This is a genomic window from Quadrisphaera sp. RL12-1S, assembly GCF_014270065.1.
Classification (GTDB): Bacteria; Actinomycetota; Actinomycetes; order Actinomycetales; family Quadrisphaeraceae; genus Quadrisphaera.
In genome coordinates this window covers 57,672-171,189 of record NZ_JACNME010000006.1, presented here as the reverse complement: position 1 = coordinate 171,189, position 113,518 = coordinate 57,672, and the positions used below count along the sequence as shown (strand labels likewise).

The window sequence follows — 113,518 nt, the reverse complement described above, 5'->3', positions numbered from 1 at the left end:
GCGAACTTGGCCCCGTGCCCGGAGCACGCGGAGACCACGGTGACGCCGTCCGCCCCGTCGATGACGAAGTCCTCCGCCGGCGTGCTCGTGTACAGGCACGTGGTCTCCGCGTACGGCTCGAGCACCGCGCCCGGCAGGTGCCGCGCCGCGTGCGCGAGCAGCCGCTCGCGGCCCGCGGGGTCGACGACGCCGGACCGGTGAGCGGCCGAGGGGATCCGCGGGCCCGTGGCGTGCTCGGCGACCTTGAGGCCGCGGAACCCCGCGTCGCGCCCGCCCGGCAGCGCGTAGACCGCCGGCCCGGTGGTGCCCTGGTGGATGACGGTCGGCCACGCGTCGTGCGCGCGGGCGTCCCGGTAGGGCAGGTGGAGGGCGCTCTCCTGCGTCACCACCAGCGGCGGCAGCGCGGCCAGGAACCGCGCCGGCAGCCCGAGGGCGGGCAGCAGGTCGGGCAGCCAGCCCCCCGCGGCGACGATTACGTGCGCCGCCTCCAGCGCCCGCCCGTCACCGGACCGCGCGGTGAAGCGGGTGCGCGGTCCGCTCCCGGTGCGCTCGAGCGAGGACAGCGGCCAGGAGGTGAGCACGCGCGCACCGTGCGCCTCGGCCTGGGCGACCGCGGCGCGCACCGTCGCCTCGGCGTCCACCACCGCCCCGCCCGGCTGGTGGAGCACCTCACCGTCCGCGGCGACCTGCGGCCACCTCGCCCGCGCCCGCGCGGCGGTCAGCACCTCGTGCTCGACCCCGACCTCGGCCAGCACCCGCGCCAGCGCCCGGGGGTCCCGGCCGGGCCCGTGGTCGAGCGCGGGCGCCGGCGTGAGCAGCGACGTCCCCGCTGCCGCCTCGAGCTCGCGCCACCCGTCGAGGGCGCGCACCACGAGGCGGGCGTAGAGCGCCTCGGGGTAGGCGAAGCGGAGGATGCGCGCCGAGCCGTGGGAGCTGCCGTCCGCGGCGGCCGGACGGGTGCGGTCGACGAGGGTGACCTCGTGCCCGCGCTGCGCCAGCCGCCAGGCGGTGCTGGCCCCCGCCAGCCCTGCCCCGACGACGAGGTGGTGGGTGTCGCTCACCGCTCCACTGTGCCCCACTGTGCCCTGTGACCAGCGGTGATGTCGATCATGGCGGTGCGGTCCAGTCCGCCTCGGGGGCTGCCGACACCTGAGGTGGAAGCCGCTCGACCAGCCCCGGGGGACACCGCCATGGCACGTCTGCGCGATCTCAAGGTCGCTACCAAGCTCTTCGCCGCGTTCGGCGTCGTCTGCGTGCTCCTGCTGGTGGTGCTGAGCATCGGGGCCCTGCGCCTGTCGCAGGCCCAGGAGCGGCTCGACGCCATGTACTCCGGCAACCTCGTCTCCCTCGAGGCGCTCGCCGCGACCCGCCTGGACATCCAGCTGCTGCGCCAGGACACCTCCCGCGCGCAGGCCGGCATGAACGACCCCCAGACGATGAAGCTGGCCCTGGACGGCAACGCCGAGCACGAGGCGGCCCTCCTGGCGGACTGGCAGCGCTACGACGGCGGGCGCACCGGCGCCAGCGCCGCCCAGCGGGCGACGGCGTGGGACGCGGTCGGGAGGTGGCGCGAGGCTCGCAAGGCCCTGTTCACCTACACCCAGGCCAAGGACAACGCCGGCTACGTCAAGCAGCGCGACGAGGTCGTCACGCCGCTGACCAAGACCGTGTCCGAGCAGATGGACGGCCTCTACACCGCGGAGCTGGACAGCGGTGCCGCGGCGGCGGCGGCCGGGCACCGGGCGTTCCGCACGGCGATGGTCCTCATGGCCGCGACGGCCCTGGCCGCGCTGCTGGTCGCTGTGACCGTGGCGGTGGTCCTGGCGCGCTCCATCTCCCGCCCGCTCACCCGCGTGCTCACCGTGGTCGAGGGCCTGTCCCAGGGGCGGCTGGACCAGCGCACCGGCGTGAGCAGCCGCGACGAGGTCGGCCAGCTGGCCGCCGCCACCGACGCCTCGCTCGAGAACCTCGCCGGGGTGGTGCGCAGCATCTCGAGCCGCGCCGACGACCTGGCCCGCACCTCCGAGGGGCTGACCGCCGTGTCCGCCCAGCTGTCGTCGGGCGCTGAGGAGTCCTCCGCCCAGGCGCAGCTGGTGGCCGCGGCCTCCGAGGAGATCTCGGCGTCGATGTCCACCATCGCCGCGGCCGGTGAGGAGATGACCTCGGCGATCGGGGAGATCGCCTCCTCCACGGCCACCGCGGCCCAGACCGCCGCCGGCGCGGTCACCACCGCGCAGTCCGCCGGGCGCATCCTCGACCGGCTCGGCGAGTCCAGCCGCGAGATCGGCGACGTCGTCAAGCTCATCACCACGATCGCCGAGCAGACCAACCTGCTGGCCCTCAACGCGACCATCGAGGCCGCCCGCGCCGGCGAGGCCGGCAAGGGCTTCGCGGTGGTGGCCGGTGAGGTCAAGGACCTGGCCCAGCAGACGGCGAAGGCCACCGAGCAGATCGTGGCCAGGGTGCAGACCGCTCAGGCCGACGCGGCCGACGCGACCGCGGCGATCGAGCAGATCAGCGAGGTCATCGGCCGCATCGACGCGCTGCAGGCCACCGTGGCCTCGGCGGTGGAGGAGCAGTCGGCGACGACGGCAGAGATGGTCCGCTCGGTGCACGAGGTCTCCTCGGGCACCCAGGAGATCAGCCTCAACATCAACGGCGTGGCCGCGGCGTCGCGCCAGACCACCACCAGCGCGTCCTCCACGACGTCCGCTGCCGACGACCTGCAGCGCACCGCCCGCGAGCTGCGCCAGGCGGTGTCGGCCTTCCGGGTCTGAGCGCCGCGGGCCGCCGGGCGGTCACACCTCGAGCGGCTGCGCGACCTCGTCGCGCAGCCGCTCGACGGCCGCGACGAGGGCGTCGCGCCGGCGCTGGGCGCGCCGACCTCGCGGCCAGCTCCGCTCGCTGCCGGCGTGGTCGCCGGCGTGGTCCCCGTCGTGGAGGACGGCCAGGCCGCAGCGGGCGCCCCGCCGCCGCGCCCCGCACGCGGCGGGTGCGCTCAGCGGCGCCTCGTCACCGCCTCCGGCCTCGTGGTGGCCGGAGGGCGTGTCGGGGGTCTCCCCGCTGTCGGTGGGTGCGAAGATCACGGTGGTTCCCCCTCGGAGCGAGCCTCGAGCATCACGCGTCGTGCCCGACGGACCGCGGACGTCGTCGTCGTGCCGCCGTCTGCCCTTCGGGAGCCGCACCGGGACCGCACCGGGACCGCACCGGGGCTGTGGCGGGCCGTTCCGGGCGCCGAGTCCTGAACGCGACCTGAACACAGGCCCCGCCAGGGCCCCGGACGGGCCCTGCGGCCCGTGCACCGCCGCGTCGACGTGCTTAGCGTCTGCTCATGACCGCAGAGCTCAGGGGCGAGTGATGACCCTCCGCGTCGTGTACCGCTCCTACGGGGGAGACAACCGCAAGGGCCGCCCGCAGGGGTACAGCAAGCTGCTGTGCCTGCAGTCGTTCGTGCGCGCCCTCGACGGGGTGGACGCTGACGTGGTCTTCCTCAACGACGGACCGGTGCCCGAGGAGCTGCTCGTGCTCATGCGCCGCGCCGGGCGCGTGCAGCAGCTGGACGGGTCGGGCATGCGCGCCTCGTACTGGGGCGCGCTGCAGCTGGCGACCCGCACCCCGGGCTGGCACGACGACGACGTGGTGTGGTTCAGCGAGGACGACTACCTGTACCGGCCCGACGCGCTGAGCTCCCTGGCCGCGGCGGCGCAGGCCCCCCAGACGGCGTCCGCCGACTACTTCGCCCTCTACGGCTCCACGCCCGGCCGCTCCGTGCTCCGCTCCGACGAGCACGAGCTGCCCGACCCCCGCGGCTGGAGCGCCGGGGCACCGCTGCGCGTGGGGGAGCAGGAGTGGGCGCGGCTGCGCAGCACCGCCTCCACCTTCGGCGCCCGCGTCGGTGCGCTGCGCCAGGACCTGGGCGTCTTCCGCCTGTGCATGGCGGGGCACCGCACCATGCTGCGCGACCACGACACCTGCCTGGTCCTGCAGGGGTTCTCCCCCTACACGGCCGCGGACCTGCTGCGGCCGGTGGTCCAGCCCGTGCTGGGCGGTGGGCGCGGCCTGCGCGGCGCCGTGCGGCACGCGCTGCTGCTGCCCTTCCTGGCGGCCACCGCCCTGCGCTCCCACCGCCGCCCCGGTCGGCGCCGCACCTTCCTGGCCGCGGCGCCCAACCTCGCCACCCACATGGAGACCGGGCGCCTGGCCCCGGGCACGGACTGGGCCCGCACCGTCGAGGAGGTGCGCGTCTGGGCCGCCCGCTCAGCGGCGTCAGACCTCGACGACGACGGGCCCCGCGGCGGCGCAGCAGCGCTGGGCGCGCGGGTCGGCGCCGCGCGCTAGCAGTCCCCCTCGGAGCGCGGCCCGCTCAGGCGCCGGGGACCACGAGGTCCACGGCGCCTCCGCCGTCCGGCCCGGCGGGGTGCGGCACCACGGCGCCGCCCGCGCTGGCGGCCAGCCGCTGCGCCAGGGCCAGGCCCAGCCCGGCGCCGGGGTGGCCGTCGTCCGGGGCACCCCGGAAGCCCGGCTCGAGCACCTGGCCGACCACCGCGGCGGGGATCCCCGCGCCGTCGTCGCGCACGCTGACCACGACGTCGTGCCCCTCCCGGCGGGCGCTGACCGCCACCCGGCCGCGGGCGTGCCGCACGGCGTTGGACAGCAGCGGTGCCACCGCGCGCTCCAGCAGGGCCGCCTCGACACCGGCCGCGAGGCCCTCGGCCAGGTCCAGGGTGACCGCCGGCCCGCCGTCGTCGTGGGAGCCGGGGGGACCGGTGACCTCCTGGACGGCCGCGGCCAGCGCGGACGCCACGTCGCAGCGGCCGGGCGCGGCCGAGCTGGTCCGCGCCGAGGCCAGCAGCGCGTCGACCACCGCGCGCATCCGCCCGGCCGAGGCGTCCAGGGCCGCCAGGGACTCCTCCCGCTCCTGCGCGGTCCGCGACCCCGAGCGCAGCCAGTCGAGCTCGGCCTGCAGCTGGGCCAACGGCGTGCGCAGCTCGTGGGAGAGCTCGGCGGTGAGCAGGCGCTCGTGGCGCAGGACGGCGGCGATGCGCGCCAGGAGGCCGTCGAGGGTGCTGGACAGCTCCGCCAGCTCGGTGGGCCGGTGGTCCTGGCCGAGGCGCTGCTCCGGGTCGTCCGTGCTCCACCGGTCCACCTGGGCGCTCATGCGCGCGACAGGTGCCAGTGCTCGACCGAGGGCCGCCCGCAGCACGAGGTGCACCACCACGAGCAGCCCCAGCCCGGCGAGCGCGCTCGAGACCACCGCCACGTCGCGCAGCCGCGAGTAGGGGTTCAGCGAGGCGCTCATGACCACCACCCCGAGCACGTCGTCGCCGCGCTCGACGGGCAGCGCGAGCAGGCGCACCGGGTCGTCGAGGTCCACCGTGCCGGCCGCGGACCCGTCGCTGCCGGTGCCCTCGCCCGCGAGCGCCTGGCGGGCGAGCGACTCCGCGCCCGCGGTGGCCTCGTCGGCGGCGTCCCACGGTGCCTTGACCACCACGCCCTGGGAGTCGACCAGCCACGTGCCCGTCACCAGGGCGCGGTCGTCAGCGGGGCCGGAGACGCTGAGCTCCCCGTCGGGGCCGGTCTCCAGCGCTGCGGAGGCCGCCTCCGCGCGGGCGAGGAGGGAGTCGTCCGCGGCGCGGCTCAGCGAGGCCGCCACCAGCAGGTTCCCGCCCACGCCCAGGGCCAGCACCCAGCCCGCGGTGACGGCGGTGGCCGACCAGGCCACGCGGTTGCGCAGGCTGCCCGGTCCACGGCGGCCCCGCCGCCAGCGCCGCCGGGGCGGCGCCACGCCCGCGGGCACCTCGACAGCGCTCACGAGAAGCGGTGCCCGACGCCGTGCACGGTGGTGATCTGGTGCGCGCCGCCGCTGGCCGCGGCCACCTTGCGGCGCAGCCGCGCCACGTACTGGTCCAGGGTGTTGTCCGAGACGATCGCCCCGTGCGACCAGCCGGCCGCCGCCAGCGCCTTGCGGCGCACCACCTCGCCGGGCGCGTTGACCAGCACGGCGAGCACGCGGTACTCGGTGGGGGTGAGCGGCTGCTCGACGGTGCCCAGCAGCCGGTGTCCGACCGGGTCCAGGCGCAGCGGCGGGGGAGCGTCCGCGGGCGACGGGGCGCCCTGCGCTGGTCCGGTCCTGCCGGGGGCCACCGCGGCGGGGGCGTCCGCGGGACCCGCCGCTCCGGGGACGAGCGGGGCACCGGCGCGGTGCGCGAGCGCCCCGAGGCGGACCAGCAGCTCCGGGGTGCGGAACGGCTTGGACAGGTAGTCGTCGCCGCCGGCTCCGAAGCCGGAGACGACGTCCTCCACCTGACCGCGCGCGGTGAGGAAGAGCACGGGTGCGGTGATGCCGCGGCTGCGCAGCGCCTGGCAGACGTCGCGCCCGTCGGAGTCGGGCAGGCCGATGTCGAGCACGACCACCGCGAACGGGCAGGCGGGACCGGGCCCGGCCGCGGCCAGCGCCGCCTGGCCGGTGCCGACGGCCTCGACGCGCGCCCCGGCCTCGCCGAGGGCGCGGGCGACCGCGGCCTGCAGCCGGGCGTCGTCCTCGACCAGGAGCACGCTCACCTGCTCCAGGCCGAGGCCCGCGCGGATGGCGCTGGAGGCGTCGGTGGGGGCCACCCGGCGATGATGCGGCACCGGGCGCCCGTCGCGCTGCTCCCTGCGGCGCAGGTCACCCCCTCCGCCGCCCGTCCTCCCCGACAGGCGCAACGCCTCCTTACGGTGTAAGAACGACTCGGCCGTCGCGTCGTCGCGGTGGCAGCGGCGGCAGGTCAGCGCCGCCGGCTCCAGACCGAGGAGGCCGCCGTGGCCCGTTCCGTCTCGTACTCGTCCCGCACCACCTTCCGCACGCGCGCCCGCCAGGGCAGGGCGCTCCCGCTGCGCTTCGTCGCCGCCCTGGTCGGGGCCGTGCTCGTGGTGCTCACCGCGCTGCTCGTGCTCGGACCGGTCCTCGGGCTCGTGGGGGCGGCCGCCAGCGCGGGCCCGCTGCTGTCCGTGCCGGTGGGGGCCATCACCGCGGTCGTGGTCCTGGGCTTCCTGGTGTCGCTGGCCCTGCTCGTGGGTGCGGCGCTCTCGCGCCAGCACTGGCTGTCCTGGACGCTCGCGGTCCTCGCCTGGCTGGTCTCGCTGGTGGCGTCGGTCTGGCCGATCGTCGCGACGGCGAACCAGGCCGTGGACCGCGCCCGGGACATCTGGCCGTGGATCGTGCAGCTGGTGCAGCAGGTCACCTCCTGAGCGCGCTCCCCCTCCGGTGGTGGGGGCGGTGCCGCCGGTGGGTGGGGGGCGTGCTCGGGCAGGGGTGGGCCGCCGTCGCGGGCTGCGGGATCAGCCCTCGGCGCGCTGCGTCCAGCCGATGGCCTGGTCGCGCAGCACCCTCAGCTCCTCGAGCTGGCGCTCGTAGGCGGCCTGGTCGCGGGGGCCGCGCGCCCAGGAGCGGTCGCCGCTGCGGTGGTCGCCCTCGTGCAGGGCGGCCAGCCCGCACTGGTGGCGCAGGCCCTGCCGCGCCCCGCAGCGAACCGTCGGTCCCACAGCGCCCCCCAGGTGCTGCCCCTCGGGCGAGGAGCGTCTGCCGAGGTCCATCCTGTCGGACGCGACCCGCCCGCGGTGCCACCGCGACCAGGCCCCTGGCCCCCCTTCGGCAGACCTGCCGGGCCAGTCGGCGCTCGGGGGTGGTGCTCAGGGGTGGTGCTCAGGGGTGGTGCAGCACCTGGAGCAGGAGGCTGCGCAGCCGGGCCGGGTCCTCGACGGCGGGGAAGACGTCGTCCTCGAGGGAGCGGGCGCGCTCGAAGACCGCAGCGCCCGCCGGTGTGCGGACCACGGTGGAGCGGCGCCGGTCACCGTCGTCGGCCGCGCGGGTCACGAACCCGTCGCGCTCGAGGCGCTCCAGCGTGCGCGACATGGTCTGCGCCGAGACGCGGGCGCCGGTGGCCAGCTCCTTCTGGGACGCGGGGCCCTGCTGCAGCAGGTGCAGCACCACGAGGCCGGCGTGGCTGATGCCGATGCCCGCCAGTGCCAGCTGCCACGAATGCTCGACGCGGCGCGCCGCCGCCGAGAGCAGGCGCCCGGTCGGCCACTCGTCGGTCGCTCCCGGTTCCGCCGGGCGGGCTGGCTGGTCCACGGCTCCCACCCTAGGTCGCGCGGCGGGACCGGCGGGCGGACAACAGTCAGCAGGCTTACTGTTTCCTGGCACACCCGGTGGAGGACACCGCCGACAGCTCTGGAGGAACCGTGCGCAACCGCCGCTGGCTCGGCCTCGTGGCCGTGAGCCTCGCCGTGGCGACGATCATCGTCGACAGCACCATCGTGAACGTCGCGGTGCCGTCGATCGTCACCGACTTCGACGCCGGCCCCACCGACGTCCTGTGGATCCAGGAGTCCTACACCGTCGTCTTCGCGGCGCTGCTCCTGACCTTCGGAGGGCTGGCCGACGCCTACGGCCGCCGCCGGCTGCTGCTCGTCGGCGTCGTCGTCTTCACCGCCGCCTCGGTGCTCGCGGCGCTGGCGCCCAGCGCCGCCGCGCTCATCGGCGCGCGCTTCGTGCAGGGCGTCGGCGGCGCGATGGTGCTGCCGACCACGCTGTCCATCGTCAACGCCACCTTCAGCGGTCGCGAGCGCGGCATCGCCTTCGCGGTGTGGGGCTCCACCATCGGCGGCATGACCGCCGTCGGCCCCCTGCTCGGTGGCTGGCTCACCACCGACCTCTCCTGGCGGTGGGCCTTCGGCATCAACGTCGTCCTCGGGGCCGCGATCGTGGTCGGCACCCTGCTCTTCGTCGACGAGTCCCGCCAGGACGGCCCGCCCCGCCTCGACGTGCGCGGCGCGGTGCTGTCAGCGGTGGCGTGCGGTGCGCTCGTCTTCGGGCTGGTGGAGGGCCGCGAGCTGGGCTGGTGGAGCACGCGCACGGCGCTCGAGGTCGGCTCGTGGACGTGGCCGTGGTCGGTCTCCCCGGTGCCGGTGGCGCTGGCCGTGGCCGTGGTGGCCGGCGCGGTGTTCGTAGCGGTGGAGCGGCGCCGCATCGCCGCCGGAGCCCCCGCCCTGCTCGCCCTGGACCTGCTGGCCATCAGCTCCTTCCGCAACGGCAACCTCGTCGCGCTGGTCGTGGCGCTGGGGGAGTTCGGCATCGTGCTGGTGCTGCCCATCTGGCTGCAGAACGTCCTCGGCTACTCGGCCGTGCAGTCCGGGCTGGTGCTCCTGGCGCTGGCCGGCGGGGCGTTCGTCGCCTCGGGCTTCGCCGGGGCGCAGGCCGGGAAGATCGAGCCGCTCGCCGTGGTGCGCTGGGGGCTGGTCTGCGAGGTGGTGGGCATCGCCGGCATCGGCCTGGTGGTCTCCCGCGACACCACCTGGCTGTCCGTGGTGCCGTTCCTGGCCGTCTACGGGTTCGGGGTGGGCCTGGCGACGGCGCAGCTCACCGGGGTGATCCTGCGGGACGTGCCGGTGGGGGACAGCGGCCGCGCCTCCGGCACCCAGTCGACCTCGCGCCAGCTCGGGTCCGCCCTGGGCATCGCCGTGGTCGGGACGCTGTTCTACTCCACCGCGCAGAGCTCGCTGACGTCCTCCGGAGCGACCGGGCAGGTGGTCAGCGCCGTCGTCGGCTCCTCGGGCGGGGCCATCGCCTCCCTCACCGGAGCGGTGCGGGCCGCCGCCGAGGACGCCTTCTCCGACGGCACCCGGCTGGCGGCGTTCGCCGCCGCGGCCTTCCTGCTGGTCGGCCTGCTGGCCACCCGGTCCCTCGGCGGTCGCGCGGCGACGGCGCCCGAGAGGCAGCCCGCCGCCCGGGGATGAGGGCCGCTCCTGGGCGGCCCCGATGAGGGGGTGGTCGAGGACCGCGCCGGTGGCTCGGCCCGGCCACCGGCTCAGGTGGTGCTGGAGGACGACGACGTCCCGGCCGCGCCGTCCGCGGCGGTGCCGTCGGCCGCCGCACCCCCCTGGTCGGGCAGAGCGCCCGCCTGGCCGGGGTCGGCGGCCCCGCCCTGGGAGGTGCTGCCCTGCTGGCCGAGCTGGCCCTGCTGGCCGGTCCCGCCGCCCTGCGACCCGAAACCGCCCTGGCCCCCGAAGCCGCCCTGGCCGCGCATCCCGCCCGCGCCGCCCGGTCCGCCCTGCTGGAACCCCCCGGCACCGGCCGAGGCGGACGACGGAGCGGTCAGCCGCCCGATCCCCACGCCGCCCAGCAGCCCCGCGGCCAGCGCCCCGGAGGCGATGAGCGCCGTCACCCGGTGACCGCGCCGGACGGGTGGGGCAGGGGCAGGGGCAGGGGCAGAGGTCGAGGCAGAGGCCGGCGGTGCGAACGGCTCCACCGGCGGCGTGCGCCAGCCCGCCCCGGCGCTCGTAGCGCCACCACCTTCGCCACCACCGCCGCCACCGCTGCTGGCGACGCGAGGCGCCTGGGCGGTGGTCGTCCCGGTCGGGGCGGTGTCCGCGGAGGGGAAGCGGTGGGTCTCGTGGGTGCTCATGCCACTGACGGTCGGAGCGGCCGCTGCCGCGCTGCTGGAGGAGACCTGTGCCCCTGCTATGACGCCGGGAGCGGTCCGCCAGGTGCTGCGGCGGCGGCGCCCGCGTCACAGGAACGCCACAGCAGACGTGCAGACAGGTCGGCCCTCGGACTCCGACACTCGTGGCATGACCAGCACGAGCGCGCACCCGGCCGAGCGGCAGAGCGGCACCGACCCCTCGCGGTCGGAGGTGGTGCGCGCCGACGGCAGCCCGGTGCGCGTCCTCGTGGTGGACGACGAGCCGCAGCTCGCCGACCTCGTGGGGATGGCGCTGCGCTTCGAGGGGTGGCAGGTCCGCACCGCCGGCGACGGCGCCTCCGCCCTGCGGGCCGCGCACGAGCTGCGCCCCGACGTCGTCGTCCTCGACGTCATGCTCCCCGACGTCGACGGCCTCACCCTGCTGCGCCGCCTGCGCGAGGAGGTGCCGGAGGTGCCGGTGCTGTTCCTCACGGCGAAGGACTCGGTGGAGGACCGCATCGCCGGGATCCGCGCCGGAGGGGACGACTACGTCACCAAGCCGTTCAGCCTCGAGGAGGTCATCGCGCGGCTGCGGGGCCTGGTCCGCCGGGCGGGCGTGCTGGCCCGGCCCGAGGACCCGCGCCTGCGAGTCGGCGACCTCACCATGGACGAGGAGGGCCACGAGGTCCACCGCGGCGAGGACGAGGTGGTGCTCACCGCCACCGAGTTCGAGCTGCTGCGGCTGCTCATGCGGAACCCCCGCCGCGTGCTCAGCAAGGCGCACATCCTGGACCGCGTGTGGAACTACGACTTCGGGGGCCAGGCCAACGTGGTGGAGCTGTACATCTCCTACCTGCGCAAGAAGGTGGATGCCGGCCGCAAGCCCATGATCCACACCGTGCGCGGCGTCGGGTACGTGCTCAAGCCCACCCCGTGACCGCACCGGTGACCCACCCGACCCCGCCGGTCCCACCGGCCCACCGGGGGTGGCTGCGCCCGGTGGGGGAGTGGTCGCTGCGCACCCAGCTGGTGGTCGCCCTGGTCGTGCTCGTGGCCGTGGTCTGCGCCCTCGTCGGCGCCGCGACCGTGGTGGCGCTGCGCCACCTGCAGCTGCAGCAGCTCGACTCCCAGCTGGTCGCCTCCGCCCAGCGCGCCCCCGGTGGAGGCGACCGCTTCCGCTCGTTCCCGCCGCAGTTCAGCGACCGCTGCCCGTCGTCGTCCGCCGACGAGCAGGCCGCCGCCGACGGGCTCGGCTTCCTCCTCGCGCCCGGGCAGGTGCCCGGCACGCTGGCGGCCCGCGTGGTGGACGGCCGCGTCACCGCCGCGGCCTCCCTCGCGGGGTACTGCGCGCAGGCGGTGAGCAGCGGCGACGCCGCCGCGCTCGCGGGCGTCGCCGTCGGGGCGCAGCCCCAGACCGTCCAGGTCGGTGGGCTCGGCGCGTACCGCGTGGTCGCGGTGGCCGCGAGGGACGACGACGGCGGTGGCCGCGGCACGAGCTCGAGCGCCGGCACCGGCGTGCTCGTCACCGGCGTCCCGCTGGCCGGCCTCCAGGCCACCCAGAGCCGGCTCGTCCAGGTGGAGGTGGCCGTCGCGCTGCTCGCCATGCTGCTGGCGGGGCTGGCGGCGGCCGCGGTCGTCCGCCGGTCGCTGCGCCCCCTGCGGCGCGTCGCGGCCACGGCCGCGCAGGTCAGCGCCATGCCGCTGGACCGCGGCGAGGTGGACCTCGGCGTGCGCGTCCCGGAGCGCGACACCGACCGGCGCACCGAGGTCGGCCAGGTGGGCGCGGCGCTGGACACCCTGCTCACCCACGTCGGCTCCGCGCTGGCGGCACGGCACGAGAGCGAGCTGCGCGTGCGGCAGTTCGTGGCCGACGCCAGCCACGAGCTGCGCACGCCGCTCGCCTCGATCCGCGGCTACGCCGAGCTGGTCGCGCGGGGCCCCGACGTGCTGCCGCCCACGGCCGCGCACGCCCTGGGCCGGGTCGAGTCCGAGGCGAAGCGCATGACCGGCCTGGTCGAGGACCTGCTGCTGCTGGCCCGCCTCGACGCCGGCCGCCCGCTGGAGACCGACCTGGTGGACCTGTCCCGGCTGCTGCTGGACGCCGTCAGCGACGCCTCCGCCGCCGGCCGGGACCACGTCTGGCGCCTCGACCTGCCCGCCGAGCCGGTGGAGGTGGTGGGCGACTCCGCCCGCCTGCAGCAGGTGGTGGTCAACCTCCTCACCAACGCGCGCACCCACACCCCGCCGGGCACCACCGTCACCGCGGGGCTCGCGACCTCGGGTCCCGACCAGGTGGTGCTGTCGGTGCTGGACGACGGCCCGGGCATCCCGGCCTACCTCCTCCCGCACATCTTCGACAGGTTCGCCCGAGGAGACGGCTCCCGGTCCCGCGCGGCGGGCAGCAGCGGCCTGGGCCTGTCCATCGTGTCCGCGATCGTGACGTCCACGGGTGGCAGCGTGGACGTCACCACCCGCCCCGGGCAGACGGCGTTCCTGGTCCGCCTGCCGGTCGCCCCGCTGGACACCGACGACGACGTCGACGACGTCGACCACGTCGAGGGTGCGCAGGCCGCAGGCGGCGCATAGCCCGGCCACAGCGGTGGCGGAGAGCCGCCCCAGCGCCCGGTCCGAGGTTCCTGGCATGACCGTGACCCACACCGCTGCCGGCGGTGCCTCCGGTGCTGCCGGTTCCGCTGGCGACCCAGCTCTGAGGTCCGCCACCGCTGACCGGCAGCGCCACCGGCCCGCCGCGTGGCAGCGGCTCCTGCGAGGCCGCGAGGAGGCCCCCGCGTGGGAGCGCCCGGCGCTGCTGGCGCTCCTGGCCGCGGCGGCCGTGACCTACCTGGTGGGGCTGGGCTCCTCCGGGTGGGCCAACTCCTTCTACTCCGCGGCCGTGCAGGCGGGATCGGTGAGCTGGAAGGCGTTCCTCTTCGGCAGCTCCGACGGCGGGAACTCCATCACCGTCGACAAGCCACCGGCGTCGCTGTGGGTGATGGCGTTGTCGGTGCGCATCTTCGGGCTCTCGTCGTGGTCGGTCCTCGTGCCGCAGGCGCTCCTGGGCGTAGCGACCACCGGCGTCCTCTGCGCCGCCGTCCGCCGCCACTGCTCCGCGGGCGCCGCGCTGCTGTCCGGCGTCGTCCTGCTGCTCACACCGGTGGCGGCCCTGATGTTCCGGTTCAACAACCCCGACGCGCTGCTCGTGCTCCTCATGACGCTCGCCGCGCACACGGTGCTGCGGGACCTGGAGGACGGCCGCACCCGCTGGCTGCTGGCCGCCGGCGCCCTGGTCGGGCTGGGGTTCCTCACCAAGCAGCTGCAGGTGTTCCTCGTGCTGCCGGCGCTGGGGCTCACCCACCTGCTCTTCAGCCCCCGCCGGGTGGGGACGCGCGTGCTGCAGCTGCTCGCGGCGGGTGCTGCGCTGCTGGTCTCCGCCGGGTGGTGGGTGGCTCTGGTCGAGCTGTGGCCCGCATCGTCACGGCCCTACACCGGCGGCTCCACCGACAACAGCTTCCTGGGCCTGACCCTCGGCTACAACGGCCTGGGCCGTCTCACCGGTGAGGAGACCGGGTCTGTCGGCGGAGGCGGCGGTGGCGGCACGGGGACGTGGGGGGAGACCGGCACCACCCGCCTGTTCACCGCGGAGTTCGGCGGGCAGGTCGCCTGGCTCCTCCCGGCGGCGCTGGTGCTGGGCGTGGTCGCGCTGGTGCTCCTGCGCCGCCGCCCGCGCTCGGACGGACAGCGGGCCCAGGTGGTGCTGTGGCTGACGTGGCTGGTGGTCACCGCGCTGACCTTCAGCTTCATGAGCGGGATCATCCACGGGTACTACACGGTCGCCCTGGCCCCGGCGGTCGCCGCGCTCGTGGGGGTGGGCGCGTCACTGCTGTGGCGCGAGCGCGCCCGTCCGCTGGCCCTGGGGACCCTGGCGGTGGCCACGGCCGGCACAGCGGTGTGGTCGTTCGTGCTGCTCTCGCGCAGCAGCGACTTCCTGCCCTGGCTGTCGTGGCTGGTGCTGGTGGCGGGCGTGCTCGCCGCGGTCGGGCTGATCGCCACGGCGCTGCGTCCCTCGCTGACGAGGGTCGTCGCGGGGGTCGCCCTCGCTGCCTCGCTGGCCGGGCCGCTGGCGTACACCGCCCAGACGGTGAGCACCGCGCACACCGGCTCGATCGTCTCGGCCGGCCCCACGGTCGCCGGAGCGATGGGCGGCCCCAGGGGCGGGGGTGGGCGCGGCGGCGTCGGCGGCTTCCCCGGCGGCCAGACCGGCACCGCGCCCGGTGGGACGGGGACGACGACGACGCCGGGCGCAGCCGGCGGGGCGGTGGCCGGCCGCACCGGCGGCCCCGGGGGCGGGATGGGCGGTCTGCTCAACGGCAGCAGCCCGAGCGCTTCGCTGGTGGCGCTGCTGGAGGCTGACGCCAGCTCCTACACCTGGGTCGCCGCGACCGTCGGCTCGAACAACGCCGCGGGCTACCAGCTGGCCACCCAGCAGCCGGTCATGCCGATCGGCGGCTTCAACGGCACGGACGCCTCCCCGACGCTGGCGCAGTTCCAGGCGTGGGTCGCGCAGGGGAGGATCCACTACTTCGTCCCCGGCAGCACCGGTGGCGAGGACCAGGGGACGGCCGCCCAGATCACGGCCTGGGTGGAGCAGACGTTCACGGCCCAGACCGTGGGGTCCACCACCGTGTACGACCTGACCTCCGCCTCCTGAGCCACCGCCTCCTGAGCCACCGCGTCCCGAGCGCCGGTCGTCCCCGCCCCAGGGGCCGGCCAGCACTCCTGCGTCACCCCCCGGACGCAGCCACCCGGCAGAGGTGCCACGACGTGTCGGAACCCTGCCTCGAGATGTCGGAACCGGGTTCGGGTTCCGACACATCGAGGCAGGGTTCCGACATCTCGCGCGGGCCCCGGGCGGTGCGGGTGATCAGAGCCGGACGCCCCCGCAGCAGGCCGGAGCGGCCACAGGTCGGTCACGGTACGAGCGCAGTCATGCGGCTCTGCGCCACGACGAGCAGCTCGCCGTGCTGGGTGCTGTGACGCGCACTCGCATGATCGTGCAGAGGAGGGCGTCGTGCAGAGGCGCACGGGCGGTGGGGGCGGTCATAGGCGGGGCACAGCACGGGCGCGGCGGCGCGAGAGGTGGCCGGCCGAACCTCAGGGCATGACGACGTTCCTGCTGGACGGTGCCGGCTCCAGCCCCTCGCTCCACCCGTCGCGCGGACTCCTCGTGGCGCAGCCGGGACGACCGCTGCTCGACGTCGTCGTCCCGGTGTTCAACGAGGAGGACGACCTCGAGCCCTGCGTGCGCCGCCTGCACGCCCACCTCACCCGGGCGCTGCCGTACCCGTTCCGCATCACCATCGCCGACAACGCCAGCACCGACGCCACGGCAGCGATCGCCGACACGCTGCAGGCCGCGCTGCCCGAGGTGGTGGCCGTGCACCTGCCGGCCAAGGGCCGCGGCCGGGCGCTGAAGGCGGTGTGGTCTGCTTCGGACGCCCCGGTGCTCGTGTACACGGACGTGGACCTCTCGACCGACCTCGCGGCCCTGCTGCCGCTGGTGGCGCCGCTCGTCTCCGGGCACTCCGACATGGCCATCGGCTCCCGCCTGGCGCGGGGCAGCCGCGTGGTGCGCGGGCCCAAGCGCGAGATCATCTCCCGCTCCTACAACGTGCTGCTGCGCCGCAGCCTCGGCGCGCGGTTCTCCGACGCCCAGTGCGGCTTCAAGGCCATCCGCAAGGACGTCGCCGACCAGCTGCTCCCGCTGGTGGAGGACACCGGCTGGTTCTTCGACACCGAGCTGCTGGTGCTGGCCGAGCGCGCCGGCGCGCGGATCGCCGAGGTGCCGGTCGACTGGGTGGACGACCCCGACAGCAGCGTCGACATCGTCCGCACCGCGACCGAGGACGTGCGCGGCATCCTGCGGCTCGCACGGGCCTTCGCCACCGGGTCGCTGCCGCTGGCCGCGCTGCGCGCCCAGCTCGGACGCGCTCCGCTGGACCAGGTGGAGCCCGCGGTGCCCGGCGTGCCGCGCGGCCTGCTCGGCCAGGTGGTGAGGTTCGGCGCCATCGGCGTGCTCAGCACCCTGGCCTACCTCGCGCTCTACGTGCTGCTGCGAGGCGCCGTCGGCCCGCAGGCCGCCAACCTCGTGGCCCTCCTGCTCACCGCGCTCGCCAACACCGCCGCCAACCGGCGCCTGACGTTCGGCGTCACCGGCAGCGGCGGGCTGCTGCGCGCGCACGCGCAGGGGCTCGTGGTCTTCGCCGCGGCGCTCGGGCTCACCTCCGGGGCGCTCGCGGCGCTCCACGCGCTGGCCGACCCGTCCCGGGCCGTGGAGCTCACCGTGCTGGTGGTGGCCAACGTCCTCGCCACCGCGCTGCGCTTCCTGCTGCTCCGCCGGTGGGTCTTCGGGAGGCGGGGGTGAGGCCCCTTGCGCGCCGGAGCGGACCGGGAGGGCGTCAGCGTCAGGCGAGCGGCTCCACCGAGCGCACCCGGTAGCGCAGGTGCACCACGCCGCCGGGCAGGCGGCGCTCCTCCTGCAGCGACAGGTCCAGGCGGAGGTCCAGCGGCAGGAACCGGGTGCCGCCGCCGACCACCACCGGGTGCACCACCAGCCCGACCTCGTCGACGAGACCCGCGCGCAGGGCCGCGGCTGCGAGCTCCGGGCCACCGATGCTGAGGTCCCGGGCCGCCGCGGCCTTGCGGGCGGCGACGTCGTCGGCGTCGAACTCCCGCACCAGCTCGGTGTTCGGGCCGCCCACCGCCGTGAGCGTGCGGGAGAACACCACCGCGGGGGTGGCCCGCCAGATCTCGCCGTACTCCACCTCGACGGCCGGCCGGTCCGGCTCGGCGGGCTGGTCCTCCCAGTACCGCATCACCTCGAAGAGCCGCCGCCCGTACAGGTGGGTGCCGACCTGGCGCTCCTGGTCGTTGAAGAACCGGTGGAGCTCGGCGTCCGGGGCGCCCCAGTCGAAGCGGCCGTCAGCGTCGGCGACGAAGCCGTCCAGGGAGGTGTTCATCCAGTAGCGCAGCAGGGCCATGCCCGGTGGACCGCGTCCCGCGCGCGGAGTCATCGGTGCGCGCCGCGACGGGGCCGGGACGAAGACGGTCCCCGCCGGGTGGAAGCCGACGGGGACCTGGTCCTGCGACCTGGCGAAAGGTGCAGGACGTGCTTCCATGATGCCACCCCGAGGCGCCTCGGCCGCGGTGAGGTGCCCCTGCAGCACGACGTCGGGCCGGACCGGCAGTGCGCGGTCAGGGGGCCAGAACGCCGTGCTTCTCCTCCAGGGCGTCGGTGAGCAGGCCCACCAGCGCCTCCAGCTGCACGTCGACGGAGTCGCCGACCTCCTCGTCGGAGCCGTCCAGCGCGCGCGCCGCCAGCCCCGCCTTGGAGTCGATCATCGCGGCGATCCGCGCGTCGAGGGTCTGCGCGGCGATGACGCGCCACGCCGTCACCGGCTCGGTCTGCCCGATGCGGTGCACCCTGTCGATGGCCTGGGTCTGCTCCGCATCGGTCCAGGACAGCTCCGCGAGCACCACGTCCGAGGCCACCTGCAGGTTCAGGCCCACCCCGGCCGCCGTCAGGGAGCACACGACGACGGCGACCTCGGGGTCGTTCACGAACGCGTCGACGTTGCGCTGGCGGACCTCCGGGGTCTGGCCGCCGCGCACGGAGGAGAAGCGCAGGCCCTGCCGGGAGAACAGCTCCTCGGCGGCGTCCATGACCTCGACGTGCTTGGCGAAGAAGACGACCTTCCCCGCGCTGCGCGCCAGCTGTGCGGTGTAGTCGGCGGCCAGCTCCGCCTTGGCGCGGCCGATGCGCCGCACCACGCTGAAGACGTTCTCGCCGTCCCCGGACTCGGAGTCCTTGAGCTCGGCCTTGGCCACCCGCCGCACGAGCGCGGCGTCGACGACGGGGGGCTCCGGGGCGGCGAAGGTGGCCCCGAGCGCCTCGTAGGCCTCCTCGACCACCGCTGCGGCCTCGGCGGCCGCCTGCGCGGCGGCCTCGGCCTCGGCCTCGGTCTCCGCCGCGGCGACGGTCTCCGCCGCAGGCGCGAGCTCGGACCCGGCCTCGACGTCCGTCTCCTCGGAGCCGTGCTCCGGCGCGTCGGCGAGGACCACGTCCACGCGGTCGTCGTCCTCGGCGCCCATCGCCAGCGCACCGCCCAGGCCGGCGGCGGCCCGGTGCGCGAGGGCCCGCTCGTACCGCTCCACCATGCGCAGCGCCAGGTCGCGCTCGGCGGCGCGCACGGAGCGGCCAGCGGGCCCGTCGAGGTCCACGGGGAGGTCCGCCACGCGGCGGGAGGGGATGTCGGCGGCCACGTCCACCTTGCGGCGGCGCACGATGCCCAGGTCCACCACGGCCCGGCGGGCGCCGGGGTAGAAGTCCGGGTCCGCGGGGGTCCTGTCGAGCTCCTCGAGGGCCTCGAGCAGCTGCGGCACCGGGCGGGTGCCGTCGGTCCAGCCGAGCAGCTGCCAGATGGCGCGGAAGTCGTCCACGTCGTTGATGAGCGGCGTCCCCGTCAGCGCCATGACCAGCGGGTCCGGCGTGCGGGCGCGGACGCGGTCGGCGATGGTCAGCACGTTCTGGGACCGCTGCGAGGTCTTGTTCTTGATGAAGTGCGCCTCGTCGACCACCATCCCGCGGAAGCCGAAGTCGCCCAGCCACCCCAGGTGCCGGTCGAGCACCTCGTAGTTGACCACCACGACGTCGGCGAAGCCGTTGACGCTCTCGCCGCTGCCCTGCACCACGGTGGTGGAGCGGTGCGGCACCCACAGGCCCGCCTCGCGGGCCCAGTTGGTCTTCACCACGCTCGGGACGACGACGAGCAGCGGGTACGCCATCGCGGCCTCGGCGGCGAGCAGCGCCTGCGCGGTCTTGCCCAGGCCCGGCTCGTCGGCGAGCAGGAACGTCCGGTGCCCCTGCGCGGCGGCGGCCACCAGCGCGCCCTGGTGCTGCATGAGCTCCTTGCCGGCGGGCGTGAACTGCTGGGTGGGCGCCGGCAGCTCCATGCAGGCCGCGTCACCGCCGCCGGCCCGCTCGAAGGAGCTCAGCAGCGCCGCGACGAGGTCCCAGCCGCCCAGGCGGCGGGGGAGGAAGGCGAGGTCGGGCTGCGGCGTGAAGACCGGGGCGAGGAACGGGTTGGCCAGCTGCCGGGACGCCACCGACGTCGGGACGACGGCGCGGGTCGAGGCCCCCGCACCCTCCCCGCCCGCGGCGCCGTCCCCGGCCGGCGCGAACGGCGACGCGGCGGGAGCGGCCACCTGCTGCGCGGCCGCCTCCGGTGCGGCGGGCGGGGTGATGCCGGCCTCGCGCTGCATCTCGCGCAGCAGCGCGCGGGAGGACGGCGCGATGACCGCGTCGTCGGTGAGCAGGTGGAGCAGGCCGGCGTCGCGGACGGCAGCCACGGCGAGCTGGGCCGCCACCTGGTCGAGCCGCTTGAGGCGCTCGCTGCGGCGGGCCTCCGGCATGGCGCCGGCCTGGACGCGTGCGCGCTCCTCGCGCAGCAGCAGCGCCACGGCCTGGAACCGCGAGCGGACGGCGGGGGTCAGGCGTCCCGCCTTCACCGCCTGCTGCACCTCGCGGACGCCGTCGGTCAGGACGGCCACCACGTCCTTGCGCTGACGGGCTGGGGCACCGCGGCGGCCGCCGCTCCCACCGCCGTTCCCACCGCGGCTGTCCCGGCGGGTGGGACCGCCGTTGCTGCGGCGACCGTCGTCACCGCGCTGGCCCTGGGCCAATGCCACCTCCTGGAGGCGTCGAGGCGCCGTGGCGCCACGTCGTCGCCCGCTGACTCGGCGGCGCTCGTTGAGGAGCCGGCCGCGGGACCAGCGGGCGTCGTGCCCGGGTCTTCAGGTCAGGAGGCGTTCGCCACCCATCGTAGGCGCCCCCGCGGCCGCCGGTGCGCCCCGGCGCACCCTTCACGTGACGATCAAGGACGTCGTGGACACCCGGGCGGGTGCGACGTCCTTGATCGTCGCGGAAGGGGGAGGCAGGAGGGTGGTCAGGCCCGGTGGAGGGGCACCTCCAGGCGGGCGGCCAGCTCGTCCACGCTCGTGCCCCAGGTCTCCAGGACGACGACCGCGGGCCCGCTGACGTCGAAGAGCGCGACCTCGGTGTAGACGCGGCTGACGCACCCGACGCCCGTCAGCGGGTAGGTGCACGCGGGCACCAGCTTGGCCGAGCCGTCCTTGGCGAACAGCGTCATCATCACCAGCACGTCCTTGGCCCCGTTCGCCAGGTCCATGGCGCCGCCGACGGCGGGGATCGCGTCCGGGGCGCCGGTGTGCCAGTTGGCGAGGTCACCGCTCGCCGAGACCTGGAACGCGCCGAGCACGCAGACGTCGAGGTGGCCGCCGCGCATCATGGCGAAGGAGTCGGCGTGGTGGAAGTACGCCGCCCCCGGGGGCTCGGTGACGGGGACCTTGCCGGCGTTGGTGAGGTCGGGGTCGACCTCGTCGCCGTGGGCCTCCGGCCCCATGCCGAGCATGCCGTTCTCGGTGTGCAGCACCACCCCGGCCTCCGGGCGCAGGTGCGCCGCGACGCTGGTGGGCTGGCCGATGCCGAGGTTGACGAAGGCGCCGTCGGGGATGTCGCGGGCCACGACGGCGGCCATCTCCTCGCGCGAGAGCGGCCCCCGGTCGAGGTGCTCGAGCGTGCTCGTCGTCGTCATCGTCCCTGCTCCTGCGCGTTGGTCGTCGCTGGTGCCCCCGACGAGAGGTCGACCACGTGGTCGACGTAGATCCGTGGAGTCACCACCGCCTCGGGGTCCAGCGCACCGGTGGGCACCACCTCGTCGACCTGGACGACGGTGACCGCCGCCGCCGTCGCCATGACGGGGCCGAAGTTGCGGGCGGTCTTGCGGTAGACGAGGTTGCCGACGCCGTCGGAGCGGTGCGCGCCGACGAGCGCGACGTCGCCGCGCAGCGCCGTCTCCAGGACGTGCTCGCGCCCGTCGATGACCCGGGTCTCCTTGCCCTCGGCGAGCAGCGTGCCCACGCCGGTGGGGCAGAAGAAGGCACCGATGCCCGCGCCCGCGGCGCGCATCCGCTCGGCGAGGGTCCCCTGCGGCACCACCTCCAGCTCGATGCGCCCGGCGCGGTAGAGGCCGTCGAAGACCCAGGAGTCGTGCTGGCGGGGGAAGGAGCAGACGACCTTGCGCACCCGGCCGGCGGCCAGCAGCGCGGCCAGGCCGGTGTCACCGTTGCCGGCGTTGTTGCTCACCACGGTGAGGTCGTCGGCGCCGTGGCGGATGAGCGCGTCGACGAGGGCCACCGGCATGCCCGCCATCCCGAACCCGCCGACCAGCACCGTCATGCCGGAGGAGATGCCCGAGGCGGCCAGGGCGGCGTCGGCGGCCTCGTGGAACTGCGTGCGGCTCACCGGCTGGCCTCCTGGTTCTCCAGCACCACGGCCAGGCCCTGGCCCACGCCGATGCACAGCGCGGCCACGCCCCAGCGGGCGTCGCGCTCGCGCAGCACCGCCGCGAGCGTGCCCAGCAGCCGCGCCCCGGAGGCGCCGAGCGGGTGGCCCAGCGCGATGGCGCCGCCGCGGGTGTTGACGAGGTCGGGGTCGACGCCCCACGCGTCCAGGCAGGCGAGCGACTGCACGGCGAAGGCCTCGTTGAGCTCCACGGCGCCGACGTCGGACCAGCCGATGCCCGCGCGGGCGAGGGCCCGGTTCGCGGCCTCGATCGGGGCGAGCCCGAAGTCCTGCGGGTCGAGGGCGTGTGCGCCGCGGCCGGCGATGCGGGCCAGGGGCGCGGTGCCGAGCACGTCTGCGGCGGCCTCGGAACCGATGAGCAGCGCGGCCGCCCCGTCGGTCAGCGGGCTGGCGTTGCCCGCCGTGATGGTGCCGCCGTCGGCGGGACTGCGGAAGGACGGCTTGAGCCTGGCCAGGGTCTGCGGGGTCGAGCCGTCGCGGACGCACTCGTCGCGGGCCAGCTGCACGCCGTCGACGTCGACGACCAGGTCGCCGTAGAACCCGTCGGCCCAGGCCTTCGCGGCGAGCTGGTGGGACCGTGCGGCGAACTCGTCCTGCCGCTCGCGGGAGATCTGCAGCCGCTGCGCGAGCTGCTCGTTGCACTCCCCGAGCGAGGCGGTCCACTCACCCGGCATCGCGGGGTTGACCAGCCGCCAGCCGAGCGTCGTGGACGCCGCCGTCACGTCACCGGCGGGGTAGGCCCGCTCCGGCTTGGGCAGCACCCACGGCGCGCGCGACATCGACTCGACCCCACCGGCGACGACGACGTCGGCGTCGCCCGTCTCGATGCTGCGCGAGGCCAGCGCGGCGGCGTCGAGGGAGGAGCCGCACAGCCGGTTGACCGTGGTCGCGGGGACCGAGGTGGGCAGCCCGGCGAGCAGCACGGCCATGCGCCCGACGTTGCGGTTGTCCTCACCGGCCTGGTTCGCGCAGCCCCAGACGACGTCGTCGATGCGGGCGGGGTCGAGGTCCGGGGCCCTGTCGAGCACCGCGGTGAGGGCGGTCGCGGCGAGGTCGTCGGGGCGGGCGCCGGCCAGCGCGCCGCCGAAGCGGCCGAACGGCGTGCGTGCGCTGGCGTAGAGGTGGGCCGAGGGCATGGGCCGACGCTAGGCCGCCGATCGATCGACGTCCAAGACGGTTTCTCGGCCCACCTATGCGTGCTGTGCATGAATGGGGTGGTGGAGACCCGGCTGCTGCGCTCGTTCGTCGTCCTCGCCGAGGAGCAGCACTTCGGCCGCGCCGCCGCGCGGCTGCACGTCGCGCAGCCGGCGCTGTCGCAGCAGCTGAAGTCGCTGGAGCAGCAGGTCGGCGCACGGCTGCTCGATCGGTCCACGCGGCGGGTGGAGCTCACCGACGCGGGGCGGCTGCTGCGCGAGCGGGCGCTGCAGCTGCTGGCCGACCTCGACAGGACCACCGCCGACCTCGCGCTCGTGGCCGCCGGCCGCGCGGGACGCGTGCGGATCGGCTTCGTCGGGACGGCCACCTACGCCCTGCTGCCCAGCGTCGCCCGCCGGGTGCGCGAGGAGCTGCCCGGCGTGGAGCTGGAGCTGCGCGGGGAGCTCCTCGCCCCGGCGCTGCTCGACGCCGTCGCTGCGGACGACCTCGACCTCGCCGTCCTGAGGCCCTCCGGGCCGCCGCCCGCAGGGCTCGTGGTGGAGGAGCTGCGCCGCGAACCGCTCGTCGTGGCCCTGCCCACGGGACACCGGCTGGCCGGGCGGGACGCCGTGGCGCTGGCCGACCTCGCTGGGGAGGTGCTCGTGGCGCACCCCTCGGGCCGCCGGTCCATGCTGCAACCGCTGGTGCTCGACGCCTGCCGGGCGGCCGGCGTCGAGCCCGAGGTCATCGAGGTCGGGGAGACCGGCACGCTCGTGGCGCTGGTGGCCGCCGGGCTCGGCTTCGGGCTGGTGCCGGACGCCGTGCGCGCGCTCCGCCTGGACGGCGTGGTCTACCGCCCGCTCGGCGGCGACCCGGTGCAGGTGCCGCTCGCCCTGGCCCACCGGCTCGACCCGGCTCCCGCGGTGCGGCGCGTCGCCGCCGTGATCAGCGCCGCCACCGCCCCCTGACCGCCACCGCCTGCCGACCGGACGGGTGTGCTCAGGAGCCGCTGCTCGCGCGCACCTCGGCCGGCGTGCACCCGTAGCGCTCGCGGAAGACCCGGGCGAAGTGGGACGCCGAGACGAACCCGCAGCGCGCGGCGACGGCGGCCACGGCGGGGTGGGCGGGGGCCGACAGGAGCCGGTGGGCCAGCTCGAGGCGTCGGTCGAGCACGGTCCGGGCGACACCCGCACCCGTCTCGCGGAAGACGCGGGTCAGGTGGCGCTCGCTGAGGCCGACGGCGCGGGCGACGGCCCCGACGGACAGGTCGTGGTCGGTGAGGTGGCGGTCGATGTGGGCCAGCGCCGCCCGGCGGTGGTCCTCGCTCGTGGTGGACCCGTGCAGGACCGCGCGCACCAGCTGGCCGAGCTGCTGCTGCGCCGCGGCGCGCTCGTCCGGGCCGGGGTGCGCGAGGGTGGCGCGCACCAGCCGCGCCAGCGCCGCGGCGTGCGCGCTCCCGGGGACGTCGTCGAAGCCGAGCACCAGGGGCTCGGTCGGCAGCGGCCGGCCCACCACCTGCTCGTAGGTGGTGCGCGGCACGCGCACCACGAGCTCCTCCAGGCCGCGGGCGAAGCCCCGCATGAACGGCCGGCTGACGTCGCAGACGAGCAGGGTCCCCGGACGCTGCAGCTGCACCCCGCCGGAGTGGTAGAAGAACGACTCCCCGCGCAGCGCGAAGTAGAGGGCGACGCCGTCCACGCCGCTGGAGGCGATCTGCTGCGCGGAGCGCTCCACCACGTGCGCGCTGGCGGCGACGTCGGCGAGGTGGACGCCGCCCAGGTCGAGCACCACCTCGCGCCCCTCCAGCGCCGTGCCGTCCAGCGTCCTGGCCCGCAGGTCGATCAGGGCGCTGGCGTTGTGCTCCTCCCACCGGGCGACCCGCTGCTCCTGGGGCAGCCCGACGGTGGAGAAGGTCCGGTAGCCCTCGACCAGCACCCGCCAGCACCGCCTCGTCGCGTCGCCCGGGGCGACGGCACCGCCGTCGCCGGAGGGCGGAACCGTACCCCGCCGGTCAGGCGGGGGCGAGGACGACGTCGAACCGCGTGCTCGCCCAGCCCCGGCCGCCGAGGTCGCGTCCGTCGGGGGTGGGGGTGCCGGCGGGGTGGTGCTCCCAGTCGTGGACCAGCGACTCCTTGACCCCGAACACCGAGTCGCGATCGAGCAGCTCGTCACCGCGCACGAAGATGTGCGTCACCAGGGTGCGGCAGCCCGGCGCGGACACCATGAAGTGCAGGTGCGACGCCCGCAGCGGCGAGCGGCCCGTCCGAGCCAGCAGGTCGCCCACCGGCCCGTCGTCAGGGATCGGGTACGGCGTCGGGAACAGGCCCCAGAAGCGGTACCCGCCGTCGTCGTCGGCCACCAGCCGCCCGCGGCCGTAGGTGCGGCCGTCGTCGTGCTGGACGTCGTAGAGGCCCTCCTCGTCGGCCTCCCACACCTCGATGCGCGCACCGGGCAGCGGGTTGCCGTCGACGTCGCGCACGGTGCCCTCCACCCAGGCGGGCTCCCCGGGAGCCCCGGCGGCGATGTCGCCGCCGGCCTCCACCTGCGGGGCCTCGTCGACGAAGAAGGGCCCGAAGACCGTCGCCTCGGTGGCGTTGCGGTAGGCCTCGTTGTTGACGGCCACCGTCTGCATCGACAGGCCCAGCACGTCGCTGAGCAGCACGAACTCCTGGCGGTTCTCGCTGGTCGTGTGGCCCACCCGCGTGAGGAAGGCGATCGCAGCGCCCCACTCCGCCTCGGTGAGCCGCACCTCGCGCACGTAGGCGTGCAGGTGGCGCACCAGCGCCTGGAGCAGGTGGCGCAGGCGCTCGTCGGGGGCGCCGTCGAAGGAGGCGACGACGAGCTCGACCAGCTCCTCCTCGCGCGCCCGCTGCTCGGCCGACACCTCTGACGGGCTCATGGCGCGGTTCCTTCCTCGATGGCGACGGCGGTGACGACGGCGGTGACGGTGTCGCCCGCCCATGCGGCGTGCAGCAGGGACTCCAGCGCGGCGGCGTCGACGGGGCGGGGGTTGCTCGGGGGCACGCTCGGGAGCACCAGCTCCGCGGCGCGGCGCAGGTCGCCCTCGGCCAGGCCGACCTCCCGCAGCGCCTGCGGGAGGCCCAGGTCGGCGAGCAGCTGCCGCAGGCCCACCGCCGCGGGGACGCCGTCGAAGAGCTCCGCGAGACGGGCCGCGGCGTCGGGGGCGGCGGGGGCGTTGAAGGCGGTGACGTGCGGCAGCACGATCGCGTGCATCTCCGCGTGCGGCAGCCCGAAGGCGCCACCCAGCACGTGGCAGATCTTGTGGTGCAGCCCGGAGCCGGCCGAGGCGAACGCCACCGCCGTCAGGTGGGCGCCGTAGAGCAGCTGCTCGCGCAGGGCCAGGTCGTCCTGTCCTCGCGCGAGGCGCTGCAGCGCCGGGACGAGGGCCCTCAGGCCCTCGGTGCCGAGCGCGCGGTTGACGGGGTCTGCCCGGGGCGCCCACAGCCCGTCGACGGCGTGGGCCACCGCGTTGAGGGTGGACGCCGCCACGGAGCGGGGGGCCAGCCCGAGGGTCAGCGCCGCGTCGTACACCACCGCTCGGGGCAGCACGCGCGGGTCCGAGCCGGTCTGCTTGACCCCGTCCGTGGTGAGGCCCCACACGTCGGTGGCCTCCGACCCGGCGAACGTGGTGGGCACCGCCACCAGGGGCAGCGCGGTCCGCAGGGCGACCGCCTTGCCCAGACCGGTCGCGGAGCCACCGCCGATGGTCAGCACGAGGTCGGCGCCGCTGCTCTGCGCCATCGCGACGGCGGCCTCGGCGCGCTCAGCGGGCACGTGCTGGGCCACCTCGTCGATGGTCGCGACCACGGGCAGCGCCCCAGCCACGTCGCGCGCGGCCTGCGCCGACGACCGCCCCGCGACGAGCAGCACGCGCTCGGCGCCCAGGTCCGCCACGGCCCGGGCGGTGTTCGCGACAGCGGCGTGGGAGCCGAAGAGCACCCGCTGCCCCAGGGAGGTGTGGTCGAAGGACGTGAGGCGCTGCTCGGACCCGCTCACGCGTCGCGCCCCAGCACCTGGCGCAGCACGCCCTCCAGTGCAGAGGCCGGGTCCGCGACGAGCCGGTGCGACCGCCAGGCGATGACCTTGTCGGGCCGGACGAGCAGGACGCCGTCCTCGTCGACCTCCCGCAGCCGGGCCCAGTCGTCGTAGAGGTCGGTGACCGCCTGCCCCGGCCCGACGACCACGGCGCGCAGCGGGACGCCGAGAACCGCCCCGACCTGCACCGCCGCGTCGGCCCACGCCTGGCCGGCGATGCCGGTGAACACCGTGAAGCCGGTGCTCGGCGCGAGGTCGAGCGTGGAGACCTTGGTGGCGCTGTCCCCGACCCAGGCGTGGGGGAGCGGGGAGCCGGGGACGGTCGAGGGGGTGAAGTACAGCTCGGGGTCGCGGGTGGGCGCGGGCAGCGCCGTCCCGTCGCTGACGACGGCCCCGGACGAGTAGTGCTGCCCCAGCTCCACCCCGTGCGCGTTGAACTCGTAGTGCTTGAGCTCCATGGCCTTCTTCAGCGCCTCGCGCTTGGCGCGCCCCTCGGGAGTGGCGGCCTTGCGCTCCTCGATGGCGGCCACCATGCCCGCCTCGTCGGCGGCGCTGGTCACGCCGAGGGCGTCGAAGAACCCGCCGAACTCGCGGCTCGACTGGTTGGCGCGGAGCACGACCTGCCTCGCCACCGGGGCGCGCTCGGCGGTGTAGGAGTCCAGCAGTGACTCGCCGGCCTGGCCGCGCAGCACCGCGGCGAGCTTCCAGGCGAGGTTGTAGGCGTCCTGCACCGAGGTGTTGGAGCCCAGCCCGTTGGACGGCGGGTGGCGGTGCACGGCGTCGCCGGCGCAGAACACCCGGCCGCGCTGCAGCTGGGTGGCGTACCGCTCGTTGTTGCCCCACAGGGACGTGCCGGTGATCGTGATGTCGATGTCGGTGGTGCCCAGCAGCGACTGGACGATCTCCAGCGCGGCGGCCTCGTCGACCTGGGGTGGCGGCTGGGAGATGTCGTAGCCCCACACCACCAGCCACTCGTTCCAGGGCCTGACCATGCGGACGAGCCCGGCGCCGATGCCGCCGACGTTCGCGCCCGGCTGCACCACCCAGTACAGGACCGACGGGCGGTGGCCGACCAGGCGCGCGAGGTCGGCGGTGAAGGTGATGTTCATGGAGCCGGCGATGTCCATCCGGCCCTCCATCGGCAGCTGCAGGTCCTCGGCGACCTTCGAGCGGGCGCCGTCCGCACCGACCAGGTAGCGGGAGCGGACCTCGTGCACGGCCCCGGTGACCCGGTCGCGGACCGTGGTGGTCACGTCGTCGGCGTCCTGGACGTGGGAGAGGTACTCGGTGGAGAAACGGACCTGCGCACCGCGCTGGGCCGCGCCGCTGACGAGGACTGGCTCGAGGTAGTTCTGCGGCACGTCGCAGTTCATGGTGGGGGAGGCCCTGACGTAGTCGCCTTCGCGCTCGGGGCTGGTGCCCCAGGCGAGGATGCGCCCGAACTCCTCCCCGGCGATCGAGGAGCAGAACACCGTGTCGCCGATGAGGTGGTGCGGCGTGGAGACCGCCTTGACCTGCTCCTCCAGGCCCATGTCGCGGAAGAACTCCATGGCGCGCTGGTTGGTGATGTGCGCGCGGGGGGTGTTGGCCGTCCACCGGTACTTGGTGATGAGCGTCGTCGGGATCCCGTAGGTGGCCAGCGCGAGCGCCGTCGAGGCCCCCGCCGGGCCGGAGCCCACCACCAGCACGTCGGTCTCCACCCGGGACCCGGTCGGGAGCGCCGTGGCGGCGATCCCGTCGTTGAACACAGCCACTGGACGCCTCCACCGCGCGCACCCTCGCGCGCCTCACCGCCGTCGGACGCCCCGAGCATCGCCCGTGCTGGCCGCACCTGGCAGCAGGAGGGGCCGACGACGGCGGGAACCGGCCACGCGGTGTCCGTCCGAGGCCAGGGCCGCACGGACCCTCGCCCGTGATCATGGACTTCCCGAACACCGGTGCTCGGGAAGCCCATGATCACGAGGGGGTGGGGTCGGCGAGCACCTGCTGGGCGATCCGGAAGGCGGTGTTCGCGTCGGGGACGCCGCAGTAGATCGCCGCCTGGAGGATGACCTCCTTGATCTCCTCCACGGTCAGACCGTTGCGGCGCGCGGCGCGCACGTGCATCGCCAGCTCCTCGTGGTGGCCGCGGGCGATGAGCGCGGTGAGCACGCCCACCGAGCGCATCCGCCGGTCCAGGCCGGGCCGGGTCCAGACGCCGCCCCAGGCGTACTCCGTGATGAACTGCTGGAACTCGCGGGTGAGGTCCGTGGCGGCCGCGGTGGCCCTGTCGACGTGCGCGTCGCCGAGCACCTCGCGCCGCACGGCCATCCCCACGTCGCGCACCTGCGCCACCGTCATCGCGCCGCGCTCGGCTCCCGCGGCGTGCTCGCGCACCAGGGCGGCCACCCGCTCCGGCGCCTCCACCGGGGCGAGGTGGGCCACGTCGTCGAGGACGACGAGGCGCCCGCTCCGCACGCCCTCGGCCACCTCGCGCAGGCTCGCCGGCGGGGTGGCGACGTCGTGGGCGCCGGCCACCGCCAGCACCGGCGCAGCCACCTCGCCCAGCCGCGTCCGCACGTCGAAGCGGGCCAGCGCGCCGCAGACCGCGGCGTACCCGGCGTCGTCGGCCTGCGACAGCGCGTGCAGCAGTGCCGAGCTGCGCGCCGGCTCGCGCTCCACGAAGCCGGGGCCGAACCAGCGCTGCGCCGAGGAGGACACCAGGGACGGCGTGCCGGAGGCCCGCACCGCCGCCGCGCGCTCCGCCCAGGACGCCGGGGTGCCGATGACCGCCCCGGTGCACAGCAGCACCGCCGAGCGCACGCGCCCCGGCGCGTCCAGGGCCAGCTGCAGGGACACCGCTCCGCCCACGGAGTCCCCGGCCACGTGGAAGGCCGCGTCCGGTCCGGCGAGGGCGTCGACGGCGGTCAGCACACCGGCGGCGAGGTCGGCCATCGACAGCCCCCCGGCTGACGGCACCCAGCGGTCGCGACCGTGGCCGGGCAGGTCCCAGCCCACCACGTGGAAGGCGTCTCCGAGGTGCTCGGCCGTCGCCGACCACAGCGCCTCGACGCTGGTGCCCAGCGACGGGCCGACCACGAGCAGCGGTAGGCCGTCGTGCCCGGCGAGCCGGACGAGGGTGGTGCTCACAGGTCCTCCTGCGCGGTCGGGGCGTGCTCGTGCGTGCGGGCCCGGGCGAGCGCCTCGTCCACGAGGTCGTCCACCAGGCCCAGGTAGGTCGCAGCGGCCGGCCTGCCGGTCAGGCCGGCCACCGCCTCCTGCTCGGCGAGGACGGCGCCGGCCTGGTCGCGCAGGTGCGCCGCCATGCGCTCGGCGTCCACCTGCAGCCCCCGCAGCAGGTCGCTCGCCTGTCTCGCGGCCACCGCGGTGCGCCGCAGCAGCAGCGCGAGGGTGTGCCACTCCACGTGCCAGCCGCCGTCGGCGCGCTCGTCGACCTGCTCGGCGGCCGCGAGGTGCAGGCTCGCCGCGAGCTGCGGCGCAGCCAGCGCCGCGCGCCGGACGAGGACGGCGAGGGTGGGGTTGGCCTTGTGCGGCATGGTCGAGGAGCCGCCGGCGGAGGCGTCGCGCAGCTCGGCGACCTCGGACCGCCCGAGGGCCAGCACGTCGTTGGCGACCCGGCCCCACGCGTCGGTGGCGGTGGTGGCGGCGTCGCCCAGGCGCGTCACCGCGGTGCGGCGGGTGTGCCACGGCGGTGACGGCTCCAGCCCCAGCGCGAGCGGCACCGAGCGGCGCAGCGACCGGGCGCCGTCCACGCCGGCCAGCTCGACCACCGCGGACAGCGTGCCCGCGGCTCCGCCCAGCTGCACCGGCCAGCGCAGGGCCGACAGGGCCTGGTCGGCGTCCAGCAGCCCGTGCAGCCAGCCCGCCGCCTTGGCGCCGAAGGTGGTGGGCACGGCCGGCTGCGTGAGGGTGCGCGCCACGAGCACCGTCCCCCGGTGCTCCTCGACGACGACGACGAGGCGCTCCACCTGCCCGCGCAGCTCGCGCCGGACCGCCGTGACGGCGTCGCGGGCGCAGAGCAGGACGGCGGTGTCAAGCACGTCCTGGCTCGTCAGCCCGCGGTGCAGCCACGTCGCCGCAGCCTCGTGGCCGCCGTCGCGCAGGGCCGAGCGCAGTGCCGCGACCAGCGGCATGACGGGGTTGCCGCCGCTCTCGGACCCCTCCGCCAGCGCGGCGGCGTCGAGGCCGTCGACGAGGGCGCGCAGGTCGGCGGCGGCGTCGGCCGGGGCGACCCCCGCGCCGACCAGCGCGTCCAGCCAGGCCTGCTCCACGCGCACAGCGGCGTCCAGGAGCGCGGACGGTGCCATGAGGCGGCCGGCGCGGTGGTCACCGGGCCACCACAGCCCGTCGGCGAGGGGGGCGGTCACAGCGCCGATCCTGCCGGGTGGGGTCACCGGCCCTCGCGCGGCCAGTGCAGGAACACCGTCTCGCGCTCGCCCTGCAGCGCGACGTCGAAGCGGAGCCCGTCCTCGTCGTCCACGCACAGCAGGGTCCCGGCGCGGTCGCCGGCGGCCCGCAGCAGCGCGTCGGGCTCGGCGCCGTCCAGCGGCAGGTACGCGCGCGTGAAGAGGCGGTGCAGCAGGCCGCGGGCGAAGACGGTCACGGCGAAGAACGGCAGCCCGCCCTCGACCGGGCCCGGGCGCAGGGTGGTGAACGCGTAGCGCCCGGTGCGGTCGGTGGTGCAGCGGCCGAAGCCCGTGAAGGCGTGGCCGTCGCGGCGCAGCGAGCCCTGCCGCTGCACGACGTGCCCGGACGGGTCGGCTTGCCAGATCTCGACCAGCGCGTCGCGCACGGGCAGCCCCGAGCCGTCGGTCACGGTGCCGTGCAGGAGCAGCGCCCCGGGGATGCCGGGGGCCACGAGCTGCCGGTCGCCGTCGTAGGGGAGGGCGTAGTGGAAGAACGGGCCGACGGTCTGGCCCGGCGTCGGCGGCAGCGCGGGCACCGGCGGCAGCGGTCCGCGGCGCTCGGCGGCGCTCGTCGTCGTCGTGAGGGTCATCGGCCGGGCTCCTCGTCCTCGGTGCGCTCGACGTCGAGGTCGCCCTCCAGGGGCGTGCGGTGGCTCCCGGTGAGCACGACGTCCCACCGGTAGCCGGTGGCCCACTCGTGCTGGGTGAGGTCGTGGTCGTAGGTGGCCACCAGCCGCTCGCGCGCCGCCGGGTCCACGATCGACTGGTAGATCGGGTCGAGCGCGAACAGCGGGTCCCCCGGGAAGTACATCTGCGTCACCAGGCGCTGCGTGAAGTCGGTGCCGAACAGCGAGAAGTGGATGTGCGCCGGGCGCCACGCGTTGTGGTGGTTGCGCCAGGGGTAGGGGCCGGGCTTGATGGTGGTGAAGCGGTAGCGGCCCTGGTCGTCGGTGAGGCAGCGGCCCACGCCGGTGAAGTTGGGGTCCAGCGGAGCGGGGTGCTGGTCGCGCTTGTGCACGTAGCGGCCCCCCGCGTTGGCCTGCCAGACCTCCACCAGCTGGTGGCGCACCGGGCGCCCGTCGCCGTCGAGCACGCGGCCGGTGACCACCATGCGCTCGCCGATCGGCTCCCCTCCCCCCTGGATGGTGAGGTCGGACTCCAGCGGGTCGACGTCGCGCTCACCGAAGCACGGCGCCCACAGCTCCACGCCCTCCGGGTCCGCGTGGTGCAGGTCCTTGGTGGGGTGGCGCAGCACGCTCGAGCGGTAGGGCGCGTAGTCCCGGCGCGGCTGCAGCTCCTGCGCGCCCGCGGCCTCGTAGGCGCGGCGGATCCCGGCGATCTCCTCGTCGACGACGTGCTGGTGCACGAGCCCCGTGCCGGGGTGGCGCGTCGCTGCGCCCTGGCTCACCCGCGAGCTGCTCATACCCGCGACGGTAGGCCCGCACGGCACGGGGCACGCGCCTTTGCTTCCGCCCAGCGGAAGTCCCTTCGGGTGGCCGAACCCGCTCCGGTCTCCCGCGCCAGTGCAGGGACCGCCAGACTCGCCCCGTGGCGGGAGGCGGCAGGACGGCGGGGGCGAGCGTGACCTCGCGCGCCCTCAGCCTGCTCGCCGCCTTCGACGACGAGCACCGCCGCCTCGGGCTCACCGCCCTCGCGGAGCGCGCGGGCATGCCGCTGCCGACGGCGCACCGGTTGGTGGCCGACCTCGTGGACTTCGGCGCGCTGGCCCGCACACCCGCGGGCGACTACGTGGTGGGGCGGCGCCTGTGGGACATCGGCCTGCTCGCGCCCGTGCAGTCGGGGCTGCGCGAGGTCGCCTCGCCGCACCTGCAGGACCTCTTCGGCGCCACCCGCGCCACCGTCCACCTCGCCGTGCGCGACGGCGCGCGGGCCCTCTACGTGGACCGGCTGCGCGGGAACGCCTCGCTGCCGGTGGTGGCGACGGTCGGCTCGCGGCTGCCGCTGCACGCCACGGGCGTGGGCAAGGTGCTGCTGGCGCACGCGCCGGATCCCGTGCAGGAGGAGGTCTTCCGCGAGCTGCCGCGCCTGACGCCCTTCACCATCACCGCGCCCGGCAGCCTGCGGCGCCAGCTGACGCTCGTGCTGCGCGACGGGTACGCCACCACCGCCGAGGAGATGGGGCTCGGCGCCTGCTCCGCGGCCGTGCCCGTGTCGCAGCGCGGGCGGGTGGTGGCGGCGCTCGGCGTCGTCGTCCCCTCCCTCACCAGGGACAGGCCGCGGCTGGTGGCCGCTCTGCAGGTGGCGGCCCAGGGGATCTCCCGCTCGCTGGAGCGGGCGCCGGCCGCGGGCGGGGAGGGCGACGGGGCCGCCGCGGCCGCCGGGAGGGCGCTGTGAGCGCTGGGCTTCCGTCCAGCGGAAACCCCGTGTTGGCGATCGTCGCCGTTCGGCGTTCGATGACCCCATGACTGAGCGCGTGACGCAGAGCGGCGGCACCCGGACCGTGACCCGCACCCAGGTGGGCGTCGTGGGCGGCGGCCCGGCGGGGCTGATGCTCTCGCACCTGCTGGACCTCGCCGGCATCTCCTCGGTGGTCGTCGACGACCGCACGCGCCAGGAGATCTACACGACGGTGCGCGCGGGCATCCTCGAGCACGACACGGTGCGCCTGCTCGTCGACTCCGGCGCCAGCAAGAGGGTGCTCACCGAGGGGTACGAGCACGAGGGCATCGAGCTGGCCTTCGGCGGGGGTCGCCACCGCATCGACTTCGCCGACCTGGTGGGCGCCTCGGCGTGGCTGTACCCGCAGACCGAGGTCTTCGCCGACCTCGCCGACGCGCGCGAGCGCGCCGGCGGCGACGTCCGCTGGGGCGTGCGCGACACCGAGGTGCTCGAGGTCACCTCCGAGGCGCCGCGGATCCGGTTCACCGCCGCGGACGGCAGCGCGCAGGAGGTGGTGTGCGACCACCTCGTGGGCGCTGACGGCTCCCGCAGCCAGTGCCGGCGCTCGGTCCCGGAGGACGCGCGGGTGCAGACCGGCAAGGAGTACCCCTTCGCCTGGTTCGGCATCCTCTGCGACGCCCCGCCCAGCGCCCCCGAGCTGGTCTACAGCCACTCGCCGCTCGGCTTCGCGCTGGTGAGCCAGCGCACCGAGTCCGTGCAGCGGATGTACTTCCAGTGCGACCCCGACGAGGACGCCTCCACCTACAGCGACGACAGGATCTGGTCGGAGATGGCCGCACGGCTGGCGCCCAACGGCGTCGAGGTCGTCCAGGGGCCCATCACGTCCAAGGCCGTCCTGCGGTTCCGCAGCTTCGTGCACGAGCCGATGCGCCACGGCCGGATGCTGCTCGCCGGTGACGCCGCGCACACGGTGCCCCCGACCGGTGCGAAGGGCCTCAACCTCGCCTTGGCCGACGTGCGGCTGCTCGCCGAGCTGCTCGAGCGGGCCGTGAAGAAGGGCGACGACGACGCGCTCGGGGAGTACACGGGCCGCGCGCTGGCGCGGGTGTGGAAGGCGCAGCACTTCAGCTACTGGATGACCACGATGCTCCACGCGCTGCCGGGGGCGACGCCCTTCGACGTGCGCCGCCAGGAGGCCGAGCTGGGCTCGCTGGTCTCCAGCCGCGCCGGCCGGACGTTCCTCGCGGAGGGCTACACCGGCTGGCCGGAGTCCCCCTCCCGCCCGTGATCATGGACTTCCGGAGCACTTTCCCGGCGATGGGGTGGGGGTCGGTGAGGCTCAGGGGCGGGCCAGCCGTTGGCTGAGCCGGTGGGCGTGCTCCAGCAGCAGCCGCCCCAGCAGCGGGCGGCGCTCGGCGCCGAAGCGCGTCTCCACGCCGGTCAGGCTGAGCGCCCCGCTCGGCTCGCCGGTGTGGTCGAACACCGCCGCGCCCATGCCCCAGCTGCCCTCCACGAGCAGGGCGGGGTTGGTGGCGTACCCGTCGGTGCGGGTCTGGCGCAGCCGCTCGCGCAGGGCCGCCTCGCCGTGCGCCTCGCCCCAGGCCGTGGTCAGGTCCTGGGCGGCCAGGTACCGCTCGGCCTCGGCGCTCGGCAGGTGGGCGAGGATCGCCAACCCGGCGGAGGCCACCCCCAGGGGGAAGCGCACGCCCTCGTGCAGCACGAAGGACCGCAGCGGGAAGCTGCCCTCCTCGCGCAGGAGGCAGACCGTCTCGTCACCGCGGCGCACCGAGAAGAACGCGCTCTCTCCGGTGGCCCCCGCCAGCGACCTCACCACGTCGCGGGCGAGCGCGGTGACGTCGTAGCGGCGCGCGGCCACCGCTCCGAGCAGGTAGGTCTCCGGGCCCAGCAGCCACCGGCCCGTCGAGGTGGGCCGGTCCAGCAGCCCGTCGCGCGCCAGCGCGGTGGCGATGCGGTGGGCGGTGGAGCGGTTCAGGCCCGTGCCCGCCGCCAGCTCGGTGGTGCTGAGGCCCTCGGCGGGCCCGCGCCCGACGGCGCGCAGCACCGCGCTCGCGCGGCTCACCGCCTGGTCGCCGCTCGCAGAGGGTGTGTTCACATCGTGGACGCTACCCAGCGCCGCGTGCACGTGCTGACCGATCGCGGCCGGTCTCACCCGGCCGCCTTGCCGAACGGCGCGGGGCGTCCGTAGCGTCGGCGGGACGGGTCGTCGTCGTCCACCTGGTGGTCAGACGGCGGGCCGGGTCACGCGAGGACGAGCACGAAGGGGTGGCTCATGGCACCGAGGCGGTGCGCCAGCGCGCGCGAGGCCCTCGAAGGGCTGGTGCACGACGGGATGACCGTGGCGGTCGGGGGTTTCGGCCTGTCCGGCATCCCCACCAACCTCATCCGCGCGCTGCGCGACACCGGCGTGCGCGACCTCACCGTGGTCTCCAACAACATGGGTGTGGACGGCAAGGGCCTGGGCCTGCTGCTGGAGGCCGGGCAGGTGCGCAAGGTGCTGTCCAGCTACGTGGGGGAGAACAAGCTCTTCGCGAGGGCGTACCTGTCCGGTGAGCTGGAGGTGGAGTTCGTCCCGCAGGGCACGCTCGCCGAGCGGCTGCGCGCCGGGGGCGCCGGCATCCCCGCCTTCTACACGCCCACCGGGTACGGCACCGAGATCGCCGAGGGCAAGCCCACAGCGGAGTTCGACGGCGTGCACGCCGTGCTCGAGCGCGGCATCGTCACCGACCTCGCCCTCGTCCGCGCGCACACCGCCGACCCGGCCGGCAACCTGCGCTACCGCCTGGCCGCCCGGAACCTCAACCCGCTGGTGGCTACCGCCGGCCGCGTGACCGTGGTGGAGGCCGAGCACGTGCTCGAGACCTTCCTCGACCCCGACGACGTCGTCACGCCCGGCGTCTTCGTGCAGCGCCTCGTACCGGTGGAGGACACCACCAAGGACGTCGAGCAGCGCACGGTCCGCCCCCGTGCCAGCGCCGACGCCGACGCCGCCGCCGGAGCAGGAGGAGCCGCCTGATGTGGACCCGTGACGAGATGGCCGCCATCGCCGCCGAGGAGCTCGAGGACGGCGCGTACGCCAACCTCGGCATCGGCATCCCCACGCTCGTGGCCAACCACCTCCCGCCGGGCGTGCACGTGACGCTGCAGAGCGAGAACGGCCTGCTCGGCATGGGCCCGTTCCCGGTCGAGGGGGAGGAGGACGCCGACCTCATCAACGCCGGCAAGCAGACCGTCACGCTGCTGCCCGGCGCCGCCGTCTTCGACTCCGCGACGTCGTTCGGGATGATCCGCGGCGGCCACATCGGCGTCGCCGTCCTCGGGGCGCTGCAGGTCTCCGGCTCCGGCGACCTCGCCAACTGGCAGGTGCCGGGCAAGGTGGTCAAGGGCATGGGCGGGGCGATGGACCTCGTGGCGGGCACCCCGCGCGTGGTCGTCCTCACCGAGCACGTCGCCAAGGACGGCTCGCCCAAGGTGGTCGACCGCTGCACGCTGCCGCTGACCGGGGTGGGCGTGGTGGACCGGATCATCACCGACCGCGCCGTGTTCGACGTCGTCGACACCGGGGACGACGACGGCGGCGGCGCGCACCTCGTGCTGCGCCGCCTCGCGCCCGGGCAGGACGAAGCCGACCTGCGCGCCCTCACCGGCGCCTCCTTCACCACGGCGCTCGAGACCTCGGTGCCGGACAGCACGACGACGAGCGGAGCGGCCTGATGAGCGAGCAGAGGGCGGTCGTCGTCGGGTACGCCCGCACGCCGTTCGTGAGGTACTGCGGCCGCTTCGCCGCCGTGCCCGCCGTCGAGCTGGGGGCGCACGCGGTCCGCGCGGCCCTCGCGCGCGCCGGCGTCGAGGCGGCCGACGTGCAGCGGGTGCTCGGCGGGCACGTGCTGCAGGGCGGCGCCGGGCAGAACCCCGCCCGCCAGGCCGCCGTGGCCGCGGGCATCCCGCTGAGCACCCCCGCGAGCACGCTCAACGCCGTCTGCCTGTCCGGGATGCAGGCCGTCGCCGACGGCGCCGCGCTCGTCGAGGCCGGTCGCGCCGACGTCGTCGTCGCGTTCGGGATGGAGTCGATGAGCCTGGCGCCGCACGTCGCGCCGCTGCGCTCCGGGCAGCGGTACGGGGCGCTGGAGCTGGTGGACACCCTCGAGCACGACGGCCTCACCGACGCCACCGAGCGCCGCTCGATGGGCGCGTCCACCGAGGCCCGCAACGCCGGGCTCGGGCTGGGGCGCGCCGAGCAGGACGCGTGGGCCGCGGCCAGCCACCAGCGCGCCGCGGCGTCCGAGCAGTGGCTGGCGGGGGAGGTGGAGCCGTTCTCGCGGCAGGTCCGCCGGGGCAGCGAGGTGGTGACCTCCGACGACGGCGTCCGCCCGGACACGACCGCCGAGGGCCTGGGGCGGCTGCGGGCGGCGTTCGCGGCGGACGGGTCGATCACGGCGGGCAACGCCTCGCAGGTCACCGACGGCGCCGCGGCGCTCGTGCTGACCAGCGCCCGCTGGGCCGCGGACCGCGGGCTGGCGCCGCTGGCGGAGGTGCTGGCGACGTCCTTCGTGGCCGGGCCCGACGTCTCGCTGCACGCCCAGCCCGCCACCGCGGTGGAGCGGGTGCTGGCCGAGGTCGGCGCGTCAGCGGGGGAGCTGGCGGGCCTGGAGGTCAACGAGGCGTTCGCGGCGGTGGCCGTGCACTCCACGCGCCTGCTCGGGGTGGACCCCGAGCGCGTCAACCCCCACGGCGGGGCCATCGCACTGGGGCACCCGCTGGGGGCCTCCGGGGCGCGGATCGTCGGGACGCTGGCCCGCACGCTGGTCGACGCTGGCCCGGGGAGCCTGGGCGCCGCGGCCCTGTGCGGCGGCGGCGGTCAGGGGATGGCGGTGCTCCTGCGGACCTGACGCCCGCTCAGGGGGAGGGCGGCGAGCCGGCCGCCGCCCTCGCGAGGGCCGAGCGCCTGCGCCCGTAGAGGGCGTACAGCGCCAGGCCGAGGAGCAGCCAGGCGCCGAACACCGCCCACGTCGCTCCGTGCAGCCCGATCATGAGCAGCACGCACAGCGCGACGCCCAGCAGCGGCGTGAGCGGGAACAGCGGCGTGCGGAAGGTGCGCGGCAGGTCGGGGCGGCTCCGGCGCAGCAGCAGCACACCCACGTTGACCAGCGCGAACGCGAACAGCGTGCCGATGCTCGTGGCGTTGGCCAGCTCTCCCAGCGGCACCACGGCCGCGAGCACGGCGATGACGGCGCCGGTGATGAGGACGTTGGCCACCGGCACCCGCTGGCGGCCGCTGACCCGGGAGAAGACCTGCGGCACGAGCCCGTCGCGCGACATGGCGAAGAGGATGCGGGTCTGCCCGTAGAAGACGGTGAAGACCACGCTGGCGATGGCCACGACCGCCCCGACGGACAGCACCACCGTGGGCCAGGAGCTGCCGACGGCGCTGCGCAGCACGTCGGCGAGCGCCGCCTCGGAGCCGTCCAGCTGCCTCCACGGCACCGCGCCCAGGGCGGCGAGCGCCACGAGGCAGTACAGGGCGGTGACCACCAGCAGCGAGAGCAGGATGGCGCGCGGCAGGTCCCGGCGCGGGTCGCGGGCCTCCTCACCGGCCGTGGACGCGGCGTCGAAGCCGATGTAGGAGAAGAACACCTGCGAGGCGGCCGCGGTGATGCCCGCCACCCCCAGCGGCGCGAACGGCGCCAGGTCACCCGCGCGGAAGGCCGTGAAGGCGACGGCGCAGAAGAACACCAGCACCGCCACCTTGAGGACGACGACGGCGGTGTTGACGCGCGCGCTCTCCTGCGTGCCGCGCAGCAGCAGCGCCATCGCCAGGAGCACCACCACCACGGCGGGCACGTTGACCACGCCGCCGTCACCCGGCGGGGCGGCCAGGGCCTCCGGCAGGGAGGAGCCGAAGACCGCGCGGGCGAGCTCGTCGAGGTACGCGCCCCAGCCCACCGCCACCGCGGAGACCGAGACCCCGTACTCGAGCATCAGGCACCAGCCGCACACCCACGCCGCGACCTCGCCCATCGTCGCGTAGACGTAGGAGTAGGAGGAGCCGGAGACCGGGATGGTCCCGGCGAGCTCGGCGTAGGACAACGCCGAGAACAGCGCCGTCACTCCCGCCAGCACGAACGAGACGACCACCGCCGGGCCGGCCAGCGGCACGGCCTCGCCGAGGATCACGAAGATGCCGGTGCCCAGGGTGGCGCCGATGCTCAGCGCCGTGAGCTGCCAGACGCCCATCGAGCGGCGCAGGCCGCCGGTGCGCTCGTCGGACTGCTGGGCGAGCAGCAGCTCGACGGGCTTGAGGCGCAGCCCGCCGCGCGGGGCGCGCGGGCGGGGTGGCGGGTCGGCGGCGGTCACGGACGGCTCCTCGACGCGCGGGTGGTCACTCACCCGAGGATGCCGCAGCGCGGTCGTGGGCATCGTGCACGCCCCCGTGCACGACACCCACGACCGCGCTGAGCAGGTCAGAGGGGGTACTGGCCGGGCTCGCGGCGCAGGGTGATCCAGCGGGTCTCCGTGAACGCCTCGACGTTGGCCTGGGCACCGCCGTGGCGCGAGCCCGTGCCAGAGGCGCCCACGCCGCCGAACGGGGTGTTGGCCTCGTCGTTCACCGTCTGGTCGTTGATGTGCACGATGCCGGTGGGGATGCGCCGCGCCAGCTCCAGCGCCCCGAGCGCGTCCTTGCTGACGATCCCCAGGGACAGCCCGTACTCGGTGGCGGAGGCCAGCTCCACCGCCTCGTCGTCGGTCGCGTACGAGACCACCGACGCCACGGGGCCGAACACCTCCTCGCAGTACGCCTGCGCGTCCTTCGGGGTGTGCGCCAGCACGGTGGGGCGGTAGAAGAGGTCCTCGTAGGTGCCGCCGGCACGCAGCTGGGCGCCCTGGGCCACGGCGTCCTGCACGAGGGAGTGCACGCGGTCGCGCTGGACCTCGTCGATGAGCGGGCCGAGGTGCACCTGCCCGGCGGCCGGGTCGCCGACGTGCATCGAGTCCGCCTTGGCGGCCAGCTTCTCGACGTACTCGTCGAAGACCGACTCGTGGACGATGTGGCGGCCGACCGTCATGCAGATCTGGCCCTGGTGGAGGAACGAGCCCCACGTGGCGAGGTTGACGGCCTTGTCGACGTCGGCGTCCTCCCGCACGAGGAACGCGCTGTTGCCGCCCAGCTCCAGGTGCGCGCGCTTGAGGTGGCGCCCCGCCAACTCGCCCACGGCCCGGCCCGCGCGGGTGGAGCCGGTGAAGGCGATGACGCGCACGCGCGGGTCGGTGACCAGCGCCTCGCCGACGTCGGCGCCACCGGGCACCAGCTGCAGCAGGCCTGCGGGCAGGCCCGCCTCCTCGAAGATCCGCACGAACGCCACACCACCGGTCATGACCGTGCGGGGGTCCGGCTTGAGCAGCACGGCGTTGCCGAGCGCCAGCGCCGGGGCCACCGCGCGGATGCCGAGGATGAGCGGCACGTTGAACGGGGAGATGACGCCGACCACGCCCACCGGCACCTGCTCGGCCAGCGACAGGCGCGGCTCCTCGCTGGACAGCACCGTGCCGCGCGGCGCCGAGGGCAGCGACGCGGCCTCGTAGCACTCGGCGGCGGTGACGTGGAGCGCGAACCCGGCCAGCGGGGGGATGGCGCCGACCTCGCGGACGTTCCAGCCCATGACCTCCTCGGCGTGCTGCTCCCACAGCTGCCCGGCGCGGCGCAGGACGGCGGCGCGCTGCGGGTGCGGGGTGGCGGCCCACGCCTTCTGGGCGCGTGCGGCTCCCTCGGCGGCGCGAGCCACGTCGTCGGGGCCGGCCAGGCCCACGGTGGCGATGGTCTCGCCGGTGGCGGGGGCCACCGAGGGGGCCTGCGAGCTGCCGGGCACCCACTGGCCGTCGATGAAGATCTTCCCGCTGACGGCGGCCTCGTCGATGAGGCTCCCTGTCGGGGCGGGCGTGGTGGTGCTGCGGGACTCGGCAGTGGCGGTCATCGTCGAACCTCCTGCTCGGTGCGTGTCAGGACAGCTCGGACGCTACGTGACCGCCTGGACCGCACGCCCGGCGCGTTCCGCCAGGTGGGATCCTCTCCGCCTCATGACGCTGACCACGCGGACGCTGCAGGTGCTCGGGGCCTTCACCGCGCGCCACCCGCGGCTGCGGCTGGCCGAGGTCGCTTCCGCCGCCGGCCTGCCGCTCACCACCACCCACCGCATCGTCGGCGACCTCGTCGCGTGGGGGGCGCTCGAACGCGCCCCGGACGGCACCCTGTCGGTGGGGCTCCGCCTGTGGGAGCTCGCCTCCCTCGCGCCGCGCGGACCCGAGCTGCGCGACGTCGCGCTGCCCTTCCTCGAGGACCTCTACGCCGCCACCCGTGAGAACGTGCAGCTGGCGGTCCGCGAGGACCTCGAGAGCGTGTTCGTCGAGCGGCTCACCGGACCGGACTCCGTGGGCGTGATGACCCGCGCGGGTGCGCGCTTCCCGCTGCCCTCCACGGGAGTGGGGCGCGTGCTGCTCGCGCACGCCCCCGCCGCGGTGCAGGAGGCCGCCCTCGCGGTGCCCGTGCGGCGGTGGACCGAGCGCACCGTGACCGACCCGGAGCGCCTGCGGGCGCTGCTCGCCGAGGTGCGCCGGGCCGGGGTCGCGTTCAGCGACCAGCAGGTCACCGACGGGGCCGCGTCGGTGGCGGCGCCGGTGCGCCGCGGGCGCGCAGAGGTGGTGGCTGCCGTGTCGGTGGTCTACAGCACCGCCCGCACCACCGCCGCGCCCCTGGTCCCGGCGGTGCGGGCCGCGGCGCTGGGCATCTCGCGAGCCCTGGCTGCGCGCGCCGACGCGCAGTTCCTGCCGCGCTGACCAGCGCTCTTCCGTCTGTCGGAAGTGCGGGTGCGGCGCGTTGTCGTCGTCGTCGATCCTCACCGGACCACGACGACGTGACGCACCACGGTGAGGAGCACCCCATGACCGACGTGCAGGCAGAGCCGCTGGCCGCACCCGGGCAGGTCAACGCCAAGATCTTCCCGTTCCCCCTCAACGCCTGGTACGCCGCCGCGTGGGACCACGAGGTGACGTCCAGGAAGCCGCTCGCGCGGACGGTCGCGGGCCAGCCCATGGCGCTGTACCGCACGGCCGACGGCCGCCCGGTGGCCCTCGCCGACGCCTGCTGGCACCGCCTGGCGCCGCTGTCGATGGGCACGCTGGTCGGGCGGGACGGGATCCAGTGCCCCTACCACGGGCTGCAGTACAACTCCGCGGGTCGCTGCACCAGGATGCCCGCGCAGGAGACGGTGAACCCCAGCGCGCTGGTGACCTCCTACCCGGTGGAGCAGCGCTACCGCTACGTGTGGGTGTGGCCCGGTGACCCGCTGCTCGCGGACCCGGCGTCCATTCCCGACATGCACCAGATGGACTCCCCGGAGTGGGCCGGCGACGGCCTCACCATCGAGGCCCCGTGCAACTACCAGCTCGTCCTCGACAACCTCATGGACCTCACGCACGAGGAGTTCGTGCACCACTCGAGCATCGGCCAGGACGAGCTCAGCGAGTCCGAGTTCACCACCCGCCGCGAGGCCGACGGCTCGGTGACGGTGACGCGCTGGATGCGCGACGTGACGCCCCCGCCGTTCTGGCTGAAGAACATCCGCGACAGGTTCCCCGGCTTCGAGGGCCGCGTGGACCGCTGGCAGATCATCCACTACTACGCCCCGTCCACCATCTGCATCGACGTGGGCGTCGCCCCCACCGGCACCGGCGCGCCCGAGGGCGACCGCAGCCAGGGCGTCAACGGCTACGTCATGAACACCATCTCGCCCGAGACCGAGCGGACCTCGCACTACTTCTGGGCGTTCATGCGCAACTACCGCCTCGACAGCCAGCTCATCACCACGCAGCTGCGCGAGGGCGTGCACGGGGTGTTCGGGGAGGACGAGGCGATGCTCGCCGCCCAGCAGCGGGCCATCGACGCCAACCCGGGCAAGGAGTTCTACTCCTTGAACATCGACGCCGGCGGCATGTGGGTGCGGCGCATCCTCGACGAGATGCTGCGCGCCGAGGGGCGGGTGTGAGCGCCTCCTCCGTGAACGCGGAGGTGCGCCCGGCGCGCGTCGTCGAGGCGCGCGACGTCGCCGACGGGGTGCGGCGCGTGGTCCTCGAGCACGCCCCCGGGCGTCCCGCCGAGCCCGGCGCCCACCTGCAGCTCGTCGTCCACGTCGAGGGGCCTGGTGGTCGGCGCAGGGAGGTGCGCTCGTACTCCGTGGTCGACGCCAGCGCCGACGGAACGCGCTCGGCGATCTCGGTGCTGCTCACCCCCACCTCCCGCGGCGGCGGTCACTACGTGCACTCCCTCGCCGTCGGAGACGGCGTCGAGTGCAGCGCCCCCCTCCAGGGGTTCCCGCTGCGCCTGGGCGCCGGGCGCTACCACCTGGTGGCCGGCGGCATCGGCATCACGGCGCTGGTGGCGATGGCGCGGCGCCTGGCCGCGCGCGGCGCCGACGTGGTCCTCGACCACGTGGTGCGGACGCGCTCGCGGGCCGCGTACGCCGACGACCTCGCCGCGCTGCTGGGAGACCGCTACCGCCTCCACGTCGACGACGAGCACGGTGCCTTCGACGTCGGCGCGCTGCTCGACGAGGTCGCCGCAGCTGACAGCGCCGTGGCCGGAGGGGCGGAGGCGTACGTGTGCGGCCCGATCCGCCTCATGGACGCGGTGCGCCGCGGCTGGGAGGCCCGCGGCCTGCCGGCCAGCACCCTGCGGTTCGAGACCTTCGGCAGCTCGGGCTGGTACGACCCGCAGCCGTTCACCGCCTGCATCCCCGAGATCGGGCTGCGCACGACCGTCGGCCCGGACACCACCCTGCTGGAGGCGCTGCAGCGCGCCGGGGCCGACCTCATGTACGACTGCCGCAAGGGCGAGTGCGGGCTGTGCCGCATCGACGTCGCCTCGGTGCGTGGCGCGATCGACCACCGCGACGTCTTCCTCAGCCGTCGCCAGCAGGAAGCGGGCACGTCGCTGTGCGTGTGCGTCTCCCGCGTCGCCACCACCGACGGGGAGCCGGCGGAGCTGGTGCTCCGCCTTCCCTGAGCCGTCCTTCCGTGATCATGGGCGCTGTGAACAGGAGCCCCTGTGATCATGGGCGTCCGCCACCCCCGGGTGGACCTGGTCTCTTCCCGCGTGGGCTCGGGGTGGCCCCGGTCCCGTGGGAGTGGACCGGGGCCACCCTGAGCCATCGAGGGTGAGCGAGGAGGGGTGGGGTCAGCCCCAGACGCGCTCGGCCACGCGGACGACGAGCTCGAGCTTGCGCCACTGCTCGTCCTCGGTGAGGTCGTTGCCCTCCTCCGTCGAGCTGAACCCGCACTGCCCGCTCAGCGCCAGCTGCTCCAGCGGCGCGAAGGTCGCGGCCTCCTCGATGCGCCGCACGAGGGCGTCCTCGTCCTCCAGGGCCGGCACCTTGGTGGTGACCAGGCCCAGCACCACGCGCTTGCCCGGCGGCAGGAAGCGCAGGACGTCGAGGGAGCCCGACCGCTCGTCGTCGAACTCGAGGAAGTAGCCGTCCACGCCGAGGTCGTTGAAGAGCCTCTCGGCGATCTGCTCGTACCCGCCGGTCTGCGCCCACGAGGAGCGGTAGTTGCCGCGGCACAGGTGTGTGGCGACCTTGAGGTCGGCCGGGCGGTCCGCGATGGCCGCGTTGAACAGGTCGATGAACGCCGGCAGGCGGCTCTGGGCGAGCCCGGCGCCCTTGGGGTCTCCGAAGAAGGTCAGCGACACGTCGTCGAGCTGGGCGTACCTCAGGCCCTGGGTGTGCAGGCGCCGCAGCTGCTCGGCGTACGCGGCGGCGATGTCGGCGCGCAGCCGCTCGTCGGCCTCCGTGCCCGGGCCGCCCTCGCCGTAGGCCGGCGTGCCGTCGAGGGGGATGAAGGTGTTGTGCACCTGGTTGGGCGAGGGCATCGTCAGCTTGGGCACCTGGCCGGCCCCCTGCTCCTGCGCGGCCCGCTGCAGGAACGCCAGGTGGTCGGCGAAGACCGTGTGCTCCAGGTGCACAGGAGCGGTGGCCTTCACGCGGGTCAGCGGGACGTCGACGGGCTCGCCGTCCAGGGTGTGGAACTGCCGGGTGAACGCCTCCTTCACCTCGATCCCGCCGAGGGAGAGGATGAAGTCCTCGTGCCAGTAGTGGCGGCGCAGCTCGCCGTCGGTGACCACGCGCAGCCCCAGGTCGGCCTGGCGGCGCACGACGTCGCGGACTGCGGCGTCCTCAACCTCGGTCAGCTGCTCGGCGGTGATCTCACCGGCGGCGCGCTGCGCGCGGGCGCCCCGGAGCGCGGGCGGGCGCAGCAGGCTGCCGACGTGGTCGGCGTGGAAGGGGACGACCTCGTGGCGGACCTCGGTGTCGGTGCTCGACGTCATCGCCCCAGTCTGCCCACGAGCCGTCAGGCCCGGACCACCACCTCGGCGACCTCGATGACCACGCGGTCCCCCTCCACGTGCGCCTCGCCCAGGAACACCGTCGCGGTGAGCCAGTGCAGCGCCGGGTCGACCGTGCGGAACCGCGGGGTGGTGAGGAAGTACGGCGGCTCGTCCGGTCCGGTGGGGCGCAGGACCCCGGTGTTGTGGACGTCGACGAGCGAGCCCGCCGACGTCCTCACGACGTAGCGGGCCTCGACGGCCACCACCCCGTCGCTGCGCGTCACGCACCAGTCGGCACCTCCGGGGACCACCGCGCCGGTGAGGTCCCCCGTCACCGAGCCACCGGTGATGGCGATGAGGTCGAGCCGGTCGCCGCGGTCGACCAGCGGCTCCGGCGGGGCGATGTCCGCGGTGATGGTGAAGCGGGGGCGCAGGGCGATGTCGTGCACGGTCACTCCTTCGTGGGGCCGGCCTCCGAGACCACCCGCTCGGCCCTCCCCACCGCCAGTGCTCACCCGGCAGCCTGGCCGTTCAAGCCAAGTTGATGACCGCCCTGGTCAAGTCTGACGCTGCGCGAGCAGACATCTTCGGGTCCTCGTCGACGAAGGAGTCGTGTGATGACCAGTCCCCACCCCGCCCGCCGGCCGGCCGCGACCCACCGGCCGGCCGCCGCCCGCGCGCTCCTGGTGGCCGCCGCGGCCACCGCCGCCGCCCTCGTGCTGGCGGCCTGCTCCTCCGCCACCGGGGCCACCTCGGCGACCGGAGGGTCCGGCGCCAGCAGCGCCGCGGTGCCCGCAGCCGTCACCGACGCCGTCGCGGCCGGGTACCAGGGCCTCTCGACCGCCCCGCCCACCAGCTCGCCCGCGGTCTCGCCCGGCCACGACCTGTGGGTGGTGTCCGCCTTCCAGCAGGTCTCGGGCCTGGCCAAGATCGCCTCCGAGGCGCAGGCCGCAGCCGCCGCGATCGGGTGGAAGGCCACCGTCTGCGACGGGCAGAACAACCCCGCGCAGTGGTCGACCTGCGTCCGCCAGGCCACCGCGGCCGGTGCCGACGCGATCCTGCTCGCCGGCGTCGACTGCGCCCCCGTCTCCGAGGCCCTCGCCGAGGCCCGCCGCGGCGGCGTCAAGGTGACCGGGGTGGCGTCCTTCGACTGCGACGACCCCACGCAGGGCGGCGGCGCGCCGCAGTTCGACGCGAAGCTCGGCTACACCGACGGCGTCACGGGCACCGGCGACTTCTACGAGAAGGCCGGGAGGCTCCGCGCCGACTGGGTCATCGCGAAGACCGGTGGCTCCGCCAAGGTGCTCCACGTCGCGTTCAAGGGCGTCTCCATCGGCGAGTACCTGTCCAAGGGCTTCACCGAGGAGCTCGCGGCGCAGTGCCCCGGCTGCAGCGTGGTCGGCACCGTGGCCATCACCCCCTCCGAGATCGGCCAGCTGCGCCAGAAGTTCGACAGCGCGCTGCTCAAGGCGCCGGACGCGAACGTCGTGGTGACCGACCTCGACTTCATGCTCTCCGCCGGCGTGCAGCAGTCGCTGCAGCAGAACCCCTCGAGCGGCCGCGTGGTGCTGGGCGGGGAGTGCGTGCAGGAGACGCTCGACTACATCCGCGCCGGCGGCGGCGCCCAGGCCTGCGTCGGCTTCTCCAACGGGCGCGCCGCCTGGGCCGCCGTCGACCAGCTCAACCGCGCCTTCGACGGCCAGCCGGGCGTCACCGACGGCGTCGGCTCGCAGATCATCGACGCCGAGCGGAACCTCCCCGCCGCCGGCAGCGCCTACGAGGGCGACCTCGACTACCGCGCCACCTACACCCAGCTGTGGAAGGCGGCCGCCTGATGGCCGCCCCTCGCGGGGAGGTGTCGGCGCCGCTGGTCGAGGTCCGCCACCTGTCCAAGACGTACGCCACGCGCGTCGTCGACGACGTCGACCTGCGGGTGCTCCCCGGCCAGGTGCACGCCCTGCTCGGCGGCAACGGCTCCGGCAAGTCGACGCTGCTGAAGATGGTCGCCGGAGTCGTCGTCCCCGACCCCGGCGGCACGATCACCGTCGGCGGCGCGGAGCACCCCAGCGAGGCCCACTCTCCGGCGCTCGCCGCCGCCGGCGGCCTGCGCTTCGTGCACCAGGACCTCGCCCTGGTCGACCAGCTCTCCATCGCGGAGAACTTCGGCCTGGCCGCCGGGTTCCCCCGCGGTCGCTCCGGGCTGGTCAGCGCGCCCCGGCTGCGGGAGCGGACCGCGCGGGCGCTGGCCGACTCCGGCCTCGACCTGCACCCGGACACCCCGGCGGGCGCGCTGCGGCCCAGTGAGCGCGCGCTGGTGGCCGTCGCGCGGGCGCTGCACGGCGCGGGGAGCGGATGGCAGGGGCAGGACGACGACGGCGGCCCGCTGGCGCTCGTGCTCGACGAGCCGACCGCGAGCCTGCCCGTCGACGAGGTCGACAGGCTGCTGGCGTCCATGACCGCGCTGCGCGACGCCGGGCACGCCGTGGTCTTCGTGAGCCACCGCCTCAGCGAGGTCACCGCCGTCGCCGACCACGTGACGGTGCTGCGCGACGGCCGGGTGGCCGACGAGGGCCCGGCGGCGGGCTTCGACGAGGCGCGGGTGGTCGAGGCCATGACGGGGCACGCCCGCGCCGCCGCCCCGGCCGCTGCGAGGGGTGCCGGGCCGGTGACCGGCCCCGGCGCGGTCCGCCTGGAGGTGCGCGGCCTCGTGGCGGGACCGCTGCGCGGGGTGGACCTGCAGGCGCGCGCCGGGGAGGTGGTCGGCGTCGGCGGCCTCGCCGGCTCGGGCCGGACGTCTCTGCTGCGGGCGGTCTTCGGAGACCTGCCCGCCACCGGGCAGGTGGCCCTCGACGGCCGCCCGCTGCAGGTGCGCTCCCCGCGCGACGCGGTCCGGGCGGGCCTCGCGCTGGTCCCCGAGGACCGGCTGCGCGAGGCCGCCTTCCTCGACCGGCCGGTCTGGGAGAACCTCGGCGCACGCCGCCTGCTGGCGGGGCGGCCGGCGGTCAGCTCGGGAGGCGCCGAGCGGTCGGCCGCCGGTGCGCTCGCCCGCCGGTTCCTCGTGCGCACCCCGTCGGTGCACGCCCCGCTGGGGGCCCTGTCGGGGGGAAACCAGCAGAAGGTGGTCATGGCCCGCTGGCTGTCCACCGGGCCGCGGGTGCTCCTGCTCGACGAGCCCTCCCAGGGGGTCGACGCGGTGGCCCGCGAGGAGGTCCACCGGCTCGTGCGCGAGGCCGCCGCCGGCGGCGCGGCCGTCGTCGTCGTCTCCAGCGACCTCGAGGAGCTCGAGAGCCTCAGCGACCGCGTGGTCGTGCTGGCCGACGGCCACGTGGTCGCCGAGCTCACCGGAGAGGCCGTCACGCGGCAGGCCATCACCGTCCACATGCAGGCGACCACCCACCGGAGCGAGGCAGCAGCATGACCACCACCGACCCCTCGCCGCGCACCGAGCCCCGGTCGCCGGCCCGCCCCGCGGCTGCCGCGCGGGTGAGTCCCCCGGCCGGCCGCGGCAGCCTGCGGCGGGTGGGGGAGCGGTACGGCCTCCTGCTGCTCGTGGTGCTCATGGCCGTGGTGTTCAGCGTGCTGCCGGAGTCGGGCGAGGCCTTCCGCAGCGCGGGCAACGCCCGGGCGATCGCCGCCAACCAGGGCGTCGGGCTCGTCGTGGCCCTGGCCCTGCTGCTGCCGCTGGCCGCGGGGCACTTCGACTTCTCCGTGGGCGCGGTCGCGGCGTCGTCCTCGCTGGTCACCGCGGCGCTGACGGCGCAGCACGGCCTGCCGCTGGTGGTGGGCGTGCTCGCGGCGGTGGCCTTCGGGGCGCTGGTCGGCGCGCTGCTCGGCTGGCTCGTGGCCTACCTCGAGATCAACCCGTTCATCTCCACCCTGGGCGCGGCCACGCTGCTCGGGGGCGCGATCTTCGCCTACACCGGGGGCCTGCAGATCACCAGCGGCATCCCGCAGCAGCTGACCGCCATCGGGTCCTCGCAGGTGCTCGGCGTGCCGGTCATCGCCGTGGTCGCCTCGGCGGTGGCGCTGGCGGTGTGGCTGCTCACGGCGCGCACCGCCTTCGGCCGGCGCCTGTACGCGGTGGGTTCCAACGCCCGCGCCACCCAGCTGCTGGGCGTGGACGTGCGCCGCACGCAGCTGCTCGCCTTCGTGGGGTCGGGCACCGTGGCCGCCGTCGGCGGGGTGCTCCTGCTGGCCCGGCAGGGCGCCGCCACCTCCGACAGCGGCATGTCCATGCTGTTCCCGGCGCTGACGGCGGTGCTGCTCGGCACCATCGTGGTGGACGTGGGCCGGCCGTCGGTGCCGGGCACGGTGGTGGGCATCCTCTTCGTGGCGGTGATCGTGAGCGGTCTGGCACTGGTGGGAGCACCGGCGTGGGTGAGCCCGGTCTTCAACGGCGCAGCCCTGCTGCTCGCCGTCGGGTTCGCCCGGCTGGCGCGCGCCCGCAGCGGCCCGCGCCGCGCCCGGCCAGGTCGGGGGAGCCGGCGTGCCGCTGCCTGAGCCGCCCGCGGACGACGGCGCAGAGCGCGCCTCCCGCGAGGCTCCCCACGAGACGCTGCTCTTCGCGTGGCTGCGCGCCGACGACGACGCCACCCGTCCGCAGGACACCTCCGACGCGATCGTCGTGCGCTCGAGCGGGCCGGCGCCGCGCATCTCCCGCCGCCTCGAGCTCGACACGGTCGAGTGCGCCGTGGTGGAGGGCGACGAGGTGGACGTCGAGCCCTTCCCCACCGCCCGCGCCTGGCGCGGCGTGCTGCTCGGCTACCTCGAGTCCGGCGAGCTGAGCATCGACCAGGAGGGACGCCGGGTCGACCTGCAGCGGGGCGACTTCGTCTTCTACACGGCGGCGCAGCGCTACCGGATCCGCTCGGCGGCGGCCCACCGCTTCCTCGTGGTGCGCATCCCCACCTCCGCCCTCGTGCTGCGGCACGGCTTGTTCACCGACGTGCTGGCCACGGACCTCAACGACCTGCCGTCCGCACCGCTGCTGCGCAGCCTGCTCACGGTGCTCGCCGACCCCGGGTACCTGCCCAGCCTGCCCGCCCGCGCGCACGCCGCCGACGCCCTCGTGGCCGCGGCGCACGCCGTCATCGCCGACGCCCGCGAGCCGGGCACGGCGGAGGCGATGTCGCAGTTCCACCGGATCGTGGTGTGGATCGACGGCCACCTCGCCGACGACGACCTCACCACCGAGCGGGTGGCCGCCGGCAGCTTCGTCTCCTCGCGCACGGTGCGACGGGTCTTCTCGCTCAACGGCACCACGGTGTCGGCGCTGGTGCGCCAGCGCCGGCTGGAGCGCATCCGCAACACGCTGCTCGACCCCCGCGAGCAGGGGACGGCCATCGGCGCCATCGCCGCGCGCTGGGGCTTCCGCGAGCCGTCCGCCTTCAGCAGGGCCTTCACCCAGCAGTTCGGCATGCCACCGCGCCGCTACCGCGCCCTGCACCTGCACCAGGGCGGCGCCGCCCCCGTCCCCGCACCCGAGCCCACCCGGAGCCCCCGATGACCCTGCTGTCCCACCCGGCCGTCGCACGCATCGCCGCGCGCGGCCTGCAGACCGTGCTGCCCAAGCTGCTCGCCAAGCAGACCGGCGGGGCCGATCCCCGCGACCGGCTGCCGCAGTTCGCCACCGAGCGCACCGAGCTCGTGGTCCCGAGCTCACCCCCGGCACCGGTGGTGGTGCACCGCGCGGCGGGCACCGGGCCGGACGCGCCCGTGCACGTCAACTTCCACGGCGGCGGGTACATCCTCGGGCAGGACCACGGCGACGACGCGCTGTGCCGCGTGGTGGCCGTCCGGGCCGGCGCGGTGGTGGTGGACGTCGACTACGCCGTCGCCCCGCAGCACCCCTTCCCCGCGCCGGTGCGCCAGGCCGCCGAGGTGGTGCGCTGGGTGGCTGAGCACGGCGGCGAGCACGGCTGGGACGGCTCGCGGCTGACGGTCGGGGGGCAGAGCGCGGGTGGTGCGATCGCCGCCGCGGTGGCCCGCACAGCGCTGCGCGACGGCGGCCCGCGCCTGCTGCTGCAGGTGCTGCACTACCCGCCGCTCGACCTCACCGTCCCCGTCACCGCCAAGCACAGCCCGCTCGCCAGGCCGGTGCTCACCCCGTGGATGGGGGAGGTCTTCGACTCCGCCTACGTGCCCGACGCCTCCCGCCGCAGCGACCCGCTCGTCTCACCCGCGGCCGCGGGCGACGTCGAGGACCTCACCGGCATCGCCCCCGCGCTGGTCATCGCTTGCGCCCACGACGTCCTGCACGCCGAGGACCTCCGCTACGCCGCTCGGCTCGACCGCGTCGGCGCGCTGGCGGAGCTGGTCGAGGTGCCCGGTGCTGACCACGCCTACGACATGGCCGACGACGTGCGGGGCCTGGAGACGTACGAGGTCATCGCCCGCCACGTCGCGAAGGCCACCGCGGTCTGACGGCCGGCCGTGCGCCCTGCGGCGAGGGACAGCCGCCGAGCACGGGAGGGCCGCTCGTCGCGACCACCCGGACTCACGTCCGGGGACCACCCACGGCCTGCGACCCGAAGACCAGGGTGCGCAGCAGAGCGCGCAGGGTCTCGCGCTCACCGGCGGACAGGGGCGCCAGCGCCTCCTGCTCCGAGGTCGCGGCGAGGCCGGCGGCCCGCCGGTGCACCTCCCGGCCCTCGGCGGAAGCGCGCACGAGGCGGCGCCGGCGGTCGCGCTCGTCCGTCTCGCGGGTGACCAGCCCGCGGCCCTCCAGCTCGTCGACGAGCGCCACGACCTGGCTGGGGTCGAGCTCCAGCAGGGTCGCCAGCTCGCGCTGGGTGAGCGGCTCCGCCTCGCAGGCCGCGGACAGCACGGCGTACGAGCGCGCGCGCAGGTCCAGGGGACGCAGCGCCTGGTTGAGCCGCCGGGTGCCGGCGGCGAACGCTTTGACGGCGAGGAACTCGACGTCTTCGGCCAGGGACGCGCTGGCGAAGCGCGCCGCCAGGTCCGCCGGCACCGCTGGGGTCGTCTCCTCGGCCACCCCGCGATCCTGCCCTGTCGCCTCCGGCACGAAAACCGTTGAGATTCTCAACGAATACCCCTACTGTTCGAGGACACCGGGCGACCGGCACACCGACGTGCGGAGGACGACGTGACCATCTCCCTCACCGACCGCGTGGCGATCGTCACCGGCAGCGGCGCCGGCCTCGGCGCCGGCTACGCCAGGGCCCTGGCCGCCGCCGGCGCCGCCGTGGTCGTCAACGACGTCAGCGCCGACGCCGCCGAGCGCACCGCTGCGGAGATCCGCGACGCGGGTGGGCGCGCCGCCGTCGTCGTCGCCCCCGTGGGACCCTCCGAGACCGCGCAGCAGCTGGTCGAGGTCGCCGTGGAGACCTTCGGGCGCCTCGACGCGCTCGTCACCAACGCGGGAGTGCTGCGCGACAGGTCACTGCTGAAGATGACCGACGACGACTTCGACACCGTCATCGGCGTCCACCTGCGCGGCACGTTCACCTGCGTGCGCTCCGCGTGGACGCACTTCAAGGAGACCGGCACCGCCGGCCGCATCGTCACCATCGGCTCGCCCACCGGCCAGCGCGGCACCTTCGGGCAGACCAACTACGCCGCCGCCAAGGCCGGCATCGTCGGCATGGTCCGCACCTGGGCCCTGGAGATGGGTCGCTCCGGCACCACCGTCAACGCCGTCGTGCCGGTCGCCGCCACCGCGATGACCCGGACCGTCCCGTACTTCGCGGCCGCCATCGAGGCCGAGGACGCCGGGCAGCCGATGCCCGACTTCTACCGCAAGGGCCTCGGCTTCGGCACCACCGACGACGTCGCGGGCGTGGTCGTCTACCTCGCCTCGGAGCAGGCCGCAGGCATCAACGGGCAGGTCATCGGGGTGGGCGGCGACCGCCTGCAGCTGTGGAGCCACCCGGAGCCCGTGCTGTCGCTGGAGCAGGACGGCGGCTGGAGCGCCGACGCGATCAGCGAGGTGGCGGCGGCGCGGATCCGCGAGGACCTCCAGTCCGTCGGCGAGCGGTTCCCCGCGCTGCCCGCCGAGCTCGACCGCAGCACGCAGGCGTCGTGAGCACCCCCGGCGCCGGACGCATCGACGTCGACGCGATCGACGCCGTCGACGTCCACGTGCACGTCGAGGAGGGCTGCCACGGCGAGACCGCCCTCCCGGACGAGTTCGCCGCCGCGGCGGCGAGGTACTTCCGCAGCGACGGCGTCGGCCGGGACCTGGGCGCCATCGCCCAGCACTACCGCGAGCGGCGCACCGCGGCCGTGGTCTTCACCGTCGACGCGCGCACGCAGCTGGGCCGGGTCGGGGTGCCGGTAGCGGAGCTGCTCGACCGGGCGGCCGACCACGCCGACGTCCTCATCCCCTTCGCCTCGGTGGACCCCCGCCGCGGGGCCACGGCCGTCGCGCAGGCGCGGAGCTTCGTGCGCGAGCACGGGGCCCGGGGCTTCAAGCTGCACCCGACCCTGCAGGGCTTCGACCCGAGCGACCCCGACCTGCGCCCCCTGTGGGCCGCGATCTCCGAGCTCGGCGTGCCGGTGCTGGTCCACTCGGGCCAGACGGGCATCGGCGCGGGGCTGCCCGGCGGGGGAGGGCTGAGGCTGCGCTACTCCAACCCGATGCTGGTGGACGACGTCGCCGCGGACTTCCCCGACCTGCGGATCATCCTCGCGCACCCGTCGGTGCCGTGGCAGGACGAGGCGATCTCCATCGCCACGCACAAGCCGAACGTCTTCATCGACCTGTCGGGCTGGTCCCCGAAGTACTTCCCCGAGCAGCTCGTGCGGGCTGCCCGCACCGTCCTGCAGGACAAGGTGCTCTTCGGCTCGGACTTCCCCCTCATCACGCCCGACCGGTGGATGCGCGACTTCGAGGGCCTGGGCATCGACGGCCCGGTCCGCCAGAAGATCGTCAAGGACAACGCCGTCCGCCTGCTCGGCCTGACCTGACCCCGTCCCCGCCCAGCACCAGGAGCTCCCCATGGCCGCACGCACCACCACCCTCGCCGAGCTGCCCGGGCTCGCCGGCACCGAGATCGGCACCTCCGCGTGGCTCACCGTCACCCAGGAGAAGATCGACACCTTCGCGGACGCCACCGACGACCACCAGTGGATCCACGTCGACCCCGAGCGCGCCGCCACCGGCCCCTTCGGCGCCCCCATCGCCCACGGCTTCCTCACGCTGTCGCTGTTCATCCCGCTGTGGTCGCAGCTGCTCGAGGTCACCAACGCCACCACGCTGGTGAACTACGGCCTCGACAAGGTCCGGTTCACCGCGCCGGTGAAGGCCGGCGCGCGCGTCCGGCTGGTCGCCACGCTGACCTCGGTCACCGAGGTGAAGGGCGGCCTGCAGCTGGCGGTCTCCGGCGTCCTGGAGCTCGAGGGCAGCGAGCGCCCCGCGATCGTGGTCGAGTTCCTCTCCCGCGTCTACGGCTGAGCCGCAGGCGCCACCCACCAGCAGCACCGCGACGAGGCGGAGGACGACGACGTGGTCGAGGATCAGGTCGAGGGGCAGGTCGAAGGGCAGGTCGAAGGGCAGGGGATCGGCAGCTGGTTCCGCCTGCGCGCCGTGAAGTCAGCGGGCCATCCGGCCCTGGTCTTCGACGGCACCGAGCTCACCTACGACCAGCTCGCCGACAGGGTGGACCGCATCGCCGCGGGTCTGCGCGCCCGCGGTGTCGCCCGCGCTGACCGCGTGGCCTACCTCGGCGACAACCACCCCTCCTTCGTGGAGGCCATGTTCGCCTCCGCGCGCCTGGGGGCGGTGTTCGTGGCGCTCAACACCCGGCTCGCGCCCGCTGAGCTCGCCTACCAGCTCGCCGACTGCGGGGCGCGCGTGCTCATCAGCACGCCCGCACTGGCGGAGCGGGCGGACGTCGCCGCGGCCCTGGCGGAGCACCCGGTGCTGCGCGTGCGCGTGGGGGACGGCGGTGCCAGCGCCGGTGACGGCGATGACGGCGGCGGCTTCGAGGCGCTGCTCGGCGCGCTGCCGCTGACCGACCTGCCCGACGTCTCCCTGGACGACCCGGCGCTCATCGTCTACACCTCTGGCACCACCGGGCGGCCCAAGGGCGCCGTGCTCACGCACGGCAACCTCACCTGGAACGCCCTCAACGTGCTCGTCGACTACGACGTCACCAGCGCCGACCGTGCGCTCATGGTCTCGCCGCTGTTCCACGTCGCCTCGCTCGGCATGGGGTGCCTGCCCGTGCTGCTCAAGGGGGCGACGGTGCTGCTGCAGGAGCGGTTCGTGGCGGGCGAGGCGCTGGCCGCCGTCGAGGGGCTGCGGGCGACGTCGGTCAGCGGCGTCCCCACCACCTTCCAGCTCATGGCCGAGCACCCGGCCTGGGCGGACACCGACCTGTCCTCGCTGCGGCTCATGACCTGCGGGGGCTCCCCGGTGCCGGACCGGGTCCGGGAGGCCTACGAGGCCCGCGGCCTGCGCTTCTCCGGCGGCTACGGCATGACCGAGGCGTCCCCGGGCATCACGCTGCTGCCGCCGCAGCACACCGCCGCGCACCCGCGCTCGGCCGGGCTGGCGCACTTCTTCACGCGGGTGCGCATCCGCGACACCGCCAGCGGTGAGCTCGCCGGGACGGGTGTCGCGGGGGAGGTGGAGGCCTGCGGTCCGAACACGTTCCTGGAGTACTGGGGTGACCCGGCCGCCACCGCTGCCGCGCGCACCCCGGACGGGTGGCTGCGCACCGGCGACGTCGGCCTGCTCGACCAGGACGGCTTCCTCGTCATCGCCGACCGCATCAAGGACATGATCATCTCCGGCGGGGAGAACGTGTACCCCGCCGAGGTGGAGAACGCGCTCCTCACGATCCCCGGCGTCACCGGCGCCGCCGTCATCGGGCTGGCCGACGAGCGGTGGGGCGAGGTGCCCCACGCCGTCGTCACGCTGGCGCCCGGGGTGTCGCTCGACGCGGAGGCCGTGGTCGAGCGGCTGTCGCTGTCGCTGGCCCGCTACAAGGTGCCGCGCACCCTCGACGTCGTCGACGAGCTGCCCCGCACCGCCAGCGGCAAGGTGCCCAAGCGCCTGCTGCGCCAGCGCTACGAGCGCACCGGCGCCTCCTGACGCCCCGCCCACCTCCGCCGCAGCCGGGCGCTCGGCTGGGGGGAGAGCCGGTCAGGAGCGGCCGCGCTCCTCGGCGATGGAGTTGCCGCCGTCCACCACCAGCACCTGGCCGGTGACGTAGGAGGCCCCGGCTGAGGCGAGGAACGCCACCACCGCCGCCACCTCGTCGGGGGTGCCGGAGCGCCCGGTGGGGGTGGCGCGGCCCGCCGCCAGCTCCTGCGGCGTGGCGGACGCGGTCGCGATCCACCCCGGCGCCACCGCGTTGCACGTGATGCCCCGCGGTCCCAGGTCGACGGCGAGGGACCGGGTCAGGCCCACCACCGCGGCCTTGGCCGCGTGGTAGGCGGCGTCGTCGCCGTAGGCCATGACCGGACCCGACACCGACGCCACGTTGACGATGCGCCCCGTGCCGTCGGGCAGCAGCGCCAGCGCCGCGCGGGTCACGTAGAAGGTGGTGTCGAGGTTGCGCGCGATGCCGGCGCGCCAGTCCGCGTCGGTGGTGGACGCGACCGGGGCCGCGCGCTCCGAACCCGACACGGCGAGCATCCCGGCGTTGTTCACCAGCACGTCCAGGCCCCCGAAGGTCCCTGCCGCCAGGTCCGCGAGGCGCTGCGCGGCACCGGGGTGGGTGAGGTCACCGACGAAGCCGACGGCCCGCCCTCCCGCCGCCTCGAGCTCGGACGCCCGCTCGTGGATGCGGTCCGTGGTGGAGGCCACCACCACGGCGTGGTCGGCGGCGAGCAGCCGGGCGGCGGCGAAGCCGATGCCCTCCGGGCTGCCCGCTCCCGTCACCACGGCCACGCGCTGGCGCTGCTGCTGGGTCGGCACGGCCGCCCCCTCTCCTGGGTCTTGCGAAGGACCCAGGAGTACCAGGCCGCGGCCCCGGGCCGGACGGCGCCTGACGGCGTCGTCCGGCCCGGGGCCGTCAGGTCAGCTGGCGTCCGCGGAGGTAGAGGCGTGGCTGGCGAGCACGCCGGAGCGGTGCCGCAGCCGCGCGCGGTAGTACAGCGCGCCGCCGCCGACCACCACCACGATGAACAGCACCGCGCCGTACTGCAGGTACCAGTGGTACGGCTCGGTGGCGTTGTAGACCTCCCGGCGAGGCCACAGCAGGTTGGTCATCATCGCCACGCCCCACAGGACCGCCAGCACGTTGACGGGCAGGCCCCAGCGGCCCAGGGAGAACGGCGCGGCGCTGCCGTCGGGCAGCGGCCGGGGCCAGCGGCCCTTCAGCCGCGCGACCAGGAGGGAGACCGTCACCACGAGGTAGGCCAGGTAGATCATGCCGACGGCGAGGCTGGTGATGACGGTGAAGATCTGCGGCTGGCCCACGTTGACCACGAGCACCACCAGCGCGAGCACCCCGACCACCACCGCGGGCAGCACGGGCGTCTTGAACCGCGGGCTGATGTGCGCGAGCTTCTCCGCGAACGGCAGGTTGTTGTCGCGGGCCATGGCGAACGCCATGCGCACCGTGGCCGTGTGGACGGCCAGGGAGCAGACCAGGACCGCGACGACGACGCACACGAGGAACGGCACGCCGAAGCCGCTGCCCACCGTGGCCAGCACCAGGTGCTGCAGGCCGCCGGCCGGGTCGCCGATGAGCGGGTCGTCGAGGTCGGGCGCGGACATGAGGGCGAACAGGAGGATCAGCCCGCCGAGCACGAACGAGGCGACGACGGCGCGCAGCACGGCCCGCGGCGCGGTGCGGCGCGGGTCCTTGGTCTCCTCCCCGAGGGAGCTGGCGGTGTCGAAGCCGTACATGACGTAGCCGGAGGCCAGCGCGGCGACGAGGAAGGCGCCGAAGTAGCCGCCCGGGTGGTCCAGGCCCACGCCGCGGGTCTCGAGGACGACGCCCGGGCCGCGCTTCACGTGCAGCGCCAGCAGCACGATGATCGCGACGGCGGCGATGAGCTCGATGAACACGCCCGCGGAGTTGATGCGGCTCATGAGCTTCACGCCGAAGGCGTTGACCACGGTGGTGAAGACGATGACCACGCCGCCGAGGATGACGGCGTTGAGGGCGTAGGCGACCGGGTCGTCCGCCGAGCCGACGAACTGGAAGCCCGACCACAGCTGCGGCAGCGTCAGCTGGAACGCCAGCACCACGGCCGAGAGCGTGACGATCGACGCGATGAGCATCGTCCACCCGGCGATCCAGGCGACCGTGGGCGAGGCGAGCTGCTTGGTCCAGTTGTAGAGCGACCCCGCCACGGCGAAGCGGCTGGAGAGCTCGGCGAAGACCAGCGCCACCAAGAGCTGGCCCACGAAGACGATCGGCCAGGACCACAGGTAGGCGGGGCCGGCCGTGCCGTAGCCGAAGTAGAAGAGCTGGAACGTGCCCGTGAGGATGGAGATGTAGCTGACGCCCGCGGCGAAGCTGGCGAAGGAGCCGATGCTGCGCTCGAGCTTGGGGGTGTAGCCGTACTCGTCGAGCCCGTGGTCATCGGCTCGTGCGACGCCGCCGCTGGTGACCGGTTGGCTGGTGCGTTCTCCGCGTGTGGTGCTCACCGGGACCTCCTGAGGTCCTCCGGCGCCGGTCGTCCTGATCCGGCGGGATGTGGGTGGGGGGAGCGGTGCTGGGGAAGCGGGTGGGGCGGGTGGAGCGGTGGAGCTGCGCGGGGCCGGGTGGGGGAACCGGCCCCGCGCAGGTCTGGTCAGCCGGCGAACCAGCCGGCGGGACGGGGAGCGGTGTTGCGCCAGACGTGCTTGCTCTGGCGGTACTCGGCCAGGCCCTCGGGACCGAGCTCGCGGCCGTTGCCGGAACGGCCCCAGCCTCCCCACTCGGCCTGCGGCACGTAGGGGCCGAAGTCGTTGATCCACACCGTGCCGTGGCGCAGCGCCGCGGCGACGCGCTCGCCGCGCTCGACGTCGGCGGTCTGCACCCCGCCGGCCAGGCCGTACGCGGTGTCGTTGGCGAGCGCGACCGCCTCGGCCTCGGTGCGGAAGCGCTCGACGGTGAGGATGGGGCCGAAGGTCTCCTCCTGCACCAGCCGCATCGACCTGTCGCAGCCGTCGAAGACGGTCGGCTCGAAGAAGAAGCCGTCCCGCAGGTGGTCGGCCTCGGGCCGCTTCCCGCCGGTGAGCAGGCGCGCCCCCTCGGACCTCCCGAGCGCGACGTACGCCTCGACCTTCTCGCGGTGCGCCGCCGAGACCAGCGGCCCGGTCTCGCTGGCCGGGTCCAGGCCGCTGCCCACCCGGATCCGCCGTGCCCGGTCGACGACGCCCTCGACGAGCGCGTCGGCGACCGACTCCTCGACGATGAGCCGGGTGCCGGCGGAGCAGACCTGCCCGGAGTGCAGGAAGGCGCCGGTGAGGACGAGGTCGACGGCGGTGGCGAGGTCGGCGTCGGCGAAGACGACGTGCGGGTTCTTGCCGCCCAGCTCCACCGTGACCCGCTTGATCGACTCCGCCCCCGCGCGCAGGATCCGCTGGCCGGTGGCCAGGCCGCCGGTGAAGGAGACCAGGTCGACGTCGTCGTGCTCGGTCAGCGCCGGGCCCACCACGGGGCCGCCGCCCAGCACGAGGTTCACCACCCCGTCGGGCACGCCCGCCTCCGCCAGCAGACGGACCAGGTGGACGGTGGTGAGCGGGGTGACCTCGCTGGGCTTGAGGACGGTGGTGTTGCCGGCCCCCAGCGCCGGGGCCACCTTCCACGCGATCTGCAGGAGCGGGTAGTTCCACGGCGCGATGAGCGAGCACACCCCGATGGGCGCGTGCACGACGCGGCTGACGACGTCCTCCCGGCCCACGTCGACGCTCCTGTCGACCTCGCGCAGCACCTCGTCGGCGTAGTAGCGGAACACCGCCGCGACGTCGTCGACGTCGATCCGGCTCTCCGCCAGCGTCTTGCCGGTGTCGAGGGTCTCGGTGCGCGCGATCTCCTCCTTGTCGCGCTCGAGCAGCTCGGCGGTGCGGCGGAGCACCTTGGAGCGGTCGTCCACGGGCGTGGCGGCCCAGGAGCCCTCGTCGAAGGCGCGCCGCGCCGCGGCGACCGCCGCCTCCGCGTCGGAGGCCGTCGCCTCGTCCACCGCCGTGAACGCCCGCCCGGTGGCGGGGTCGACGACGTCGCGCGTGCCGCCGTCGGAGGACGACCTCCAGGAGCCGTCGATGAACAGGTCGGGCACGGCTCAGACCTCCAGCGCCGTCTGCAGGGCGGTGGGCTGGGCGGTGGGCGTGCTGTTGCGCGGGTCGCCCTCGGGGTACAGCGGCATGCCGTCGCGGTGGCGGTAGAACGGCACGTGCAGGGCGGGCAGCGGGGTGTTGCCGGCGATGAGGTCGGCGGCCTTCTCGGCCATCATCATGATCGGCGCGTAGATGTTGCCGTTGGTGACGTACGGCATCGCCGAGGCGTCCACCACCCGCAGGCCCTCGGTGCCGTGCACCTTCATGGTCAGCGGGTCCACCACGCTGTCGGGGCCGGTGCCCATCTTGGCGGTGCACGAGGGGTGCAGCGCCGTCTCGGCGTCCTTGGCGACCCAGTCGAGGATCTCCTGGTCGGTCTCCACCGAGGGTCCGGGGGAGATCTCCCCGTCGCTGAAGGCGGCGAACGCCGGCTGCTCGAGGATGGTGCGGGCGGCGCGGACCATCTCGATCCACTCGCGGCGGTCGTTCTCGGTGGACAGGTAGTTGAACCGGATGGCCGGGTGCTCCAGCGGGTTCGTGCTCTTGATCTTCAGGCTGCCGCGGACGTCGGAGTACATCGGGCCGATGTGCACCTGGTAGCCGTGCACCGACGCGGGCTTCGACCCGTCGTAGCGCACCGCGACGGGCAGGAAGTGGAACATGAGGTTGGGGTAGTCGACGCGGTCGTTGCTGCGGATGAACCCGCCGGCCTCGAAGTGGTTGGAGGCACCCACGCCGCTCTTGAAGAAGAGCCACTCGGCGCCGATGCGCGGGGCCCGCACCTTGCTCAGCCACGGCCCCAGGGAGACGGGCTGCTTGCAGGCGTACTGGACGTACACCTCGAGGTGGTCCTGGAGGTTCTGGCCCACGCCGGGCAGGTCGACGGCGCTGCGGATGCCCAGGGCGCCCAGGTCGGAGGCGTCGCCGATCCCCGCCAGCTGCAGCAGCTGGGGGGTGCCGAACGCGCCGCCGCAGAGGATGACCTCACCGGCGTCGACGCTGCGCTTGAGCTTGCCGCCGCGCAGGTAGTCCACGCCCACCGCGCGGGCGCCCTGCATGCGGACGCCGGTCACCGTGGACAGCGTGTGCACGGTGAGGTTCTTGCGGTCCATCACCGGGTGCAGGTAGGCGCGGGCGGCGCTGAGGCGCTTGCCGTGGCGCACGTTCCTGTCGAAGGGCGCGAAGCCCTCCTGGCGGTAGCCGTTGACGTCGTCGGTGAGCGGGTGCCCGGCCTGCTGCACCGCCTCGAAGAACGCGCCGAACAGGGGGGTGTTGGCCGGACCGCGCTCCAGCTCCAGCGGTCCGGAGCCGCCGCGCCAGGCGTCCGCGCCGGCCAGGCAGTTCTCCATGCGCTTGAAGTAGGGCAGCACGTGGGCGTAGTCCCAGGTCTCCATGCCGGGGTCGGAGGCCCACCGCTCGTAGTCGAGCGGGTTGCCCCGCTGGAAGATCATCCCGTTGATGCTGCTGGAGCCGCCGAGCACCTTGCCGCGCGCGTGGTAGACGCGGCGGCCGCCCATGTGGGGCTCCGGCTCGGACTCGTACTTCCAGTCGTAGAAGCGGTTGCCGATGGGGAACGGCAGCGCCGCCGGCATGTGCACCAGCGGGTCCAGCGAGAAGTCGCTGCGGCCCGCCTCGAGCACCAGCACGGAGGTGGAGGGGTCGGCGCTGAGGCGGTTGGCGAGGGCGCAGCCGGCAGAGCCGCCTCCCACGATCACGTAGTCGTAGTGCTTGCCCATGGGTGCCTCCGGGGGTTGCAGCGGCTGGCCCTGCGACGGGGGTGCCGCAGGGTCGTGGAGCGCGTCGGCCTCGTGACGGGGCCGAGGTGGTGCTGGCCGGTGTGGGGTGGTGAGGAGTGGTGTGGGGTGGTGCTGGCGGTGGTGCGGCGGCCTCAGCCGCTCGCGGAGGTCACCTCGGTGAGCACCTCGGCGAGGTGCGCCTCGATGACGTGCCGGACCTCGTGCTCGGCGTGCAGCTGCCCGAGGCGGCGGGCCCGCTCGGCGTCGCCGGCGGCGATGGCCGCCACGAGCTCGGCGTGCTGCTCGGTCAGCGCGGCGGTCGGCAGCTCGCCGTCCACCTCGTGCCACAGCAGCGGGGCGATCTCCCCCCGGACCTGCACGCTGGCCGCGGTCAGCCGCAGCGACTGCGCCGCTCCTCCCAGGGCGACGTGCAGCCTGCTGTCCGCGAGGCGCAGCTGCTGGGTGGTGGTGGCCTGCTCGAACGCCGCGGCCAGCTCTCGCAGGTGCTCGACGTCCGGCTCGTCAGCGCGCTCGGCGGCCAACCGGCACGCGGAGGAGGTGATGCTCGACGACAGGTCTCCGAGGTCGCGCAGCCACTCCGTGCTCAGGCGGCGCAGACGCTGGCTGACCTCGTCCGGGGAGACCACCGAGGCGTCCGTGACGAAGCTGCCACCGCCGTTGCCGCGCCGCGTGGTGATGAGGCCGCGGTCGCGCAGGATGGCCAGCGCCTGCCGCAGCTGCAGCACGGTGACGCCGAGCTGCTCTGCGAGCTCCCGCTCGGGGGGCAGGCGCACGCCGGCGCCGACCAGGCCCACCGAGACGGCGGTCTCCAGCTGCGCGGCCACCTGCTCGGCCCGGCCCGCCGCGCCCCCGGTGGCGTCACCGATGGCGGTGACGAGCACCAGCGGCGCGGCGCCGAGGGGACTCCGGGCGCCGTCGACCGCGCGCAGGGCGCTGCTCACGGCTGCTGCTCCAGCGCCACGAGGCGCCACGAGGAGCGCCCCGGCACGCGGGAGGGCACCGCCACCTCGGCCTGGACGGCCTCCTTGACGGTCGCGGGGACGCGCGAGCCCGACGTGAGGAGCGCGGTGTTGGACACCACCACGCGGTCGCTGGCGGCCAGCAGCGCCACGGCCGGGCGGCGCCGTCCGACCTCCCGCAGGAAGGTCGCCTCCAGCCGGGCCATGTCGAGGTCGCCCCCCACCACCAGGTCCTGACCGGGGCCCAGCACCAGCGGGGTCGCGAGCGTGGTGGTGTAGACGTCGCACCCCCCGGCGTCGAGGTAGGGGCCCACGGCCACCTCGTGCCCCGCCTCCAGCGGCGTGCGGAACCAGGGGCGCGACTGGTAGTCGTAGAACCCGAGGGCGCCCGGGTCCAGGACGTGTCGCGTGAACGACGCCGCGCCGTCCGGGCCGCGGCGCCACCACTCGAGCCACCGCTCGGTGTCGGACAGGGCGCCGGGCCCCACGGCCACGCCCACGCCCTCCAGGGGGTTGGGCTGGTGCGCGAGGACGCTGCGGAAGAGCGGGTGCAGCGCGGTGAGGGCGAGCCGTGTGGTGGCCCCCCGGTCGGTGCCGAGCACCGCCTCGGTGCGCTGGCGCACCAGCTCCACGGTGTCGAAGGCCGCGTCGAGCATGTGCCCCAGGTGCTCGGCGGTGCGGCGCAGCAGGCCCGTCACGTCGTCCTGGTCCACGGGCGCCTCCGGAGCTCGGGTGTCGGTGGTGCAGGCGGGGGTCGCGGTGCGCGTCGCGGACGCCGGGCGGGGCTTCGCTGGTGCTCTGCTCACGGAGACCTCCTGGGGCGGTCGGCGCGGACCGGCGGTGCTCCGCGCTCAGAACTTCTTCTTCGAAGTTTCGATTCCGAATGTTCCACCCGTGTGTCCGGCTGGTCAAGTCCTCGTGACCGGGTCCTCTCCGCGGCTCCCGTCCACAGGGGCCGGACAGCGACCGTCCAGCGCCGGGGCTCCGCCGCTGGGCACCGTGCTGCTGTGGCCGCCACCGGCGGCCGACGAGAGCAGAGAGCGGGAGTGGCCGACGTGAGCGGTGAGCGCGAGAAGAGCAGGAGGCGGGCCGGGGCCGTCGTCGTCGCCACGGGAGCCGCCCTGGTCGGCGCCGTGGCCGTCGCCGGGGTCGCCGCGGCGGAGTCCTCCTCGACGACGACGGCGGCGGCCACGACCAGCACCGGCTCCTCGGCCCACGCCGGATCGAACGGGTCGTGAGCACCGCGGTCCCTGACCGGCCGCGCACCCGGTCCGGCCGGACCGGGTGGCGCGGGCAGCGCGCTCCGCGCACCGGGGCCCCGGTGGCCGACGAGTGGTCGGTGTGGACGACCACGACGCGCCTGGTGGTCACCGACCCCGCCGCCCTCCCGGCGGCGCGAGCCCTCGTGGAGGAGCAGCTGGCGGCCGTCGACGCCGCCGCGAGCCGGTTCCGGCCCGACTCCGAGGTGGCCCTCGCGGCCCGCGCCGCCGCCGCTGGCACCCCCGTCCGCCTCAGCGCCCTGCTGGCCGACCTCGTCGAGGTGGCCCTGGACGCCGCGGAGCGCACCGGCGGGGCCGTCGACCCGACCCGGGGCAGCTTCCCTGGAGCAGCTCGGGTACGACGACGACATCGACGCCGTGCGCTCCCGCACCCCGGACGCGCCCGCGGCGGCGTGGCCGGTGCCCGTCCGCCCGGTGCGCGCCACCGCCGGCGCCGACCCCGCCGCGCTCCCGCGACCGCCGGCCGCGTGGCGCGGCGTCGTCGTCCTCCCGGACACCTCGCGCGGGACCGGCGCGCTGCTGTGGCTGCCGGCCGGTGTGCTGCTGGACCTCGGTGCCACCGCCCACGGCCCGGCCCACCACGTGCTCGACCCGGCGACCGGCCTGCCCGCCGCCGCGGTGTGGCGCACCGCCTCGGTGGTGGCGCCCTGCTGCGCGGAGGCGAACGCGCTCAGCACCGCGGCGCTGGTCCTCGGCGCGCTGGCGCCCACCTGGCTGGAGCGGCAGGGGGCCACCGCCCGCCTCGTCGACGACGGCGGCCGCGTGCACCTCGTCGGCCCCTGGCCCACCGACCGGCAGGAGGCGCAGCCATGAGCCAGACCCTCGTCGACGCGTCCTGGAACCTCGGCCACGGCACGAGCCGCGCGGCGCTGGCCCTGCGCCGCTCCGGCGGGGCGTGACCGCTCCGGGACCGTCCCGCTGAGCGCCGGGAGGCTACTGGGGGCGGCTCGCCGCGGTGGCGGACGCCGCCAGCTCCACCGCGTCGTCGAGCGGGGCCAGCTCCTGCACGCCGTGGCGGCGGCGCAGGGCCGCGAGGAGGAGGTGGTCCGCCAGGCGCGGGTTCTTCGGGAGCACCGGGCCGTGGAGGTAGGTGCCGATGCAGGCGCCCGTCCGCGCGCCCTCGAACCGCCGGTCCTCGTCGTTGCCGAAGCCCTTGGTGACCCTGCCCAGGGGCTGCTGGCCGGGGGCCAGCAGCGTCCGGCCGGAGTGGTTCTCGAACCCGACCACCCGGCCGAGGTCCTCGGTCTCGAGCACGATGTTGCCGACCATCCGCTGGCCGCTGCCGACGGTGGTCAAGTCGAACACCCCGATCCCGGGCAGCTCGGTGCCGGTGACCGTGGTGAAGCTCCTGCCGAAGAGCTGGTAGGAGCCGCAGATCAGCAGCATCGGCAGGCCCTCGAGCGCTGCCTCCCGGATGGCCGGTCCCCGCTGCAGCAGGTCCTTCGAGACCACCGCCTGGCCGGAGTCCTGGCCGCCGCCGCCGAACAGGAGGTCCACCTCGGCCAGGTCGACCGGTGTTCCCACGCCCACCGGGCGGACCTCCACGTCGAACCCCCGCCACGCCAGGCGCTGCACGAGGGCGCGGATGTTGCCCGTGTCGCCGTAGGTGCTCAGCTCCTGCGGGTAGAGGTGGGCGATGACCACGGGCCTGCTCACGATTCGACCTTCTCGACGTCGGTGAAGCGGGTGAACTCGGCGCGGACCTCGAGCATGGCCGTGTAGCTGGCCAGCACGTACCCCGTGCCCCCGTCGGGGACCTGGTCGAGGAACGCCCTGACCGCGGGGGTGAGCGCGGGCTGCTGGTCGAAGGCGACGCCGGCGTACTTCAGGCGCAGCGACATGTCGGTCGCCCGGACGCCGGACGTCAGGACCGGGGGCCGGCCGGAGGCCAGGTGCTCCAGCGGCACGTCCCACAGCCAGGAGATGTCCCGGCCGTCGGCGTGGCGGTCGTTGATGACCATGAGGACCGGTGCCTGCACGTCCTCGAGCACGAACGTCTCGAGGCACTGCGCGAACCCCGCCGGGTTCTTCACCAGCAGGAGGTAGACGGTCCGGTCGCCCACCTCGAACCGCTCGACGCGCCCGAACGCCGCGCGGGCCGCGCCGAGGGTGGTGCGGACGGTCTCGACGTCCACCCCCAGCCCGGAGGCGAGGGCCAGCGCGGCGAGGCCGTTGTAGAGGTTGTAGGTGCCGGCCAGCGGGAGCTCGAGCTCGTGCGCCTGCCCGTCGACCTCGGCGGTGAACGCCGTCCCGGTCTTCGTCGCCTCGCGCACCCGCGTGACGACGACGTCGGGCGCGGGCCGCTCGAAGTCGCCGGTGGGACAGCGGTAGTGGCCGAGGTGGCTGTAGAAGAGCCGGCTGAACTGCAGTCGGCTGCCGCAGACGGGGCAGTGGTCGGAGTCGGCCACCGACTCGATGGTCGCGGCCTCGACGTCGACGTCGCCCATCCCGAAGTGGGTCACCCGGGCCGCGCCCCGCCTCGCCGTCGCCAGGGAGGCGACGAGCGGGTCGTCCGCGTTGAGGTAGAGGTCCGCCTCGGTCATCGAGATCCCCTCCGCCAGCAGCGCGGCCGTGGAGGTGAGCTCCCCGTACCTGTCGAGCTGGTCGCGGAAGAGGTTGAGCACCACCACGTGCTGGGGGGCCAGCTCGGCCGCCACGCGGCGCAGCGAGGCCTCGTCCACCTCGAACAGCGCGACCGTCGCGTCGATGCGGCCGGTCAGCGAGCTGGCCTTGATGAGCGAGGACCAGATCCCGCGGCGCAGGTTCGACCCGCTGCGGTTGGTGAGGACCACCTCGCCGGCGGCCGTCAGCGCCTCGGCGATGAGCTTGGTGGTGGTGGTCTTGCCGTTGGTGCCGGTGACGACGACGACGCCCTTCGGCAGCTGCGCGACCAGGTCGGCGGCGAGGGTCGGACGGAGCCTCTCGGCGATGAGACCCGGCAGCGCCGCCCCGCCGCCTCGACCGGACAGGCGGGACAGGCCGGCCGCGAGCTTGGCCGCGCCCAGGGTCGGCAGCAGCGGGAGCTTGAGCACGGGGGAACGGTACTTGGCGCGGGTCGCGCGCCGCGGTGCTTGCCGACAGACCGCCAGACCGCCAGGGCGCTCCGGGCGTCCGTCCGGTCACCGGGGGGCGGACGGGTAAGGATCGCTGCGCGCGCGGTGGGCGCGGCGGGACCATGGACCGTGGCGAGGACCAGACCGCAGGAGACCTGCTGGGACTGCTCGCACGAGCGCGTCCTGCACGGCAGGGACGACACGGGCGCCGGGTGCACCCGCTGCCCCTGCGCGGCCTTCGTCCCCGCCGGCCATCCCTGGCGCTTGAGGCTGCTCCTGTGGCTCGACAGGAAGTTGTGACGCTGCGCTTCTGGTAGATCACTGATTGTCGCAGGGCAACCCTTTTGGGGCGCTGTGGCCGGAGATGTCCGGAACCTCCCATCTGTCTGGGGGCCGGCTCCGAACCGCCTCCATGCGCGCACGACGACCCCTTCGCCGCGGAGCGGCTGCCGCGGCTGCCCTGGTGGCCGCCTCCCTCCTCCTCCCCGCGGGTGCGGCCCTGGCCGACGGACCGGGTGCTCCCGCGGTCCAGGGACCGGCCTGGGTGCGCGCGGCGCACCTGGTCCCGGACCTGCCGCGGATGGACATCGCCCTGTCCCCGCGCGGCGGGCAGGGTGGGGTGACGGTCGACGGTGCCGGCTACGGCGACGTGTCCAACTACGCGCAGGTGCCCGCCGGGTCCTACGACGTGGGGGTCCGCCCCGCAGGTGCCTCCTCCGGCGCCGCGCCCGTGCTGAGCTCGTCGCTGCAGGCCGAGTCCGGTCGCGCCTACACGGTGGTGGCGCTGGGGACCGCCGCCGACGCCCGCCTGGTGCCCCTCGAGGACGACCTCACGCCTCCGCCGGCCGGTCAGGCCAGGGTGCGGGTGCTCTCGGCGGCCAGCTCCGCGTCCGCCGTCGACGTCTCCGCCGTGGACGGGCCCACGATCGTCCGCGGAGCTCCCTTCGCCGCCTCCACCAGCTACACCGACGTGCCCGCCGGCCGCTGGACGCTGCGCGCCCAGCCCGTGGCCGGCGGCAGCGCCACCTCCACCGCCGGCACCGCGGACGTGGTCCTCAAGGCCGGCAGCACGTACACGCTCGCGGTCACCGACGGCCGCGACGGGGCGTCCGCCCTGGCCGTCACCCCCGTCGCCGACGCCAGCGGCAGCGGCGGAGGCGTGCTGCCCGCGGGCGGCGCGGCCACCGGCGGGGGCGGGGCGGCCGCCGCTGTCGAGGGCGGGGCGGCCGCCGCTGTCGAGGGCGGGGCCCCGGGGCGTGCGCCGGTCGCCGTCCTGCTGGGTGCGGCCTCCGCCGCAGCGGCAGGGGCCGCGCTGCTCCTGGTGCGGGCCCGGAGCCGCCAGGGGCGCCCGTGAGGCGCCGGCTGGGGCTCGCGGCGCTCGCCGCGGGGGCCGTCTCGCTGGTCCTGGGCCTCGGGGCGTGCGCGCTGGCCGTGGAGCCGTCCGCCGCACCGTCCGCCGCACCGTCCGCCGCACCGTCCGCCGTGCCGCCTGCCGCGTCTGCCGCGGCGGACCAGCGCGCTGCCGCCGCGACGGTGCGCGAGGGGTTCGCTCCGTCGCTGGCCGAGGGCGCAGGCGGTGCCGGCGCCGCGACCTCGGAGCGCTCACCCGTCCCGGTGCGGGTCTCGGTCCCGCGCATCGGCGTCGAGTCGGCGCTCCTGCCGCTGGGGATCGACCCCGACGGCGCCCTGCAGGTCCCCGACCTCTCAGAGGCGCAGAGCGCGGGGTGGCTCACCACCAGCGCGGTCCCGGGACGGCCGGGGCCGAGCGTCATCGCCGGCCACGTGGACTCGCGCAGCGCCCCGGCGGTCTTCTTCCGCCTCCACGAGCTGGTGCCGGGAGACGAGGTGGACGTGCTGCTGGACGACGGCACCACGGTCGCCTACTCGGTGGACGACGTCGTGCGCGTCAGCAAGGACGACTTCCCCACGCAGGAGGTCTACGGACCCCGACCCGGACCCGCGCTGAGGCTGCTGACCTGCGGTGGCGCGTTCGACAGTGCCACTGGCCACTACGAGGACAACGTCATCGTCTTCGGGAGCCTCCGGTGAGGCCCTGGGGTGCAGGGGCGGACGAGCGTCGTGGACGTGGCTCCGAGTGCACAGGCGGTCACTCAGGGTTGACGACCGTGGTCGCTGTCACTCCCTCGGCTGTCCCTCTTCCGGGGGTGGAGCCGATCCCGCTAGGTGGCCGGTCGTCCACGACGTACCGTCGGTCTGCCGCTCGAGCAGCGGTGGTGCGACGAGGCACGTCCGGTGTCCGTCGTGCGAAGGGGAACCTGCAGTGATCTCGATCGTGCGTGACCACCGGGTGAGGTTCGCCGTCACCGGTGTCGCGATGACCCTGCTGCACCTCGCGGTCTTCCGGCTCCTGTCGGGTCACGTGCTCGCCGAGGTGGCCAACGCCACGGCGTTCGTCGTCGCCACCCAGGTCAACTTCCTCGTGAGCTACCACTGGACGTGGGCCTCTCGACGGTCGGGCGCGCCCGAGCCCCTGCGGGCCGTCGCCCGGCGGGCGCTGCTCTTCAACGCCTCGGTGCTCGTCGCCTTCGGCGCCAACACCCTCGCCTTCTGGGTGGCGCACCGCCTGCTCGGCACCTCCGGGACCGCCAGCGTGCTGCTGGCGACCGTGGTGAGCGCCGCCGTGTCCTACCTCGTGAGCTCCCGTCTGGTGTTCGCCCGCCGGGTGCTCGTGGCGGCAGCCCCCGCCGGGGCGGTCCCGGTGGCGGGGCCGCTCGTGCTGGACGAGCCGGCCGAGGTGGTGCCGCTGCGCCCGGTGGCCCGGCCCGAGCACGTCCCTCCCGAGGTGCCGGTGCGCGGCTGACCCGCGCGCCGCGGCGCCGAGCGCGCCGCCCCTGCCGGACGCCCGCGGGCGCTCCCACACGCCCGCCACCGCGGCATGAAGGCCGCAGACCAGGGCAAACCGGGCCGCGAACGGCTCCGAACACCGGATGGCCCAGACCGCGGGCCTCCCAGACCACACGGCACTCCTGCCGTCAGCCCTGCCCCGCGGCGGGGCCCGCGACTCCGAGGGGATCGACGTGAGCACCACCCTGGACACCACCGCACCGCACGTGCAGCGCACGACCCGCTGGACGGCCGACCTCGACGTCGTCGTCCCCGTGTGGAACGAGGAGGCCCGCCTCGGGCCGACCCTGGCCGCCCTGCTGGCGCAGGTCGCCGAGCTGCCGCTGTCGGTGGTGGTGACGGTGGTCGACAACGGCTCGGTGGACCGCACGGCCGAGGTGGTGGACGCCGCCGCCTCGACGGCCCCCCGCAACGCGGCTCTGCGGCTCATCGGCTGCTCCCGGCAGGGCAAGGGCGCCGCCGTGCGCCGCGGCCTGCTCGCCAGCACCGCGCGGTGGCGCGGCTTCTGCGACGCCGACCTGTCGACCCCGCCGTCGCTGATCGTCCCCGTGGTGGAGCAGCTGCGGCAGGGCGCCCCGGTCGTCATCGGGTCGCGGCGGGCGCCCGGCGCCTCCTACGTGGTGGCCCAGCCGCTGGTGCGCCGCCTGGGGTCGCTGGCGTTCCGCGCCTTCACCAGCCCCCTCACCGGTGGGGTGGCGGACTCCCAGTGCGGGTTCAAGTTCTTCTCCGCCGAGGCCGTCGAGGCGATCTTCCCGAGGGTCACCGGGACGGGGTTCGCCTTCGACGTGGAGGTCCTCGCCATCGCCGCCCGTCTCGGCTTCCCCGTCCGCGAGCTGCCGGTGCAGTGGACCGACGACGCGGCCGGGTCGTCGTTCAGCCTCTGGACCCACGGCCCCCGGATCCTGTCCGAGGTGCGGGCCCTGCGCTCGTCCCTGGCGCGCGTCGCATGAGCGCGCCCCGCACCGCGCGCATCGCGGTCCTCAACTGGCGCGACCGCCGCCACCCCGCCGCGGGCGGCGCCGAGCTGTACTGCGAGCGCGTGGCCCGCGAGCTGGCTTCCGACGGCCACGCGGTCACCCTGGTGACGAGCCGCCCGGCGGGCACCCCGGCGCGCGAGGTGGTCGACGGCTACGCCGTGCGGCGCATGGGCAGCTGGGTGACCGTCTACCCCCTGGCGATGGCGTGGCTGCTGCGGCACCGCCGGCGGCTGGACGGCGTCGTCGACTCGGCCAACGGCATCCCCTTCTTCAGCCCCGTCGTCGCCGGGGACACCCCCGTCGTCCTCCTGGTGCACCACGTCCACCAGGACCTGTTCACCCGCTCCTTCCCCCGCGCGGCCGCCCGCTTCGCCGCCTGGCTGGAGGGGCCGGCCACCCGGCGCGTCTACGGGCGCCGCACCGTGGTGGTGCTCTCCCCGTCCACCCGCAAGGCCGTGCGCCGGCGCCTGCACCTGCGCGGCCCCGTGCGCGTGGTGCCCGGCGGCGCGGACACCCGGGGCATCACCACCGACGCGTCACCCCGCCCCCGCGTGGTGGTGGTCGGGCGCCTGTCGCCCTACAAGCGGCTCGACACGCTGCTGGCCGCGGTCGCGCGCGTCGCGCCGGCGCACCCCGGTCTGGAGCTGCACCTGGTCGGGGACGGCACCGACCGCCAGCGCCTGGAGGACCTCGCCGCTGACCTGGGTGCCCCCGTGGTCTTCCACGGCCGCCTGCCCGACGCCGACCGCGACGCGGTGCTGGCCACGGCGTGGCTCTCCGTGAGCGCCTCCGACGGCGGCGACTGGTCGCTGTCCCTGCTGGAGGCCAACGCCGCGGGCGTGCCCTCCCTGGCGCGCCGCGCCACCGGCGCCCGGGACACCGTGCGCCACGGGGAGACGGGCTGGCTCGTCGACGACTCCGAGGGTGCCGGCGCGGACTCCACCGGTGTGCTCGCCGCCGCCCTCGACCGCGCCCTCGCCGAGCTGTCGGACCCGGCCACCGCCCAGAGGCTGCGGTCGGGCGCCCGCGCCTGGGCGCGCCGCTTCACCTGGCGGCGCACCGCCGACGGCGTGCTCGCCGCCCTCGTCTCCGAGCACGAGCGCACCTCCCGCAGCTGGGGCCGCCCCGAGCGGCGCGCCGCCAACGACGTCTCCGTGGTGGTGGACCTCCCGCGCGCCGTCCTGCCCGACGGCTGGCGCCCGGAGTCGTCCAGCAGCCGCCGCGACGACAGGTGGCTCCTCGAGGAGGACCGCGTGCGGGCACTGCTCCCCGGGGCCGACGAGGTGGACGCCCTCGGGCTGCTCAGCCGCCTCGACGTGGACGCGCACGACCCGTCGATCCGCCTCTTCGTGGCGCGGCACGCCGACGTCATCGACCTGACCAGCACCCCTGCGCGTTCGGCGCAGCCCCACCGCACCGGAGGCACCGATGTCGCTTGACCAGGTCGAGGGCGCCGGAGCGGCGCCCTCGCAGCACGCACCCGACGGGCCCGACCGCGGCCCGCGCGGCTCGCGCAGCCGCGGCTGGCTGACGGCCGGAGCCGTCGCCGTCGCCGTCGTCCTGGTGCTGGCCGTCGCCCTGCAGCTGACCGGGGGCGTGCGCCAGGCGGTGCAGCGCGTGGCCGCCGACACCCCGATGGTCCCCTCGGAGGACACCGCGCTGAGCGACATGTGGGCCTCGTACAAGACCGGGTTCATCGAGCAGGGGACCGGGCGGACGCTCGACCCGTCCCAGGGCGGCATCACCACCTCCGAGGGCCAGAGCTACACGATGATGCGCGCGGTCTGGAGCGACGACCGCGCCACCTTCGACAGCTCGTGGTCGTGGACCAAGGACAACCTCCAGCGCCCCGACCGCCTGCTGTCGTGGCGCTTCGGGCCCCGCGCCGACGGCACCTACGGCGTCCAGACCGACTCCGGCGGCCAGAACGCCGCCAGCGACGCGGACGTCGACGTCGCCTTCTCCCTGCTCATGGCGTACTCGCGGTGGCAGGACGACGACTACCTCTACGACGCGCTGCCGCTGGTCAACGCGGTGTGGCAGGCGGAGGTGGTGGACGTCGCCGGGCGTCCGGTGCTGACGGCCAACGACCTCGAGCGCAACGACACCGCCTCGGTGCTGGTCAACCCGTCGTACTTCGCGCCCTACGCCTACCGCGCCTTCGCCCGCGTGGACCCCCAGCACGACTGGGCCGCTCTGGTGGACAGCAGCTACGCGGTGCTGCAGCAGGTCTCCGCCGACCCGCTGGGCGGCCAGGCCCAGGGCGCCCTGGCGCCGGACTGGGTGCGCCTGGACCGCACGACCGGCGCCGCCTCGGTCGCGACCGGCATCACCACGACCACCGGCAGCACCACCGACTTCGGCTTCGAGGCGCTGCGGCTGCCGTGGCGCCTCGCGCTGGACGCCCGGTGGAACGACGAGCCGCGCGCCCGGGCGCTCCTGGAGCAGCAGGCCTCCGTGCTCGGCGACGCGTGGGAGACCACGGGGCGCTGGAGCGCGGTCTACACCCACGACGGGCGCCCCGCCGTCGACTACCCCTCCACCGCGATGTACGGCGGCGCGCTCGGCGCCCTGGAGGTGGCGCGCCCCGCGCTGGCCCGCGAGGTGTACCGCACCGAGCTGCTGCCCCTGTACGACCCCGACACCCGCGCGGCGAAGCCCGGCCTGGGCTACTACGACGCCAACTGGGCGTGGTTCGGCATGGCGCTGCACCTCGACCAGCTGCCCGACCTCAACGACCCTCGAGGGAGGGACCTCCCGTGACCGACGCCGTCCTGGACCTGCGCGAGCCCCACGAGCGCCCGGACGCGCAGGGCCCCGGCACCGCGCCGGACGCCCTCTCGCCCGAGGACACCGCCTTCCTGCAGCACGTGCCGAGCCGTGCGGTCCTCACGCTGAACCTCGTGCTGGCCGTCGTCTACTTCGCGATGATCTGCTTCGCGTTCCAGCACGGGAACGCGCTGCTGTTCTGGACGCTGGCGGTCACCGAGGTGTTCCACCTCTTCCAGATCGCCAGCTACGTGCACACCGTGTGGGCCACCGACCGGGACCGCCCGTTCGACCCGGACTTCGACGGTGACGTCGACGTCTTCATCACGGTGTGCGGCGAGCCGGTGGACGTGGTCCGCAGGACCGCGCTGGCGGCCCTGGCCATGGAGCACCGCGGCGCCGTGCGCGTCCACCTGCTCAACGACGGCCTCGTGGCCCGCAAGGCCGACTGGCGCGACGTCGAGGTGCTGGCCGAGGAGCTGGGCGTGGTGTGCTTCACGCGCACCACCCCGGGCGGGGCCAAGGCGGGCAACATCAACCACGCGCTGGCCCGGACCACCAGCCCCTTCGTGGTGGTCTTCGACGCCGACCACGTGCCGGCACCCACCTTCCTCGCCGAGGTCATGGGCTACTTCACCGACGAGCGGATGGGCTTCGTCCAGACGCCGCAGTACTACGCCAACCACCGGGACAACCGGGTCACCCGCACCGCGTGGCAGCAGCAGACGCTGTTCTTCGGGCCGATCATGAGCGGCAAGTCGCGCGTCGACTCCGCCTTCATGTGCGGCACCAACATGGCCATCCGCCGCACCGCCCTGGCCGACGCCGGGGGCATGTGCGAGACGAGCATCGCGGAGGACTTCCTCACGTCCCTGCTCGTGCACGACGCGGGGTGGCGCAGCGTCTACGTGCCGAAGGTGCTGGCCCAGGGCCTGGCCCCGGACGACTTCCTCAACTACTACAAGCAGCAGTTCCGCTGGACCCGCGGCAGCCTCGAGGTGGTCTTCTCCTACAACCCCCTCCTGCGGCGCGGCCTCAGCTGGGGGCAGCGGCTGCAGTACCTGTCCTCGGCCGCCTACTACCTGTCGGGCGTCGTGGTGCTGGCCTCCACGCTGCTGCCGGTCGTCTACCTCCTCACCGGCCAGACCCCGATCGTCACCTCCACCATGACGCTGGCGCTGGTCTTCCTGCCCTACATCTGGCTGAACCTCTTCGTGCTGCAGCGCACCAGCGCGTCGTCGTACAGCTTCCAGGCGATCTCCTTCTCGCTGTCCTCCTGGTGGCTCCAGCTGACCGCCCTCGTCGCCGTGCTCACCAAGCGCCGGACGACCTTCGCGGTGACCAGCAAGGACGTGGGTGACGGCGGGCAGGCCAACTTCCTGCGCCTGGTGCTGCCCAACATCGCCTACGCGGCGGTCGGCGCGCTCGCGCTGGCCGTGGGCCTGGCCCGCGAGGGCCTGTCGCCCTCCCTCATCGCCAACGCCGCCTGGCTGTGCGTGCACGTGGCCGTGTCGGTCCCGTTCGTGCTCGCGGCCGCGCCGCGGCGCGCCCCCCGCCCGCAGGGCGCCCACGACGTCGTCGACCTGCGCGACAGCGCCTCGACGGCCCGTCCCGTCCTCGAGGAGGCCCGTTGACCAGCACCGCCGTCGGATCGGCAGCACCGTCCGACCTGCAGGAGCCGTCCGCTCCCGCGGCGCCCGCCCCGGGCGCCCCGGAGCGCCCCGGCGGGACCGGACCCGCGCGGTGGGCGTCGGCGCGCGGCGGTGCCGCGACTGCGCTGCGCCGCGCGGACGACCTCCTGCACCGCCACCGCCTCGCGGTGGTGGCCGCCGTCCAGGTGCTGTGCGCCGTCGCCGTCCTGACCGTCTCACGGGTGTGGCTGGCCGGGCAGAGCCTGCGCCTGGACGAGTCCCAGAGCATGCAGCAGACGGACCGCAGCTACGGGGCCATGCTCAAGGAGGTGGCCCAGGACGTCCACGTCCCCGGCTACCACCTGCTGCTGCGCACCTGGCGCCTGGCGTTCGGCGGGGACGTCGAGACCGCGCGCGCACTGTCGATGGTGTTCTTCCTCGCCTGCCTGCCGGTGCTCTACCTGGTCGCCCGCCGGATGCTGCGCACCCGCTGGGCGCTGCTGGCGGTGGCGGTCTTCGCCCTCTCGCCGTTCATGAACTGGTACGGCAACGAGGCGCGCATGTACACGATGCTCGTCTTCGCCACCCTGCTCAGCCAGCTCTTCTTCCTGCGGGTCCTGCGGCGGGGGAGCGCCGCCGACTGGACGGGCTTCGCGCTGACGGCGGTGGCCGGCGCCTACACGCACTACTTCTTCCTCTTCGTGCTCGTCGTGCAGGGCCTGGTCTTCCTGGCCGTCTCGGCGCGCGAGCGCTGGCGCGGCCTGGGTCGCATGGCCGGCACCGCGGTGCTCGTCGCCCTGGCCCTGCTGCCGTGGCTGGCCTACTTCCGCGCCGAGGGCTCGGCCTCCGGGACGCGGCCCCAGCTCCCCTCGCCGTCGTCGGTGGACTTCACCAACGTCTACTCGCAGTTCCTCGGCGGGTTCCTGCCCGACAGCGCCAACTCCGCGCTCGTGGCCACCTGGCCGCTGCTCATGCTCGCCGCGCTGCTGGTGGTGCGGGTGGCTCGCCGCCCCGACCGCGAGCTGGGCGCCGTGGTCGCCGCGGCCTTCGGCCCGGTGCTGCTGGCGTTCGTGCTCAGCCACGTCATCTCGCCGTTCTTCCTGTCGCGGTACATGATCGCGGCGCTGCCCGCGGTGGTGCTGCTCGTGGTGGCCTTCGTGGCGGCCATGCGCCCCCGCTTCGCGGTGGTCTCCGCCGCGGTGGTGCTCGCGCTCACCGCGTCGGCGACGGTCTCGGAGGCGGTCCGGACCGACGTGCCCGTCAAGGAGGACTACCGCGGCGCCGCGCAGCTGCTCGCGGACAAGGCGGGCCCGTCCGACCTCGTGGTGGTCTCCTCGCCGTTCACCATCTGGCCGTTCGAGAAGTACTACGACGGCGACGCGAAGGTGGTCACGCTGCCCGGGTGGGACCGGCGCGGGGGCATCCCCGCCTTCGACGCGGCCACCCTGCCCGACCAGGTCGACGCGCTCGCGTCGGGCCACCAGCGCATCTACCTGCTGCTCAGCTACGACCAGGGCTACGAGGCCGACATCGCGGACTTCTTCCAGAAGAACTACGCGAAGGTCTACGAGGAGGACCTGACCCCCGGCATGAAGATCGTCGGGTACCGGGTCGGGTACGACCAGCTCCAGCCGGTGGACGGGCTGCAGCTCACGCAGCCGCTCACGCAGGTGGTCGGGCCGGCCGTCGTCCGGGGCGGACAGGGCTGAGCACCGGCAGCCGCTGACGGGCCGTCGGCGGGGGCGAGGGCCAGCGGCTCCTCGTCACCGCCGCCAGGCTCAGGCGCTGCCGTCCATCTCCGCACCGGCCTGGTCGTGCTGGACGGACCGGTCGGGAGCGCGCGACCGAAGACGTGAGGCGTGGGCGATGGCGTCTCGGCTGAACCGCCCGGCCAGGACGGTCAGCGAGCGGGCGTCCTGGTCGGACCAGGTGGACAGCACCTCGGAGACCACGCGGTCGCCCACGTCGTACAGCCGCTGGGTGACCGCGCGGCCCTCTGCCGTGAGGTCGACCAGCACCCCCCGCCCGTCGCTGGGGTCTCGAACCTGCTCCACCAGGCCTCGCGAGACGAGCTTGGCCACGCCCTTGCTGATGCTCGGGGCCCCGAGGTCCAGCAGCGCGGCCAGAGCGCCTGAGCGCTGCGCCCCACGGGCCCCCAGCTCCCACAGCAGGCGTGCCTCCGTGGTGCCCAGCTCGACCCCGGCGCCTCGGACCATGTCCTCGCGGAACGCGGGCGACCACCAGGTCTGCACCAGCGAGCCCAGCGAGGCGGCCAGCTCCACGCGGTAGGGCAGCCGCTGGTGGGGGTCGGGGCCGGCCATTGACGCAACGATAGCGACTGCATATGTTTTCTCAGGGAAACGACCTGGGTGACGGTGCCCGGGCGCACGCGGAGGTGGACGGTGTCGTTCGTGGACCAGGTGGCCGTGGTGACCGGAGGCGCCTCCGGCATCGGCGAGGCCACCGCCAAGCTGCTGGCAGCGCGGGGAGCCCGCGTGGTGGTGGCCGACGTCACCGAGGAGGCGGGCGCCCGAGTCGTCGCCGAGATCAACGCCGGAGGTGGTGCCGCCACCTTCCACCGCGTCGACGTCAGCGACGCCGCCTCCGCGCAGGGCCTGGTGGACGCGGCGCTGTCCACCTACGGGGGTCTGCACCTGGCCGCGAACATCGCTGGCGTCGGCCAGCCCCCCTCGCGCCTGCACGACATGGACGTGGCGGTGTGGGACCGGATCATGGACATCGACCTCAAGGGCGTGTGGCTGTGCATGAAGGCGCAGCTCAGCCACTTCCTGGCCCACGGCGGCGGCAGCATCGTCAACATGGCCTCCGGAGCGGGCCTGAAGGCGACGCCGGGGCAGCCCGCGTACGCCGCGGCCAAGGCCGGCGTCATCGCCCTCTCCCAGCAGGCGGCGCTGGAGTACGCACGTGACGGGATCCGGGTGAACGCCGTGGCCCCGGGCCTGATCGCCAGCCCGGCGGTCGCGGCACTGCCGGAGGAGGTGCGGGCGCAGTACGCCGCAGGGCAGCCCTCAGGTCAGCTGGGCCGCCCCGTCGACGTCGCCCACACCGTGGCCTGGCTGCTCTCGGACGACGCCGCGTTCGTCTCGGGGATGACGCACCTGGTCGACGGCGCCTGGTTCCAGCGCTGACGCCGGGCCGCCGAGACGTGGCTGGCGCACGCACCTCCCGCACGACAGGAGCCGACGCATGAGCAGGACCTACGTGATCACCGGAGCGGCCTCGGGGATCGGCCGCGCCACGGCTGACCTCCTCCGCGCTCAGGACCACCACGTCATCGGCGTGGACCTGCGCGGCGCGGAGGTCGATGCTGACCTCGCCGACCCCGCACAGCGCGAAGCGCTGCCCGGGAAGGTCGAGGAGGCGGCGGGTGGAGGGGGCGTCGACGCCGTCCTGGCCGTCGCGGGAGTCGCGCTGCCCTCGGCGCTGACGGTGCGGGTGAACCACTTCGGGGCGGTCGCCACCCTGGAGGCGCTGAGGCCCCTGCTGGCGAGGTCGAGTGCGCCCCGTGCGGCGGTGGTCGCCTCCTTCTCGGCGCTGCAGGACAACGACGCCGAGCTGGTCGAGGTGCTGGAGGCCGGGGACGAGCCCGGCGCCGTGGCGCGCGCCGAGGCGCTGGCCGAGCAGGGGCTGGGCCACCTCATCTACCCCTCCACCAAGCGCTCCATCGCGCAGTGGGTGAGGAGCACCTCCGTCGAGCCGCGCTGGGCCGGCGCCGGGATCCCCCTGAACGCCGTCGGCCCCGGCATCGTCCTGACCCCCATGACCGCCCCGCTGATGGAGACCGAGCAGGGCCGCGCCCAGCTGGACGCCGTCGTGCCCATGCCGCTCAAGGGGCCCTTCGAGCCGGTGGTCGTCGCGCGTGCCCTGGCGTGGCTGACGGGAGAGGAGAACACCCACGCCACAGGTCAGGTGCTCTTCGTCGACGGTGGCGCGGACGTCGTCATCCGCGGTCCGCACACCTTCGGGTCCTGAGCCGCGGCGCGCCACCACCAGCACCGCAGTCGGCAGGTCCCGGCTCCGCGGTGGTGCCACGACGGCGCGGGCGCGCCCCAGCCCGGTGTGCGAGCGGTCGTGGTCGACGCCACCGCCCACCCGCTCGGGGAAGCGCTCTCCAGGTGCTTCCGGGTGGTCAGGTGCAGCTCACCCCAGTGCGCACGAGGGGCGAACGGCTGCAGCGCCGTGTGCACGTGGCGCAGGGAGGGCCCGTCGTCGGTCGTGGGCATCCCGGTCGCAGAGGTGGAGGCGGTGTCGCGACCGTGGAAGGGCAACATCCACGGCACACCAGCGGCGACCACGCACAGGTGCACCGGTGAGCCCTGCTCGGTGCGGACGTCCCGCACGAGGTGCTGGGCCAAGGCAGCGGGGCGCTCACCGACAGGGGGACCAGCCGGTGAGCGCCCCGCTGGGCGGGTCAGCGGGTGGTCCAGCCTCCGTCGATGACCAGCTCCTCACCGGTCACGTACTTCGCCTCGTCCGAGGCGAGGTAGAGCATCCCGTACCCGATGTCCTCGGGGTCGCCGACGTGCGGGGGCAGCGGGACGTTCCCCCCGAGCTGGGCGCCCATCGACTCCTTGGTGAAGCCGGCAGCAGCAGCCATGCCGGTGAACACGGACCCGGGGTGGATGGAGTTCACCCGCACGCCGTCCTTGGCGAACCACTGGGCGGCGTGCTTGGTCAGCGACCGCACGGCCCCCTTGGACGCTGAGTAGGCCGCGCCCCCGGCGTCCGCCTCCCCGCCGATGATCGCGGCGATCGAGGAGACGTTGACGATGGAGCCCCCGCCCTGGGCCTGCATGTGCGGGATGACGGACTTCATCCCCAGCCAGACACCGGTGGTGTTGACCGCCATCACGGTGTTCCAGTCCTCCAGCTCTGCTTCCAGGACGCCCTTGGCGATGTGGATCCCGGCGTTGTTGACCAGGACGTCGACGCGCCCGTGCTCAGCGACCGTCCCTGAGACCACGTCGGCCCACGACTGCGGGGAGGTGACGTCCAGGGTCCGTGCCGTGACGGTCGCGCCGGTCTCGGCCGTGATCGCCGCGGCCTCGCGGCGCAGGGCGTCTTCGGCGACGTCGGTCATGACGACGACGGCGCCCTCTGCGGCGAACAGCCGTGCCCCAGCGAGTCCCATGCCGCTGGCCGCGCCCGTGATGATCGCGACCTTGCCGTCGAGTCGTGCCATGTGGTTCCTCCTGTGTGTGATCCGGTCAGACGAGTTCGGGGTGGCGGATGCTCTCGGGGCCGCCGGCCCGGTGCAGGGGAGGCGCTGCCACGGCGTCGAGGGCGGCGCGGCCCTCGGCCGTCCGCAGGGCTGGTGCCGTCATCGGCGTCTCCACGGCTGCGGGTCCTCGAGGTGGCCGGAGCCGGGAGCGGGGCCAGGAACCTCCGCCACCTCCAGCGGAGGGTGGACCTCGTGGGGCACCCAGGCGTTCATCCCTCGTCCTTCCGCGTTCGACACTGGACGCGCTCGCACCGCACCGGACGTTCGCGAGGACGCCGCGCCGTGACCGGGTGAGCGGCGTCGCCCGGCAAGATGCCGGATGAGGCTGCAGGCGGGACTGTACGCCGAGAATGGACAGTGTCTACAGGGGGTGGGTCACACGGACGGACCACAGGAGGCCCGGCGCCTCGACCTCCGCTCAGCCGACGACGCACAGGTGCAGGAGACGCGACGTCGGCTGGTCGCCGCATACCGGCGTGCCGCCGCGGAACAGCTGCCCCGCCCCAGCGTGACCTGGCTGTGTGAAGCCGCCGGAGTGGCGCGCAGCACCTACTACACCCACTTCGCGACCGTCGACGACCTCGCTGTCCATGCGATCACGGAGCCCTTCGCCGTCGTCTCCCAGCTCGACGTCGAGCAGCGGAGCGCTCACCGCGGCGACCGGCGCAGCATCAGCCGGACGGGCCTCGCCCACACCATCGAGGCGCTGGGGCGATCTCGAGACGTCCTGGCGTACGCGATCGGCGTGGGTTCTCGGTCCGCCGTCCTGGAACGCCTGATCGCGCAGTTCGCCGCCTTCACCAGGCCGTCGGTCGACACCGAGTTCGAGGACCTGGACGACGACGCCCGGGAGGTGGTCACGCAGTTCGTCAGCGCCGGCGCGGCCCACGTCATCCTCCGGTGGATGGACTCCGGCGACCAGCCCCTGGAGGACTTCATCGACCACCTCGTCGACGTGCTGCCCGCACGGCTCACCGCCCCCCGAGCTGACTGATCGTCGCGCGACGCTCTGGGCCGTCCGCGGCGGAGGTGCACGAGGCGGCGCGCGAACGCCCACTGCCGGGACCGGAGCGGCCCCGTCGCGCGCTGAGGCTGGTGTGCGAGAGACGGCCACCGGTGAGGCCATCGGTGTGCGGCGCGGGTCAGCGTCTCGCTGGACGGAGTGGACGGCGATCGTCAGCGCGAACGCGCTGACGAGCGCTCCGGGGCGGGCGGTCGGGCGGTCGGGCGGTCGGGGAGCAGCCCTCGAGGCGGGACTCAAGTGCCGGTGCACGCCCGTCGATGATCGGGCGTGTCACGCACCCGCCGGAGCACCGGCCTGCAGTCCTGGAGGCTCCCCGGTCTGCTGTCGCTACCTGAGGACGTCTGGCGCACCCGCCACCGCTGGGTCACCACCGTCCTGCTCGCCCACCTGCCCCTGCTCGCGGGCTGGACCCTCTACCGGCACACCCCGCTGCTGAGCTCCCTGCCACTGGCAGTCCCCGCCGGGCTGTACCTGCTCGCCACCGCAGAGCAGCTCACCCGGGGCCGCCTGCGCGTGCATCGAGCGCTGGCCTCCTGCGCCGCCGCCGCCGGGCTCATGGCCTGCTCGTCCTACCTGGTCTCGGTCTCCGGGGGGTACATCGAGGCCCACTTCCACTTCTTCGTCATGGTCCCCGTCGTCGCTCTGTACGAGGCCTGGGCGCCCTTCAGCGTGGCCATCGCCTGGGTGCTGCTCGAGCACGGCCTGGTGGGGACCCTCTGGCCCCAGCACGTGTACGGGCACAACCACGAGCACATGCTCCACCCCTGGCGCTTCGCCGGGGTGCACGCCGCCTTCTTCGCCGCAGCCTGCACCGGGTCGCTGACCGCCTGGACGCTGGCGGAGCGCGCCCGCGCCGTCCAGGCCGACCTGGTGGAGCAGCTGCGCCACCAGACGCTGCACGACGACCTCACCGGCCTGGCCAACCGCGCCCACCTGGCTCAGGCCATGGACTCCGCCCTGGCCGGGGGCACCCAGGTGGCCGTCCTGGCACTGGACCTCGACCGCTTCAAGGAGGTCAACGACACCCTGGGCCACTCCGCCGGCGACGAGCTGCTGCGCGCGGTCTCCGCCCGGGCCGCCACCGGGGTCGAGCGGCCCGGGCTGCTGGTGCGCCTGGGCGGGGACGAGTTCGCGGTGCTCCTGCCCGGCCTGGACGTCCAGGAGGCCCTGGCCGTCGCCCAGCGCCTCCGGACGACCATCGCGCGGATCACCTCGCTGCAGAACCCGGAACGGGGTGACTCACCCGGCAGCTCAGCAGATGCGGTGTTTGCTCCGCACAGCTCGATCGCGAACACCGTCGCCAGCACGCTCCCCAACACCATCACGGTCAGCATCGGTGTCAGCATCGGCATCGCCCACCGCCCCGCCCTGCCCACCGGTGCCGGCCGAGACCTCAGTCCGGCCCAGCGGGCTCGCGTCGCCGATGAGCTGCTGCGTGAAGCTGATGTGGCCATGTACACCGCCAAGCGCTCCGGGTCGGGCACGGCGCTGTACGAAGCCTCCACCGACTCCCACACCGCCTGCCACCTGGCGATGCTGACCGACTTCCGCCGCGCCTTGGACGACGACGACCAGATCGTGGTGCACCTGCAGCCCAAGGTCGCCATCGCCGACGGCCAGCTGCTGGGGGTGGAGGCTCTGGCCCGGTGGAACCACCCCGTGCGCGGACTGCTGGCGCCGTCGGAGTTCCTCGCGATGGCCACCGGCGCGGAGCTGTCCGCGCCGTTCACGGCCAAGGTGCTCACCGAGGCGCTCTTCGTCTGCCGGTCCTGGCTGCGCCGCGGCTACCGGGTGCCGGTCTCGGTGAACATCACCGCGCACTGCCTGATGCGTCCGTCCTTCGCCTTCGACGTCGCTGACATGCTGGTCCGCCAGGGCGTCCCGGCGGACCTGCTGTGCCTGGAGATCACCGAGGACACCCTGGTGGCCGATCCGGTCGCAGCAGCGCAGGTGCTGGCCGCTCTGAGGGCGACCGGGGTCCGCACCTCGATCGACGACTTCGGGACGGGGTACTCCTCGCTGTCCTACCTGCGCCAGCTCCCCGTCGACGAGCTCAAGATCGACCGGTCGTTCGTGCTCGGGCTCTACCCCCGCGGTCCGGGCGAGCCGGCTGACGACGCGCTGGTGGCCACCATCGTGGACATGGGCCACCGACTGGGGATGCACGTCGTCGCCGAAGGCGTCGAGCACCGCGACGAGCTCGCGGTGCTGGCGGGACTGGGCTGCGACAGCGTGCAGGGCTACCTCTTCTCCCCGCCCGTCCCCGTCGACCGCTTCCCCCCGGAGCTGCTGCGCACCGCAGCGCGCACCACCCCGTCGGCCGGCTACCAGGTCCTCACCTGAGGAGGAAGCGGATCTCCAGCGAGGACCACCGAGTCCCCGGGAGTCCGCTTCCACGAGCCGGCACGGCGTTGGCCTGACAGCGATGCCCACAGGTGCCGGGGCGTCCGAGCCCGGCGCGATGTCCCGCTGGTGGCAGCGCTGGGATGTGCCACCCGAGGACGTCGGATCCCCGTCGTCACCGGTGTCGGACCTGTGGACCACGACGACGACGTGAGCGCCCGGCACAGCTCCGAGCCGTCCGCACCTGCGCGTGCTCCACCACGATCCATCGCCGCGGCGACAACTTCCCAGCTCAGAGACCTGGAAGCGGCGACAAGCAGTCGGCGCCCCCGGCTGGATTCGAACCAGCGACCATCGGATTAGAAGGAGAACACCCTTCGTTCCGCTGAGTCTCCGCTCGTCGCTCCAGGTCTCTGAGCAGGCACTTCGTCTCACGCCGCCGCGCGCTGGTCCCGCCCCGTCTCACTCCGTGCTGGCCCGTCTCAAGCAGATGTTGGCGCCACGTGAGCGCGAGACGTGTCTTCGGTTGATCTCTGCAGCGCCCTCGGCGAGCCCGCGAATGCCTGCTCGGAGGACCGATGACCCCTGCCCAGAACCTCCCGCCGCATCCACCGGCTGAACGACCGCCGGGGGAGGAGAACGTCCTCGTCGTCGAGGACCAGTTCTTCGCCCTCGTGCCCGAGTGGGTCATCGAGGCGGACGTCCCCGACGGCCCATTCCGGCTGTACTGCCTGCTGCTCCGGTACGGCAACAGCTCCGGCGTGCGGATGCCCTCGCGGGGCACGCTCGCGCGTCGGCTGGGGCGCAGCACCGATGCGGTCGATCGCGCTATGCGCGCGCTGGAGAAGGCCGGGCTCGTCGTCGTGCAGCACCGCCAGCGGTGCGGCGCGACGCTGACGAACCAGTACCACCTGCGCACGCAGCGGCCGTCGGCTGCAGCTGGGGACGACGGGAGCACCTGCGGCGGAGGGGGCCGCACATCTGCGGCCCCCTCCGCGCAGGCTCCGTCAAGCCAGGCGCCTTCGTCAGCGGCAGTGCGCGAGGCGGTGATGGGAGGGCCGCGAGTCTGCGGCCCCCCGCCGCACATCCGCGGAGGGGGCAGCCGCAGATCTGCGGCCCAACCCAGAGATCTCTACCCAGAGAAGCTCTTCTCCTCCCCCTCCGTCCCCCGCGCCGTCGGCTGCCGCGCGCGCCCTGCGGGAGGAGGTGAAGCTCCTGACTCAGCTGGGCCTCGGCTCCGCCGTCTGCCTGGACCAGCTCGCCGTCCACTGCGCCGCGCTGCGCGCCGCACACGGCTGCGGCGCCACGCTGTGGAAGGGCCCGCACCTGCTCGCAGCCCTCCAGCTCGCCGTTGGCACCCGAGGCTGGCCGGCGCACCTCGCGACGGCGGCGCTGCTGAAGGTCGCCAAGGACGCAGCGACGCGCTCACCGACGCGGGTCGCTGAGGCGGGGCCGTGGTGGGACGAGGCCGCCGCCGACGTGAGCAGCTCCCAGCTCACCGAGGCCGACGTCGAGGCGCTCGAGGAGCGGTTGCAGGCCCTCGGTGGTGGGCGTGTCGCGGTGCAGATGCAGGCCCGCGCCGAGCTGCAGCGCGAGGACCTGCCGCTGACCCGCACCACCGTGTTCCAGCGCGCCTGCAAGATCCTCGACCGGCAGGCGGCGTCGTGAGGCCGCTCGCTGTCGGCCCCGTGGCCCTGCCGACGTCGATAGCGGCGGCTCCCGCGGGGGTCGGAGGAGCGGGAGCAAGATATGCATCTGGTACCCAGATGCGCCGTCGCTGGCGCGCCGGACTCCGCTCGCTGCGCATCGCGGGCCCCAGCGGGGCGACGTCGACCGGGCGCGGTCATCGACAGCGGCTGGCGCCGAAACGGGTTGGGGTGCGCTGTGAGCGCCGTCGCCCAGCGCCCTGGTCGGGCGCGCCGGTACACCAAAGCCCGGGACCGCCAGGTGAAGTTCCGCGCCACGGCCGAGGAGTACGCGCTGCTGGTGGAGGCCGCCCGGTCGGCGGGGCTGACGCCATCGGGGTACGCCGCTGAGGCGGCGCTGGCGGCTGCACGGGGTGTGCGGGCGCCGTCGCTGCTGCCAATGCGCGAGGCGCTGGTGGAGCTGATGGCGGCGCGCACTCAGGTGCGCAGGTTCGCCGTGAATGTGAACCAGGCCGTCAAGGCGCTGAACGCCACGGGGGAGGCGCCGGACTGGCTGGCGACGGCCGTGGCCATCACGGATGAATCGAACGCCAACAGACACTAGTCTTAGTGACTTCCGATGTAATCGAAAGCCGGATTCTTCCATTTAAAATATTGTGGTGGAGCCTAGGGGTCCTGAGTGAATGGATTCAGCCTTGGGATCGGGTACGGCACTCTCTCACCAGTATATGGCCGTTACCTCGACTTCAAGGAAGTTCTGTGGGGCGGGCAACGGGACAGCAGTCGCCGTGTTTTTAGATGTTGCTGACGACACGGCTAACAGTACGGCCTGGTGGTGCGCATCGCGCAACAGTTGCACCCACGTCCTATCGACGCGGTCAGTCGCGGTCGGTGCACTCTCCTCAATGAATTGCAACACGGCATCGTAGGCCTCGCGGACCCTTGAGATGTCCTCTAGATCGGTCACATCGCCGAAGGTGCTGGCCGCCGACGCTGCGACGAACGTCAAGCTAGTCTCGGACACGGTCTGTCCTCTCCCTTGGGTCAGCGATCGCCCGAAGGGCAGAAGTCCATCCTCCATTAGAATGGCCGATATCTCGACTGGCGACTCGTCAACTGGAGAGTACTGCGCTCCATCAAAGACATTAGAGATCTGACGCAACTGCTCCCCTAACTCTGGGGAAATTGACTCCAGGACGTTCGCCAACTTGACGGGAGACCAATTCTGCGCCAGGCCGGGCTTGGCCAGTCTGGCATAAATTGAGTATTCTGACCCATCAAATAGAAGTCGACGAACATCCTTCCAATAGAGAGATGCCTCTGTCACGCCAGCGATCGTCGCGTATTGACATTCCAGGTCCAGCTCACTGCCCTTGGCGATCACATCAGCGTCAATCAACCACGCTTCTCCTTCGCAGTCGACCAAGCGATGACTGGTCATCCTGGCTGCTAAAGGCACTAGGTCAACTAGTAGTCGCGAGAGGAGTCCCACGATGGGTGTTGCCTCAGCAAGCGATTGCTCACCGACACCAAAAGCGCCTGGTCGTTCGCTTAACATATCCACGGTGGAGGTGATTGCTGTGGCCAATTGATATGTCCTCTCGGCCCGTAACTCCACTCGAGCCTCGATTACATCTCCTCGCACGAGGTCCGCCACTCTTACGGCCCGGCGAACCTTTGCCATTCCCCGCAGATGATGACTTAGGTCCTTCACAGTCCGCATGGCCGGGAAGTCCCCGTCCTTCTTGTGATCGTCTACCGAAATCTTGAGGCCCGCATCCTCAAGGCGAAGGTCACGAAAGGTTCCTTGAATGACTGCGCGGCGCACGACTTCCCGGGCCGAGCTGTTTGCGGACGAGTTCTTGCTGGTAAGCCCTGCACTAGGCAGGCCAGCCGCGGCAGGAGTGCTCAACGATGAGCCCACCTCAGACGTCGTGGTGTCTGTGATGGTGCTCTTAAGGGTTTCGATCACGGAGCCATGGCGGGCGGCCACCAGGCTGATGACACTTACTTCGTCCAGATATACGAACTCCCGTCGTGTCCCCTCCCAAGCGCGCCGTCGTCGCCACCGTCGCCAACGGCGCCCGAGCCAGCTCCTCGCTGACCATGAGGCCCGAGATAGCAGATGCATTACTCTCACTGATCCGCCACCTGCTTCAGAGAGATGGCTCTATTGTGTGTCGCTAGCTTCAACCCATAATCTATGTCGGACCTACTTAACTGACTGCGTTCATCGAGAGACGCTAATATGGCGGACTCCGTCCAGATTGAGGCAATCTCCGCCGGAGACCAGCCCTCAGTCGCGAGGACCAACCGCGCAAGGTCACAGTTGTGTGCTCCCTGGACCTTGCGGGAGGAGACTCGGAGGATGTCGAGTCGATCGCTGGGGCTTAGCTGACCGTCGAATTGTATCTTGAATCCCAAACGACCTGGCCGTAGTAACGCAGAATCGAGTGAGCCGGGAAGGTTGGTTGCTGCGATGACCAGCACTTGGCGTCCGGCCCTGAAGCCATCTAGCGCGGTCAGTAGTTGACCGATAAGTCGTGTCGAATGTTCGGAGGCGTCAGATCCCCGACTGGTCACAAGGCTATCCAACTCGTCGAAGAAAAGGAGCGAGGGAGCCTGCTTTTGGGCGTCCTCAAAAAGCGCCCGAAGACGCTTCTCGCTCTCTCCTACCCACTTGTTGACCATCTCGGGACCATCTATTAGGTAGAAGCTCGCGTTCGTGTGTCGGCTCAGCGCTCTCGCGAGATGCGTCTTACCGGTTCCGGATGGGCCGCTGAAGAGTATGCCCTTTACGGGATTGGCGCCGATCGCTTGTAAACGACCCTGGGGATCAAGTGCTACCCGCACAAGTTGGGAGGCCCTACGCACCAATGACGGCGAACCTCCAAAGTCGTCCAGATCGACCTCAATGCTTTGCGGGTCGGTCCTCAAAGCGGCTGGGTCGAAATCTTCGTCGCGGTGTAGACCGAGCCTGTCGATTGGCTTGTCGCTCAGGACTGCTCCAGGCTGTCCATTCAACTTCATCATCAGCGTCTGTCCAACACGATAAGGAGACGATTCGCGCTGCGGGTAGGCGAGATGTCTGCCGGAAACCTCAATGACGGCCACGTCGCCGGAACTGCTGAGGCTGTTCACTGTGCCGACGTCTGGGGTGGATTCTGGCCAGTATTCTGAGGGTAGTTTGACGGGCACTTCTCCAGCAATGTCATCTGGGAGGTAGTAGGTGTCTCCTGGAGCAGCGTCCGTCACCTGTGGGTGCTTGAACCACCCAGTGCCGCCGTCTCTGCGGTTGAAATAAATGCGGGAACCCTCAGTTTCTATGTGGAAGAGCTTGACGAGCGCACCCCGGCTCCAATCAATGTTGTCTACCTCCGACAAGGGGCCCTCCGTGACTTATGCGAGTGATGAGACTGACAGGGGCCAATGATCGCAGGATCAAGTCTGATTATCACATGGCTGCCTTGGCTTGAGTGTCGGGCCCATCATCCCGGGGCGCTCGTTGCGAATGAATCATCGACTTGAACCGCCGCGCCAGCCGTCGATGTGTGGACGCTGGTTAGTGTGCATCGAGGCCGTCGGCATCTAGGGTGCGGCCAACCACAGGTTGTCACAGGTCTTCCGCTTCGGCGTCGCTTAGAATGCTCTTCGTGTATCCGTCTGCCGAGGGCCAGTTCCTCAGTGAGGAACAGGCTAGGGCCTTAGATGACACGTTCCTCGCATCCAACCCATACCAGTATTTTACCTCGCGAATAATGTCTTTGATCGACCGCTATGACCGGCCGACCTCTGGAGTCTCGTTTGCTGAACTGGGCCCGACCAGCCTGCGAGGGCAGTTCCGTAACTATCTGGGATGGCCGGATGCCAAGTTCGAAGTCTCTGAATCAGATGTGGCTGCACAAGTTGCCATGGACGCGCTTTCCGTTCGTCAACACGCCGCAGAGGCTCTAGTTCGATTCTGTGCAGTCCGATTGACGCCTGAAGCGAGCGCGACCGCTCCATGTCTTTGGGCTGACATGGCCACCGGACCTACGCAAATGGCCGACGTCATCCGTCGTCTTCGCGAGAGGACGAACGATCCAGCTGCGGGGGAGAGTGTGTTTCGCGCCCTTGTGCCCAGGGAAAGGCGGGAAATGGGTCGAAGAGACCCCGAGTTAGTCGAGGCCTGTAACGTATTTGTGGCTTGGCTCGCTTACGCTGTCCAGATCCTCAGTCCAGGAGAGATCGACACTCAAGCAGCTCATAACAAGGTAAAGCATGGTCTTGCTGTGCGCTCTCGACCCGATATGAGGGTCGGCTTAGTGATGGCGCCGATCCCGGATGGGGACACCATTCCCATCAGTGCCGTGCGTGGGCCCCAATCGCTCGATGTTTTTGATCGGCCCGTCTTGGAGGTATTGGCTCGACCGACGCTAGATGGGCACCGTCAGGGGCTGGAGGTGAGTCAGTTGAGGCTGAATCCGGCTGCACTACTGGCGGAGGCGCACATGCTTGCGATGACCCACGGAGCTTTCTTCCACGTCGCTGCGAATGATCATTTCTCCGGGCGCTCAGACCTTGGGCAGGGGTGTGTTCCACCTGCTCATCCCGGGTATCCGGTCGGCGGCCCCCTACCCGAGCACATCGATGCTGATGCGGCCCTAGGTATGCGTTTCTCCCTGACGCAGCCGCTAGGTGGAGGTTCGGTGACGCGGACCACCGGTATCGCTTACCGCGACCGGTTCGTTACTCTCCACATCGATCATGTGCAGGATCGCCGCATGCGGATTGTTGATGATTAGGCATTGCCCTTCGATTCGGTATTGGCGGAATGGCGGTCACTAATTTACGGGTCTTACGATCGGGCATACCGGGGTCCTGAGAAGGTGATCTAATGCGTCGCGGGAGCAAAGGGCTGCGCCAGGCTCGTTTCTTTCGCTTGAGCAGCCCGAGAAGGTGCCTCGTGAACTCAGCAGCACTATCAGCTGAGGGTCTAGGAAGTTGTGCAACCAGGTTGAGAGCCCGAGGGAGGGGTCGCGGCTGAGCGCCTTCCACGAGCACCACAGTGCGTCCAGCCGCACGACGGCCTCGCGGTGCTCTCGCCACTTCGAGCACCACCGGAACTCTCCGCCCAAGGGACGGGAGAAAGTAGCGCACATGTAATCGGCGACCCAGCTGTCCAGGTCGGGGTAGTCCGTCCCGCCGCCTCCCGCAGTGCTTTGACTAGCGCCGACTACTGCGTCGGCGAGCTCGGCCTCGTCGGCCCATAGCTCCAGTCGCGCCAACCGAGAGTCAACTTCGGCTTGCCAACGCTCACCGCTCAAATCGCTCATCTGTCGGTCCGCCCAGCTGGGGTCTCGTAGTACGGCTCCAAGCGCACCTGAGCCACCCGCAGGCCGGTAGCGAGCACCAGCGCAGTGCCCTTCGACATCGCGCGCAGGTCCTCGGCCGGCAGCAGCCGCTGCCGCCGCAAGGACGTCGTGACTGACCTCGAAGAGCGCTGCCGACCGTCTCCGCTGCCGTCGGCGTAGGAGCGCACCGCGACGTCGTGCTCACCCACGAGGCGGCTGATGTCCTCGGCGAACTCCGCGTCGTCGATGCCGGCGCCCACCAGCTTCACCGTGGCCGCCGACCACAGCGAGTCCATGCCCGCTTCGCCCCACACCCGAACGCCCTGTCGATAGGACTGCAGCACCGTCAGTGGCACCACGCCGCGCGACCCGAGGTGGGGTACAGGTCGGGCAGGTCGGAGATCTTGCAGATATTCGCGGCCTCGTCCAGAACCACGACGAGCGGTGGGTCCAGTCGCGCGCCGACCGAGCGCTCCGCGGCGCGGATGCCGTCGTGCATCAGCCGGTCCACCAGAGCGGCCACCAGCGGGGCGGCGGTGCCGGCACCGTTCTTGGACAACAGGTGCAGCGTCTGCCGCGAGGCGACGAACGCCGCGGTGTCGAGCTCCTCGCATCCTGTGGCCCCGCTGAGCCCTGGCGGCACCAGCCAACGCATGATGATCGGGTCTCGCAGCGCCGAGGCCGCGGTGCGCGCCGTCTCGTAGATGCCGTCGCGCGTCTCGACCGCCCCGTTCTGCCGCCCGACCACCGCAGCAGCTGCCGCGTGGTGGCCGTGCGCCCGAAGGAGGTTGGCCGCGGTCGGGACGGCGGGCTCGGTGAGCCACTCGTAGACCTCCGGCAGCGACCGCTCCCACAGCGCCGCAGCCAGCAGGAGGTTGGCAAGGAGGTCGTGGGCGGCGGTGGACCAGAAGTCCCGCCCGTCCTTGTCACCGCGGATCTCGGTGATGAAGTGCCCCGCCAGCCAGGTCGCCTGCTCCACGGTGGTGACGCCGCGCAGCGGGTCCCACCACATCGCCTGCGACTGCCCGGTCACGACCTGAGGGTCGAAGACCCACACCCGCTCACCGGTCGAGGCGGCGCGCTCCGCCTAGGTGGCCTCCCACAGGTCCGACTTGATCGAGGTCGCCAGCACCGGGCCGGGGGCGTTGCGCACGATCGGCGCCGTCAGTGTCGTCGTCTTGCCGGCCCGGGGCGCCATCACCGCAGCAGCACATCTTCCCAGGACGCCCGCAGCCGCGGGCCGCGCGGCATGAGGACCCCCAGCGCCAGGCCGACGTCGTTGGCAGCGACGTCACGGTCCGCCTGGTTCGCCAGCGACCGGCGCAGGCGTCGAGCCCGCTCCTTCGCGGGCGCCGGGGTCAACGGCGCCACCTCGTGCGCCTGCGCAAGCCCCTCGACCGGAGCGAGCATCCGCCGCCCCAGGACGGTCAGCGCGCTCCCCGCGGTCGTCACGACGGCGACCAGCCGGAGCGCCAGGACGATGACGGCCCAGGTCGGCGTCTCGGGCCACACCGCCTCGACGCCGTCGCCGACCAGGAGCCGCACGAAGTCGACGCCGAACCGCGGCGAGGCCCACCCGTTCGCGGTGAGCCAGGACGCCGTCGTCCCGGCCAGCCGCACCAGCCACGCGAGCCCGACGACGCCCCACACCACACCCAGCAGCGCCATCTGAAGACCAAGTCCCGACGCCGCGGCACCACGGGGCTCCAGTACCCGACCCATCAGCGGCTCACTCGAAGAGCGCCGGCATGTCCGCCGACGTCGGCCGTCCCGTGGGACGAACGGCGCTGTCGGTGTCGTACAGCCGGGCCTCGTCACCGACGAACTCCAGCTCCACCGGGATGCCGACCCGCTGCCCAGTCTTGATCAGGTACTTCCCCGCCTGGGGTGACGAGCCCCGGCCTGCCAGGACTCCGGCGCCGACCAGGACGCGACCATCTGCCGCTCCTTGTCCGACAGCGGCACCACCGCTGAGACCGCGTCCAGCTCCCGCGGCGGCAGCCCGGCCAGCACCGTAACCGCGTTGCGCTCGACGAACCCACGGGCCTTGGCCCGGTCCTCCTCGGTCGGCAGCGCCAAGAGGTCGTCCAGCGAGTGCGTCGCCATCGCGTGAGCGACATCGCGGCCCCGGTAGACACGGGTGAGCGCGTCGGCGTGGTCCACCAGCCCAGGCGCTCCACGCAGGGCGCGCCACAGCTCGTCCATGACGGCGAAGTACTTGCGCCGCGGCGCGAGTCCGGCCTCGGCCAGCGCGGTGGAGGCGTCGATGGTCGCGAAGCCGTAGGACCAGGTCGACAGCATCGCCGCGGCCACCAGCGTGTCCCCGGAGGCGGCGACCGCGGAGATGTCGACGCTGACCGCCGGCGCCTGCAAGTCGATGGGCTGCGTCGTCGGCCCGTCGAAGACGCCCTTCAGCGACCCCTCGCACAGCAGCGCCAGGGTCTGGCGCAGCTCCTTGGTCTCGGCGCGGTAGGCGTCGTGGTCGTCCCGCTCCGCGGCGGCCATGAGCCGGTCAGGTTCCTCGCGGATCAGCTTCAGCACCTCGGGGATGGTCGGAGACATCTCGCGTCGCTGCGCCGCGGTCATCCCTACGGGCAGTCGGCCGCGGGACTTGCGCCGGCTGAGCAGGTGCGCCACGCCCGCACGGGCGGGCCGCTCGCCGCTGGGGACACGTCACGAAGAGCAGCCCAGAGGCCGCTGTGGCTGCGCTCTGTGCCCTGCTCAATAATCGTTCAGCGTTCCCTGCTGGTGCGCCGCGCAGATGCGTCGACAGCAGAGATTAAGTGCCGACGCGCGGCGTGCAGTCCTGAGAGCTCTCTATCGATGCTGGCGCGCCAACGCTTTCGCGCGGACGTCTTGAACACTGCCATCGGAGAGGGCGGAAGCGGCGTCGGAACGGCACTCATCGCGGCGGTGACTTTCGTGAGGGCTTTTATGACGTCCTCGGCGGCGGTCAAGATCTGCGGGTCGGCGGCGAAGCGCAGCGTGCTGTACGGCAGAGCGATGTCGAAAGCTGCTTGTTGGATGTCCTCCTCCCAGCGTTGTGCCCATCCCAGACCGAGGAGCTTGCGCCTGACCCTCGGTTGATCGGCGAGATCGATCGCTCGCTGCAGCCGGCCGACCGCTCGAACAACCGCAGCATCGAAGGCTGCGCAGGCGGCTGCTTTGCCTGCGCTCGCAGACTGAGCGTTCTCTCGCTCCCACTGGGCCCGACGCTCTACCGCTTGGCCTGCCAGATCAGCTCTGAGGTACCGCCGCTGGAAGAGGGCACTCAAGGCGACAGTGCCGATGGACCCGAGGACCGCGACGATCGCCGCTACGAGGGTGGCTGCAGCAGAGATTTGTACGTCGCCCATGTGCAGATCTTGGCCTGGAGGCGGCGCCCCCGGCTGGATTCGAACCAGCGACCATCGGATTAGAAGTCCGGTGCTCTTCCGCTGAGCTACGAGGGCGGGGCGCGTCACCGCGCCGCAGCACAGCGTAGGCGGCACCGCCTGGGGGGCCGCACCCCGCGGCGCGCCGCCCGCCGGCGCGGGACGCGCCGTGCGAGCACCCCGGACAGAGCACCCGGTGGTGGCGCAGACCAGGGGTCGGCGGCAGTCTGAGGGGGTGAGCACGTCGGCGGCAGCGGCACCTGCGCCGTCCCCGTCCTCGGCGCTGCTGGAGCCGGTGGAGCGCCTGCGGGAGCTCGTCGGCGGCCTGGAGCTGCCCCTGGACGCCGCCGGGTCCGACCGGGCTCGCACCGAGCGGGACCAGCTGCTGGCCCAGCTGGACGACTACCTGCTGCCGCGCTTGCGCCGCCTGGACGCGCCGCTGCTCGCCGTCGTCGGCGGGTCCACGGGGGCGGGCAAGTCCACGCTGGTGAACAGCCTGGTGGGCGCCCACGTGACGACGTCGGGGGTGCTCCGCCCCACCACGCGCTACCCGGTGCTGGTGCACAGCCCGGCCGACGCCGCGCACTTCCTGTCTGACGCGGTGCTGCCGGGCCTGGCGCGCACCACCGGCGCCGAGGTCCCGGACCCCAGCCACCCGGGCAGCGCCGCGAAGGGCCTGCGCCTGGTGGAGGCCGCTGACCAGCCCGCGGGCCTGGCGCTGCTGGACGCGCCCGACGTCGACTCCGTGGTCGAGGCCAACCGCGACCTCGCCGTCCAGCTGCTCGGCGCCGCCGACCTGTGGCTGTTCACCACCACCGCGGCCCGCTACGCCGACGCCGTGCCGTGGGAGGTGCTGCGCACCGCCACCGAGCGCGGCACCGCGGTGGCCGTGGTGCTCGACCGGATCCCGCCGGGGGCGCTGACCGAGGTCCGCGCGGACCTCTCGCGCATGCTCGCCGAGGCGGGGCTGAAGAGCGCACCGCTGTTCACGGTGGCCGAGTCGCCGCTGGAGGGCGGTCTCCTCCCGGCGCAGCAGACCGCCCCCCTGCGGCGCTGGCTGGCGGGCATCAGCGCGGACGCGCGCAGCCGCGACGTCGTCGTCCGCCGCACGCTGTCGGGGGCGCTGGCGTCGCTGGCCACCCGCGTGCCGCGCCTGGCCGACGCCGCCGACGCGCAGGACGCCGAGGAGCGGTCGCTGCGCGCCGACCTGCACGGCGCCTACGCCGACGCCACCGACGGGCTGCAGGACCACCTGTCCGACGGCACGCTGCTGCGGGGGGAGGTGCTGGCCCGCTGGCAGGAGTTCGTCGGCACCGGTGAGCTGTTCGCCAGCCTGCAGGCCGGCGTCGGCCGGGTGCGCGACCGGATCACCGCCGCGGTGCGCCGCAAGGCACCTCCGGCGGACCGGCTGGGAGAGGCGCTCGCCACCGGCGTCGCCGCGCTCGTGGTGGACGCCGCCGGACGCGCTCGCCAGAGCGCGCTGCTGCGCTGGCGCGCCCGACCCTCGGGGGCAGCGCTGCTGGCGGCGGCACCGGCTGCGGCCTCCGACCCGCAGCTGCGGCCGGACTTCACCGCCGACGTCGAGCGGCTCGTCCGCGACTGGCAGCAGCACGTGCTCGACCTCGTGCGCGCCCAGGGCGAGGGCAAGCGCAGCCGCGCGCTGCTCTACAGCCTCGGCGTCAGCGGCGCCGGCGCGGTGCTCATGCTCGTGGTGTTCGCCGCCAGCGCCGGGCTGACCGGAGCCGAGGCCGGCATCGCCGCCCTCACCGCCGCCCTCGCGCAGCGCGTGCTCGAGGCCGCCTTCGGGGACCAGGCCGTGCGCACCCTCGCCGCCGCCGCCCGCGCCGACCTCGTCGCCCGCGTCGAGGACCTGCTCGCTCGCGAGGAGGAGTCCCTGGCGCGCCTGCTGCCCCGGCGGCTCGCGGCCGGGGAGGAGCCGGCGCTGTCGGGCTCGCAGCTGCGCCAGGCCGCCGCTGAGGTCGTCCGGGCCGGGGACGTCGGCCGGGGGAGCGCCGCGTGAGCGCCCAGACCCGCCTCGACCACCACCCCGACGACGACGAGAGCGGTGTCGCCCTGCCCGAGCCCGACGCCCCGCCGGGAGCGCTCTCGCCCGACACCCCCCTGGGGGCCGCGCTCGCGGACCTCGAGGCGGCCCTCGAGGCGGGCGGTGACGAGCTGGACCCAGCTGCCGCCGAGCGCGCCCGCGCCGTCGCCGCCCGCGCACGTCAGCGCCTCGCCGGGGACACCGGCGCGTCCGTCGTGGCGCTCGCCGGGGCCACCGGCAGCGGCAAGTCGAGCCTGTTCAACGCCATCGCCGGGCTCGACGTCGCCACGGTCGGCGTGCGGCGCCCCACCACCTCCCACCCCACGGCGTGCGTCTGGGGCGAGGTGCCCGAGGCGCTGCTCGACTGGCTGGAGGTGCCCCGCCGGCACCGCACCGAGCGGGTCAGCGAGCTGGACGCTCACCGCGAGGACGCCCTCACCGGCCTGGTGCTGCTCGACCTGCCCGACCACGACTCCACGGAGCTGTCCCACCGCCTCCAGGTGGACCGGCTCGTGGGCCTGGCCGACCTCGTGGTGTGGGTGGCCGACCCGCAGAAGTACGCCGACGCTGCGCTCCACTCCCGCTACCTGCGCCACCTCGCCGACCACCAGGACGTCGTGGTGGTGGTGCTCAACCAGGTCGACACCCTCGACGAGGCCTCCGCCGCCGTCTGCGAGGCCGACCTGCGCAGGCTGCTCGCCGCCGACGGCCTGGACAGGGTCCGGCTGCTGTCCACCTCCGCGCGCACCGGCCAGGGCGTCGGCGCCCTGCGCCAGGTGCTCACCGACGTGGTGCGGGCCAGCACCGTCGCCCGTCGCCGCTCCGAGGCCGACGTGCTGGCCGCGGTGCGGGAGCTGCAGGCCTCGGTGGCTCCCGCAGAGCCCGACGTCGCCACCGCCGAGGGCGCCCCGGCGCTGGTCGACGCCCTCGCCGTGGCCGCCGGCGTGCCCGCCATCAGCGACGCCGTGCGCGGCAGCGAGCTGCGCGCGGGCGTCGGGCGCACTGGCTGGCCCTTCACCCGCTGGGTGCGGCGCCTGCGCCCGGACCCGCTGAAGCGGCTGCACCTGACGTCGTCGTCGTCCTCCGGCGGGGGCGGCGCGGACGGCGCCGACGGCGGGACCGCCGCGCCGGCGCAGCTGACCCGCACGTCCGTCCCGGTGCCCACCGCCTCCCAGCGCGCGCAGGTCTCCACCGCCGTGCGCGGCGTGGTGACCTCCGTGGCGAACGACCTGCCGCAGCGGTGGGGCGACGCGGTGCGCGCTGCCTCCGGACCCGTCAGCGACGACCTCGCCGACTCCCTCGACCAGGCCGTGCAGACCGTGCCGCTGGCCCACCCCGCGCCCCGCTGGTGGGGCGCGGCGGAGGCGCTGCAGGTGCTGCTCGCGGTGTGCGCCGTGGTCGGCGGCCTGTGGCTGGCCGCGCTCGGCGTGGTCGGCTACCTGCAGCTGCCCGCCCCGCCGCTGCCGCACGTCGGGCCGCCCACCGGCTCCGGGTACGAGCGGTGGGCGGTGCCGCTGCCGACGCTGCTGCTGGTGGGAGGGGTGCTGCTGGGCTGGCTGCTCGCGGCGCTGTCGCGCTCGCTGGTGCGGCGTCGCGCCGAGCGCCTGCGGCGGCGCGTCCGCTCCCAGCTGCGCGAGGTGGTGGCGCGCACGGCGCAGGAGCGGCTGCTGGCCGCGGTGGCCGCCGTGGTGGCTCGCCACCGCGAGGTGCGCGAGGCGCTGGCGTCAGCGGGGGAGCGGCTCGGTCGCCGCTGACGCCCGTCGTCCTCAGCGGTGGCGGGCTCAGCGGTGGCGGGTCAGGGAGGCGTGCAGGGTGGCGCGGACCGCGGGCCACTCGTGGGGCAGCACGGAGTAGACGGCGGTGTCGCGCAGCACGCCGTCCGGACCGATCCGGTGGTTGCGCAGCACCCCGTCCAGCTTGGCGCCCAGGCGCTCGATGGCCGCGCGCGACTGCCGGTTGTGCCAGTGCGTGCGCAGCTCGACGGCGATCGCGTCGCACGCCTCGAAGGCGTGGCCGAGCAGCAGCAGCTTGGCGGCGCTGTTGACGGCGGTGCGCTGGGCGCTCGGCACCAGCCAGGTGGCGCCGACCTCCACGTGCCGGTCGTCCTGGGCGATGTTGCAGAAGGTGGTGCAGCCCACCAGCGCGCCGTCGGAGCGGCGGCGCACCGCCCACGGGTTCATGGTGCCGGCCGCGTGCAGGGCCAGGCGCTCGGCGACGTCGTCAGCGACCGTCCCCGGGGTGGGCACGGCGGTGTACCAGGTGTGCTCCAGACCGCCCTCGGCCAGGGCGGAGGCCAGCTCGGGGGCGTGCTCCGCGGTCAGCGGCTCCAGGCGCACGTGAGCGTCCTCGAGCACCACGCGGTCGGTCAGCAGGGCGGTCGGCGGCGTCACGAGCGCGCACGCTAGCGCTGTCAGCCGCCCACAGGCGGGGTGCGGTGGGCGCTCGTCCACAGGCCGGCGGGTGGGCGGTGGTGGCGAGGACGACGACGGCGGCAGGGTCGCTGCGAGCGCTCGCGCTGGGCGGGCCGAGAGGAGGAGGCCGGCATGCCGAAGTCGACGTTCACGCTGGTGGGGCACCTCGGGGCGGATCCCGAGCTGCGCGCGACCACGTCGGGCACCCCGTACACGAAGTTCCGCGTCGCCGAGAGCGACTCCTGGCGCGACCAGAGCACCGGCGTGTGGGTCGACGGCCCGCCCAACTGGTGGGACGTGACGTGCTGGGAGGAGCTCGCCGAGAACGTCGCCGCGTCCGTCAAGAAGGGCTCCCGCGTGGTGGTCTCGGGGACCTTCGAGCAGCGGGAGTACGAGGTCCGCGAGGGGGACCGGGTCGAGCGGCGGCGCGCCACCACGCTCAAGGCGCGCTCGGTGTCGCTCGACCTGCGGCGCGGCCCGGCCGACCAGCGCCTGCGCGACCGCGCCGAGCAGCCCGCCGCCGACACCTCCCGGGTGGAGCGCAGCACGGGGGTGCTCACCGGTCCCTGGGAGGGCGGCGCGCTGCCCGGCCAGGGGGAGGCGCCGCCCGTCGAGAGGCTCGACGCGCGGTCGCTGACCGACTACCGCGACGAGGACTCCGCCGACCCCGACGACGTGCTCCGCAGCGCGCCGCTGGACGGCGACGACGAGGGCGCGGAGCTGGTGCGCAGCGCCTGAGCCGTCGGCGGGCGAGGGGGCCGGGGCGGGCGGCGTGGGAGGGCGCCGTCCGCCCCTAGGCTGGAGGTCATGGCGGAGTTCATCTACACCATGTACAAGGCCCGCAAGTCCTTGGGCGACAAGCTGATCCTCGACGACGTGACCATGTCGTTCTACCCCGGGGCGAAGATCGGCGTCGTCGGCCCGAACGGTGCGGGCAAGTCGACGATCCTCAAGATCATGGCTGGTCTCGACCAGCCGTCCAACGGCGAGGCCCGCCTCTCGCCGGGCTACTCGGTGGGCATCCTCCTGCAGGAGCCCCCGCTCGACGAGGACAAGACCGTCCTGGAGAACGTCCAGGAGGGCATGGGAGACCTCAAGCGCAAGGTCGACAGGTACAACGAGATCACCGCCGCCTTCGAGGACCCGGACGCCGACTTCGACGCCCTCATGAAGGAGATGGGCGACCTCCAGGAGGAGCTCGACCACGCCGGCGCGTGGGACATGGACTCCAAGCTGGAGCAGGCCATGGACGCGCTGCGCTGCCCCCCGGGCGACGCCGACGTCAAGGTCCTCTCCGGTGGTGAGCGCCGCCGCGTGGCGCTGTGCCGCCTGCTGCTCAGCGAGCCCGACCTGCTGCTGCTCGACGAGCCCACCAACCACCTCGACGCCGAGTCCGTCACCTGGCTCGAGCAGCACCTCGCCAGCTACCCCGGCGCCGTCCTCGCCGTCACCCACGACCGGTACTTCCTCGACAACGTCGCGCAGTGGATCGCCGAGGTCGACCGCGGCCGCCTGTACCCCTACGAGGGCAACTACTCCACCTACCTGGAGAAGAAGCGCGAGCGCCTGCAGGTGCAGGGCAAGAAGGACGCCAAGCTCGCCAAGCGCCTCGCCGACGAGCTCGAGTGGGTCCGCTCCAACGCCAAGGCCCGCCAGACCAAGTCCAAGTCGCGCCTGGCGCGCTACGAGGAGATGGCGGCCGAGGCCGACCGCACCCGCAAGCTCGACTTCGAGTCGATCCAGATCCCGCCGGGCCCGCGCCTGGGCTCGCAGGTCATCGAGGTCAAGGACCTCAAGAAGGGCTTCGGCGACCGCGTCCTCATCGACGGGCTCAGCTTCACGCTGCCCCGCAACGGCATCGTCGGGGTCATCGGCCCCAACGGCGTCGGCAAGACCACGCTCTTCAAGACCATCGTGGGCCTGGAGGAGCCGGACTCCGGCTCCGTGCGCGTGGGCGAGACCGTCAAGGTCTCCTACGTCGACCAGAACCGCGGCGGTCTGGACCCGAACAAGTCGCTGTGGGAGGTCGTGTCCGACGGGCTCGACTACATGCAGGTCGGCAACGTCGAGGTGCCCTCGCGCGCCTACGTCTCCGCGTTCGGGTTCAAGGGCCCGGACCAGCAGAAGAAGGCCGGGGTGCTGTCCGGTGGCGAGCGCAACCGCCTCAACCTGGCGCTGACCCTCAAGCAGGGCGGCAACCTGCTGCTCCTCGACGAGCCCACCAACGACCTCGACGTCGAGACGCTGTCCTCCCTGGAGGACGCCCTGCTGGAGTTCCCCGGCTGCGCCGTGGTCATCAGCCACGACCGGTGGTTCCTCGACCGCGTCGCCACGCACATCCTCGCCTGGGAGGGCACCGAGGAGGACGAGGCGAACTGGTACTGGTACGAGGGCAACTTCGCCGGATACCTCGAGAACAAGATCGACCGCCTCGGTGAGGACGCCGCGCGTCCGCACCGCGTCACCCACCGCCGGCTCACGCGCGACTGACGCGGCCGACCGTGGCTGCCGCTCGCACGGGCGCCCAGGCGCGCCTCACCGCCGCTTGGCACCGCGCGAGCGGCAGCTTCTGGGCCGTGCCGGCCGTGATGTGCCTGCTGGCGCTCGTGCTGTCGCAGGTGCTCATCGCCGTCGACCACTCGCTGGGGCCGTCCTGGACCCAGGGGCTCGGGCCGCTGGGGTCCCGCTCGGGCCCGAGCGGGTCGCGCGACCTGCTCGGCGCCATCGCCGGGTCGATGCTCGGCGTCGCCTCCACGACGTTCTCCATCACCATCGCCGTGATGACGCTGACCTCGTCCAGCTACGGGCCGCACCTCGTGCGCAGCTTCATGGCCGACCGCGCCACGCACGTGGTGCTGGGGACGTTCGTGTCCACCAGCCTGTACGCGCTGCTGGTGCTCCGGTCGGTGACCTCGGAGACCGACGGGACCGTCGCCTTCGTGCCGCACCTGGCCGTCCTCTTCGCCGTCCTCGCCGCAGTGCTCTGCGTGGCCCTGCTGGTCTTCTTCATCCACCACGTCAGCGAGTCCGTGCAGGTGGTGACCCTGTCCAGGCGGGTCTGCGACCAGCTGCGGGACGCGGTGGCCCGGCTCTACCCCGAGGGCGCCGGCGACCCCGCCCCGCGGCGGGCGGAGCTGCCGGCCGGTGTCGTCCGCGACGAGGACGGCGGACGCGTCGCGGCAGCTGACGGCGTCCCGGCCGCCGTGGTGCGCGCGGGCGGGTGCGGGTACGTCGCCGAAGTGGCCCTCGAGGCGGTCGAGAGCCTCGCCCAGCAGCACGACGTGCTGGTGCGCGTGGTGTCACGGCCGGGCCGCTACGCCGTGGACCGCACGGCGCTGCTGGACGTGCTGCCCGCCGAGCGCGCCGGCGAGGAGCTGCTGCGGGAGCTCAGGGCCTGCGTGGACCTGGCGAACAGCCGCACCGCCGTCCAGGACGTCGAGTTCGTCGTCCAGCAGCTGGTCGAGCTGATGTCCCGCGCGCTGTCGTCCGGTGTCAACGACCCGTACACGGCGATCACCGCCCTCGACGACCTGTCCGGCGGTCTGGTGCTGCTCGTCGGACGCCGGGTGCCCACTGCCGAGCGGGCCGGCCAGGACGGCGTGGTCAGGCTCGTCGCCGATCCCGTCAGCCCCGTCGAGCTGGTCGACCAGGTCTTCGACGCGCTGCGCGCCTACGCCACCACCACGCCCCTGGTGCTCTTGCACGCCGTCGCCGTGGCAGAGCGGCTCGACGACGCCGCTGTGGACCCCGCCGTGCGGGAGCGGCTGCGCGAGCAGGTCGGGTGGCTGGTGGCCGCGAGCGAAGCGGCGGGCCCCCCGGAGCCCGACCTGCACCGCCTCCGCGGTCGGAGCGCAGCCCTGCTGGGGCGCCTCGACGCGATCTGAGCCGTCGGGTCAGGCGGGGGAGAACTCCGCGTCGACACCGGCGACGAAGCCCCGCTCGTCGAAGCGCACCCGCACCTCGAAGCCGGTGCCCGCCAGCCGCACCCCCACGTGACCGGCCTCCCAGCGCTGCTGCAGCCCCCGGCCGCCGGCGTAAGCGGCGACGGCGCGGCGGTGGTCGCCTATCGATGCACCGGACAGGCGCTCCAGCAGCACCCGCAGCACGCGCGGTCCCGAGGGCTCCGGCAGGGCGAACGCCGGGTGGTCCAGCAGGAACGCCACGCGCGTGCCGCCACCGCCGTCGCCGTTGTAGGACGTCCAGCGCTGCGAGGCGGCCTTGGCCGCGTCCACGAAGACGCCGACGGCGTGCAGCGCCTCGGGAGGACCGTCGGGCAGCTCCGCGAAGGGCACCTCGGGCCGGACGAGGTCGGCCACGCCGTGCCGCTCCCCGAAGTCCCGCAGCCAGCGGGCGAGGTCGGTCAGGTCCTGCGCGAAGCCTGACGGGTTGGCCCACGACCACAGCCACGACCGCGGCCCGGGCGCCGCGCTGCCCAGCAGGTGCAGGCGATCGACCACCAGCTCCCCGCCGGGCGAGGAGGCGAGCAGCGGCCCGGCGCCCTCGGCGGCGGCGCGGAAGGCGAAGCGCCCCCGCGAGAGGTCCACGTCCCAGGAGTGCTCGCCCAGCTGGTCGCCGAGGTGCAGCTGGTGCTCCAGGGAGAGGAAGGCCGCGTCGTCGAGCAGCTGCCGCAGGGTCACCGGATCGCTCACGGCAGCGAGTCTGCCGGACGCGGCACCGACGTCCCCGTCCGTCCGGGACCGGCGGCCAGCGCGGGCGCGTCAGGTCAGGCGGGTCATGCCCTCCTGCGCGACGGTGGCCACCAGCGCGCCGGCCCGGTCGTACACCCGCGCCAGCCCGAGCCCGCGCGCCCCCGACGCCGACGGCGTCTCCTGCACGAAGAGCATCCACTCGTCCGCGCGCACCGGGCGGTGCCACCACAGCGCGTGGTCCAGGCTCGCCACCCGGATCCCCGGGGTGGACCAGGCCGCGCCGTGGCGGCGCAGCACCGGCTCCAGGACCGTCACGTCGCTGGCCCACGCCAGCACCGCGCGGTGCAGGGCCTGGTCGGCCGGGAGCGGCCCGGCGACGCGCAGCCACACCGCCTGGGAGCCGTCACCGCCCTCGTCGTCCCCGTCGTCACCGCGCCCCGGGGCCGACGGCAGGTAGAGCGCGCTGCCCACGTGCCGCACGTCCACCGGCCGCTCCCGGGCCCAGTACCGCGCGAAGGGGTGGTCGAGCCGGCCCACGAGGTCCGCGATGCTCGGCAGCGACTCCGGGCCCGGCACCTGCGGCGCCGGCTCGGCGTGGTCGACGCCGTCCTGGGCCTCCTGGAACGAGGCGATCATCGACAGGATCGGCTGCCCGTGCTGGATCGCGTGCACGCGCCGGGCGCTGAACGACCCGCCGTCGCGCAGGCGCTCCACGGCGAAGGTGATGGGCGTGGACGGGTCCCCCGGGCGCAGGAAGTACCCGTGCATGGAGTGCACGTGGCGGGCCGGGTCCACCGTGCGCGTCGCCGCGACCACCGACTGCCCCAGCACCTGCCCGCCGAACACGCGCCCGTGCGGGGAGCGCTGGTTCTCGCCGGTGAACAGGTCCTGCCCGGAGGAGTCGGCACCGCCCGGCGTCAGGTCGAGCACCCGCAGGAGCCCCGCGAGCCCCTCGGCCTGGGCACCGCCGTGAACGTCATCAGCCACCCGCCGGAGACTAGGGGGACGGGGTGGGCGCCGCACCGCGCGGGGAGTGCGCCAGCATGGCGGCGTGGCGAAGAGGTGCGTGCCGGTGACGGTGCGGTGGTCCGACATGGACGCGTTCGGGCACGTCAACAACGTGCAGGTGCTGCGGCTGCTGGAGGAGGTCCGCGTGCACGCCTTCGAGGACCTGCGCGACCACGGCGGTCCCAGCCTGCTGGAGAGCGGCGTCGTCGTCGCCCGCCACGAGGTGGAGTACCTGGCACCGCTGGTGTGGCGCCTGGCGCCCGTGCCCACGGACATCTGGATCACCGCCGTGGGCGGCGCCAGCTTCGAGGTCGGCTACGAGATCTACGACGACGACGAGGACGGCGCGCGGACGGTGTACGTCCGCGCCGCCACCACGTGCGTGGCCTACGACCTCGGCACCGGCTCCGCGCGACGCCTGTCGGACACCGAGCGCGACGTGCTCGAGAGCTGGACCGACGAGCCGGTGCCCTTCCGGAGGCGCTCGCGGTGACCGTCCCGCCCCCGCGCCACGAGCAGGCGGACGGTCAGCGCGACGACCAGCCGGCGCCGCTGGTGCCCGCGGACGCGCGCGCCCTGGACGACCTGGCCGTGCTGGTCTCCCGCGCCGCCCGATCGGACGCAGGGGGTGCGGCCCGGCTCGTGGTCGCCGAGGGCGTGCTCGCGGTGTGGGTGAGCCCCCTGCACGGCGCCGGGCTCCCCACGGTGCTGGGGCTGCGCACCGTCGCGCTGGCGCCGCCGGCGCCGGGCGCGCCGCCGCGCGCGCTGGACGTCGTCGTCGAGCTGGCGGCCCTGGCGGACCGCCTCGCCCGGCGCACCGGCGCGGACGGGGCACCGCTGGCCGAGCTGGCCGTTCCTCCGGTGGACGTCGGACCCAGCACCGCCTGGGCGGGGCTGCTGCCCCCGCGCAGCGGGTGGGTGCCGGCCCCGCCGCAGGAGGCGTCGGCGCTGCGCCAGCAGGCCGCGGCCGACCCGCGCGACCTCGCCGCCGCCCTGGCCCGCTCCGTGGAGGCGCTCGGCTTCCTGCCCCGCGACGACGCCGACGTCGGCGGAGTCGGCGGTGGCGCGGCCGTACCCGTGACGGCAGCCACCTGCGGGCCGTGGCGGCGCCTGTCCACCCGGCGCGGCCACGTGCTCGGCCGCCGTCCGCTGCTCACCTGACGCGGCTGAGCGCCTGACGGCGGTCCACGGCGGGCAGCTCCTGCGCGAGGCGCGCCACGGAGGCGGCGTCGAGACCCGCCCCCGCCAGCCGCGACGCCAGCACCGCGGCGACGGCCGCCACGCCGGGGTGCTCCGCACCCTCCTGACGGGACGTCGCCCCCGCGGCGTCGAGGTAGTACCCGCTGCCGGCTCGGGCCCGCCCGCGCACCTCGCCGCGGTCGGCGACGAGGCACAGCGCGGTCTTGGTGCCGCCGGCGTCCACCCCCAGGTACATGCCCACGACCGCGACCGCAGCGGGGACCGCGCGCAGCGCCGGCGGCCCACGGCGGGATGCGCGTCCGGACGGATCCAGGGGGCATCCTCGCGCGGAGCGGCGCGCCGGCCGGCTCGGCGGGCGGTCACGGGCCCTGATCGCTAGCGTTCGCACCATGCCAGTGCGCGTGGGGAACATCCGTGAGTGGAGCGGCGAGGACGTGCTCGACGAGGCCGGTGACAAGATCGGCAAGCTCGAGTCGGTGTACGTCGACACCACCTCCGACCAGCCCGCCTTCGCCACCGTCACGGTGGGCCTCATGAGCAAGAAGCTCGTGTTCGTGCCCATCGACGACGCCGTGGTCGGGCCCGGGTACGTCAAGGTGCCGTACTCCAAGAACCAGGTGAAGGACGCGCCGTCCATCGAGACCGACGGTGAGCTGCGCGCCGAGTCCGAGGGCGAGGTCTTCTCCCACTACGGGCTCACCTACACCGCGGCGCCCTCCGAGCGGCGCCTCGGGCGCCGCTGACGCACGGCGTCCCGCACCACCGAGACGGCCCGAGGCCCTCGCCCCCGATGGGGACGGGGGCCTCGCGGCACGTCCGCCCCCGGCCCCTCCCGCACGTGCCGCGGAGGGTGCGCAGGGGGAGCGGTCAGTCCTCGAAGGTGTTGAGCAGGCTGTGCGCCGCCCGCTCCAGGTAGTCCCACAGCACCTCGTGCTGCAGCGGCGGCAGCCCGAGGGAGTCGACCGCGGCGCGCATGTGCGCCAGCCACGCGTCCCGCGCCGCCGGACCGATGTGGAACCCCGCGTGCCGCATCCGCAGCCGCGGGTGCCCCCGGGTCTCGGAGTACGTGGTCGGACCGCCCCAGTACTGCTCGAGGAAGAGCGTCAGGCGCTCGCGGGCGCCGTCCAGCTGCTCCTCGGGGTACATGGGGCGCAGCAGCGGGTCCTGCGCGACGCCCTCGTAGAACGCGTCGACCAGCCGCACGAACGTCACGTGCCCGCCCACCGCCTCGTAGAAGCTCTGCTGCTCGGCGGGCACGGACCGGCCCACGCGCAGCCCGGGGCGGACGCCCTGCGCGGGACCCTGCTGGGGGGAGGAGGACGACGACGGCATCACCCGTCCATCATCGCCGCTGGCGCAGGCCCTCCTCGTGCGGCCGCGGGGCCAGCACGTTGCCCGGCCCGTCCGGCCTCTCGGCCCGCGTGAACCCCAGCGCCCGCATCGCCGGGCGCGAGAGCAGGTCGAACAGGCCCGGCGCCAGCCCGTACGCGGCCTTCATGGCGGGGTTGGCCCACCCGGCGTCCAGCTCGCGGTGCCACGCCGCGGACCTGTCGGCCGCGCGCAGCACCTTCTCCGCGACGTGCCCCGGGGAGGAGACGGGGTACGGCGGCCGGTTGCGCCGCCCCAGCACCGTGGCCGACTGGTCGTAGATGGGCGTGTCCACCCCGCCCGGGGCCACCAGCGAGATCCGGATGCCGGGGACGTCCCGGTTCTCCTGCTGCATGGTGCGGACCAGCCCGCGCAGCGCGAACTTGGACGCGTTGTACGCGCCCATCCACGGCACGGTGATCCGCCCGAGCACCGACCCGACCACCACGAGGGTGCCCTCGCCCTGGTGCCTGAAGGTCCGCACCGCCTCGGCGGCCACGAGCGCCGCACCGAGCACGTTGGTGCGCAACACCCCCGCGAGCACGTCCGCGGGCACCTCGTCGACGCGGCCGTAGGCCGCCACCCCGGCGTTCTGGACGACCACGTCGAGGCGTCCCCAGCGCCGCACGGCGTCCGCGGAGGCGCGGCGGACGGCGTCGTCGTCGGCGGTGTCCAGGGGAGCGACCTGCACGTCGGCGGCGCCGAGGGCGCGGCACTGCCGGGCGGCCTCCTCCAGGGGGCCGGGAGCACGGCTCGAGAGCAGCAGCCGGTCGCCGCGCCGGGCGCACGCGAGTGCTGTCGCCAACCCGATGCCGCTGCTGGCGCCGGTGATCCAGACGACCCGCGGGGACGGCGCCCCCGGCGCACCTGGCGCGGCCGGCGCGCCGGCCTCAGGAGGCACGCGACGGCTTCCAGCGCTCGTCGCTCTCCTTGACCGCCGCGGCGGCCGAAGCGATGTTGCGCTGCATGCCGCCGAAGACCACCCCGTGGAAGGGCTTGATCGCCTGCCAGTAGAGGAAGCCGCTCAGGCCCTTGGGGTGGAAGATCGCGCGCTGGCGGAAGACCGTGCGCCCGAAGTCGTCGGTCTCCACGCACAGGTCGAGCCACGCCTCGCCGGGCAGGCGCATCTCGGCGCGCAGCCGCAGCAGCTCGAGGTCGCGGATCTCCTCCACGCGCCACCAGTCGAGGGCGTCGCCGACCGTGAGGTCGTAGGGGTTGGCGCGACCGCGCCGCAGCCCGGGACCGCCGACACCGATGTCCATGAGGCCGCGCACGCGCCAGCCCAGGGACCACGAGTACCAGCCGTTGACGCCGCCGATGCCCTCGATGACGGTCCACAGCTGGCGCGGGGTCGCGTCCACCGGACCGGACCTGTCGTCTACGTAGAGGGCGCCGCCGGACCAGTCGGGGTCGCTCGGGAGCGGGTCGGACGGTGCCCCCGGCGTGGACGCCGAGCGCCACGACGTCTGCACGTCGAACTCCTGCACCCGCGCCAGGGCCAGCGTGATCGCGTCGTCCACGCCGAGCAGGCCACCGGGCGGGTCCGGCACGAACTCGGTGATGTCGCGCTCCTTGACCACCACCTCGTGGACGATCGAGCCGATGAGGGCGCCCGCGATGGTGTGCGGCACGGGCGTCACGAGGTTGACCCAGTGGCTGGACAGGTGCGGCGTGAGCACCGGCACCGGGATCGCGTACCGCTTGGGCAGCCCGGCCACCTTGGCGTACCGCTGCATGAGCTGCAGGTACGTGACCACGTCCGGGCCGCCGATGTCGAAGCCGCGGCTGACGTCGCCCGGGATGGCCGCCGCGCCCACGAGGTAGCGCAGGACGTCGCGGACGGCGATCGGCTGGATCCGGTTGGCCAGCCACTTGGGACGGATCATGATCGGGAGGCGCTCGGTGAGGTAGCGCAGCATCTCGAAGCTCGCCGAGCCGGACCCGAGGATGACGGCGGCGCGCAGCACCGTCACCGGCACGCCGGAGGCCAGGAGGATGTCCTCCACCTCCTTGCGCCCCAGCAGGTGCGGCGAGAGCTCCTCGCCGGAGGGGTACAGGCCGCCGAGGTAGACGATGCGACCGACGTGGGCCTCGCGGGCGGCCTTGCCGAAGCACAGCGCGAGGTGGCGGTCGCGCGACTCGAAGCTGCGCCCGGTGCCGAGGGAGTGCAGCAGGTAGTAGGCGACGTCGACGCCGTCGAGGGCCTTCGTCACCGACTCCGCGTCGGAGGCGTCGCCCTCGACCATCTCCACGCGGTCGGCCCACGGCCTGTCGCGCAGGCGCTGGGGGTTGCGGGCGAAGGCCCGCACCCGGTAGCCGGCGGCGAGCAGCTCTGGTACGAGGCGCCCGCCGATGTAGCCGGTGACGCCCGTGACGAGGGCGAGGCGACCTTCGCCGCGGGGGAGCCCGGCGAGGTCGATGCGGGCGGGGACGGGGGAGTCACCCGCCCAGTCGGGAGCGTCGGGCGAGCCGTCGCAGTCCTCAGAGGCAGCGGGCGCAGCAGGCGTGGTGCCGGGCGAGTCGGCCATGCCGCGATCCTCCGCCGCCGCCCTGCTCCCCGCACCCCGACCACGCCTCCGCTCCGCCCCTCCGCACCCCACCCCTCCACGACGATCACGCACCTGCGCGCCATGTCGCTGTGACGATCATGCGGGTCCGCGTCACCTCCGCTCGTCGCGGGCCGGCCTCTGCGGCCCGGTGCAGTCCTGGCCCCTTCGCTGCAGTTGACGCCCCTTCGCGGGCACCGATGGGGCGTCAACTGCAACGAAGGGGCGCCTCCTGCAGCTGTCGGCTGCTCGCAGCGTCCGCGGGCTGCCTCGCGGGCCGCTGAAGGTCTGCAGGATGGCGCTCAGCTGCATGATCGATCGTCGAGGGGGATGGGCGCGGACGCTGGACCGCCGGCGTGCAGGACCGTCGTGATCGCCGCGGAGCGTCAGCGGTGGGAGGAGGGGCCGGTGGGCGGGCCCTGGTTGCCGGGCGGCAGCGACGGGCCGGCCGGTGCAGCAGCGGCAGGTGCGGTGGCGGGGGCGTCGGCGGGCTCGTCGGCGTCGTCGACGGGGTGGCCGATGCCCTCCGCGTCGAAGCGCGCCTTGATCCGCGCCCGCAGCTCCCGCGAGACCGACCACTGCTGCAGCGGCGCCGTGCGCACCGCGATGCGCACCACCACCTTGTCGAGGCTGAGCGCCTCGATGCCCCACACCTGGGGCTCCTCGAGCAGGTGGCGGCGCCACTCCTCGTCGGCGTGGAGCTGCTCGCCGACCTCGTCGAGGACCTCCGCCACCCGCGCGGCGTCAGCCGAGTACGGCACGTCGATGTCGAGCACCGCCCGCGACCAGCCCTGCGAGCGGTTGCCGACCCGCAGCACGTCGCCGTTGCGGACGTACCAGACGGTGCCGTCCACGCCGCGCAGCCGGGTCACGCGCAGGCTCACGGCCTCGACGGTCCCCTGCGCGTCCGCGGAGAGGTTCACCGAGTCACCGACGCCGAACTGGTCCTCGGCGATGATGAAGATCCCGGCGAGGAAGTCCTTGACCAGCGTCTGCGCGCCGAAGCCGACCGCGACGCCGACCACGCTGACACCGGCCAGCAGCGGGGCGAGCGGGATCCCCAGCTGCCCGATGACGAGCAGCGCCACCACGGTCATGAGCACCGCGGTGGTGAGGCTGCGCAGCACCGACCCGAGCGTCCGCGCGCGCTGCGAGCGCCGCTCGAACGCCAGCGTGCCGCCGGAAGCGGCGGTGCTGGACTCCGAGGCGCGGGTCTCGCGGCCCCGCCCGGCGCGCCACCACCGCGACTGCCCCGGCTGGGCCTCGCCGTTGGCGATCTGCTCCGCCAGGGCCCCGATGGCCTTGTGGGCGATGTTCCGGATCACCAGGCCGGCGACGAGGATCACGGCGATCTTCAGCAGCGGTGAGCCGTAGTACATGAGGAACTTGGCGAACGTCTCGTTCACGCCGGCGTTGACCATGAGGCCGCACCAGGTGCCGTCCCCGGGAGAGCACGCCAGGTTCGAGGCGGCCTGGGTGGAGTCTCTGACGTCGCTCGCGATCGCGCTGGTCGTGGTGCTCGCCGACGTGCTCGGCGTCGCCGTGGCGGACGCCGAGGCGACCAGGACGTGCGTCAGCGCAGCGGCGATCACGCGGGCGCTCCGGCGTCGTCGTCCTGGCCCAGGCGCAGGCCGGTGTGCGCGGCGGCGAAGCAGAGCGTGTCAGCGGCCAGCTGCACCGTCCGCGACACCGCGCGGGCGCCGTGGCCGACGCCGGCCTCGCGCCGCAGCAGCACCGGCGCGACCGCGGGGTCGGAGCGGGTGGCGTGCTGCAGCGCCGCGCAGAGCTTGCGGGCGTGGAGGGGGTCGACGCGGGAGTCGCCGTCGAAGACGGTGAAGAGCACCGCGGGGTACTCCACGGATGCCGGGTCGGGCGAGCACGCGTGGTAGGGGGAGTAGGCGAGGAGCCAGCCGAGGTCGTCGGGGTCGTTCGCGTCGCCGTACTCCGGTGACCACGTGGCTCCCAGCCCGTGCAGCTGGTACCTCACCATGTCGAGCAGCGGCGCCGAGCACAGCACCGCGGCGAACGCCTGCGGCCTCTGCGTGAGGGCCGCCCCGACGAGCAGGCCGCCGTTGGAGCCGCCGCTGATGGTCAGCTGGGCGGGGGTGGTCCAGCCGCGCTCGGTGAGGGCGTCGGCGACGGCGAGGAAGTCGTCGAAGACGTTCTGCTTGGCGGCGAGCATGCCGGCGCGGTGCCAGGCCTCGCCCTCCTCGTTGCCGCCGCGCAGCCCGGCGACCACCCACACCCCGCCGGCCTCCACCCACGCCAGCGCGGTGGCGGAGTAGCCGGGCGTCATGGTGTGGCCGAAGCCGCCGTAGCCGTACAGCACCGTCGGCGCTGGGGCCGCGGGGGCGGAGGCGTCGGGGGTGGCGAAGGCGTCGGCGCGGGCGACGGCCAGGGCGCGCACCACGGTGCCGTCCAGGCTCGTCACCTCCAGCTGGCGGGTGACGACGGCGGGCAGCTCACCCATCGACGCGAGCCCGGGAGCCGTCGACTCCACCGCCAGCTCGCGCGTCCGGGCGTCCCAGCGCAGCACGCTGGGCAGCTCGACCGTGGAGGTCCAGGTGAACCACGCCTCGTGCCCGCCCTCGGGCCGGCCGCGCAGCCCACCGAGGCTGCCGGCGC

General features: G+C 74.2%; 105 protein-coding genes, 1 tRNA gene and 1 pseudogene (2 of these 107 only partly in view). 52 read left to right on the top strand and 55 right to left on the bottom strand.

Features of this window, described 5'->3' with window-relative positions; all coding sequences use genetic code 11:
- Positions 1 to 1,061, bottom strand: the 5' portion of a protein-coding gene (locus H7K62_RS13340) for an FAD-dependent oxidoreductase (RefSeq protein WP_186718965.1). The gene continues 76 nt to the left of window position 1, outside the view; 1,061 of the gene's 1,137 nt are visible here — the first part of the coding sequence; the start codon lies at positions 1,059 to 1,061; its stop codon lies beyond the left edge, outside the window.
- A 129-nt stretch (positions 1,062 to 1,190) separates the two neighbouring features.
- Between H7K62_RS13340 and H7K62_RS13335 the strand changes: the two genes are divergently transcribed.
- Positions 1,191 to 2,777 carry a methyl-accepting chemotaxis protein gene (locus tag H7K62_RS13335; protein ID WP_186718964.1) on the top strand — a complete coding sequence of 529 codons (1,587 nt, stop codon included), beginning with the start codon at positions 1,191 to 1,193 and terminating at the stop codon, positions 2,775 to 2,777.
- Positions 2,778 to 2,798: 21 nt separating this feature from the next.
- Here H7K62_RS13335 and H7K62_RS13330 read toward each other — a convergent pair whose 3' ends face one another.
- The gene (locus H7K62_RS13330; protein WP_186718963.1) at positions 2,799 to 3,086 is read right to left on the bottom strand and encodes a hypothetical protein; all 288 of its coding nucleotides are present in this window, start codon (positions 3,084 to 3,086) and stop codon (positions 2,799 to 2,801) included.
- A 271-nt stretch (positions 3,087 to 3,357) separates the two neighbouring features.
- Between H7K62_RS13330 and H7K62_RS13325 the strand changes: the two genes are divergently transcribed.
- Entirely contained in the window at positions 3,358 to 4,338 is a 981-nt protein-coding gene (locus H7K62_RS13325; RefSeq protein ID WP_186718962.1) for a hypothetical protein, read from the top strand.
- 25 nt (positions 4,339 to 4,363) lie between these two features.
- Here the strand turns inward: H7K62_RS13325 and H7K62_RS23970 are convergent, their stop codons facing one another.
- Both H7K62_RS23970 and H7K62_RS13315 read right to left on the bottom strand, forming a co-directional pair.
- Positions 4,364 to 5,812: a sensor histidine kinase gene (locus tag H7K62_RS23970; protein WP_186718960.1), complete on the bottom strand. Its 1,449-nt coding sequence runs from the start codon at positions 5,810 to 5,812 to the stop codon at positions 4,364 to 4,366.
- Positions 5,809 to 6,615, bottom strand: coding sequence for a response regulator transcription factor (locus H7K62_RS13315; protein WP_222437566.1), 807 nt, complete (start codon positions 6,613 to 6,615; stop codon positions 5,809 to 5,811). Before H7K62_RS13315 ends, H7K62_RS23970 begins: the two co-directional genes overlap by 4 nt.
- A 186-nt stretch (positions 6,616 to 6,801) precedes the next feature.
- Between H7K62_RS13315 and H7K62_RS13310 the strand changes: the two genes are divergently transcribed.
- The gene (locus H7K62_RS13310) at positions 6,802 to 7,230 is read left to right on the top strand and encodes a hypothetical protein (RefSeq protein WP_186718958.1); all 429 of its coding nucleotides are present in this window, start codon (positions 6,802 to 6,804) and stop codon (positions 7,228 to 7,230) included.
- A 90-nt stretch (positions 7,231 to 7,320) separates the two neighbouring features.
- On the opposite strand, the gene H7K62_RS13305 is transcribed toward H7K62_RS13310, so the two are convergent.
- Positions 7,321 to 7,524, bottom strand: coding sequence for a hypothetical protein (locus tag H7K62_RS13305; protein WP_186718956.1), 204 nt, complete (start codon positions 7,522 to 7,524; stop codon positions 7,321 to 7,323).
- A gap of 160 nt (positions 7,525 to 7,684) precedes the next feature.
- Positions 7,685 to 8,113, bottom strand: coding sequence for a MarR family winged helix-turn-helix transcriptional regulator (locus tag H7K62_RS23965; RefSeq protein ID WP_186718955.1), 429 nt, complete (start codon positions 8,111 to 8,113; stop codon positions 7,685 to 7,687).
- Positions 8,114 to 8,223: 110 nt separating this feature from the next.
- Between H7K62_RS23965 and H7K62_RS13295 the strand changes: the two genes are divergently transcribed.
- On the top strand, positions 8,224 to 9,777 hold the full coding sequence (locus H7K62_RS13295) for an MFS transporter (protein ID WP_186718950.1): 1,554 nt from the start codon (positions 8,224 to 8,226) through the stop codon (positions 9,775 to 9,777).
- 71 nt (positions 9,778 to 9,848) lie between these two features.
- Here the strand turns inward: H7K62_RS13295 and H7K62_RS13290 are convergent, their stop codons facing one another.
- The gene (locus H7K62_RS13290) at positions 9,849 to 10,445 is read right to left on the bottom strand and encodes a hypothetical protein (protein WP_186718948.1); all 597 of its coding nucleotides are present in this window, start codon (positions 10,443 to 10,445) and stop codon (positions 9,849 to 9,851) included.
- 166 nt (positions 10,446 to 10,611) lie between these two features.
- Between H7K62_RS13290 and H7K62_RS13285 the strand changes: the two genes are divergently transcribed.
- The 4 genes from H7K62_RS13285 (at position 10,612) to H7K62_RS13270 (ending at position 16,863) form a co-directional block, all read left to right on the top strand.
- On the top strand, positions 10,612 to 11,379 hold the full coding sequence (locus H7K62_RS13285; protein ID WP_186718946.1) for a response regulator transcription factor: 768 nt from the start codon (positions 10,612 to 10,614) through the stop codon (positions 11,377 to 11,379).
- Positions 11,376 to 13,028, top strand: a complete 1,653-nt coding sequence (locus H7K62_RS13280) for a sensor histidine kinase (protein WP_370591764.1) — start codon at positions 11,376 to 11,378, stop codon at positions 13,026 to 13,028. The genes H7K62_RS13285 and H7K62_RS13280 overlap by 4 nt, the downstream gene beginning before the upstream one ends.
- A 55-nt stretch (positions 13,029 to 13,083) precedes the next feature.
- Positions 13,084 to 15,150 carry a glycosyltransferase family 39 protein gene (locus H7K62_RS13275; RefSeq protein WP_186718944.1) on the top strand — a complete coding sequence of 689 codons (2,067 nt, stop codon included), beginning with the start codon at positions 13,084 to 13,086 and terminating at the stop codon, positions 15,148 to 15,150.
- Positions 15,151 to 15,600: 450 nt separating this feature from the next.
- Positions 15,601 to 16,863, top strand: coding sequence for a glycosyltransferase (locus H7K62_RS13270; protein WP_186718942.1), 1,263 nt, complete (start codon positions 15,601 to 15,603; stop codon positions 16,861 to 16,863).
- A 40-nt stretch (positions 16,864 to 16,903) separates the two neighbouring features.
- Here the strand turns inward: H7K62_RS13270 and H7K62_RS13265 are convergent, their stop codons facing one another.
- The 5 genes from H7K62_RS13265 to H7K62_RS13245 form a co-directional block, all read right to left on the bottom strand.
- The gene (locus H7K62_RS13265; protein WP_186718941.1) at positions 16,904 to 17,479 is read right to left on the bottom strand and encodes a dihydrofolate reductase family protein; all 576 of its coding nucleotides are present in this window, start codon (positions 17,477 to 17,479) and stop codon (positions 16,904 to 16,906) included.
- 214 nt (positions 17,480 to 17,693) lie between these two features.
- Positions 17,694 to 20,180, bottom strand: a complete 2,487-nt coding sequence (locus H7K62_RS21605) for a DEAD/DEAH box helicase (protein ID WP_222437565.1) — start codon at positions 20,178 to 20,180, stop codon at positions 17,694 to 17,696.
- Positions 20,181 to 20,443: 263 nt separating this feature from the next.
- Complete coding sequence (locus H7K62_RS13255; protein ID WP_186718940.1) at positions 20,444 to 21,112, bottom strand: 3-oxoacid CoA-transferase subunit B; 669 nt, start codon at positions 21,110 to 21,112, stop codon at positions 20,444 to 20,446.
- Positions 21,109 to 21,822 (bottom strand): 3-oxoacid CoA-transferase subunit A, encoded by a 714-nt coding sequence (locus H7K62_RS13250; protein WP_186718939.1) that lies wholly within the window; start codon positions 21,820 to 21,822, stop codon positions 21,109 to 21,111. The genes H7K62_RS13255 and H7K62_RS13250 overlap by 4 nt, the downstream gene beginning before the upstream one ends.
- A complete protein-coding gene (locus H7K62_RS13245; RefSeq protein ID WP_186718938.1) occupies positions 21,819 to 23,018 on the bottom strand; it encodes a thiolase family protein in 1,200 nt (399 codons plus the stop codon). The genes H7K62_RS13250 and H7K62_RS13245 overlap by 4 nt, the downstream gene beginning before the upstream one ends.
- Before the next feature lie 78 nt (positions 23,019 to 23,096).
- Between H7K62_RS13245 and H7K62_RS13240 the strand changes: the two genes are divergently transcribed.
- Positions 23,097 to 23,984: a LysR family transcriptional regulator gene (locus H7K62_RS13240; RefSeq protein WP_222437564.1), complete on the top strand. Its 888-nt coding sequence runs from the start codon at positions 23,097 to 23,099 to the stop codon at positions 23,982 to 23,984.
- Positions 23,985 to 24,015: 31 nt separating this feature from the next.
- On the opposite strand, the gene H7K62_RS13235 is transcribed toward H7K62_RS13240, so the two are convergent.
- The 8 genes from H7K62_RS13235 to pcaH form a co-directional block, all read right to left on the bottom strand.
- A complete protein-coding gene (locus H7K62_RS13235; RefSeq protein WP_186718937.1) occupies positions 24,016 to 24,951 on the bottom strand; it encodes a helix-turn-helix domain-containing protein in 936 nt (311 codons plus the stop codon).
- 76 nt (positions 24,952 to 25,027) lie between these two features.
- Positions 25,028 to 25,915 carry a dioxygenase family protein gene (locus H7K62_RS13230; RefSeq protein ID WP_186718936.1) on the bottom strand — a complete coding sequence of 296 codons (888 nt, stop codon included), beginning with the start codon at positions 25,913 to 25,915 and terminating at the stop codon, positions 25,028 to 25,030.
- The gene (locus H7K62_RS21600; RefSeq protein ID WP_222437563.1) at positions 25,912 to 27,033 is read right to left on the bottom strand and encodes a maleylacetate reductase; all 1,122 of its coding nucleotides are present in this window, start codon (positions 27,031 to 27,033) and stop codon (positions 25,912 to 25,914) included. Before H7K62_RS21600 ends, H7K62_RS13230 begins: the two co-directional genes overlap by 4 nt.
- Complete coding sequence (locus H7K62_RS21595; RefSeq protein ID WP_370591763.1) at positions 27,030 to 28,826, bottom strand: FAD-dependent oxidoreductase; 1,797 nt, start codon at positions 28,824 to 28,826, stop codon at positions 27,030 to 27,032. The genes H7K62_RS21600 and H7K62_RS21595 overlap by 4 nt, the downstream gene beginning before the upstream one ends.
- Positions 28,827 to 29,028: 202 nt before the next feature.
- The gene (gene pcaDC, locus H7K62_RS13220) at positions 29,029 to 30,201 is read right to left on the bottom strand and encodes a bifunctional 3-oxoadipate enol-lactonase/4-carboxymuconolactone decarboxylase PcaDC (RefSeq protein ID WP_186718934.1); all 1,173 of its coding nucleotides are present in this window, start codon (positions 30,199 to 30,201) and stop codon (positions 29,029 to 29,031) included.
- Positions 30,198 to 31,379: a lyase family protein gene (locus tag H7K62_RS13215; protein WP_186719231.1), complete on the bottom strand. Its 1,182-nt coding sequence runs from the start codon at positions 31,377 to 31,379 to the stop codon at positions 30,198 to 30,200. Before H7K62_RS13215 ends, pcaDC begins: the two co-directional genes overlap by 4 nt.
- Before the next feature lie 83 nt (positions 31,380 to 31,462).
- On the bottom strand, positions 31,463 to 32,068 hold the full coding sequence (gene pcaG, locus H7K62_RS13210; protein ID WP_186718932.1) for a protocatechuate 3,4-dioxygenase subunit alpha: 606 nt from the start codon (positions 32,066 to 32,068) through the stop codon (positions 31,463 to 31,465).
- Positions 32,065 to 32,901, bottom strand: a complete 837-nt coding sequence (pcaH, locus tag H7K62_RS13205) for a protocatechuate 3,4-dioxygenase subunit beta (RefSeq protein ID WP_186718930.1) — start codon at positions 32,899 to 32,901, stop codon at positions 32,065 to 32,067. Before pcaH ends, pcaG begins: the two co-directional genes overlap by 4 nt.
- Positions 32,902 to 33,026: 125 nt before the next feature.
- Between pcaH and H7K62_RS13200 the strand changes: the two genes are divergently transcribed.
- Positions 33,027 to 33,833, top strand: coding sequence for an IclR family transcriptional regulator (locus H7K62_RS13200; protein ID WP_186718929.1), 807 nt, complete (start codon positions 33,027 to 33,029; stop codon positions 33,831 to 33,833).
- Positions 33,834 to 33,900: 67 nt separating this feature from the next.
- Entirely contained in the window at positions 33,901 to 35,127 is a 1,227-nt protein-coding gene (locus H7K62_RS13195) for a 4-hydroxybenzoate 3-monooxygenase (RefSeq protein ID WP_186718928.1), read from the top strand.
- Between the two features lie 51 nt (positions 35,128 to 35,178).
- Here the strand turns inward: H7K62_RS13195 and H7K62_RS13190 are convergent, their stop codons facing one another.
- Entirely contained in the window at positions 35,179 to 35,952 is a 774-nt protein-coding gene (locus H7K62_RS13190; RefSeq protein ID WP_222437560.1) for an IclR family transcriptional regulator, read from the bottom strand.
- Between the two features lie 177 nt (positions 35,953 to 36,129).
- Between H7K62_RS13190 and H7K62_RS13185 the strand changes: the two genes are divergently transcribed.
- The 3 genes from H7K62_RS13185 to H7K62_RS13175 are packed head-to-tail and all read left to right on the top strand — an operon-like array spanning position 36,130 to position 38,746.
- Complete coding sequence (locus tag H7K62_RS13185; RefSeq protein ID WP_186718926.1) at positions 36,130 to 36,873, top strand: CoA transferase subunit A; 744 nt, start codon at positions 36,130 to 36,132, stop codon at positions 36,871 to 36,873.
- Entirely contained in the window at positions 36,870 to 37,571 is a 702-nt protein-coding gene (locus H7K62_RS13180) for a 3-oxoacid CoA-transferase subunit B (RefSeq protein WP_370591774.1), read from the top strand. Before H7K62_RS13185 ends, H7K62_RS13180 begins: the two co-directional genes overlap by 4 nt.
- Positions 37,571 to 38,746 carry an acetyl-CoA C-acyltransferase gene (locus tag H7K62_RS13175; protein WP_186718921.1) on the top strand — a complete coding sequence of 392 codons (1,176 nt, stop codon included), beginning with the start codon at positions 37,571 to 37,573 and terminating at the stop codon, positions 38,744 to 38,746. The genes H7K62_RS13180 and H7K62_RS13175 overlap by 1 nt, the downstream gene beginning before the upstream one ends.
- Before the next feature lie 7 nt (positions 38,747 to 38,753).
- Here H7K62_RS13175 and H7K62_RS13170 read toward each other — a convergent pair whose 3' ends face one another.
- Both H7K62_RS13170 and H7K62_RS13165 read right to left on the bottom strand, forming a co-directional pair.
- The gene (locus H7K62_RS13170) at positions 38,754 to 40,274 is read right to left on the bottom strand and encodes an amino acid permease (protein ID WP_186718920.1); all 1,521 of its coding nucleotides are present in this window, start codon (positions 40,272 to 40,274) and stop codon (positions 38,754 to 38,756) included.
- 44 nt (positions 40,275 to 40,318) lie between these two features.
- On the bottom strand, positions 40,319 to 41,827 hold the full coding sequence (locus tag H7K62_RS13165; RefSeq protein WP_186718919.1) for a benzaldehyde dehydrogenase: 1,509 nt from the start codon (positions 41,825 to 41,827) through the stop codon (positions 40,319 to 40,321).
- A 103-nt stretch (positions 41,828 to 41,930) separates the two neighbouring features.
- Here H7K62_RS13165 and H7K62_RS13160 point away from each other — a divergent pair, with 103 nt between their 5' ends.
- The 3 genes from H7K62_RS13160 (at position 41,931) to H7K62_RS23960 (ending at position 44,910) form a co-directional block, all read left to right on the top strand.
- The gene (locus tag H7K62_RS13160; protein WP_186718918.1) at positions 41,931 to 42,686 is read left to right on the top strand and encodes an IclR family transcriptional regulator; all 756 of its coding nucleotides are present in this window, start codon (positions 41,931 to 41,933) and stop codon (positions 42,684 to 42,686) included.
- Between the two features lie 104 nt (positions 42,687 to 42,790).
- Positions 42,791 to 43,894 carry an aromatic ring-hydroxylating dioxygenase subunit alpha gene (locus H7K62_RS13155; RefSeq protein ID WP_186718916.1) on the top strand — a complete coding sequence of 368 codons (1,104 nt, stop codon included), beginning with the start codon at positions 42,791 to 42,793 and terminating at the stop codon, positions 43,892 to 43,894.
- Positions 43,891 to 44,910, top strand: coding sequence for a PDR/VanB family oxidoreductase (locus tag H7K62_RS23960; protein ID WP_222437558.1), 1,020 nt, complete (start codon positions 43,891 to 43,893; stop codon positions 44,908 to 44,910). The genes H7K62_RS13155 and H7K62_RS23960 overlap by 4 nt, the downstream gene beginning before the upstream one ends.
- 171 nt (positions 44,911 to 45,081) lie before the next feature.
- Here the strand turns inward: H7K62_RS23960 and H7K62_RS13145 are convergent, their stop codons facing one another.
- Both H7K62_RS13145 and H7K62_RS13140 read right to left on the bottom strand, forming a co-directional pair.
- Positions 45,082 to 46,230, bottom strand: coding sequence for a 5-methyltetrahydropteroyltriglutamate--homocysteine S-methyltransferase (locus H7K62_RS13145; RefSeq protein ID WP_186718915.1), 1,149 nt, complete (start codon positions 46,228 to 46,230; stop codon positions 45,082 to 45,084).
- Between the two features lie 23 nt (positions 46,231 to 46,253).
- On the bottom strand, positions 46,254 to 46,679 hold the full coding sequence (locus H7K62_RS13140) for a DUF3237 domain-containing protein (RefSeq protein ID WP_186718914.1): 426 nt from the start codon (positions 46,677 to 46,679) through the stop codon (positions 46,254 to 46,256).
- A gap of 168 nt (positions 46,680 to 46,847) precedes the next feature.
- Here H7K62_RS13140 and H7K62_RS13135 point away from each other — a divergent pair, with 168 nt between their 5' ends.
- Genes H7K62_RS13135 through H7K62_RS13115 form a run of 5 tightly spaced genes read left to right on the top strand, consistent with a single transcriptional unit; the run spans position 46,848 to position 52,653 of the window.
- The gene (locus tag H7K62_RS13135) at positions 46,848 to 48,065 is read left to right on the top strand and encodes a sugar ABC transporter substrate-binding protein (protein ID WP_186718913.1); all 1,218 of its coding nucleotides are present in this window, start codon (positions 46,848 to 46,850) and stop codon (positions 48,063 to 48,065) included.
- On the top strand, positions 48,065 to 49,648 hold the full coding sequence (locus H7K62_RS13130) for a sugar ABC transporter ATP-binding protein (RefSeq protein WP_186718912.1): 1,584 nt from the start codon (positions 48,065 to 48,067) through the stop codon (positions 49,646 to 49,648). The genes H7K62_RS13135 and H7K62_RS13130 overlap by 1 nt, the downstream gene beginning before the upstream one ends.
- Positions 49,645 to 50,730 carry an ABC transporter permease gene (locus tag H7K62_RS13125; protein ID WP_186718911.1) on the top strand — a complete coding sequence of 362 codons (1,086 nt, stop codon included), beginning with the start codon at positions 49,645 to 49,647 and terminating at the stop codon, positions 50,728 to 50,730. Before H7K62_RS13130 ends, H7K62_RS13125 begins: the two co-directional genes overlap by 4 nt.
- Complete coding sequence (locus H7K62_RS13120; RefSeq protein WP_186718910.1) at positions 50,717 to 51,736, top strand: AraC family transcriptional regulator; 1,020 nt, start codon at positions 50,717 to 50,719, stop codon at positions 51,734 to 51,736. The genes H7K62_RS13125 and H7K62_RS13120 overlap by 14 nt, the downstream gene beginning before the upstream one ends.
- Positions 51,733 to 52,653 (top strand): alpha/beta hydrolase fold domain-containing protein, encoded by a 921-nt coding sequence (locus tag H7K62_RS13115; RefSeq protein ID WP_186718909.1) that lies wholly within the window; start codon positions 51,733 to 51,735, stop codon positions 52,651 to 52,653. The genes H7K62_RS13120 and H7K62_RS13115 overlap by 4 nt, the downstream gene beginning before the upstream one ends.
- A gap of 73 nt (positions 52,654 to 52,726) precedes the next feature.
- On the opposite strand, the gene H7K62_RS13110 is transcribed toward H7K62_RS13115, so the two are convergent.
- Complete coding sequence (locus H7K62_RS13110; RefSeq protein WP_186718906.1) at positions 52,727 to 53,224, bottom strand: MarR family winged helix-turn-helix transcriptional regulator; 498 nt, start codon at positions 53,222 to 53,224, stop codon at positions 52,727 to 52,729.
- 117 nt (positions 53,225 to 53,341) lie between these two features.
- Between H7K62_RS13110 and H7K62_RS13105 the strand changes: the two genes are divergently transcribed.
- From H7K62_RS13105 to H7K62_RS13090, 4 genes are read left to right on the top strand one after another with little or no spacing between them, the layout of a single operon-like run.
- Positions 53,342 to 54,274 carry an SDR family oxidoreductase gene (locus H7K62_RS13105; protein WP_186719225.1) on the top strand — a complete coding sequence of 311 codons (933 nt, stop codon included), beginning with the start codon at positions 53,342 to 53,344 and terminating at the stop codon, positions 54,272 to 54,274.
- A 20-nt stretch (positions 54,275 to 54,294) separates the two neighbouring features.
- Positions 54,295 to 55,158, top strand: a complete 864-nt coding sequence (locus H7K62_RS13100; RefSeq protein ID WP_186719223.1) for an amidohydrolase family protein — start codon at positions 54,295 to 54,297, stop codon at positions 55,156 to 55,158.
- 31 nt (positions 55,159 to 55,189) lie between these two features.
- Complete coding sequence (locus H7K62_RS13095; protein WP_186718903.1) at positions 55,190 to 55,645, top strand: MaoC family dehydratase; 456 nt, start codon at positions 55,190 to 55,192, stop codon at positions 55,643 to 55,645.
- Positions 55,646 to 55,696: 51 nt separating this feature from the next.
- Positions 55,697 to 57,289, top strand: coding sequence for an acyl-CoA synthetase (locus H7K62_RS13090; RefSeq protein ID WP_186718900.1), 1,593 nt, complete (start codon positions 55,697 to 55,699; stop codon positions 57,287 to 57,289).
- A 51-nt stretch (positions 57,290 to 57,340) separates the two neighbouring features.
- Here H7K62_RS13090 and H7K62_RS13085 read toward each other — a convergent pair whose 3' ends face one another.
- From H7K62_RS13085 to H7K62_RS23950, 6 genes are all read right to left on the bottom strand, one after another.
- Positions 57,341 to 58,153 carry an SDR family NAD(P)-dependent oxidoreductase gene (locus H7K62_RS13085; protein WP_255480331.1) on the bottom strand — a complete coding sequence of 271 codons (813 nt, stop codon included), beginning with the start codon at positions 58,151 to 58,153 and terminating at the stop codon, positions 57,341 to 57,343.
- Positions 58,154 to 58,219: 66 nt separating this feature from the next.
- Entirely contained in the window at positions 58,220 to 59,800 is a 1,581-nt protein-coding gene (locus tag H7K62_RS13080) for an APC family permease (protein ID WP_186718898.1), read from the bottom strand.
- A 146-nt stretch (positions 59,801 to 59,946) separates the two neighbouring features.
- On the bottom strand, positions 59,947 to 61,416 hold the full coding sequence (locus tag H7K62_RS13075) for an aldehyde dehydrogenase family protein (RefSeq protein ID WP_186718897.1): 1,470 nt from the start codon (positions 61,414 to 61,416) through the stop codon (positions 59,947 to 59,949).
- A 3-nt stretch (positions 61,417 to 61,419) separates the two neighbouring features.
- Positions 61,420 to 63,150: a choline dehydrogenase gene (gene betA, locus H7K62_RS13070; protein ID WP_186718896.1), complete on the bottom strand. Its 1,731-nt coding sequence runs from the start codon at positions 63,148 to 63,150 to the stop codon at positions 61,420 to 61,422.
- A 152-nt stretch (positions 63,151 to 63,302) separates the two neighbouring features.
- Positions 63,303 to 64,112 (bottom strand): FadR/GntR family transcriptional regulator, encoded by an 810-nt coding sequence (locus H7K62_RS23955; protein WP_186718893.1) that lies wholly within the window; start codon positions 64,110 to 64,112, stop codon positions 63,303 to 63,305.
- The gene (locus tag H7K62_RS23950) at positions 64,109 to 64,936 is read right to left on the bottom strand and encodes a cache domain-containing protein (protein ID WP_186718892.1); all 828 of its coding nucleotides are present in this window, start codon (positions 64,934 to 64,936) and stop codon (positions 64,109 to 64,111) included. Before H7K62_RS23950 ends, H7K62_RS23955 begins: the two co-directional genes overlap by 4 nt.
- A gap of 201 nt (positions 64,937 to 65,137) precedes the next feature.
- On the opposite strand from H7K62_RS23950, the gene H7K62_RS13055 reads away from it, so the two are divergent.
- From H7K62_RS13055 to H7K62_RS23940, 3 genes and pseudogenes are all read left to right on the top strand, one after another.
- On the top strand, positions 65,138 to 65,368 hold the full coding sequence (locus H7K62_RS13055; RefSeq protein ID WP_186718891.1) for a hypothetical protein: 231 nt from the start codon (positions 65,138 to 65,140) through the stop codon (positions 65,366 to 65,368).
- Positions 65,365 to 65,682: pseudogene (locus tag H7K62_RS23945) on the top strand (hypothetical protein); the annotation flags it as partial. The gene H7K62_RS13055 and the pseudogene H7K62_RS23945, both read left to right, overlap by 4 nt.
- An 85-nt stretch (positions 65,683 to 65,767) precedes the next feature.
- Entirely contained in the window at positions 65,768 to 66,223 is a 456-nt protein-coding gene (locus tag H7K62_RS23940) for an FAD:protein FMN transferase (protein WP_222437557.1), read from the top strand.
- A gap of 120 nt (positions 66,224 to 66,343) precedes the next feature.
- Here the strand turns inward: H7K62_RS23940 and H7K62_RS13045 are convergent, their stop codons facing one another.
- Together H7K62_RS13045 and H7K62_RS13040 are read right to left on the bottom strand one after the other, a co-directional pair.
- Positions 66,344 to 67,066 carry a type 1 glutamine amidotransferase gene (locus H7K62_RS13045; RefSeq protein ID WP_186718890.1) on the bottom strand — a complete coding sequence of 241 codons (723 nt, stop codon included), beginning with the start codon at positions 67,064 to 67,066 and terminating at the stop codon, positions 66,344 to 66,346.
- Positions 67,063 to 68,442 (bottom strand): Mur ligase family protein, encoded by a 1,380-nt coding sequence (locus H7K62_RS13040; RefSeq protein ID WP_186718888.1) that lies wholly within the window; start codon positions 68,440 to 68,442, stop codon positions 67,063 to 67,065. The genes H7K62_RS13045 and H7K62_RS13040 overlap by 4 nt, the downstream gene beginning before the upstream one ends.
- A 484-nt stretch (positions 68,443 to 68,926) precedes the next feature.
- Here H7K62_RS13040 and H7K62_RS13035 point away from each other — a divergent pair, with 484 nt between their 5' ends.
- From H7K62_RS13035 to H7K62_RS13000, 8 genes are all read left to right on the top strand, one after another.
- Positions 68,927 to 69,817, top strand: a complete 891-nt coding sequence (locus tag H7K62_RS13035; protein WP_186718886.1) for a DUF4397 domain-containing protein — start codon at positions 68,927 to 68,929, stop codon at positions 69,815 to 69,817.
- The gene (locus H7K62_RS13030) at positions 69,814 to 70,512 is read left to right on the top strand and encodes a class F sortase (RefSeq protein WP_222437556.1); all 699 of its coding nucleotides are present in this window, start codon (positions 69,814 to 69,816) and stop codon (positions 70,510 to 70,512) included. Before H7K62_RS13035 ends, H7K62_RS13030 begins: the two co-directional genes overlap by 4 nt.
- 232 nt (positions 70,513 to 70,744) lie before the next feature.
- On the top strand, positions 70,745 to 71,284 hold the full coding sequence (locus H7K62_RS13025; RefSeq protein WP_186718884.1) for a GtrA family protein: 540 nt from the start codon (positions 70,745 to 70,747) through the stop codon (positions 71,282 to 71,284).
- Positions 71,285 to 71,501: 217 nt separating this feature from the next.
- Positions 71,502 to 72,278 (top strand): glycosyltransferase, encoded by a 777-nt coding sequence (locus H7K62_RS13020; RefSeq protein WP_186718882.1) that lies wholly within the window; start codon positions 71,502 to 71,504, stop codon positions 72,276 to 72,278.
- A complete protein-coding gene (locus H7K62_RS13015) occupies positions 72,275 to 73,744 on the top strand; it encodes a glycosyltransferase family 4 protein (RefSeq protein ID WP_186718881.1) in 1,470 nt (489 codons plus the stop codon). The genes H7K62_RS13020 and H7K62_RS13015 overlap by 4 nt, the downstream gene beginning before the upstream one ends.
- Positions 73,734 to 75,068: a glycosyl hydrolase family 8 gene (locus H7K62_RS13010; protein ID WP_186718880.1), complete on the top strand. Its 1,335-nt coding sequence runs from the start codon at positions 73,734 to 73,736 to the stop codon at positions 75,066 to 75,068. The genes H7K62_RS13015 and H7K62_RS13010 overlap by 11 nt, the downstream gene beginning before the upstream one ends.
- Positions 75,065 to 76,708, top strand: coding sequence for a glycosyltransferase (locus H7K62_RS13005; RefSeq protein WP_186718877.1), 1,644 nt, complete (start codon positions 75,065 to 75,067; stop codon positions 76,706 to 76,708). Before H7K62_RS13010 ends, H7K62_RS13005 begins: the two co-directional genes overlap by 4 nt.
- Positions 76,705 to 78,414, top strand: a complete 1,710-nt coding sequence (locus H7K62_RS13000) for a glycosyltransferase family 39 protein (protein WP_186718871.1) — start codon at positions 76,705 to 76,707, stop codon at positions 78,412 to 78,414. The genes H7K62_RS13005 and H7K62_RS13000 overlap by 4 nt, the downstream gene beginning before the upstream one ends.
- A gap of 69 nt (positions 78,415 to 78,483) precedes the next feature.
- Here H7K62_RS13000 and H7K62_RS12995 read toward each other — a convergent pair whose 3' ends face one another.
- Positions 78,484 to 79,026, bottom strand: coding sequence for a MarR family winged helix-turn-helix transcriptional regulator (locus H7K62_RS12995; RefSeq protein ID WP_186718869.1), 543 nt, complete (start codon positions 79,024 to 79,026; stop codon positions 78,484 to 78,486).
- Between the two features lie 81 nt (positions 79,027 to 79,107).
- Here H7K62_RS12995 and H7K62_RS12990 point away from each other — a divergent pair, with 81 nt between their 5' ends.
- Positions 79,108 to 79,854: an SDR family NAD(P)-dependent oxidoreductase gene (locus H7K62_RS12990; RefSeq protein WP_186718867.1), complete on the top strand. Its 747-nt coding sequence runs from the start codon at positions 79,108 to 79,110 to the stop codon at positions 79,852 to 79,854.
- Positions 79,855 to 79,912: 58 nt separating this feature from the next.
- A complete protein-coding gene (locus tag H7K62_RS12985; protein WP_186718865.1) occupies positions 79,913 to 80,698 on the top strand; it encodes an SDR family oxidoreductase in 786 nt (261 codons plus the stop codon).
- Positions 80,699 to 81,137: 439 nt separating this feature from the next.
- On the opposite strand, the gene H7K62_RS12980 is transcribed toward H7K62_RS12985, so the two are convergent.
- On the bottom strand, positions 81,138 to 81,908 hold the full coding sequence (locus tag H7K62_RS12980) for an SDR family NAD(P)-dependent oxidoreductase (RefSeq protein WP_186718863.1): 771 nt from the start codon (positions 81,906 to 81,908) through the stop codon (positions 81,138 to 81,140).
- A gap of 574 nt (positions 81,909 to 82,482) precedes the next feature.
- Here H7K62_RS12980 and H7K62_RS12975 point away from each other — a divergent pair.
- From H7K62_RS12975 to H7K62_RS12960, 4 genes are all read left to right on the top strand, one after another.
- Entirely contained in the window at positions 82,483 to 82,941 is a 459-nt protein-coding gene (locus H7K62_RS12975) for a TetR family transcriptional regulator C-terminal domain-containing protein (RefSeq protein ID WP_186718861.1), read from the top strand.
- A 297-nt stretch (positions 82,942 to 83,238) separates the two neighbouring features.
- Positions 83,239 to 85,314: a putative bifunctional diguanylate cyclase/phosphodiesterase gene (locus tag H7K62_RS12970; protein ID WP_186718860.1), complete on the top strand. Its 2,076-nt coding sequence runs from the start codon at positions 83,239 to 83,241 to the stop codon at positions 85,312 to 85,314.
- Between the two features lie 1,206 nt (positions 85,315 to 86,520).
- The gene (locus H7K62_RS12965) at positions 86,521 to 86,982 is read left to right on the top strand and encodes a hypothetical protein (protein WP_186718858.1); all 462 of its coding nucleotides are present in this window, start codon (positions 86,521 to 86,523) and stop codon (positions 86,980 to 86,982) included.
- A gap of 216 nt (positions 86,983 to 87,198) precedes the next feature.
- Positions 87,199 to 87,564, top strand: a complete 366-nt coding sequence (locus tag H7K62_RS12960; protein ID WP_186718856.1) for a plasmid mobilization protein — start codon at positions 87,199 to 87,201, stop codon at positions 87,562 to 87,564.
- A gap of 114 nt (positions 87,565 to 87,678) precedes the next feature.
- Here H7K62_RS12960 and H7K62_RS12955 read toward each other — a convergent pair whose 3' ends face one another.
- Entirely contained in the window at positions 87,679 to 89,091 is a 1,413-nt protein-coding gene (locus tag H7K62_RS12955) for a DUF6414 family protein (protein ID WP_445499618.1), read from the bottom strand.
- 5 nt (positions 89,092 to 89,096) lie between these two features.
- Entirely contained in the window at positions 89,097 to 90,344 is a 1,248-nt protein-coding gene (locus H7K62_RS12950) for an ATP-binding protein (protein WP_186718853.1), read from the bottom strand.
- Between the two features lie 269 nt (positions 90,345 to 90,613).
- Between H7K62_RS12950 and H7K62_RS12945 the strand changes: the two genes are divergently transcribed.
- Positions 90,614 to 91,744: a hypothetical protein gene (locus H7K62_RS12945; RefSeq protein WP_186718852.1), complete on the top strand. Its 1,131-nt coding sequence runs from the start codon at positions 90,614 to 90,616 to the stop codon at positions 91,742 to 91,744.
- Between the two features lie 39 nt (positions 91,745 to 91,783).
- Here the strand turns inward: H7K62_RS12945 and H7K62_RS23930 are convergent, their stop codons facing one another.
- From H7K62_RS23930 to H7K62_RS12910, 8 genes are all read right to left on the bottom strand, one after another.
- The gene (locus tag H7K62_RS23930) at positions 91,784 to 92,275 is read right to left on the bottom strand and encodes a DUF4913 domain-containing protein (protein ID WP_186718851.1); all 492 of its coding nucleotides are present in this window, start codon (positions 92,273 to 92,275) and stop codon (positions 91,784 to 91,786) included.
- Positions 92,272 to 92,652 carry a TraG/TraD/VirD4 family protein gene (locus H7K62_RS12935; RefSeq protein WP_186718850.1) on the bottom strand — a complete coding sequence of 127 codons (381 nt, stop codon included), beginning with the start codon at positions 92,650 to 92,652 and terminating at the stop codon, positions 92,272 to 92,274. Before H7K62_RS12935 ends, H7K62_RS23930 begins: the two co-directional genes overlap by 4 nt.
- On the bottom strand, positions 92,640 to 93,326 hold the full coding sequence (locus H7K62_RS12930) for a type IV secretory system conjugative DNA transfer family protein (protein WP_186718842.1): 687 nt from the start codon (positions 93,324 to 93,326) through the stop codon (positions 92,640 to 92,642). The genes H7K62_RS12935 and H7K62_RS12930 overlap by 13 nt, the downstream gene beginning before the upstream one ends.
- A gap of 54 nt (positions 93,327 to 93,380) precedes the next feature.
- Positions 93,381 to 93,494 (bottom strand): type IV secretory system conjugative DNA transfer family protein, encoded by a 114-nt coding sequence (locus H7K62_RS21580; protein ID WP_222437555.1) that lies wholly within the window; start codon positions 93,492 to 93,494, stop codon positions 93,381 to 93,383.
- Entirely contained in the window at positions 93,491 to 93,961 is a 471-nt protein-coding gene (locus H7K62_RS12925; protein ID WP_186718841.1) for a hypothetical protein, read from the bottom strand. Before H7K62_RS12925 ends, H7K62_RS21580 begins: the two co-directional genes overlap by 4 nt.
- Before the next feature lie 198 nt (positions 93,962 to 94,159).
- Positions 94,160 to 94,834 (bottom strand): hypothetical protein, encoded by a 675-nt coding sequence (locus tag H7K62_RS12920; RefSeq protein ID WP_186718840.1) that lies wholly within the window; start codon positions 94,832 to 94,834, stop codon positions 94,160 to 94,162.
- Positions 94,835 to 95,025: 191 nt separating this feature from the next.
- Positions 95,026 to 95,649 carry a hypothetical protein gene (locus tag H7K62_RS12915; RefSeq protein ID WP_186718839.1) on the bottom strand — a complete coding sequence of 208 codons (624 nt, stop codon included), beginning with the start codon at positions 95,647 to 95,649 and terminating at the stop codon, positions 95,026 to 95,028.
- Between the two features lie 24 nt (positions 95,650 to 95,673).
- Positions 95,674 to 95,745: transfer RNA gene (locus H7K62_RS12910), tRNA-Arg, on the bottom strand.
- A 157-nt stretch (positions 95,746 to 95,902) separates the two neighbouring features.
- Between H7K62_RS12910 and H7K62_RS12905 the strand changes: the two genes are divergently transcribed.
- Together H7K62_RS12905 and H7K62_RS12900 are read left to right on the top strand one after the other, a co-directional pair.
- Complete coding sequence (locus H7K62_RS12905; protein ID WP_186718838.1) at positions 95,903 to 97,687, top strand: GTPase family protein; 1,785 nt, start codon at positions 95,903 to 95,905, stop codon at positions 97,685 to 97,687.
- On the top strand, positions 97,684 to 99,465 hold the full coding sequence (locus H7K62_RS12900) for a GTPase (protein ID WP_186718830.1): 1,782 nt from the start codon (positions 97,684 to 97,686) through the stop codon (positions 99,463 to 99,465). Before H7K62_RS12905 ends, H7K62_RS12900 begins: the two co-directional genes overlap by 4 nt.
- A 27-nt stretch (positions 99,466 to 99,492) precedes the next feature.
- On the opposite strand, the gene H7K62_RS12895 is transcribed toward H7K62_RS12900, so the two are convergent.
- Positions 99,493 to 100,101: a GNAT family N-acetyltransferase gene (locus H7K62_RS12895; RefSeq protein ID WP_370591762.1), complete on the bottom strand. Its 609-nt coding sequence runs from the start codon at positions 100,099 to 100,101 to the stop codon at positions 99,493 to 99,495.
- 153 nt (positions 100,102 to 100,254) lie between these two features.
- On the opposite strand from H7K62_RS12895, the gene H7K62_RS12890 reads away from it, so the two are divergent.
- From H7K62_RS12890 to H7K62_RS12880, 3 genes are all read left to right on the top strand, one after another.
- The gene (locus tag H7K62_RS12890) at positions 100,255 to 100,860 is read left to right on the top strand and encodes a single-stranded DNA-binding protein (RefSeq protein WP_186718822.1); all 606 of its coding nucleotides are present in this window, start codon (positions 100,255 to 100,257) and stop codon (positions 100,858 to 100,860) included.
- A gap of 69 nt (positions 100,861 to 100,929) precedes the next feature.
- Positions 100,930 to 102,612, top strand: coding sequence for an energy-dependent translational throttle protein EttA (gene ettA, locus H7K62_RS12885; protein WP_186718821.1), 1,683 nt, complete (start codon positions 100,930 to 100,932; stop codon positions 102,610 to 102,612).
- An 11-nt stretch (positions 102,613 to 102,623) separates the two neighbouring features.
- Positions 102,624 to 104,006 (top strand): DUF2254 domain-containing protein, encoded by a 1,383-nt coding sequence (locus H7K62_RS12880; protein ID WP_186718820.1) that lies wholly within the window; start codon positions 102,624 to 102,626, stop codon positions 104,004 to 104,006.
- Between the two features lie 9 nt (positions 104,007 to 104,015).
- On the opposite strand, the gene H7K62_RS12875 is transcribed toward H7K62_RS12880, so the two are convergent.
- Together H7K62_RS12875 and H7K62_RS12870 are read right to left on the bottom strand one after the other, a co-directional pair.
- Entirely contained in the window at positions 104,016 to 104,771 is a 756-nt protein-coding gene (locus H7K62_RS12875) for a DUF6882 domain-containing protein (RefSeq protein WP_186718819.1), read from the bottom strand.
- A 69-nt stretch (positions 104,772 to 104,840) separates the two neighbouring features.
- Complete coding sequence (locus H7K62_RS12870; protein WP_370591761.1) at positions 104,841 to 105,758, bottom strand: acyl-CoA thioesterase; 918 nt, start codon at positions 105,756 to 105,758, stop codon at positions 104,841 to 104,843.
- A 64-nt stretch (positions 105,759 to 105,822) separates the two neighbouring features.
- Between H7K62_RS12870 and H7K62_RS12865 the strand changes: the two genes are divergently transcribed.
- Together H7K62_RS12865 and H7K62_RS12860 are read left to right on the top strand one after the other, a co-directional pair.
- Positions 105,823 to 106,272 carry an acyl-CoA thioesterase gene (locus tag H7K62_RS12865; RefSeq protein ID WP_186718817.1) on the top strand — a complete coding sequence of 150 codons (450 nt, stop codon included), beginning with the start codon at positions 105,823 to 105,825 and terminating at the stop codon, positions 106,270 to 106,272.
- Positions 106,269 to 106,940 (top strand): flagellar biosynthesis protein FlhF, encoded by a 672-nt coding sequence (locus H7K62_RS12860; protein WP_222437554.1) that lies wholly within the window; start codon positions 106,269 to 106,271, stop codon positions 106,938 to 106,940. Before H7K62_RS12865 ends, H7K62_RS12860 begins: the two co-directional genes overlap by 4 nt.
- On the opposite strand, the gene H7K62_RS12855 is transcribed toward H7K62_RS12860, so the two are convergent.
- Positions 106,933 to 107,220, bottom strand: coding sequence for a hypothetical protein (locus H7K62_RS12855; RefSeq protein ID WP_186718815.1), 288 nt, complete (start codon positions 107,218 to 107,220; stop codon positions 106,933 to 106,935). The genes H7K62_RS12860 and H7K62_RS12855 overlap by 8 nt on opposite strands.
- 148 nt (positions 107,221 to 107,368) lie before the next feature.
- Here H7K62_RS12855 and H7K62_RS12850 point away from each other — a divergent pair, with 148 nt between their 5' ends.
- A complete protein-coding gene (locus tag H7K62_RS12850; RefSeq protein WP_186718813.1) occupies positions 107,369 to 107,722 on the top strand; it encodes a PRC-barrel domain-containing protein in 354 nt (117 codons plus the stop codon).
- A 124-nt stretch (positions 107,723 to 107,846) separates the two neighbouring features.
- Here H7K62_RS12850 and H7K62_RS12845 read toward each other — a convergent pair whose 3' ends face one another.
- The 5 genes from H7K62_RS12845 to H7K62_RS12825 form a co-directional block, all read right to left on the bottom strand.
- Positions 107,847 to 108,311: a globin gene (locus H7K62_RS12845; RefSeq protein WP_186719207.1), complete on the bottom strand. Its 465-nt coding sequence runs from the start codon at positions 108,309 to 108,311 to the stop codon at positions 107,847 to 107,849.
- Between the two features lie 10 nt (positions 108,312 to 108,321).
- Entirely contained in the window at positions 108,322 to 109,248 is a 927-nt protein-coding gene (locus H7K62_RS12840) for an SDR family NAD(P)-dependent oxidoreductase (protein WP_186718811.1), read from the bottom strand.
- Positions 109,238 to 110,875: an SDR family oxidoreductase gene (locus H7K62_RS12835; RefSeq protein WP_186718803.1), complete on the bottom strand. Its 1,638-nt coding sequence runs from the start codon at positions 110,873 to 110,875 to the stop codon at positions 109,238 to 109,240. The genes H7K62_RS12840 and H7K62_RS12835 overlap by 11 nt, the downstream gene beginning before the upstream one ends.
- Before the next feature lie 404 nt (positions 110,876 to 111,279).
- The gene (locus H7K62_RS12830) at positions 111,280 to 112,485 is read right to left on the bottom strand and encodes a mechanosensitive ion channel family protein (protein WP_370591760.1); all 1,206 of its coding nucleotides are present in this window, start codon (positions 112,483 to 112,485) and stop codon (positions 111,280 to 111,282) included.
- On the bottom strand, positions 112,482 to 113,518 hold the 3' end of the coding sequence (locus tag H7K62_RS12825) for a prolyl oligopeptidase family serine peptidase (RefSeq protein WP_186718802.1). Its footprint extends 1,237 nt past the window's final position; the window shows 1,037 of its 2,274 coding nt (coding positions 1,238–2,274); the start codon falls outside the window, past its right edge; its stop codon occupies positions 112,482 to 112,484. The genes H7K62_RS12830 and H7K62_RS12825 overlap by 4 nt, the downstream gene beginning before the upstream one ends.

Coding starts and splice junctions, on each gene's coding strand:
- H7K62_RS13230 (WP_186718936.1), bottom strand. CDS start 25,915: ATGAGCCCGTCAGAGGTGTCGGCCGAGCAGCGGGCGCGCGAGGAGGAG.
- H7K62_RS13270 (WP_186718942.1), top strand. CDS start 15,601: ATGACGACGTTCCTGCTGGACGGTGCCGGCTCCAGCCCCTCGCTCCAC.
- H7K62_RS13275 (WP_186718944.1), top strand. CDS start 13,084: ATGACCGTGACCCACACCGCTGCCGGCGGTGCCTCCGGTGCTGCCGGT.
- H7K62_RS13145 (WP_186718915.1), bottom strand. CDS start 46,230: ATGACGTCGAGCACCGACACCGAGGTCCGCCACGAGGTCGTCCCCTTC.
- H7K62_RS13155 (WP_186718916.1), top strand. CDS start 42,791: ATGACCGACGTGCAGGCAGAGCCGCTGGCCGCACCCGGGCAGGTCAAC.
- H7K62_RS13130 (WP_186718912.1), top strand. CDS start 48,065: ATGGCCGCCCCTCGCGGGGAGGTGTCGGCGCCGCTGGTCGAGGTCCGC.
- H7K62_RS13015 (WP_186718881.1), top strand. CDS start 72,275: ATGAGCGCGCCCCGCACCGCGCGCATCGCGGTCCTCAACTGGCGCGAC.
- H7K62_RS13010 (WP_186718880.1), top strand. CDS start 73,734: ATGTCGCTTGACCAGGTCGAGGGCGCCGGAGCGGCGCCCTCGCAGCAC.
- H7K62_RS13170 (WP_186718920.1), bottom strand. CDS start 40,274: ATGCCCACGACCGCGCTGCGGCATCCTCGGGTGAGTGACCACCCGCGC.
- H7K62_RS13160 (WP_186718918.1), top strand. CDS start 41,931: ATGACGCTGACCACGCGGACGCTGCAGGTGCTCGGGGCCTTCACCGCG.
- H7K62_RS13135 (WP_186718913.1), top strand. CDS start 46,848: ATGACCAGTCCCCACCCCGCCCGCCGGCCGGCCGCGACCCACCGGCCG.
- H7K62_RS12915 (WP_186718839.1), bottom strand. CDS start 95,649: ATGGGCGACGTACAAATCTCTGCTGCAGCCACCCTCGTAGCGGCGATC.
- H7K62_RS13255 (WP_186718940.1), bottom strand. CDS start 21,112: ATGACGACGACGAGCACGCTCGAGCACCTCGACCGGGGGCCGCTCTCG.
- H7K62_RS13095 (WP_186718903.1), top strand. CDS start 55,190: ATGGCCGCACGCACCACCACCCTCGCCGAGCTGCCCGGGCTCGCCGGC.
- H7K62_RS12985 (WP_186718865.1), top strand. CDS start 79,913: ATGAGCAGGACCTACGTGATCACCGGAGCGGCCTCGGGGATCGGCCGC.
- H7K62_RS13115 (WP_186718909.1), top strand. CDS start 51,733: ATGACCCTGCTGTCCCACCCGGCCGTCGCACGCATCGCCGCGCGCGGC.
- H7K62_RS13195 (WP_186718928.1), top strand. CDS start 33,901: ATGACTGAGCGCGTGACGCAGAGCGGCGGCACCCGGACCGTGACCCGC.
- ettA (WP_186718821.1), top strand. CDS start 100,930: ATGGCGGAGTTCATCTACACCATGTACAAGGCCCGCAAGTCCTTGGGC.
- pcaG (WP_186718932.1), bottom strand. CDS start 32,068: ATGACCCTCACGACGACGACGAGCGCCGCCGAGCGCCGCGGACCGCTG.
- H7K62_RS12850 (WP_186718813.1), top strand. CDS start 107,369: ATGCCAGTGCGCGTGGGGAACATCCGTGAGTGGAGCGGCGAGGACGTG.
- H7K62_RS12835 (WP_186718803.1), bottom strand. CDS start 110,875: ATGGCCGACTCGCCCGGCACCACGCCTGCTGCGCCCGCTGCCTCTGAG.
- H7K62_RS12995 (WP_186718869.1), bottom strand. CDS start 79,026: ATGGCCGGCCCCGACCCCCACCAGCGGCTGCCCTACCGCGTGGAGCTG.
- H7K62_RS12845 (WP_186719207.1), bottom strand. CDS start 108,311: ATGCCGTCGTCGTCCTCCTCCCCCCAGCAGGGTCCCGCGCAGGGCGTC.
- H7K62_RS13245 (WP_186718938.1), bottom strand. CDS start 23,018: ATGCCCTCGGCCCACCTCTACGCCAGCGCACGCACGCCGTTCGGCCGC.
- H7K62_RS13265 (WP_186718941.1), bottom strand. CDS start 17,479: ATGGCCCTGCTGCGCTACTGGATGAACACCTCCCTGGACGGCTTCGTC.
- H7K62_RS13175 (WP_186718921.1), top strand. CDS start 37,571: ATGAGCGAGCAGAGGGCGGTCGTCGTCGGGTACGCCCGCACGCCGTTC.
- H7K62_RS13335 (WP_186718964.1), top strand. CDS start 1,191: ATGGCACGTCTGCGCGATCTCAAGGTCGCTACCAAGCTCTTCGCCGCG.
- H7K62_RS12890 (WP_186718822.1), top strand. CDS start 100,255: ATGCCGAAGTCGACGTTCACGCTGGTGGGGCACCTCGGGGCGGATCCC.
- H7K62_RS13325 (WP_186718962.1), top strand. CDS start 3,358: ATGACCCTCCGCGTCGTGTACCGCTCCTACGGGGGAGACAACCGCAAG.
- H7K62_RS13125 (WP_186718911.1), top strand. CDS start 49,645: ATGACCACCACCGACCCCTCGCCGCGCACCGAGCCCCGGTCGCCGGCC.
- H7K62_RS13285 (WP_186718946.1), top strand. CDS start 10,612: ATGACCAGCACGAGCGCGCACCCGGCCGAGCGGCAGAGCGGCACCGAC.
- H7K62_RS13215 (WP_186719231.1), bottom strand. CDS start 31,379: ATGGCACCGTCCGCGCTCCTGGACGCCGCTGTGCGCGTGGAGCAGGCC.
- H7K62_RS12980 (WP_186718863.1), bottom strand. CDS start 81,908: ATGGCACGACTCGACGGCAAGGTCGCGATCATCACGGGCGCGGCCAGC.
- H7K62_RS12955 (WP_445499618.1), bottom strand. CDS start 89,091: ATGCATCTGCTATCTCGGGCCTCATGGTCAGCGAGGAGCTGGCTCGGG.
- betA (WP_186718896.1), bottom strand. CDS start 63,150: ATGGGCAAGCACTACGACTACGTGATCGTGGGAGGCGGCTCTGCCGGC.
- H7K62_RS13185 (WP_186718926.1), top strand. CDS start 36,130: ATGGCACCGAGGCGGTGCGCCAGCGCGCGCGAGGCCCTCGAAGGGCTG.
- H7K62_RS23930 (WP_186718851.1), bottom strand. CDS start 92,275: ATGAGCGATTTGAGCGGTGAGCGTTGGCAAGCCGAAGTTGACTCTCGG.
- H7K62_RS13290 (WP_186718948.1), bottom strand. CDS start 10,445: ATGAGCACCCACGAGACCCACCGCTTCCCCTCCGCGGACACCGCCCCG.
- H7K62_RS12925 (WP_186718841.1), bottom strand. CDS start 93,961: ATGGCGCTGCTGGGTGTGGTGTGGGGCGTCGTCGGGCTCGCGTGGCTG.
- H7K62_RS13165 (WP_186718919.1), bottom strand. CDS start 41,827: ATGACCGCCACTGCCGAGTCCCGCAGCACCACCACGCCCGCCCCGACA.
- pcaH (WP_186718930.1), bottom strand. CDS start 32,901: ATGAGCAGCTCGCGGGTGAGCCAGGGCGCAGCGACGCGCCACCCCGGC.